This is a genomic window from Parashewanella curva (genome assembly GCF_003675895.1).
GTDB lineage: Bacteria > Pseudomonadota > Gammaproteobacteria > Enterobacterales > Shewanellaceae > Parashewanella > Parashewanella curva.
Genome location: NZ_ML014759.1, coordinates 1 through 95,969, shown reverse-complemented (window position 1 = coordinate 95,969; position 95,969 = coordinate 1). Strand labels below are relative to the sequence as shown.

Genomic DNA, 95,969 nt, shown 5'->3' with positions numbered 1-95,969 from the left:
TGTCCTTTGACTTGAGTTTTGAAGAGTTCGGCGGCAGTACACTCAGATTTATCCGCTAAACGGTACTTCATTTTGCTTTTTTTCATTCTGAGAATAGCCGTTAACTCATGTTCAAGTGTCATACTAATAATAGGCTTGGTCGCAAACCAAGAATCGGCAAGAAAATAATCAGCTTCGATACCTACCCTTAGCGCACGTTTCACCATATCTGTGACCATAGCAGGCTTAGTTTGAGCCACTGATTGCTTGTAACGTTTAGCGACTATTGAACGTTCATCTTTAAATTTTCTGGTTAGAGGTTGGGCTTTAGTTTGACTGATGAAGAGTTCATTATCCAGTGGGATAAATTGAGTATCAGAAGCGTAGCCAAAACTCAGTACTTGCTGTCCCATAACACAACGGCCTGTCAAATGGTCGAAGTGGCTGGATACACCGGGCATTTTCTTCCCTCGGCGCGGCTTGACTGAATCATCGACAACAAAGGCTCTGACTTTACTTTTACCTTCCTGCTTTATGAGCTTTTTAGCAGTATGAAGTTGCAGCTTTCTCCAATTCAAATCTTCACGGTTGAGTAAATCATAAAGCACATCTTTTTTGCCAGAAGAAAAACTGAGTAGTGACTCTTTGGCGAACATAGATATGGTATCAACCTTCAACCAAACCCAGAGCATTAGTAAATAAACGACTTCGGTTGCTTCAATACCCGAACGTTTACTAAAACCGCAAGACGTTAGCATTGAAACAAAGCCAAGTTGTTTCCATGACGTGCTGAACGAATTATCAATTTGAATACCAGATCGAAGTAAAAAATTAGAAGTAAGTGATGGAAGCGGAAGTGATTTCATGTCAATATTTATCTAAGGGTTTGTGTGTTTTAGTTTTTGTCTAAGCAACAAGATTATAACACGCAAACCCTTACCTTTTCTTTAAATATCAACATGATAAACGATTTTTATTGTTGGATTTGAACTCCGAAACTTGAGTTGTAATCATTAAAGAACTAAATCAGTTCTTACGAGGTTGGCAACACTACTTCAAGCTAGGAATAAAGAAAGGGCAAATGAGTGATCTAGACAGCTGGATAAGAAGACGGCTGCGGTGCTATCGCCTGAAACAGAGAAAGCGAACTTACAGCATAGCGATGTGGCTTAAATCATTAGGCGTAACTGAGCACAATGCTTGGAAGTTAGCAGCATCTGACAAAGGTTGGTGGAAACTCTCGAAAACGCCACAACTGAATCAAGCTTTACCAAATCAGAGGTTTAAAGAGATGGGACTGTACTCGTTGTTAGAAGGGTACAAGACGTTAGCAGTATAATTGGAACCGCCGTATGCGACATCGCTTGTACGGTGGTGTGAGAGGACGGGAGCCGTGAGGCTCCCTCCTACTCGATTTATCAATATGTTTCATTTTAAGGGATTTAGAATGTTCAAAAACTTACTTATTGTGTTAGCACTCCTCAGCTTTCAACTTCATGCAGTGGAAACAGAGCAGCAAGCGAAAAAGCTCTTAGCGGATAAACAGATTGAGATGTTGATAAACGACATTAAGGACGATGCGCCTTATGAAGTTGCCAATTATAAAGTCATTGCCTTTAATCGCAGCAAGGAGTTTGATACTGCCATTGAGTGGATTGATGCTCGTCTACAAAAGTTGCCAAAAAATAATAAAGAAGCACGAGCAAAAGAGTGGTTGTTAAAAGGTAATGTCTATGCCAATCAAGCCATGGATGCCAGTATTTTTACTGCCGCAAGTTATGCCTCTGACTGTTTAGAAAGCTATCAAAAAGCGCATGAGCTTGCGCCACATTTACTTGATACCAAAGAATCATTGATTGGTTTTTATAATGGAGCGCCAAGCTTTGTTGGTGGAGATAGTGAAAAAGCATTAGCACTGGCTTTAGAGCTTGAAAAAACACACCCTCTTGAGGGTGGTCGAGCCATTTTTGAGAGCTACAAAGGCATGGATGAAGATGAGAAAGCTCAAGCTAAACTGCAAGCTTTACTTACACAATATCCTCAAGATTTAACACTGAGATTGGCGGGTTCACGCTATTACTTTAAGCAAGAGCGCTTTAAAGACAATCATGCTTTATTAATGGAATCGATAGGCATCAAAAAGCCCGAAGATGAAGAAACACAAGCGGTGTGGTATATCCTGCATTATGAGCTTGCAAAGAATAGCATTGAATCGAAATTAGCCTTACCTAAAGCCATTGAAGCGGTGCAATTATTTCAACGCGCTCCTAAGTATGTGACCGAATATTATGAGCAATGGCCTAAACTTCGTGAAGCTCAGCTTACCTTATTATCAGGCGATAAAAAGGCCGCGATTAAGCTTGCAAAACAAGCCCGCGCAGCCAGCGATGACAACAAATTGAGAAAAAAAGCGAAACGTATTATCAAGCGAGGTAAAGTCTAGAGGCCATATACGGCCTCTAGTCCCAGTATGTATCCCGTGGTGGCTTAAACTCTGTGATTGAGTCATCACTATGCAATACCGCAATTTTATTGGGAGCGCCATTTTCATTTAAAGTGACTAGCCCAATGCCACTGTTATTCACTAAGCGTTTACTGCGATGCCCATTTGGGCGTCGACCTCGAAGCGACATGCGTTTACGTTTAGTGAACCAATTTAGTGGTGAATAATGCCCGTAAAGCCAACCATTGAGCTTATCAAACACGGGTAGTAATTTTTCAGGGAATTGATTTTTAATGCCACTGGAGCAAATTTGGTATATGTGAGCATCAAAATGGTCACATCGATGTTTAACATCATAAGCAAATGAATAATGGACATCGCCCGATAAAATCACAAATTCTTTGGGCGTTCGACGGTGGGCAAACATATTGAGTAAACACATGGCTGCCCCTCGATGTGCCATCCAGTTTTCGGCATCCACCAACAAAGATAATCCACAAAACGTCGCCATACGCTGAATGGCCTCAATCAGCTTTACACCAAAAATAGGTGCCGCTGAAACAATAATGACTTTTTCTTGATCAATAAGCTGATCTTGAAATTCCATTAAGGCTTCCCAATCCATCAAACCTGACGGTTTCGCCAAACTGTTTTCGCTGCGCCAGCGACGAGTACGAGTGTCGAGTACTATCACTTTTGGGGACGTTGCCAATTCATAGTGCCAACCTTCGAAGCGTAATACCGTTTGGATGATATTTTGGTGTGTTTCAGGTGTTGGTTTAGTAAAAAATGAACTCAATTGCTTTTGTATCGATGCCAGTTTTTCGGGAGCGTTACCTAACCCTTGAAATAGCGCATAAGCGACGAGTGCATTGCCAATAATTTGCTTGGAAAATGGATGCTCATAAGCCGCTTGTTCCCATCGAGCGCTGAGGTTCCAATCATCAGTGACGTCATGATCATCAAAAATCATATAGGTTGGAATATGTGCAAGCAGACGTCTAACAGAGGTTAACCCATGTTGAAACGTTTGTAGTGCTCGCCACTCTTTCTGCCATTGTGCTTGATGCTTTGGTGATAAGCCTTCGAGTTGTTGCGGTACCTCGATACACTTCCATAATTCAGGCGACCAGATCAGTAAGTAATAAGCAATCATTTCGCCAAGGCTTACTAAATGATTGTGAGATAAGCGTGAAGTAAAAATTTCGTGCTTACGTCGCCACTTGAACAAATGAAGTTCTGTCAAATATTCAGCCTGTGGCAGCAATTGGCTATCGCGCTGATATAAACTACTGGCGCGATAACATAGCTCACGGCTCGAAGTGATAGGTGCTTTAGGAAAGGTTTCTTCTATTAATCCTAATTTTTCCACCACCTGAGCAATCGCCCACAACATTGGGCCTGCAATATCGTCGATGTAAACTTGATCGCCACTGAGCATGAGCAATGATGGTTGATTGTCAGTATTGAGAGAAGCCGCTAATTGTTGTTCAGCCCGCACTAACCCATCGCCACTAGGGTGATGAGGATTTCGGCAAGAACCATGCAGTAATTGCTTAATGTTGGGTTTATGGACAAAATGTGGGGAAGAATGTTCTGGGTATACGAGCTTATCTATCGAAGTAAAAACTGACTCTCCTTGCTTCTCCAATAACTGATATTTAACCTGAGTGCCAGCGAGTAAAAGATTGGGCTGATGTACTTGTAGCAAATATTGGTGAGCATGAGCGCCCAGTGGAATATGATTGAGCTGTAACTCTGGCTCTGAAAATAACCTAACCTGCTCATTAACGATTAACTGTAATTGAGGATTAACTAATGGCTCACGGGTGATCAACCAGAGAGTAAAATTTTCAGAATCGCACTTTCTCAGCATGGGACCTGCGATCACTAAAGGGAGCTCAGTAGATTCAATCATTGTCGTTTCTTATTAAGTATTCCAGATCTGATAGAAGCCGAATAATAGAGTGAAATGTAATAACACGGTCGCCCAATAGCGCCACATAAAGCTGCGTTTATTAAATTTGTGACGAAATCCATGTTGGCAAAATCGGGCAGTCAGCCATCCACCCAAGACACTTATGAGGTGTAAATATTTTTCGGGTATTCTCCACTTATTGTTAATTGCAGCATGTTTGTCATAACCGTAAAGTGATAAAGTTAGTACGTTAATCACGGCATACCAACAGCCATACAACATATAAATATTCATTCGACTAGCATACGGAAATCAAAAAAAACCGCAATACACGCTAATCAACATCAAAGGATCTTTATAGCAAGTGTGGTAGGCTTGAGCCATCGATGTATAACTTGGATAAAACCATGACTGCTGCAAAAATTGGAATTGTGACTGTGAGCGATCGCGCCAGCCGAGGCGAATATGAAGATATCTCAGGTCACGCCATTATCAATACGTTAAAAGAATACCTGACTTCAAGCTGGCAACCTGTCTATCAAGTGATCCCAGATGAGCAAGATCAAATCGAAGCCACACTGAAAAAAATGATAGATGAACAAGGCTGTTGTTTAGTGGTAACCACAGGTGGTACAGGACCTGCCAAACGTGATGTAACGCCAGAAGCCACGGAAGCTGTGTGTGACCGAATGATGCCAGGGTTTGGTGAGCTAATGCGAGCGGAATCGTTAAAATTTGTGCCGACAGCCATTTTGTCACGACAAACCGCAGGGTTACGTGGTAGCTCACTAATTGTGAACTTGCCGGGTAAGCCTAAGTCCATTCGTGAATGTTTGGATGCGGTATTCCCAGCAATCCCTTATTGCATCGACTTAATGGAAGGCCCATTTTTAGAATGTGATGAGCAAGTGATCAAACCATTCAGACCTAAGGCGAAGTAATTTCCATTTTTAACAAAGTGAGGATAAGCAAACACTGAAGCGCTGCAAGCCCATCCATGGGCGCTTGGCCTCGGCATCCATGCCTCGGACATTCAGCTTATTGCTTATCCGCACTCTGGCAAATTCTGTGAGTTGAAATTTTTAAAGCCTCATCAGCACCTTAGCAGGTCTGACGAAATGCATTGATTGTGTGCCGTGTAAAGTCTTAGCTCTTATTAAGGCTCTTGGCGCGTCGCCGCAATCACAATTTCGCGAATACACACATTTTGCGGCTGCTGGTAAGCGTAAGTTACAGCACGAGCGACATCATCAGCGGCAATCGCACCACCAATACTTTGTTTCCACTCTTGATAACCGTCAACGATTTCTTTTGACGTGGTGTGATTAAGGAGCTCTGTTTCCACGGCGCCTGGAGCAATGGTGATCACTCGCACGTTTGAACTCGCCACTTCTTTACGCACATTTTCAGAAATCGCATGCACCGCGAATTTAGTGCCGCAATAAGCCGCATGATCATCGTAACCTTTACGACCCGCCGTAGAGCTGATATTGATGATGGTGCCTTCTCCTCGCGCTTTCATTGGCGCTAATACCGCTTGCATACCTGTTAATAACGCTAACACATTTACATCGTACATGGCTTTAAACTCAGTGGGATCTTGGACATCAACTTGACCCAGTAACATGATACCAGCGTTATTGATGATGCAATCGGTAGGACCATAAATCGCTTCAGCTTCGGCGATGGCTTTTTTGAATGATTCTGCATCCGTAACATCGACCTTGGCGCAAATCGTATTAGGTAGATTTAGTGCTTCTAAACGCTCAACGCGACGCGCGATAAGCAGCAGAGGATGACCTTCTTCACTGAAACGTTTCGCAATCGCTTCGCCGATACCTGAGCTAGCACCTGTGATCACAGCAAGTTTTTTCATCTTGTTTCCTCAATTGGTTATTTTGTGTATTGAGTACATGATAGAGTGATAATCATTGTTGATATACAGCGTTTAGATCAAAAGACTGTTGCTATATAGCAACAAATAAAAGGCTAAATAATGCTTGAAAACATTAATGTGCTAGACATAAAAGCGTTTCTGTTAATTGCTGAAGAAGGAAGCTTTACTCAAGCAGCAGAACGCATGCAGGTATCACGCTCCCATGTTTCTCGTCGGCTTGCTTCACTAGAGGCACAAATGGGGGTGGCGTTAATTGAACGTACCACTCGTAGGCAGAGGTTGACTCACATAGGGCAGCAGTTTTACGCGAGTTGCAAACAGGCATTTGGCTCCATTGATCAAGCTGTGCAGCAAGCGGTGGATGACACTCATCAATTACGGGGCAGTCTACATGTCAACAGCGTTGGTGGCTTGATAGGAGAAGAGCTGGTGGCAGAGTTGGTGACGCGATTTTTAAGTCAGCATAAAGATATTGATGTGGAATTAGATTTCAGCAGTCACCGTATTGATCTAATTAAAGATCAATTTGATGTGGCATTTCGAATGGGTGAGCTTAATGATGCTGGATTTGTAGGGCGTAAGATCGGTGACATTGAAGTCAATATCTTTGCTAGTCCTGAATATCTTAAACAATATGGGAAACCATCGCATCCTCAAGCGCTACAACAACACACCTGCTTGTCGGGTTCAATATCTCAATGGCGATTTGAATCAGCAGATCCTACTCAATCTTCAGCAGAAGTGAATGTAGAAGGGCGTCTTCGATGTAAAAGTGGTCGCGCTTTACTTCAAGCGGCAATTCAACATCAAGGTATTGTGCGCTTACCTACCTTGTATTGTCAGCAAGCACTAGAAAATGGCGTACTCCTGCCTGTATTTGATGACTGGCATATTGCATCGGTACCATTGCATTTGATCTATCATAAAAGCCGTTATCAACCGCAGCGTTTACGAACTTTTATTGAGTTTGTGGTGAATGAGTTTAAATCTAATGAATCATAAACATTGCAATATATGCCTGTGGATCATTTGTTATTGCTTTGATCTATAAGGTCTATCGGTTGCTTTTCTAGTTGTTGGATTATGTTGAGATGTTCCCATCATCTCAAATCTAGTTCGTCCAACATATGGTGTGGAGAACTTTTGTTCTGCAGTAGGTGCAGGTTCTGGAATTGAAGGTATTTGATTCGTATGTGCTACTAATACCTTATCTGGATACGTTACAGCCTTGTGATAGGTTGTTTTATCGGTTGCACGAATTGAAGCAGCAGGCCTTTGCACGGTGCTTGTGGCTGATGGGGCTTCAGGTTTTTTTGTTGTACTTGCAGCTGTTCCACTTGATGACGTTAACGTCATTTTCTCATTGCTTGAGACTAATTCATCTGTCAAGTTTGCTGGTTTTTGCTGAGTTCTTACGGCTGATTGATGACTTGAAGTTATAGGCTTGTGTGTCGACTGTACTTTCGCACTTATAGATTTACAGCTCTCTTGTGACCCTTTTAAATGCTCAATGTCATGTTGTTTTAAATATGCTAAAAAAGAGTTCATTCTTTGTTGCGAATTCATGCATTTATATTCACTTCCAATTGCATGCTCGATTTTGAAAGATTTATGAAACGTTAGGTTTTTTATCGAAGGGTGATCTTTAGGAATAGAAGTGCCGAGATTTAATAAACTGTGAATCCTTTGTGGTTCAGTACAACTTTGTAAGCCGATAAACGATTGTGTTTTGTCTTTGCCTAACACTGCAACAACATCATATTTTATTGCATTTAAAGTTAACTTTGCGAATACCTCATCATGCTCACTCGAATTGGATAGTGCATTGGCGAAAACTAATTTTGCAGGGCGAGGCAATTCTACGTCTAAATGAGCTGAGGCCATACGCTTAACCTATGGTTCTATTTAGGTAGCGAATGCTAGTAAAATAGCCTTTTCAAGTCTAATGCTTTTTGGTTCCACCTTATTATTAATATTAAAAGCCGTTAAAATACGAACATATAATGTTTTGGAATTTAGGGTGATAAAAAAGTTATCTCACCAAGAAAACGATTGGCTCTATCAAACACTTATTGTTTTTTGGGTTGAGCTTCAGCAGGCCATTTGAAACTTTTTGCTAGTTGTCCAGAGCCAATGTTATCTAGAGTTTCAACAATTTTAGCTTGCTTTTGTTGATTATCCATGGCTTTTACCGTGGCTAAATCCAGCCATTTAACGATGGCTTCTCTAAAGCAAGCCTTTGACTGATTTCTATTATCTTGCTTTATTGATTCGAGTATGTGGTAAGGCACTTTTGCACGAAGGAAAAAATCGTACCACAAGGCCTCGACTTCTTGTAACGAAGATAATAGCTGCTCAAGAACTATCTCTTGCTTACTCATATCTTGAACCTTCAAGCCATCAAATTTAACGATGACGGAGCTTAAATTACAATCATCCCTTGGTTGTACTACGGCGGCGCTATTGATATGAAGTCCTTTATGAGCTTCGCTTGACTCTACTTCAATACACACAAAGAATTTCCCATTAGGCAGTCCAAGGCCTTGGGGGGGAATTTGGTAGCTTGCCATCTGAGTACTGAGCAAATAGCTGAAATAGCTGAGGAACTAATACAGGTTTACAGTCGGTGTTAGCTGCCAAAATGCATTCTCTTAAAGTCAATAAATGCCTTAATGTACAGAGAAACTCCTTAACCAATGCTTTCTACTTCTATTAAATCCTTATATGGCAGTCATCGTGATGTCTGAACACAATAATCACCTTTGATTAGGAAGGTCACCACAAAAGCTGCTAAAATAAGCGGCTTTTTTTGTTGTGGCTTTTCTGTCGTTAGGGGTGTTATGCAAGTCGAATCCACATTATTTACTTATCCAAAATATTGGGCGGAATGCTACGGCACAGCGCCGTTTTTGCCTATGTCTAAGAAGGAAATGGATAAGTTAGGCTGGGATAGCTGTGACATCATTATTGTAACGGGCGATGCTTATGTCGATCACCCAAGCTTTGGTATGGCGGTGATTGGGCGCATGTTAGAAGCACAAGGGTTTCGAGTCGGGATCATCTCGCAGCCAGATTGGTCGAACAAAAATGATTTTATGAAGCTGGGTAAGCCGAACCTGTTTTTTGGGGTGACGGCCGGTAACATGGATTCGATGATCAATCGTTATACTGCCGATAGAAAAATTCGTACTGATGATGCGTATACCCCCAATGATGAAGGCGGAAAACGTCCCGACCGTGCGGTAACCGTATACACTCAACGCTGTAAAGAAGCCTTTAAAGGTGTGCCTGTCGTCATTGGTGGCATTGAAGCCAGTTTGCGACGCATTGCTCATTATGATTATTGGCAGGATAAAGTGCGTCGCAGCGTATTGATGGACTCAAAAGCCGACATACTGATATACGGTAACGCTGAACGTCCATTGGCCGAAGTGGCACATCGCTTTGCGAAAGGCGAAACGATAGCGGATATGCAAAACATTCGTGGCACAGCAGTAATGCGTAATCAGCCTTTGCCTGAGTGGAAAGGCATGGATTCACGTAAAATCGATCAGCTGCATAAAATTGACCCCATTCCTAATCCGTATGGCGCTGATGATGTCGGTTGTCAGAACTTATCGGGTCCTTCGGATGCCAAGGTATTTGATCCTGCTAAACCTAAAGCCATCAGTGTGCAGCCTCCACGTCCAAAGCCATGGGAAAAAACCTATGTGTTGCTGCCAACGTTTGAGCAGGTTTCCAAAGATAAATATTCTTATGCTCATGCGTCGCGGATTTTACACCAAGAGCAAAACCCAGGTTGCGCCAGAGCCTTATACCAAGTGCATGGTGAGCGTGGAGTGTGGGTGAATCCGCCAGCATGGCCACTGAATACCGATGAAATGGATGCGGTATTTGATCTGCCGTATCAACGAGTACCACATCCAGTGTATGGCAAGGCGAAAATCCCTGCTTATGACATGATCAAAACCTCGATTAATATCATGCGAGGGTGTTTTGGCGGCTGTTCATTTTGCTCTATCACCGAGCATGAAGGGCGGATTATTCAAAGTCGCTCACAAGACTCGATCATTCGTGAAATCAAAGACATTCAAGAAAAAGTACCGGGCTTTACCGGAGTGATTTCTGACTTGGGCGGTCCCACAGCGAATATGTACCGATTGGGCTGTTCCAGTGAAAAAGCCGAAACCACTTGTCGCCGTTTATCTTGTGTGTTTCCATCGATTTGTGGTCATTTAGACACCGATCATAAGCATACGATTGATTTGTATCGCGCTGCGCGAGATGTGCCGGGTATCAAAAAGGTGTTAATTGCGTCGGGTGTTCGTTATGACTTAGCGACAGAAGATCCTCGTTACGTCAAAGAGTTAGTGCAGCATCATGTGGGCGGGTATTTAAAAATTGCGCCTGAGCATACCGAGGAAGGCCCGCTATCAAAAATGATGAAACCGGGCATGGGCACTTACGATAAGTTCAAAGAAATGTTTTATAAATACTCGCAAGAAGCGGGTAAAAAGCAGTATTTGATCCCTTACTTTATCTCGGCGCATCCGGGTACCCGTGATGAAGATATGGTGAACTTAGCCTTGTGGCTTAAATCACAAAAATTCAAGCTGGATCAAGTACAAAACTTTTATCCATCGCCGATGGCGAACGCTACCACTATTTACCACACTGAGCTTAATTCGCTGCGCAATGTGAAGCAGGACAGTGAGCATGTGATGGTGCCGAAGAAAGGCCGTCAGCGCCGCTTACATAAAGCTTTGCTTCGATACCATGATCCAGCAGGCTGGCCGCTGATCCGTGAAGCTTTGATGAATATGGGACGTGAAGATTTGATCGGTAATGGTGCGCATCATTTGGTGCCGCCGGAGTCAAAACAAGGGCGAAGAAGACCTAGCAGTAACGCCAAAGGTGGACAACGAGCCTTAACCCGTTTTAGCAAAGATCAATTTAATGCAAAGCCAAGCAAGGGAAAGAAAACCAAGCCAACAGGCTCTAAGCCCTATAAAGCTAAAAGCCAAAGCAAGTCCAAACCCTTTACAGTAGGAAGATAGCATGGGATTAGTGTGTTCACATTGTCACAAGAATATGTCGGTGGCTAAAATTGAGGAAAAGCGTGGTGAGGGTTTAGCGTCTCAAATTCGCTGTTATCACTGCCAAGCATGGTTGGGAAAGAATGTTCGTATTGCTCAAGTAAAAATGTTGAGCTTTTACTTGCTGGTAGGCTTGCTCATTTTAGGTTATGTCGTTGAGCAGTTTGAGGTGATGAGCTATATGCTGGCGGCCATGATGGGGATGGCACTGATCATCAGTCACTTTATGGATCAAGTGCATACCATTGAAGCACCAGAGCAAGAAGATGTGTCTGATCAGCTGAAGAAATATCGCTGATGACTGATATTGCTAAGCGTCGCCGAATATTTATTGGGATCATGTGTCCTGATGATGTTTGGCAACCTTGGCAGCAGCGAGTAGCCGCGTTGGGCTATGCCCCTTTACTTGAACAGCCACATATTACCTTGGCATTTTTAGGTGGGCTCACCAATGATGAACTCACTCAAGTTATCACAGTGCTGAACAGGATCCAGCCGCAAACCTTTGTTCAGAATGTGGCTGGTGGAGGTTATTTTTCACTGAAGCGGCAGACTATTTTATGGGCTAAAGTAGCTTCGAGTATTCATTTGTCGACGCTTAGAGAGCAAATTTTAACGGCGTTACAGCCAATAAATTTACAATTTGAAACGAAATTTGTGCCTCATATTTCTTTAGTAAGAGCAAAGAGTTTACCCCGAGTAGACTGTGAGAAGTTTGTTAGCCAAGTGAATGATTTAACGTTTGATTTTACCGTTGATGGCTTTGGGATTTATGAGTCAATGCCAATAAACACTCACCCTAGATACCAACTTGTCGACAAAATTTCATTAAAATAATATTGAAATTGTTACACTGTATCATCTAAACTCGGCTGCTAATCTTAGTTAACTAAAGTACTGAACAGTGAACACCCATCAAGGACTTCAACATAAGTGGATTATATGGCTTTGTGCCGTACTTCTGCTGTTGTCTGCGATTGGCTCCGCACACGTTCATGCTCAAAATTACCCAGATAATGATGGTCTTACAGAGCACTGTACTTTGTGTTTTCACCATCACCAACTGCAACACACCATAAGCAGTGCAGTTCCGTCTGTTGGTGTATCACTGCAAACTTACATTGAACTTGAGCAAGTATTGGTTGTTCACTCTGCCGAGTTTGTGTCGTTTTTCAGTGCCAGAGCCCCTCCGTTTTAACTCCTTTTTTAACCAATTATTTGTGTTTGTTATGGGCGACGATTTCCCGAACGCTAGACGAGACCGTGTGTTTTCTTGCTCTCGTTATGCATGATTTTGTCAACCCCACGCTATGCATTACGAGTCTGATTTCGTTGCGTTGTCGTCCATTGTTTAAAATTAAAGTTATAAAAATCAGCCTGTTGTAGTTTAGGCTGAACATGGAGTTATGTATGAAATTCTCAAAATCGGCACTGTTTATCGCTTTAGCATCAGTTTCAATGGCAAGTGCAGCGCAAACGAATCAAAATAGTTTGGGTAAAAACATCAACATCAGTTCAATCATCAACGGTAATTATCAGTCAGCTGAAAAAGCCTTATCTGAGCGTGAAAAAGGCTTTAGTATTGGCGGCTCTGAGTTGGCCATCAGTGGCTTTATCGATGATTCTCTATACGGCAAATTCACCACAGTACTGCACGAACATGATGGTGATATGGAAGTGGAAGTCGAAGAAGCTTTTATCCAAACAATGTCACTGCCTGCAGGTTTCAGCCTACGTGGTGGTCGCTTTCTTTCTAACATTGGTTACTTGAACAATCAGCATACTCACACTGATGCCTTTGCAGATCGTCCAGCCGTTTATCGTGCATTGCTTGGCGATCACTATTTTGATGATGGTTTACGTTTAGATTACCTAGCGCCAACAGATGTCTATTGGGCGATGGGTGTTGAAGCCTTTAAAGGTAATAAGTTCCGTGCTGAAAATGACGAAGTAAAACCAAAATCAACAGGCGTATATACGGCTTATACCAAAATTGGTGATGACATCGGTGAAAGCAGTTCTTGGCAGTTAGGCTTTAGCTATATCAATAACCAAAATGGTCTTACTGCACTTGAGCATCATGAAGAAGAACATGATCACGATCATGAAGATGAAAAAGAGCATGCTCATGAGGCTGAAGGTGAGCATGGTCATGAAGATGCACACGGTCATTCACATGCCGCTAAGTTTACGGGTAAACACATTTACGGTGTCGATGCCGTTTATAAGTGGGCACCAAAAGGTAATTATAAGTACCAACACTTGACGCTTACAGGTGAATATTTCAAGGCTACAGACTTATTCAGTGCAGAAGAACACCAAGACGAAGTCGACGATTTGTCTCATAACGGTTGGTATGTCAGCAGTGTTTATCAATTCTCACCAAACTGGTCAGCAGGTTTACGTTATGGCGAAGTCACAGTGCAAGAAGCCCATGAAGATCACGCTGATGAAATGAAGCTAAAAGAATCTGAGTTCCAAGTGTCTTACCATACTAGTCACTTCTCAACGATTCGCTTACAGTACTCTCATCAAGACGGTACAGGTGAATTAAAACCTGTTGATGAAAACAGTGTTACTTTGCAATTTATTGTTGCATTAGGAGCTCATGGTGCGCATCAGTTCTAAATTATTGTTAGTAACGCTGCTGTGTTTTGGCAGCGTTCAATCAGCGGTGGCAAAGCTTAATGTGTTTGCCTGTGAGCCTGAGTATAAGGCGCTAATGAATGAGTTAGCGCCAAATGCTAAGGTGTACTCAGCGACCACGGCAATGCAAGATCCGCATATGATCCAAGCGCGCCCTAGCTTGATTGCTAAGTTAAGACGGGCTGATTTGTTGGTGTGTGCTGGTGCTGAGCTAGAGGTGGGTTGGTTGCCTATGTTGCAAATGAAAGCGGCCAATTCAGCAGTCAGAAATGCGAATACAGGCTTGTTCTTTGGCACTGATCATATCGAAACGTTGGATAAGTTGGACAAGGTGGATAGAAGCATGGGCGATGTTCATGCTCAAGGTAATCCGCATATTCAATTTGACCCGTATCGATTATTGCAGGTTGCTGATGCCCTGCATCAACGCTTGATAAAGCTTGATCCTGAGCATCAAACTGAATATCAGCAAAACTTCGCCAATTTTAAACAGCGTTGGACCCAAGCGATTAAAGGTTGGGAGAAAAAAGCGGCCCCACTGAAAGGCAAGCAAGTGATCGCTTATCATTCAACCTTCCGTTATTTGTTTAATTGGCTTAGGATCAAACAGGTGGGCGACTTAGAGCCTAAGCCGGGGTTACCACCGAGTTCATCGCATTTAGCCAGCTTGCTGTCTTTAAGTAACAAAGAACATGTGAGTGCGATAGTGATCACCTCTTACCAAGACAGCAAAGGTGGTCAGTGGTTGTCGAAGAAAACTGACATTCCATTTTTGCAATTACCGGCTACGGTGGGAGCGGATAATACTCAAGATCTGTTCCAGCTCTACGATACAGTGATTGTAAAACTAAACGGAGCTATCCAGTAATGGACAGTACTTTGTTGATCATTTTGTTGCCAGCGCTTGCCGCTGGCATCTTGGTGTTATCTACTCATGTTTTGCTTGGGCGTCAGGTGCTTAAGCGTGGCATTATCTTTATTGATTTAGCCATTGCACAAGTCGCGGCGTTAGGTGCGATTTTGGCTAAGACAGTGCATGAATTTGAGCACCTGCCATATGCCAATTTGTTATTGCCTTTGATATTTGCCCTTTTGGGCGCGGTTATCATCGCTTGGCTGGCTAAACGTTTTGCTGATGAACTCGAAGCCATGATTGGCTGTTTGTATGTGATGGCAGCGGTTCTGGCCATTTTATTACTGACCAATAATCCTCATGGGGCAGAATTGCTTAAGCAGCTGATGGATGGGCAAATTCTGTGGGTTGATTGGCCACAATTATTATTACCCTCATTCGTTTATGCGGCTATTTTGTTGTTACTTTGGCTGAAACCACAGTTGCTTACAGGAAGCAGTTTCTACCTGTTGTTTGCTGTTGTGATCACCTTATCGGTTGAGTTAGTTGGGGTGTATTTAGTCTTTAGCAGCTTAATTTTACCTGCGTTAGCGGTCAACAAGCTCAACTCTCGCCACGCATTGTGGGTGGCTTATGGTGTGGGCATTGTTGGGTATCTAACAGGTTTATTGCTTTCCGCGCAGTGGGATTTACCCAGTGGCGCGACGATTGTGATGTCGTTAATGGTTTTGGGTATGCTGATTCGATTGTTTAGAAGAAGAGGGGCGAGATAAACAAGTCTTTTGGGCTTCTGTTTCTTTGGGAAAGTATGCTACTTGATAAGCTCTAACTTGATAAGTACCAAGTGGCGTATTATACAAAGGGCTAACTAGCTTTTTTTTGTGTTTTAACCATTGGATTAGGCCTTCTTTGGATACAGGTTTCCAGATCTGTTCGCATGCAATTTCAATCGCGCTTTGCTCAGTAAGATCCTCATGGGTTATTTCACATTCAATTGCTGATTCAGGCGTAAATGCTTCAGGAGAGGGCAATGAATGTATCACTTCAATAAGTTGGTTGCGCTTATGTGTTAATTGATTCTGTACGTGTAAGCCCTGCATAAAAACAGCGGCTGCCACAAAGTAGTTACGCATAACTGGATATTGGATCAAACAGTTTTGTTCCTCTTTTTCATCATTTAATAGACTTTCCGTCAGCAACATAATATTCATAAAGCTATCGGCAGAAACTTGATTAAAGAATTCCGCAACTTTTTTTGTTGACCCTTCTGTCACAGCTGATGATATGTAAATTTGAAGCGATTTCGCCCGCTTCATAAAAACGCCCTGTTCAGCCAAATTATAAGGATTGGTGAGTAAGGTCTTAATATCTTGATGCTCAAAGAAAGTTTGATGACAAATTTCCTGATCTGGCCAAGTGTTACGTTTCACATAAAAGAAATAAGAGATTCGTCGATATACCATTGCGGTAAAGTAATGCACCGCTTTATCGTCTACTTCGTTTGGTAGAGATATAAAAGTGCTAAGTTCACTTTCAAGATTTTGAGACGTTGCCAAAGGAAGGCTTTGTAATTGGTAAGTCGAGTGTGTTGAAGCTACAGTCATAATCATTAAGGTTATGAAATTATGGCTTTTACCTTACAGTAGTGTATTTTTTGCTCAAGTTAAATAAAGTTTACCCTTACTCTTAAGCCGATTCTTGCGGCTTGAGGTATTGCTCTATCATTTTAATAAATTTACCTTTTTCACGCGGAGAAACGACAACAAATTGATTGTCACCATACTCAATGATCACTCTATCGAGTGATAACGCGGGACCCGCTATTGGATTCCGAGTTGCTTCAATACTAGAAATACTGTCTAAAGGAATATGCCAGTGGAAAGGGCCGCTGTGGATCAGCAGTTTGTGGTGGTTTTCATCGATTCGGTAATGGGTTCTTGCAAACAACCATAGCGGGAAAACCGCTCCAAATAAAAAAATACACAGTCCAATTGCAACACTGGTGTACGAATATTGAGAAATGGCTAATTGCAATGCACCAAATGTACAGGCCACCACTGTGGCTAATAAAACCAACATCAGCCAGACATCGACTTTTGAACGGAAAATTAACTGCTTTTGGTGGCTCATTTTATTCTCCCTAATAATGAACTAATGTTGATTGTCAAAATGACATCGCTGTCAAAGTGACATGGATTGCATGGTTGTTAAATTAACAGTGGTGCGCAGTTTGTTTTTATTGTTACCCTTTTAAAACAATAAGTTAACAGCTTGGCACGAAAGCCGCAATAGTTACGCAAACAAGAGTTCGAAAATCGCTTTTGGGAAGTGGAACGCAAGGGGCTGTTATGAATAAACAAAAACTCACTGCCATCGCACTGTTAATGGTGCTGGTGGCTTCATTTACCGTACTGCTCAGTTTGGGTAGTGATATTTATCGTGAAAAACCACCCATACCTGAGGCTTATACCGATAGCCAAGGCCAAGTGGTATATAGTAAAAATGATGTTGAACAAGGTCAGCTGGTATGGCGCTCAATGGGCGGACATCAGCTTGGTTCAATTTGGGGACATGGTTCGTATGTCGCACCCGACTGGACAGCAGACTGGCTACACCGCGAAGCACAAGCTTGGTTGAATATCACCGCAAATCAGAAATATGGTAAAGACTTTTCATTATTGAGCAGTTCTCAACAAGCTGGTCTTGAGCAGCTTCTGCGTGAAGATATTCGCAAAAATACCATTGAAAAAGACGCTAATGGTCGAGAATTCGTACGATTATCGGATACTCGAATCAGTGCTATTGAGCAAGTTCAACAGCATTACATTGCTTTATTTGGCGATGATCCTGCACTGCAACCATTGCGTGAACAATATGCAATGAAAGAAGGGACAGTGAATACCGCTGAAAATCGCCAAAAGCTTTCTGCTTTCATTTTCTGGGGAGCATGGGCGGCAATCACTGAGCGTCCGGGGCTTGACCATACTTACACCAACAACTGGCCGTTTGATCCACAGCTGGGGAATACGCCGACTTCTGATAATATCGTGTGGTCTATTCTAAGTATCGTTATGCTGATTGCGGGTATCGGTGCTCTTGTTTGGCATCACGCCAGCGCTAAGCACGATCCACTGCCAGAGCCTGCGAAAGAAGATCCATTATTTTTCACTAATCCAACGCCATCACAAAAAGCGGTTTATAAGTACTTCGTAACCGCGGTGGGTCTGTTCTTATTACAAATTTTCTTAGGGGGCATTACCGCGCACTATGCAGTAGAAGGTCAAGATTTCTATGGTATCCCACTGGCTGAAATTCTACCTTATTCAGTCGTACGTACTTGGCATACTCAGCTTGCTGTATTCTGGATTGCCACTGCTTGGTTAGGTACTGGCTTATACATAGCTCCGGCATTATCTAAGTATGAACCTAAGTTCCAAAGAATAGGGGTTAACGTACTTTGGGTTGCGCTGGTTGTTGTGGTACTTGGCTCTATGACTGGTGAATGGTTAGGCGTACAGCAGTACTTTGATTTAGACATGAACTACCTGTTCGGTCACCAAGGTTATGAGTACATTGACTTAGGTCGCGTATGGCAAGTATTGCTACTTGGTGGTCTATTAATTTGGTTGGCATTAGTCACAGCGGCTATCAAACCAGCATTGGGTGACAAAGGTGAAATGCGCCCTGTGATTTGGATCCTTTACGCATCATGTGTTGCCATTGGTCTGTTCTATGGTGCAGGTCTAATGATGGGCAAACACACCAACCTTGCGATTGCTGAATACTGGCGTTGGTGGGTGGTTCATCTATGGGTAGAAGGCTTCTTTGAAACCTTTGCCACTTCTGTAATCGCGCTAATGATGGTTCGATTAGGGCTTATCAGAGCGAGAAGTGCTAACGGTGCGGTATTGTTCGCGACAGTGATTTTCTTAACGGGTGGTTTGATTGGTACTTTGCACCACTTGTACTTCACTGGTGCACCAACTGCCGTTATCGCTTGGGGGGCAATCTTCTCAGCATTAGAAGTAGTACCGTTAGCCTTGATTGGTTACGAAGCGGTAGAAACTTATCGTATGCGTCGTGCAAGTCCTTGGATGCAACGTTATCACTGGGCGATTATGTTCTTCGTGGCAACCGCATTCTGGAACTTAGTGGGCGCAGGTATCTTAGGCTTCCTCATTAACCCTCCGATTTCACTGTACTTTGTACAAGGTTTGAACACTACGGCAACTCACGGTCACGCTGCATTCATGGGGGTATATGGCATGTTGGGTATAGGTCTAATGCTGTTCTGCCTACGTGGATTAACCGGGCGTTTACAGTGGAATGATGGCTTATTGAAAGGCGCATTCTGGAGCTTAAACATTGGTCTAGCGGCGATGGTGTTCATCTCACTTCTGCCAATGGGTCTAGTGCAGTTCTTCGCCGCTATCGAGCACGGCTACTGGTTCGCTCGTTCACCTGAGGTGATCCACAGTGCTTTGGTTGAGAACTTAGTATGGTCACGCATGATTGGAGACATTATCTTCGCTCTAGGTGGCTTGTTCATTGCGATGTTCTTGTTTGACCTTATCAAAAAAGCCATTGCACAACCTAAACCGATTTCTGTTGAAGGTGAGCTGGCATAACTCTACCCGAAATGAAATGGTGACATTTCAATACGAAAGGTAAAAGGAGTCCTTGTGGCTCCTTTTTTAATATGGATCAAGTTCTGGTTGGCAGCAGAGTGTTAAAGTGACGCTGTAATAGTGACAATAGCATGTAACGGAGAATACCTATGGCCGCCCAGTCTCAGTACACTCAGGAGGCAGTTATGGCGTTAAGTCAATCTGATCTAACTCGCCTTGCGTTAGATATAACCTCAGGTTTGGCGAGCCGTGATCGATTCTCGAGTTTGCTTAATACCCTCAGAAAAAATTTACATTGTGATGCCGCAGCGCTGTTGTCCTATAACGGTACTTACTTTACCCCTCTCGCTATTAATGGACTGCACGATGACGTGCTAGGTCGCCGATTTATGTTGGACGAGCACCCACGCCTTGAAGCCATTGCTCGCGCCGGTGATATCGTTCGTTTTCCTGCTGATAGTGAATTAGATGATCCCTATGATGGTTTGATCCCTAATCAGCAAGATGAACTGAAAGTCCATGCTTGCATTGGTTTGCCGCTGTTTGCCGAAGAGCGTTTAATTGGTGCGGTGACCATTGATGGCTTCGACCCAATGCAATTTGATCAATTCACTGATTTCGAATTGAGAAGCATCAGTGCCATTGCGGCAGTATCTCTCAATAATGCCCTAATGATGGAGAAGCTTGAGCAGCGAGCGGTACGTGACCAAGCACATCGCAGCGATGCTGATCATCATTCTCGTCATTCTGAAATTGACCTCATTGGTCAATCGTCTTTAATGAATGCGTTAAAGCAAGAAATTTCTGTGGTGGCGAAAAGCGATCTTAATGTGCTGATCAGTGGAGATACAGGCACAGGTAAAGAGTTAGTGGCCCGCAGTATTCATGGTCAGTCCTCTCGTTCAAACAAGCCATTAGTGTATTTGAATTGCGCGGCTTTACCTGAATCAGTGGCGGAAAGTGAGCTATTTGGTCACGTAAAAGGAGCCTTCACAGGGGCTATCGGTCATCGTCGTGGTAAGTTTGAAATGGCCGATAACGGTACCTTATTTTTAGATGAAATTGGCGAACTACCGTTAGCATTGCAAGCCAAGTTATTACGGGTATTACAGTATGGTGATATTCAAAAAATTGGTGATGATCATAGTCAGCATGTTGATGTTCGCATTATTGCCGCTACCAATAAAGATTTAAAAACGGAAGTGATGGAAGGACGATTTCGTGCCGACTTATATCATCGCTTAAGTGTATTTCCGATTCTGGTTCCACCATTGCGAGAACGAGAAGGAGACATTACCGTACTCAGTGGTTTTTTTGTTGAACGCTATCGTCAAAAATTAGGCTTAAAACACCTAAAACTTAGCCCAAGTAGCTTGCTGCTGCTGAATGGCTATCATTGGCCGGGGAATGTCAGGGAGTTGGATCATGCTCTGCACCGTGCAGCAATTCTTGCCAATGCTCATACCGAAGATGAAATCTGTACCATTAAACCACAATATTTTGAGCTTGCTGGCGAGATGGAAGGACTAACAGGACAGGCGCAGACGACTTCGAATTCGCCATCAATGCTACCGATTAAAGATCTCAGTTTAAAAATGGCGGTAGATGAATTTCAGTCCGATTATATTCGCCGCGTTTTAGCAAACAATAAAGGTAATTGGGCAGCAACGGCACGGGGTTTAAAATTGGATCCTGGTAATTTGCACCGTTTAGCTAAACGCTTAGGGTTAAAATAATTTTGCGGTTGAATTTTGTTCAACTTTTGTGCCGAAACTCACAAAGCGGTATTCTTAGCCGCTTATTTTAGAGAACAAACTCAAGTATACTAGGCGCGAATTTGTTTTCGGAGTGTGTCCGTGCTGTTAGTATTTCGTAGTTTGATTTTAGCTTTTCTGCTGGTGTTAGTGACGATTGGTGGGGGCTTATATTGTTTATTGCGTCCTCGTCACCGTAATAATGTTCACTTCATGGCCTCTATATTTTCTAAGGTTGCCCCCATTCTTGGCATCAAGTTGATCATTCGTGATAAAAAGCACGATGATGCTAAGCCACAAGTGTTTGTTGGCAATCACCAAAATAATTTCGACCTATTTACTCACACCGCAGTTGTACCTAAAGGGACAGTGAGTTTAGGGAAAAAGAGCTTAGCTTGGATACCCTTTTTTGGGCAAATTTATTGGCTGTCAGGTAATATTCTGATCAACCGTAGCAATCGCCACAGTGCAGTCAGCACCATGAGTAAAGTGGCGGAAAAAATCAAACAAACTGGACTTTCTGTATGGATTTTTCCAGAAGGCACTCGTTCGCGAGGACGTGGCTTATTGCCATTAAAGTCAGGTGCATTTCATACCGCGATTCAATCTGGCGCGCCTATCGTGCCAGTGGTCGCTAGCTCTCAAGATCATATAAAACTCAACCGTTGGAACAATGGTGTAGTGATCATTGAAATGCTAGAGCCTATCGCAACGAATGGACTTGAAAAAAACGATGTTCGACAATTAGCCGATAACGTTCATCAAAAAATGAAGCATAAGCTAGAAGAATTAAACCAAGAAGCGCAGCTGATGATGCGCCCTCAAACTCAATAGGAACGGTCATGTCACGTCAAACTTTACTGCAAGAACAATACGCTGAAAATCGCGAAATTGTAGAAGCGATATTAGCCGATGGTTCACACCCTGCAGCGGAATACATTATTGAGCATCACTTTGCCTGTAGCAATTTTGATCGCCTAGAAAAAGCGGCGGTTGATGCGTTTAAACTTGGATTTGAAGTTACGGATGCAGAAGAAGTTGAGCTGGAAGATGGAACGGTTTTATTTTGTTTTGATGCGATTGCGAATCATCAATTAGAAGTGGAGTTATTAGATCAAGCCTGTGAACAATTGATCCAGCTGGCCACCAAACACAATATTGATTATGACGGTTGGGGCACTTATTTTGTTGATGAAAATGGTGAGCCTGTTTATGACGATGAAGAAGTGTTGCACTGATCGTCTATAAATAGAGTGGCCATTATAATATAGAAAGTTAATGGCCATCTTCGTTGATAATAAATTAATGCAGGTTCTTCTCGCTATCAGTATCTCGATAGATAACACTGCGGTTGCGGCCACTTAATTTTGCTCGATACAAGGCTTTATCGGCCAGTGAAATTAGGTGGCTGATATCACGAATATTATCATTGATGGTACAAATACCAAGGCTGATGCTAACGCTAAACGTTTGCTCATCGTCGGTGGTAAAAGTCAGTGTTTCAACGCTTTTTCTCAGCCGTTCGGTGAAGTGTAACGCGTCTTCTGCTGAAGTACCGGCTAAGATCACTCCAAACTCTTCACCACCATATCGTCCAGCACAATCGGTTTCTCTTAATGTTTGAGTTATGGTGTGTGCCACTCGCTGGATCACAGTATCACCCATTTGATGACCGTAATTGTCATTAACGGCTTTGAAATGATCAATGTCTAACATAACTAAGCTTGCGGGCGATTGATAACGAGTAAAGCGTTCAAATTCTCGCTCAAGACACTGCTGCCATTGACGACGATTTTGCAGTTGAGTCAGTTCATCGGTTTGACTTAGGCGCTCAAGAATTTGATTGGCTTGGTTGAGTTGTAATTTCTTGATGGCCATGTCAGTAACATCGTAAATAATGATACTGATGCTGGTCACTTTGCCAGTAGGGGATAATAGTGGTTGTAATGTAACGTTTTGGTACATGTGTTCGGCGCGGCCAGTGATGGGGCGATAATTTTTGAATTTGAACACATATGGACGTTGTTCCCAACTGATGAAGGAGCGGTTCTTAAGCAGGAATACGGATTCAATTTTTTGTTTTAGCCAGTTCGCATCCAATTCAGGAAAAGCATGAAATAAGTTCTTATCGAGCAACTCTGAAGGCGCAGTTCCACTATGATTTTCCATAAACCCATTCCAGAGTTTAATCTCATAGTCACTGTTTATTACCACGATACCAACATCGACCGTTTGTACTAGATCGAGTAACCAGTGAAACTCGTTAATTGTGTTTGGATTATTGGTCATCACGATTCACCCTCAATATTAATCAGGTAGCTCAGTTTGTTATTTAAAGCAGGCAAAGAGTCTTCGGTGAACAACAACAACAGATCACATTGAATATTATGATCTTTAATATGATAGTTGATTTCCATCGCTAATGTTCGTTGCCACTTTTCTGCATTATCGTGGATCAATTCATCAGCCGTACAATGTCGACCTAATATTACAGGATGGTTTTGACTAAAAGAAATATTTAGCTGATCAGAAATGCCATTTAAAAAAGCACCAATAAGGATGTTACCTGTATCTACCATGACTTCGATTTCAGCTTGAGATGAGTCAGGGTGGCAAATATTCATTAGCTTAGCCATGTCATCAAAGCTGGAATCATGGAATAACAGTAACGCTTCTCCAGCGACTCCGGGGCCGATAAAACCTTGGCATAGTGCAGAGACTTGGCGGCAATTCTCAGTTGCCTTTAACGCCATGGTTAACTCACTCACTTCGAGTACATTAACCGCGGGGATCGGCAGTGGAACATAAATATCAAGCAAGGTTGCCAGTAGATCGGCTGCACGCCCCATCGCTACATTAGCGATTTCCTGACAGGCGTCCCTCAGATTGACTTTAATCTCAGGAGTGTCAAACGCTGAAATGACATCAGTGCGTTGATAGATGCCATATTCTTGCAAAATATGTTGTACAGCTTCAGGGCTTACAGGCTTTTGTATAAAGTCTACGGCGCCGAGAGCTTTCACTTTTTGATATGCTTGTTGCTGAATATCACCTGATACCACAATGATTAAAGCAGGAAGATCTAATTCTTGAACTGTTTTCAGCACTTGATAGCCATCCATAACAGGCATGGTGAGGTCTAAAAATACGACTTCACCTTGTCCAGCTTTGATGGCTTCTAATCCTTCTACGCCATTAGTGGCAAAGGTTACGCTGACATTCCAATCTGAGGGTAATATTCTCGCCATTTGTTTCCTTGCCATGGCTGAGTCATCACAGATTAATACCTGAGTGGTCATTACGTTACTTCATCCTTAAAAATTCATCACTCTTTGGTGATGTTTTTACCGCTCTTAGGCGTTCTTTTAGTTGTTGAATTATTGAGCTTTATATCGAAAGTTGACGTCAACTTGCTGACAGTTCAATGTTTTTTGACGGAAGCAATACTACCACATTTGATGTGGATTTGAATTTGATATTGAAGAAATTTCAGCCTAATTGGAGTGGTCAGGGGTGTAAATGTTCTAATTTTTCATCAACTAAAAATGGCAACAAAAATCGCTATCAATTAGATTTGTGAAAATAAGCCGAGATAATGTTATCTCGGCTAGGGGATTTGAGGGGAGTTTAAGCGTGGCTAACTAAAACCAGACGGATTGCATCAAGCTGTAACGGGCAATCGTCCATGTAACCGTTAAGCTCTGTCATTTGGTCTTTAAGGTAATCCAATTCATCTTCACGAATATTTGGATTTACCGCTTTTAAAGACTCAAGTCTGGTAAGCTCAGCACTGATTTTCTGGATCATGGTTTCACGCGCTTCAGTGACTAGCGTTTCTAGTGCCACTTGCGCCACTTGTTCTGCCTTAGGCAATAGTGGGGCGATTTGTGCTTGAGATGCAGTAACCAATTTGCTGCCAATATGACGGTTTACAGCACTTAATTGCTGGTCAAAACTGTCGTAGTCCACTTTAGATGATAAGTCGTTACCGTTTTTATCCAGTAGGACTCGAATGGGGGTTGGTGGCAGATATCGATAAAGCTGGCTGGCTTTCGGTGCTGAAGCATCGGCCATGTAGATCAGCTCAAGGAATAGAGTACCGGCTGGAAGCGCTTTATTCTTCAATATTGCGACACTGACGCTGCCGGTTTCTGAACTGGTGATCAGATCTAAACCGGTTTGTACCAGTGGGTGTTCTTCGGTGATCAAGGCAATATCATCACGAGATAAAGCTACATCACGATCGAAGGTTACTGTCATGCCATCTTCAGGTAATCCTGGATAAGTTGGAAACAGCATATTTTCAGATGGCTTGAGGATAATGGTATTTTCGCCATGATCTTCTTGGTCGACACCTATGATGTCCCAAAGTCGAATCACCGAGCCAACCAAATTCACGTCTTGATCTTTTTGCTGTAAACGCTCAACAATCGCCGCTGACTTGTTACCGCCATGAGAGTTGATCTCTAACAGCTTATCACGACCTTGTTCCATGGCTTGCTTTAGTTCTTTATAACGCTGCTGAGTGTGATTCATTAGCTGAGTCATCTCGTCAGAGTCACCCGACACGAGGGCCGATAATAGTGGTTCGGCGAACTCTTTATACAGCACATGACCGCTAGGGCAGGTCAACTCAAAGGCATTAAGCCCTTGGTGATACCATTGCATCAACTGTTCTTGGGCTGTTTCAGCGAAATAAGGTAAGTGAATATTTACATCGTGCTGTTGACCAATACGGTCTAGACGACCAATACGTTGCTCCAATAGATCTGGATTTAACGGTAAATCGAACAAGACTAAGTGGCTGGCAAACTGGAAGTTACGACCTTCTGAGCCAATTTCAGAGCAGATCAGGGCTTGAGCGCCTGCTTCTTCTTGGGCAAAGTAAGCGCCAGCTTTGTCACGCTCGATAATCGACATACCTTCGTGGAAGACGGTCGCTAAAATGCCTTCACGAGTACGCAGTGCTTCTTCAAGACTGAGCGCCGTTTCAGCTTGGCTGGCAATGATCAGTATTTTTTGACTGCGATTATTTTTTAGAAAGTCGATAAGCCAATCAACCCGTGGGTCAAACTTCCACCACTCAGAATTTCCAGCATCAAATTCTTGGTAGATTTTTTCAGGGCTCAGGGCTTTTTTTACTTTGAGCTCAAGTTGAGCCACACCTGTCGCTGTCCCTGTGGACATCATAGCGCTAACGCGAGCGGCGGTGCGATATTGCTCAGGTAAAGCCTGCGGGTGAGTATTCAAAATACGTTGTGGGAAGCCTTTAACGCCCGCACGAGTATTGCGATATAAAATGCGCCCAGTGCCGTGTCTATCGAGCAATTCTTGTAGCAGTTCATCTCGAGCTTGCTCACGCAGTTCGGCATCAACATCACTGGATTGGATCATTTGGATCTGAGGGTTGATGTCTTTTTCTGACAATAGCTCAGTCATGCTATTGATGGCATCATCTGATAACGCTTTGTCAGCGAGCAAGGCTTCGGCAGCTTCAGCGACACTACGATAATTTTGCTCTTCGGCCAAGAAGGTTTCGTAATCATAGAAACGATCCGGATCAAGTAAACGTAAACGGGCAAAGTGACTTTGATGACCGAGTTGATCTGGCGTTGCTGTTAGTAGAAGTACACCTGGCACCACGTCGCTTAGTGCTTCAACAATCTTATAAGCGCGGCTTGGATTATCTTCCGACCATTCAAGGTGATGGGCTTCGTCGACAACCAGTAAATCCCAGTCTGCATCAACAGCTTGCTCTAAGCGTTTCTTCTTGCGAAGCAGCTCCATTGAGCAAATGACTAATTGCTCAGTGTAAAATGGATTGTCGTTATCCGCGTAAGCTTCTACACAGCGCTCTTCATCAAAAATAGAGAAGCGCAGGTTAAAGCGACGCATCATTTCAACCAGCCATTGATGGCGCAATGAGTCAGGTACAATGATAAGAATACGTTCGGCACGACCCGTTAATAGTTGTTGATGTAAAATAAGACCCGCTTCAATGGTTTTACCTAAGCCAACTTCATCTGCCAATAACACCCGTGGTGCGAAACGCTGGCCGACTTCATGAGCAATCCATGTTTGGTGCGGGATCAACCCCACTCTTGGGCCTTGCAGACCTAAAATATCGGAGGTAGCCAGTTGATGACGTAAGTTTTGGGCTCTGTAGCGCAAACCAAAGCGATCAAGGCGGTCGATTTGACCGGCAAACAAGCGGTCTTGAGGCTTGTTAAAACGGACATTATGGTTCAGTAGCGTTTCACGCAACTCAGCGGTTTCATTGGTGTCGAGACGAGTACCATGATAGATGATCAACTGGTTATTTTCTTCAATCTCAGAAACCGTAAGCTGCCAACCTTCGTGGCTTTCAATGGTATCTCCGGGATTGTAAATAACTCGAGTTAAAGGGGCGTCTTCTCGGGCAAACATGCGGTTGTCACCAGTAGCGGGAAACAACACGGTGACCATGCGGCCTTCAATTTGAACAACAGTACCTAAACCAAGATCAGTTTCTGTATCACTGATCCAACGTTGACCCAAAGCAAATGGCATGTGAATTTCTACTCTATCTTCTAGGCTGACTCAAAAAGGCGCGTATCTTACACATTAGGCAAACAAAATTGCAATTGCCGATGGTAAGTTAATGGCGATCTTCGTCTTTATGTTCAAATTTGAGGCAATTGCTGGTTAGCATCAGGCTCAATGAGATTGGACAGTTTTTTAGCCAGTCTGATACAACAAAGGCTTTAGCCTATACCTCGCCCAACAGAAACTCAATCTGAATTTACTTGGGGCTGGGTAAAGCGGGTTTATCGCCGGATAAAGTTTGCATGTAAGCTTGCCAGATCTCCACAGTTCTAGCTTGAGTCAGGCGAATTTTACAATCTAACATCATACTGGGCGCGATAGTACCGGGTAAATAAATCTGGTATACGGTATCGCAGTGTTCATCAGCGTATTGCTGCCACAATTTTTGCTCATTTTCTAAGGCTTGTTTTGCCTCTGCAGGCCGTGAGTGTTGCTTGAGTGCTTGTTGCCAATATTGTTCTTGCTTAGTTTGTGCTTGTTTCAACTGGGTTTGCTTGCATTGATTAATGCTTACGGTATTGGAAAGATGTTGGCAGGGATCATTCGCGTGAGCGACCCCACTGAAAGCACAAGTGACCGATAATATGAGTCGTAGAGAAAAAATTTTCATACATTACCCCAGTCTATATAAGGCTTTAACTGCATTCATTAAAATTTTACACAAATTTCCGTATCTTTTTTGGTCAGCATACGCTTTACTAGTGGTATCAACAAGTCGAAATATTGTCATGGAATGGACATAATTTTGAACCATCATCACTACTTCAACAAAGGGGGCTTCAAACCAAACTTTCTTATACCAATCGCATAAATGGAGGCGCCATGGACCGAGACGACACCAAGCTGTTTGTATTAGATACTAACGTGTTATTGCATGAACCACTCGCAATTTATTCTTTCAAAGAACATGATGTTATAGTCCCCATGACGGTACTCGAAGAACTCGATACCATCAAAGATAGAAAACGCGATGTGAGTCGCGACGCCCGAGTTGCCATTCGTACTCTCGAAGATACGTTAGGTGGCAATATTACCCCAGAGCAATTGGTACACGGTGTACCACTTCCTGTCAGACCGGGACACGAAGACGCAACCGGACACCTCGCCGTTTTCCCCGACCATTTAATTGAATTCACTATCGGCAGTTTAACTGGCGATAACAACGATAACCTTATTCTTAACACGACATTACATTTACAACAGCAGCATCCTGATCGTGATGTTGTGCTAGTCACCAAAGACATCAATATGCGCCTCAAAGCCAAAGGGGTGGGTATTGAGCTGGTTGAAGATTACCGCCGTGATCAAATTATTGATGACGTGCGATTCTTAACCAAAGGCTTTCATCAATTCCAAGGCAGTTTTTGGAAGAATGTCGGCAATATTGAAACTGAGCGCCTAGGGCGTAAAACGGTTCATCAGTTGCCATTATCTGAAGTCGACACAGATCTTTTGTATGTGAATCAATATTTGATTGACGAAGAGTCAGATTTTTGTGGACGAGTAAGTAAACTCGACCAAGATCATGTGACCTTTCAGGATCTCAACCGTGAACGGATCATGAATGCCGAAGCGTGGGGCATTCGCCCTAAAAATGTGTATCAGGGAATGGCGCTCCAAGCTTTGCTTGACCCTGATATTGATATGGTGATTTTAACTGGCCCCGCAGGTTGTGGTAAAACCTTATTGGCGATGGCGAGTGCACTTGAATTGGTGGTGGAGCGAAATCAATATGAGAAGATCATTGTAACTAGAAATACTCCAGAAATTGCTGAATCTATTGGTTTTTTACCCGGCACTGAAGAGGAGAAAATGGGTCCTTGGCTGGCGGCTATAACCGATACGCTTGAAGTGCTGCATAAACATGATGTTAATCCGGCTGGCAGTTTGAATTACATTATGGATAAAGCCAATATTCAGCTTAAATCCATTAACTTTATGCGAGGTCGCTCGATTCAAAATACCATCGTATTATTGGACGAGTGTCAGAACTTAACCGCCTCACAATTGAAGACCATGATCACACGCATGGGGGAAGGCACTAAACTGATTTGCTGCGGTAATCTCGCGCAAATTGATTCTAACTACCTCACGCCAGTAACGTCAGGTTTAACCTATATTGTTGAACGTTTTAAAAACTTTGATGGCAGTGCCAATATTTATTTAAACGGAGTCGTACGTTCTCGATTGGCAGAGTTTGCCGAAGAGTATTTGTGATGATTCTCTGTTCATCCGCCCAAAACGCCCTAAGTGGGCGTTTTTGTTATGAGATTTCAGTGACAGCATCGGTGTTGTGAGTATAATTAACCTGAGCTCTGCAAAAGCAAACCTCTACAGCATAGCTACTTATGCGTATTTCTGCGTTAGAACAGCCCGAAATAGAAACGCAGTAACGACAGTTTTGTATGTCGGTACTGGCTATTACGAACTGTTCTGCCTTGAACTACACAAAATTAGCAGCACTGTAGATTAAATTTATATTTTATTTGTAAAAACAAAACAGTACTGATTTCTTTATACTGAGCTCAGGCTAACTAACCTCAGCTTATCGTTTTTGTAAGTTTCTAAAAGGCTCTACATGAATCCCAACGAACCAGCCCAGCAACTGACATCCCCTATCCAAAAAAGCTATAACTGGGCGGTATTCTATACCTATTTTGGGGTGATCATCATTGCGATGTTACTCTCTTGGTCCGCGTATGACTCGCAGAAAAAAGAAGTGATCCAAAAGCGAGAATTACAGATTGAGCAGCATGTTCGCCAAGTCGACTTACTTTTGGAATCGAGTATTCGAGCCATTAATAGTTTACGGAATGTGGCAGTAGATCATCTTCGACGAGGTGAGTTAGTCCGTAAAGATAGGATGTCAGAATACGAAAAGTTTAATGAAACCAGACAGTTTTTTACTCTAGAACCACATTACGCTAAAAGTGGTCAGCCTTTTACGAATATGGGACGGATCACGGGGACGGGTTCGCTAAAAAACCGCAGTGACCGTTTCTATCAAGAACTGGAAATGTTATTTGAATTGTCACTGTCATTTCCTGTAGCTAAGCAAGCTACTCCAGAATCGTCCTCTATTTATTACATCTCAAAACGCAAAATGATGTCGTATTACCCTTGGCCATCAAACGAGCAGCGTTTTAGAGAAGAGTTACTTAATAATAAGCAATTCCAATTGGCGGGACCAAAAATGAATCCGCAGCGCAACGTGTTTTGGTCTGAAGGCTACTTAGGTGGCGTGAGTAAGGAATTGTTGACCACTGTGGGTGTTCCCGTGTATTTGGATAATGAGTTTATTGGCTCAATTAATCTGGATATGACTCTTTCCTCCTTGTCAAAACAGATTGATGATTACTTTAAAATGCCGGGAACGGTCATTTTGCTGGATCAGAAAAATAATGTGTTGTCTGACAGCAGTATGGAAACCGGTGGCATGAATCGTGTGTTCCATTTAAGTCAGCGTATTCCAGCCAAGTTGCACGATATTTCGGAGTCTGAACTTTTTGATGCCGATGAAGGGTTTATTCGTAATGGCTATTACATTCAGACTGTAGCATTGCAAAATGTGCCATGGCGATTATTGTACGTGCAGCCTGTTGAAGCTATGTTTCAAGAGGCCAAAAACGAAGTAGAAATGACCTTTATTTTCGTGGTCTTTGCTTTGTCTGTATTGGTGACAATCGTGCATTGGCTTACTCGTCGTTCCTTCGTGGCGCCCGCTTCTCAACTCTTGTCTCATCTTGAAAATTGTTCACAATTACCAAGGCCTGTGCCAGATAAAATGTCGCCAGGTTGGGCACCTTGGTTCCAACTGGTGAGTCGAATATTCGATGAAAACCAGCAATATACTCGAAATTTGTCTGAGCAAAATAAACGCCTTGATAAGCTGGTGGCCAATCGTACTGAAAAGCTAAAAGAAACCACTGAACGTCGTGAGCGTGAATATGCGTTATTGCGTTCTTTGATTGACTCTATTCCAGAAGCCATCATTTTCAAAGATAAAGAAGGTAAGTATCTTGGTTGTAACAAAGCCGCTGAACGCATGCTGGGTTATACCGAAAATGAGTTGATCGGCCAGACGTCTGCGACGCTGACTAACCCTGAGTTGGGAGAGCGCATTCGTGCTGAAGATGAGCAGATCCTCAAAGACAAAATACCAATGCGTTATCAAGAAAAAGTGGAGTTGTTTGGTAAGCAAGTCTTGCTCGATACCCTAAAACTGCCCTTTTATAATCGACGCAATGAATTATTAGGCTTGATTGCGGTTTGGCGCGATGTTACTCGTGAACATGAATCTGCTGAGCAGTTGCGTTTGTCAGAAGAGCGTTATCATCTGGCGATGGATGCTGTAGAAGATGGCCTTTGGGACTGGTATTTAGATTCAGAGCAGATCATCTGTAACCCCGCTTTTTATACCATGATGGGCTACAAACCTAACGAATTTCCGGCATTAGTATCCACGATTGATGATTTGATCCACCCAGATGATCAGCAGCGGGTACAGGAGTATCGTGAGCAATATCTTCAAGCGCCTGATTCTGTTTATGAAATCGAATATCGCATGCAGGCGAAAAATGGTGAGTACTATTGGCTTCTTTCCCGTGGTCGAGTGGTGGAATTTACGGCGTCCGGATTACCGAAACGAATGGTAGGTACTCATAAAGACATTACCCGTCAAAAGATAAACGAAGTTGCATTATTAGAAGCTAAGCAAGACGCGGAGTCGGCTAACCTATATAAAAGTGAATTCTTAGCCAACATGAGTCATGAGATCCGTACTCCAATGAATGCGGTAATTGGCATGTTGGAGCTAGCTCAGCGTACATCACTGACAGAACAACAGCGTGATTATCTCCATAAAGCTGGATTTTCGGCTCAGTCTTTATTGCGGATCATTAATGATATTTTGGACTTTTCAAAAATTGAGGCCGGTAAACTGGAACTTGAAAAAGTGTCCTTTGCCCTCGATAAGGTTCTTGATCACGCAGTTGATCTCAATGCCATCAAAGCTCAAGAAAAAGGAGTGGAGTTATTGCTATACGCTCCTGTTACGGCGGGGCTAACCTTGCAAGGTGATCCGCTGCGTTTAGGGCAAGTGTTGATTAATTTACTGTCTAATGCGGTGAAGTTTACTCAAGAAGGAGAAATAGAGTTAGGTTGTGAAGATCTTGGAGAGCGAGATAACCGTATCACTTTACGTTTTTGGGTGAGAGATACAGGAATAGGCATCGAAAAAACCAAACAAGAAACCTTATTTGATGCCTTTGCTCAAGCTGATGGTTCAACGACCCGTAAATATGGTGGCACAGGTCTTGGGTTATCCATTAGCCAACATTTAGTGTCGATGATGGGTGGCAAGATGGAGGTTGAAAGCGAGCCTGGTAACGGCAGTACCTTCAGTTTTACTTTAAGTTTTGAAATCGCTGATGACGTTAAACCTGACTTAAAAGCCTTACCAGAGTCTTTATCCTCACTGAAAACCTTAGTGGTCGATGATAACCCTACAGCACTGCAAATTTACTCCAACATCATGCAAGATTTTAATTTTGATGTGCAAACGGTGGATAACGGTGAAGCGGCATTGGAACAGCTGCAAAAGCAAGACATTGATTTACTTTTGATCGATTGGATGATGCCGAACATGCACGGCGGTGAAGTGATTGAGGAAGTTGAGCGTATGCTTGAAGATGGGCGCATTCAACATCGACCCGTTATCATCATGATGACCGCCCATGCCCAAGAGCCGACTCAAGACGAAGTAGACAACACTAAAGTCTTCACTTTTTTACAAAAGCCGTTTAAAGCCTCAGCCTTGTTTGATGCGATAGTCGATGCTTTTGCGCAAAAAGAATCCCAAGAATCATTAGAATTACAAGCGCCAGCCGAAATCCCAACCAGCAAAGGTAAGGTGCTGTTAGTTGAAGATAACCTGATCAACCAGCAAGTAGCATCTGAGCTGTTAAAGAGTGCGGATTATGAGGTTGAGATTGCTGAAAATGGTCAAGTCGCGCTGGATATGATTGCCCAGAATAGTTATCAAGCCGTGTTGATGGATATTCAAATGCCGGTGATGGATGGCTTAACGGCGGCTAAGAAATTGCGTGAAACCTACAGTGCAACAGAATTGCCAATCATTGCCATGACGGCACATGCTATGTCGGGAGACAGAGAAAAGAGTTTATCTGCTGGAATGAACGCGCATATTACTAAGCCGATTATCCTCAATGAGTTATTTGATACGCTAGCAGAGTGGATCAAAACAAGTTAACCCTCTATATACCACGGTCATTTCCCAAGGCCGTGGCGCTTTTCATTTCATCTTTGTCCTCTTCTCATATAATAAATATGATAATTGATTTGTTGTCAGTAACTCTTGAGGTAAGATAAGTGTTACTGATGACTTATAAAAGTCAGTGCTGTTCGGAAAATAACAATAAGAAGTGGGATCAGAATGACTTGGAAATTAAAGATAATATTAAGCTCCTTTCTATTTTTGATGTCGCTGTTTATCGGTATCGCCAACGCGAGCCCAACCCATTCAGTTAACTGCACCAGTTGCCATAAAACCGAGCACAAAGATTGGCTTAAGTCCGATCACGCCAAAGCTATGATGTTGCCTAATGATCAAAGTGTCTTGGGGAATTTTAATAATGTGACAGTGAAGCATCACACTCAAAAAGCTCGATTTTTTAAGAAAGGGAAGACATTCTGGGTTGAGCTTATTGAAGGTGGCAAAACGCAGCGTTACCAAATCGCTTACACTTTTGGTCACTACCCACTGCAACAGTACTTGATAAAAACCAATAATGGCCGCTACCAAACCTTTTCGTTTTCATGGGACAGCCGCACAAAATCTGAAGGTGGGCAGCGTTGGTATCCTAATTATGCTGATGAAGATGTGAAACCTAATGATCGCTTTCATTGGCAGCAACCACTACAAAACTGGAATGGCATGTGTGCTGATTGTCACTCGCAGGGACTTACTCGAAATTACGATAAAACCAGTAATACCTTTAACACCACATTTGAAGGCATCAATGTCAATTGTAAGTCGTGTCATACGGTAAAAGATGATCACTTTAAAGCGCCCAAACCTAAAGTTGGTTCGCAATTAGACTGGATGTTTAAGCCGGGCGAAAACATTGCCAGCCGAACAGATAGTCATCGTGATAATCGCTTTATGGATACCTGTTTTGCTTGCCATGCACTGCGTACGCCACTGACAGATGGCATTGATCCTGCCAAACCCTTTTTAGATCAATTTACGCCCGATTTACTTGCCGCACCTTTGTACCATGCCGATGGCCAAATCAAAGAAGAAGTGTATGTTTACGGCTCATTTTTACAAAGTAAGATGTATAAAGCTGGAGTGAACTGCCTTGATTGTCACGACAAACACACCATGAAGGTGAAAGCCCAAAATAATGGCTTGTGTTTGCAATGTCATAAAGCCGATGCCTATCAAACCCAAGCTCACCTCAACCATCCATTTGATAGTGAAGGCGCACAATGTGTCAGTTGTCATATGCCAGAAACTCGATATATGGGCGTTGATGATAGGCGAGATCACAGCTTTAGCATTCCAAGACCGAGCTTGACTGAAGAGTTTGGTATTCCGAATGCCTGCAGCACTTGCCATAAAGATAAGCCTGTCAGTTGGTCGACTGCCAAAGTGGCTTCTTGGTACGGCAAATCAAATACTTTAACTCAGGTTGAATTGGATTATATTCTGCTACAAAAGCAAGGTGGGTTACCTTTATCTCAGCACTTAGCGGTTATCAATGATCACCGTTTGGCGGTGATCAAGCGTGCCAGTGCAATAGCCTTGCTGCCCAACAGTACAAGGCAAATAGACAATGCTACAGTCGAGCCTTGGATAAACTCCAAAGAGCCATTGATCCGCTTAGCGGTAGCGAAGATTGGGCAATTATTGCCAGAGGGGCAACGCCAATTATCTTTGCCCAAATTGCTTAAAGATCAATACCGCGCTATTCGAGTCACAACGGCAACGGCATTATTGGACTCACACCTTACCGATATGAACGCACTTAAAGCGGCGTATGACGAGCTTGTATCGTCCCATGATACTAATGCGTGGCGAGGAGAAGGTAGCTTGAATGCCAGTCAAGAATTGGTGAGGATGAGAAACTATGATGCGGCTATTGTGGCGCTTAATCACAGCATTAAAGTTGACCCTTACTTTGCTGAATCATATATCAACTTGACCGATATTTATCGCAACTTGCGCCAAGCGAATAAAGAGCGGAAAGTGTACTCAGAAGCGCTACAAAATGTCCCTAATTCAGCGGTTGTGAGTTACAGCTATGGTTTATTTTTAATTCGTCAAAAGCAGCATCAACAAGCGTTAACCTATTTTAAGCGAGCGGTTAACCAAGCGTCCGATAATGCTCAATATGCCTATGTGTATTACATTGCCCTTGATAGTTTAGGCAGAACGCAGCAAGCCATTTCTGAGCTTAAAGAAGCAATTGCGCATTACCAACACAATTCGAATTTATTGAATCTTGGTCGCCAACTCTCGCAAAAGCTACAAGACGTGGAGTCATACGAGTTCTTTAGCACTCAAGGGAGTTGGTAACTACCAATTCTCTTTGTCGCGATTTGACTCTCAATAGGTGCCTCTACTCATAAACATTCCATTACATCATTGTTGTTTTGATTAACAAAGCATGATGTTATCATTTTGTTATGTAAGCATGAACATGGAGTGTAAGTGAAGAAGGTTGTTGTGATTACTGGTGGCGGCAGAGGAATTGGGGCTGCTACTGCAAAGGTATTAGTCTCTGAAGGTTACTTTGTTTGTATTAATTTCAAATCTAATCAACAAAAAGCAGAACAACTTGTCGATGAAATTAAGCAAGCTGGTGGAATGGCGGTAGCCTTTAAAGCCGATGTATCTAACACTCAAGGTGTAAAGTCGTTATTTGAATTTGCTGTTTCTGAATTGGGTGTCGTCACCCACCTTGTCAATAATGTTGGTATCTTAGAAACACAAAGTCCGCTTACAGAGTTAACGGAATCTAGAATCAATCGCATTTTAACCAATAACATCACCAGCTACTTTCTGTGTAGTAAATTTGCCCTTGAACACATGCCTAATGGCGGTGCGATAGTCAATATTGGCTCTGTTGCTGCGAGAACGGGAGCGCCCAATGAATACCTTGATTACGCGGCTTCTAAAGGAGCTATTGACTCTCTTACCATAGGCTTAGCTAAAGAGTTGGCTCCCAGAAACATTCGCGTGAACTGCGTACGACCTGCCATTATCGATACAGAAATCCATGCGGACGGTGGGGAAGTCAATCGAGTTAAACGGCTTGCAGATGCAATTCCCCTAAAACGTTATGGTAAAGCTGAAGAAGTCGCACACACCATAAGTTGGTTATTATCAGAAAAAGCCTCATTTATCACTGGTGATATTATTGATGTCTCAGGTGGGCTATAAGGAAGTACAGGCATGTTAGAAAGTTGGATCACCTTAGTATTAACCACAGCCGCGTTTTTAGGATCGCCCGGTCCTGCGCCATTGGCGTTAGCAGCGGTAGGTGCCAGTTCAGGGTTTAAAAGAGGGCTTCCATTTCTTGCTGGGATTTTATCCGGTATAGCGGTTGCGATCACCATTGCAGCGGTTGGTTTGGCTGCGTTATTTGAAACCTTTCCCAAAGTTCGAATAGTTTGTCAGCTGATTGCGACAGGGTATATTTTGTTTGTCGCTTATAAAATTGCGACTGCAAAAGGCGGAGTGGGTCAGCGGGATGAAGCACCTGACTTTAAAGACGGTTTTTTATTGAATCTGTTTAATCCAAAAGTATATGCCGCGTTCTTAGCCTTGTTTTCACAATTTCTACTTCCTGTCGACAATGTAGTTCTAAGTTACGTCTTAACTGGCTTAACGGGATTTGTCGTAGCTTGTATTGTTGATGTGATTTGGCTGGGAGCGGGCGGGCTATTAAAGCCGGTGTTCGCGACACCAAAGCGTGCTCGGTTTATTCGTATTGTCTTTGCTGTTCTGTTGGTGGTTAGTGTTGCAGCGGCGTTGCTCCTATAAATAAAATCAAACATGGACGAATGAAGAAGATGGAACAAATACGATATTCAGAGTTAGATTGGCTTAGAGTGTTGTTGATATTAGCGGTATTTCTGCATCATGTGTTTATGCCATTTAATGGCGATGGCTGGCATGTAATGAACAATGAATCGAGTAAATTACTCGATGACATTATGGTGTATTTTGAACAGCTACGGCTGCAAACCTTATTTTTTGTCGCAGGGGCTGGCAGCTTTATTCTATTGCAAAGGGTCAGTGTAAAAGCGTTTCTTGTGAGTAAGTTTCATCGGTTATTTGTGCCGCTTATTATTGCAATGATGTTCATCGTCCCTCCACAAAATTACTACGAGAATATTGGTGATTATCAAGGCGTAGTCGACGCTTATAAAAAGTTAGTCTTGTCATTCGACGCTAATCATCTGTGGTTTATCGAATTTTTGATCATTTTTATGATTATGGCCGCGCCATTGAATCGTGTTTTAAACAGTAACCTCGGTGAACGCTTTATCAATAAACTCAGTCGACTAGTCGTCATTCAGCATGGGCTTTTCTCATTAGTGCTCTTGGTGTTAACGGTGAGGTTAAGCCTGAAATGGGCGATGCCATCGCAAAGCCATAATATTGAAAACTTATCAGTGTCCGTATTTTTCCTAATGTTCTTTGTGGCAGGTATGTGTTTTATAAAAAGTCCGATTATTTGGAAAGCACTTGCTGATAATCGCAGCACCAATCTCAAGTGGTTTATATTCAGTTCGCTGTTGTTTTACGGCTATTATTTCAAGCCCGATATTAGCGCCTATGTGTCATTAGATATACGTTGGCAACTATGGTGGTTGGTCTGCACCTTAGTATCATGGTCAGGTTTACTAACATTAGTCGGGTACGCCAGTGTCATGTGTAAATCCACACCAAAATGGTTAAAGACGGCTAATGAACTGATTTACCCTTTTTATATTTTGCATCAAACCATTATTGTGGTGTTTGCTTATTATATTGTGCAGTGGGACGCAGGAATCGCGGTTAAATCGTTAAGTCTGCTTGTAGCTACTTTTTCTGTTTGTGCGGCCACTTGCTATTTTGCGATTAAACCATATTGGGTGACAAGGTACTTGTTTGGATTAAGAACTAAAATAGGGAGATAAAAATGAAGTTTGCTGTTGTTGCTTTTTGTTTATTTTTAGGGGCTTGTAGTTCGACATCTAAACAAGCGGTTAACTCAGATACCAGCATGGCCTTGGCCGAGCAACATACGCCTAAAAGTGTGAACGGAACGTTTAAACTGCCGATTAAAAGCACTGCTCTGGTAGGAGAACGTGTTTATTTAAACACACAAAATGATTACCGTGATAGACGAAATATCTCGGTAGAAATTACCCCAATGCTCGTCTTTGAACTGGATGAAAGCTACGGGACTCCACCAGAAAAGTACTTTTTAAATAAATTGCTTGAAGTAAAAGGTGAGGTTAAAAAAATTAAGATTTACGTTATTTCAGATGGAAAAGTAACTAAAGACTATTATTTTCAAACCCTGATCAAAATTAACTCACTGAATCAAATTAACGTGAGCAGCTAACGTAGTCGAGAAAAAAGCCGCTTTATGAAAAAAACGGCTTTGGGGATCCAAAATATAACAACCGTTAATACCCATTCGGGTTATTAGACTGCCAACGCCATGTATCCTTCATCATATCTTCTAGACTACGTTTAGCTTGCCAGTTAAGTGCCTGGGCCGCTTTGTCGGCATTAGCCCAAAACGCAGGCAGATCACCTGCACGACGTGGCGCCACTTCAAATGGAATTTGAATATCATTAGCACTTTCAAAAGCATTGATAATGGCAAACACTGAAATAGCACTGCCAGTACCTAAGTTAAAAGCGTCAGTACCAGCAAAATCAGAATTGTTTTCCAACCACTTTAGTGCGGCAACATGACCTTCGGCTAAATCGACAACGTGTAAATAATCACGCTCACATGAGCCATCTTGAGTTGGGTAATCGTCACCAAACACGCTTAACTTTTCGCGCTTACCAACTGCTACTTGAGCTACAAATGGTAATAGGTTGTTAGGCAAACCTTTAGGATCTTCACCAATTTGACCGCTTTCGTGAGCACCAATCGGGTTGAAGTAACGCAAAGACACACCACGGAAGTTTGCATCTGATTTGCCAAAGTCTTCCATGACTCGCTCAACCATAACCTTGCTTGCGCCATAAGGGCTGCTAGGTGTACCGAGCTTCATAGTTTCAACATAAGGCGGAATGGCTTCTTCACCGTAGACAGTGGCTGAAGAGCTAAAGATAAAGTCGTAAACTTTATGCTGCTGCATGACTTCCAATAAGGTGATGGTGCCATAAACATTATTGTCGTAATAAGCCAGTGGGATCTGTGCGGATTCCCCTACGGCTTTTAAAGCGGCAAAGTGAATAGTAGCTGAAATATCATGCTGCTCAAACACTTGGCTTAATGCAGCTTTATCACGAATATCACCTTGAACAAAAGTGACGGATTTTCCCGTTAATTGTTCAACCCGTTTTAGTGAGGTTTCACTGGCGTTTGATAGGTTATCAAACACCACCACTTCATAATCGTTTTCTAATAAGCTCAGAACCGTGTGGGAACCGATATAGCCCGCACCGCCTGTGACTAAAATTGCCATCTTGTTACCCTAAAATTATTCCTTTAACTCACCCGCACCAGCTTCGGCTGAGCAAACAAAAACATCTGGCGTTAAGCCTGTTGCGGCAGGGTACTTATCTTTAATGGTTTTCACAACTGTTGCAACTAATTCATCTGGGATAAGAGAAACCACACAACCACCAAAACCACCACCAGTCATACGAACGCCACCCTGCGTGCCAACGGCTTCTTTGATGATGTCGACTAAGGTGTCGATTTCAAATACGGTGATTTCAAAATCATCACGCATTGAGGCATGAGAAGCGGCCATCAAAGCCTGCAGCTTGTGAATGTTACCATTGTTCATGGCTTCAACGGCTTCTAATACACGTTGGTTTTCAGTGACCACATGACGAGCACGTTTGGCAATCACTGGCTCTAAACCATCTATGCCAGCTTCTAGTGTGGCTAGGTCGACTTCTCGTAAGCTTTTTACTCCGAAATAAGCGGAAGCCGCTTCACATTGTTGGCGACGGGTATTGTACTCACTGTCTACAAGCCCACGCTGTTTATTGGAGTTCACGATGACGATTGACAGACCTTCCGGAATGGACACCGAAGAAAGCTCTAAGGTTTTGCAATCAATCAGTGATGCATGACCTTGCTCAGCTTTAGCTGAAATTAATTGATCCATGATCCCGCAATTACAGCCGACAAATTTATTTTCAGCTTCTTGACCAATCAACGCAACATCTTGCTGAGAAATGTCTAAGTTATATAGGGCCTTAAAGGTTTGACCTATTACCACTTCTAAAGATGCTGAAGAAGATAGCCCTGTTCCTTGCGGAATATTGCCGCAAACCGCGATATCGGCACCGTTAAATTCATAACCACGATCGACTAGTACTTTTACTACACCACGAACATAGTTTGCCCATTGTTTTTGTACTGGTTCAATAGGCGCATCTAAGCTAAATTCGTCTTGTTCAAGCTCATAATTCAGTGCAATTACGCGAACAATGCGATCTTGACGTGGGTTGGCACAGACTAAGCTATGAAAATTGATAGCACAAGGCAATACAAAGCCATCATTATAGTCAGTGTGCTCGCCAATCAGGTTCACGCGTCCTGGTGCTCGAACGGTATATTGAGGTGCGACAGCAAACGCTTTTGCAAATGCATTTTGTGTTTTTTCTAATAAAAGTGACATAGGGCTAGCTCTTTTTATTGTCCGCTGTAGTGAATATTGGATAGATTTCTTAGGCGCTCAGCGGCTTGCTCTGCGGTTAAATCACGCTGAGCTTCAGCCATCATTTCGTACCCCACCATAAATTTACGTACTGTGGCAGAGCGTAATAGTGGTGGGAAGAAGCTAGCATGTAACGTCCACTCGGCGTGTGTTTCACCATCGTAAGGTGCACCATGCCAACCCATTGAATACGGGAAAGAGCAATTAAATAAATTGTCATAACGAATGGTGATTTGCTTGATAATGTCAGCCAAAGTAGCGGCTTTTTCAGCATCGAGACCCGTCATACGAGCAATGGAAAACTTTGGTAATAGTAAGGTTTCAAACGGCCAACTTGCCCAGTAAGGAACGACCACTACCCAATCAGAGTTTTCAACCACCACACGCTCTTGAGATTCAACTTCACGTGCAACATAGTCACTTAATAAGTTACTACCATGTTGAGCAAAGTAATCAGACTGTGCTTGTTGTTTTTTCAGGGCCAAGGTCGGCAAATGCTGCTGAGCCCACACTTGCCCATGAGGGTGTGGATTAGAGCAGCCCATCACAGCCCCTTTGTTCTCAAATACTTGCACCCATTTGTAAGTTTGACCCAAATCTGCACATTGACTCTTCCATGTCTGAACCACGTCGGTGATTTCGTCGACACTTAGCTGTGGTAACGTTTTACTGTGGTCAGGTGAAAAGCAAATAACACGGCTTACCCCTTGTTCAGTACGCATACGAAACAGAGGATCATCGGTTTCATTTAAAGGGGTATCAGGTTTTAAAGCCGCAAAGTCATTCTGGAAGACAAAGGTTTTTTCATACTTCTCATTAACTTCACCATTGATACGAGTATTTCCCGCACACAAAAAACAGCTCTCATCATAAGCTGGCTTTGCCGTTTCCTCTAGCTTTTCAATTTGGCCTTGCCAAGGACGTTTAGCGCGGTGTGGTGACACCAAAACCCATTCATTAATCAGTGGGTTATAACGACGGTGTGGGTGCTCAGTAGGATCAAATGGCGATGTCATATTTGTTTTCCTAGATATTTTATTTTTGCAAAGGTTAAACGTTTACCCTTATTTCTGCAACATAATATTAAATTTTTGTTGATTAGTTTATAATCCTTGCTCTTTTTAAAAATAGCGTATTAAGGCAACAGCTAAACTTATGGTGACAATTAAAGATGTAGCAAAAGCAGCTGGCGTTTCTGTTGCTACCGTTTCGAGAGTGGTCAACAATGGCCCCAAGGTAAGCGATAAAAAGCGCGAAGAAATCAAAAAAATTATGGCTGATCTAGGTTATCGGCCTAATGCCAACGCACGAGCCTTAGTAAGCCAGAAAAGCACCACCATTGGTGTCGTTGTGCCTGATATTTCCGATCCCTTCTTTGCGGTATTAGCTAATGGAATCGATAAAGTTGCTCGTGAACACAATATGCAAATCTTATTGAGCACGGGGGGGCATACTGCCGAATCTGAGCGTCAAGCCATTAATTTATTATTAGAAAGACGTTGCGATACCATTGTGATGCATAGTAAAAAGCTGCCTGCCGAAGAACTTGTTGGCTTTAGCAAAGCGGTGAAAGGGTTTGTTGTGATTGACCGCTATATCAAAGCTATTGCTGAGCGTTGTATTTGGCTGGATAACCTTGAAGGTGGACGAATAGCAGGACGCCACTTGCTGATGCTAAATCATCAAAACTGTGCATGCATCATGAGTAACTTTGCGATTGACGACCCTGTTCACCGCCATAATGGGTTTAAAGAGGTGCTTGAAGCCAGCGGAGTTGCCCTCGCGCCAGAGTTGGTTAAATATGCAGAGCCTAATCCACAAGGAGGGAAATTGGCGGCGCAGGAATTACTTGCAAGTGGTAAACCCTTTTCAGCCATCTTTGTCTATAACGATGCGATGGCAATTGGTGTGGTGACTACGCTGGAAGACAACGGTTTCCGTGTACCGCAAGATGTCTCTGTGATTGGGTTCGATAATGGCATTTTAGCCCAATTCTCACGCCCTAAATTAACGACCTTAGATTACCCTGTAGAGGAAATGGCGCAACATGCCGCTAAATTGTCTATGGCATTAGCGGCAAAAGATCAAACTCCGCCTAAGCAGGAACAAAAGTATGTGCCATTGCTGGTTAAGCGAGAGTCTGCCGCTAGAATGTAAGACCTTCATCTTTCAGTTTTTAAAGAGCATTATCACATTTACACTCGCTGAGTGACTCGTGATGAATGAATCACTCAGCGTGATCTTATTTCCTTAAAGCCCATAGCTCAGCTTCCATGATGTTGATAAATCGTTGCTAAATCAAACTGCATATTTTACATTGTATACAATTTTATTTGGGAAACTGCAACTGACTACCTGAGTTGTAGCACTGTGAATGCACAATTAAGCATTAAAAACGGACATGTGTTTTACCTGATTACTGCGCTTGGTAAATGTCTAATAAGCGAAATAATTATAAAAAGGTGAATACCATGAAGTTAGATTTTATCGATTCAAGTGTGTTTATTGTCTATGTAGTCGGGCTCTTGCTTGTTGCGTTCTGGATCTCAAGAGACGATAAGAAAGAAGGTAAAAATACTGAAGATTACTTCTTAGCTTCTAAAGCCTTACCTTGGTGGGCTATTGGGGCGTCATTAATTGCTGCTAATATTTCTGCTGAACAAATCATTGGAATGTCAGGCTCAGGTTATGCCATTGGCTTAGCGATAGCATCTTATGAATGGATGGCCGCAATTACCTTGATCCTCGTGGGTAAGTACATGTTACCCATCTTTTTGAAAAATGGCATTTACACCATGCCGCAATACCTAGAGCAACGTTTTGATCACCGAGTAAAAACCACTCTGGCGGTATTTTGGTTAGCGGTTTACATTTTTGTTAACTTAACCGCCGTTCTTTGGTTAGGTGGTTTAGCTATCGAAACCGTCGCTGGCGTGGATTGGATGTGGGGAATGGTGTTCCTTGCGGTCTTTTCAGTCGCTTATTCACTTTATGGTGGACTCAAGGCGGTGGCTTATACAGACATTTTACAAGTCGTGTTGTTGGTATTCGGTGGTTTATTTTTAAGTTACTTGGCATTGGACTCCGTAGCTGAGAGTGCCGGCGACCAAGGAGTGCTTGCTGGTTTTGGCATCTTAGCCGATACCCTTCCAAGTCACTTTGATATGATCTTAAGCCCAAACAATGAACATTACATGAGCCTTCCCGGTATTTCCGTTTTAATTGGTGGCATGTGGATAATGAACATCAGTTACTGGGGGTTTAATCAATACATCATTCAACGTGCATTAGCAGCCAAGAGCATTAACGAAGCCCAAAAAGGTATTGCGTTTGCCGCTTACCTAAAACTGCTTATGCCATTAATTGTAGTCTTGCCGGGGATTGCTGCTGTGGTGCTATACCCGCAATTAACAGCGCCAGATCAAGCTTATCCATCCATGATGTCACTGATGCCAGTAGGCATCAAAGGATTGGTCTTTGCTGCACTGGTGGCCGCTATCGTGTCGTCGCTAGCGTCGATGACCAATTCGATATCCACCATTTTTACTATGGATATCTACGCTAAATTAAAACCAACTCAAAGCCAGCGTCATTATGTATTTGTCGGTCGAGCCACATCGTTAGCCGCGCTGGTGATAGCCCTGTTTGTTGCTGAGCCTCTGCTTGGTAAATTTGATCAAGCTTTTCAGTATATTCAAGAATTCACGGGTTTCTTTACACCGGGCATCGTGGTGATATTTTTACTTGGCATGTTTTGGTCTAAGGCGACTGCCAATGGTGCTTTAGCGGCTGCTATGGGATCGGCGGGTTTTTCAATTTTGTTAAAACTGGCATGGCCAGATTTGCCATTTATGGATCGCGTTGGCTTAGTTTTTCTCCTCTGTCTTGGATTATGTATCGCGATATCGTTACTGGGTAAGCAAAATAATCAAAACAATAGTGTTGATTTAAGTGAAGTCAGCTTTGCGACTCGTTCAGGTTTTAACACCGCTGCAGCTGGTGTTGCGCTAATACTAACTGGACTCTATGCCACTTGGTGGTGATGTTTTTAGGGATTGAATAACCAATAATCAGACCGTAAGCTGTTGTAAAAAAATTGATCAAGGACGCTACATGAAACTCTCAAGTCGATTGGCAGTTGGAATATTTATTGCCACTTCTAGCTATTCTACCGTCACTCACGCTGCTATTGATGTTGCAGCGGCGCAGCAGCAACAAGATTCCAGTCAAACTTTTTACCAGTTGAAGTTTGATGATGATAGCGGTGACTTACTACTTAATGTTGAAAAGCTCAATCAGCCTTTTTTATTGGTCACTAGTTTAGTGCAAGGCGTTGGCTCTAATGATATTGGATTAGATAGAGGTCAGTTAGGCACAACACGCCTTGTACAATTTGAACGCTATGGTCGTGATCTTGTCCTTAAACAGCTGAATACCAAGTATCGAGCCGATTCGGATAATCCAGCTGAGCAACAAGCGGTAAAGGATGCCTTTGCTGATTCCATTTTATGGCGTGGCAAAATCGTCGATGGTAAACAGCCTAAAGTGGCGATAAATGATTTGGTTGTTAATGATCTCCACGGAGTGGCGGCTAGGTTAAAAAATACTGGGCAAGGTAGCTATCAATTGGCAAAAGGGTTGTCCTTGGTGGAGCCAAAGTCCATTAAAATCTTTCCCAAAAATGCCGATGTTGATGTGCTTCTTACCTTTACCAGCAATAAGCCGGGTAATTATGCTTGGCAAGTTACGCCTGATGCTAAAAAACTAACCTTAAAAATGCGTTATTCGATGGTGGCACTTCCTGAAGCGGGTTACCAATCTAGAGCCTATGACCCCCGCAGTGGTTATTTATCTGGATCTTACATGGATTATGCACAACCGATTGATAAGCCCATAACTCAACGTTACTTATTGAGACATCGATTAGAAAAAGTGAATCCGGGTAGTGCCCCAAGTAAAGTGAAAAAACCAATTGTGTATTACCTTGATCGTGGCGCTCCCGAGCCGATCCGCAGCGCCTTACTTGAGGGTGCTCGCTGGTGGTCAACGGCGTTTGAACAAGCGGGCTTTGTTGACGGTTTCAAGGTTGAATTGTTACCTAAAGGTGCCGATCCACAAGATGTGCGCTATAACATGATCCAATGGGTGCATCGCGCTACCCGTGGTTGGTCTTATGGTTCGGTTATCCATGATCCTCGTAATGGAGAAATCATCAAGGGTCATGTGACATTAGGGAGCTTGCGCGTTCGCCAAGATTTATTGATTGCTCGAGGATTAACGGCAGGTTGGCAAGACCGTGGCGCAGCCGATAAAGCTTCCATGGAGATGGCATTGGCACGTATTCGTCAGTTATCGGCTCATGAACTGGGGCATACTATAGGTATTAGCCATAACTTTGCGGCTTCTTCAACTCATGACGCCTCTGTAATGGATTATCCGCACCCGAAATTTACTCTGAATAATGGCAAAATTGATATTAACAATGCCTATGGTGTTGGCGTAGGTAAGTGGGATGAATTTGCAATTAAGTATGGATACGGTAAGTTTGATAGTCAGAAAGAACAGAAGCAAAGTTTACAGGCATTGATCGCTCAGGCACATAAAGACGGCCTAAGAAACATTGGAGAGTCAGATTCTCGCGCCGCCGATGCCAGTCATATTTATGCCAGTCTTTGGGATAATGGCACCAATGCCATTGATGAACTGAATCGCATGCAAAAGGTTCGTCAGCAGGCGCTAAAGGACTTTAACGTGAACGTATTGCTTGATGGACAACCATTAGGTGAGCTCAGTGACGCTTTGGTGCCAATGTATTTATTGTCACGTTACCAAATCAATGCTGCTGCGAAATACATTGGCGGTACCGATTATGATTATGGTTATACCAATAAGTGGCAATTTAGCTCTAATGAATCACAGCGAAGCTCGCTGAAAGCATTACTCGATGCGTTATCGCCACAACAATTAGCCTTGCCAACAGCACTTAAGACTCAATTAGTACCCAAAAGTGGGGCTTATCGTCGCACCCGAGAAAGCTTTGCCTCTCGGTTAGGGGTTATCAGCGATGAATTAGGTATGGCAGAAGTGCTCAGCCGTCATATCAGCGATAATATTTTGCAGCCAAAACGCTTAAATCGTATTGACGAAGCGCATCGAGGTTCGGCTGAGCGGTTATCGATAAAAGCGTTACTTACTCAAGTGTTAAATAGCACTTGGTTTAATAAACCGAGTCAAACCAATATGGTTCGACTGTGGATGAGAACTAATGCTGTGGTGGCTGATAGTATTTTAGCAAGTTTACATCACCCAAATACTTCGGCAGAAGTAAAGGCTATGATGGCTGAACACTTGGTGTTAACGAGTAAACAGCTTGCGCGATATGCTCGTCAAAATAGTGGTGATAGTGAAGCACATTTACAGTGGTTGGCGGCAGGTATTAATAAAGGGTTAAAAGAACCTAAATATCGGCTAATTAATGAACCATTGGCACTGCCGCCGGGGTCACCAATTTGATTTTTTGAGTTACTTAACAGGCCTCATTTTCTTATCAGCTTCCCAGTTTATGACTTCGTGTAGGCTTACTGGTAAATGATTTTGACGAGGGGCTGTTAAGAAGCGCACCACAGTGTCTCGGTACTTTAATTTTATATATTGATCAATGATATTCATTAATGTTTTTTTGGCATCGGGTCTAGCATATTGGTATTCATCAAGAATACCTTTGTGGAATATACGTTCAACAGCACCCCAGTGCATTAGGTTTTTTTCATGCTCTAGCGGTAGAGTTCTAAATACACTACTAACGGTGTAAAAAATCGTCAGCAAGAGAGCATAATTATCACTGCTGATATTGGCAGTTAAGCCACTGTGTTGTTGCTCTCGGGTTCGATGCCAAAACAGTGTTTGTGTAATGTAGGATGCAGTACCGCATGTATTTCGCAGGTTTTGAGCTTTAGGGATGTAGCTGTCGTTGAGATCGATCACTTTGAGCTTAATGCTTGGTAGCCAAAATACTTTTCCATCTTCCATTACCGAGTCTCGCACCAAAATATTCTCTGGTTTAAAATCCCTATGAATAATGTCTGCATCGTGTAGTTTCGCTACTTGTAATGTGAGTGCTTCAAAAGGAGCAAGTGGCAATGAACCATGTAACCTAATGTATGAAGTTAAATCGACGCCACCACGTACAGCTAAAACTGTCTTCCCTTTCTTAACAACACCTAATAAGCCAGGAGCAAAGCAGGAGTCCTCTCTACCATCGTTTCCTAAAGCGGCTTGTATTGCACGATAAGTCATACGCGTAAAGCTATTTTGAGCTTGGATCTCTTCTTCTGTGCAGTTTCTAAACCTTTTTATCTTTAAAGGTCTAGTTTTAAACTTCATATAATGAGCATCTTGAGTGTTTACGCTTATATCTTTAAAACCAATAGGTTGGCGCATATGAGGAAATACTTTTTCAGGATCATAATCATACGTATAAGGCATTAGAGGATCTTCAGCTTTGACTAATCTTGTTGGAACCCCTTTGTGATTCATTTTTACTCGTATTTGGTGAATGCGATAAGCGTTTTCAAAAATAGATACCGATGCTTGACTTTGTTGTAGCACATCAAGGCCTTGGGTTAGCTTGCATAAATCAGCCGTTTGATATGCCTGAAGAAATACCGTGCTTTCAGTTTCTCTCCAGTTCGGGTGATTTTCTGATAATACTTGGCAAGCATTTTTCAGTATTTCTGTTTTTTGAGAGGCTGCATGTATTAAAAATTTGCTCATTTTGGGATGGATTGGGTACATTGCGATCATTTTGGCTAAGCTAGAAAGTGTGCTTAGGGTCATTAGCGCAAACAATTCCTCATCAGTTAAAAACAATAGGCAGCCTTTATAAATAAAGGGTGCATTTTGGTTTAATATCAGATGTCGTTCATCGATCTTTGTGAGTTCCCAACAAGTGCGTAAATGAGCCTCATAAGTAAAATCAGTATTGTTAATGTTTCAGTTTTTGAGAATTTGCATAAGTAATTAGCAAATATTTCTTGATTTGTGCGAAAATTTTCAGCCACCGAGGCGTATTGCTCTAACCACATTTTTTGCATGTCTTTAGGAAAAAGCTCGATGAAACTAACAAAAGTATTCACTGGTAATTGAAGAATAGCTGATGAGCATTTTTGTTTGAGTTCTGGTAAATCTTCGAGTGTTGAGAAGAGAGCTGCCAGCTTGGATGTATAGAATGGTGCTTGGGCTTGTGACTCCCAAAGTCCTATTTTTATCCAATCCCCATAGTTCATTTCCTGAGCTTAAGCAAGCAACTGGATGTTATCAAATAGCAAGCGCAATTCTGCTGGCTGGGCTTTTTTGAGAAAAGCTTGTTGTTGCGATGGAATGAGCTCAAAAAACAGTTGAGCCTGCAGTTGGGAATGATGCCATTGGCGAAGATGGAGTAATGCTTGTTTGTCGTTGTTATCAAAGCGCGCAAATATTGCCAGTGTTTGTTTAATATTGAGCTGCTGTAATGTTTGAGCTAAACCGTTAATATTAGGTGGGGTGGCTTGTAAAAATGTTTGACTGAGTAAAGCCGCTGCTTTATCTATCTCGAGTGCATTAATTACGTCAACTTGATGGGCATTCAGTGACGAGCTGGAATCAAAAATCTCTTGTTGTAAAAATAAAACAGAGGCTTGCAAAGAAATGCTCTAAAGCAATTGATACTCATGAGTGTTGGCTGCTAATCGGCTTGATAATTTATATTCATTACTATCTGCAAATAGCAGACGGCTACGCATCAGTGTTAGCTTATTACTTGACCGTTGTACCGTGTAATGGCGTAAGAGAGTCTCGCCAGTATTGACGCTAAGTTTACACTGTTTTCCACTCTCTAAACGTTTAAAAATCGAGGGTGCTAACTGCTTGCTGATAACAGTTGGCTGTCTGAAACGAACTGCCACTAACTGCCAATATAAATACCTATTTCTGTGACTAAAAATATCTACAGAACTTAGAGCATATAACTGCAAGAAAGTCTCAACAATTGTACATAAAACTGACTTAATTTAATAATCCGTTTATGTTTACAGAGTTGCCAGTTTTTTTAGGTTTAATGTGGCTTAGGCTCTGAAATATGCTTAGCCAAGTAATAGCAAGCAAAACCCATTGCAATATTCGTTAAAGGCAAAGCCAATAGAATTCCTTTGACGCCTTCAAGATAAGAACCAAGGAAGGCCAGCGGCAGCATTAATAAAAATAATCGGCTTAAATTAATCACCAAAGAACTCATCGGGCGGTGATAAGCGTTTAAAGCGGTAGAAAATAAAATGATCATTCCTAAGCCACCATAGGCGAGGGGCAAGGCTACTAGATAAAAATGCAGCCAATGCAGAACAGCTGGATCTTGAGTAAACAAAAGAGCGATGTGTTGAGAAAACAGCAACACAGGAATATACAAGACACATTGGAATATAAAAATAAACCTCAACGACAGGGTCAGAGCTTGTTTTGCGCGCTCAGGCTTGCCTGCGCCTAAGTTTTGAGCGATGAAAGGTACAAGACTTGAAGACAGCGCCATTACCGCCATTAATAAAATAGATTCAATGCGAGTGCCAGCGCCAAATGCGGCTACGGCAGCATGATCCAATCGTGCTAACAATGCCATTAACACCGCATTAGCCAACGGGTTTATCAGATTAGTGAAAGCCGCAGGGCGTGCGATATGCGCCAAGCGTTGCCAACTGTGCTGTACTCGCTTTATCTCAAAATCGACAAATTCAATCAGCTTACGCTTTATGGCAATGATATACCCTGAAAAACCAAAGGCGATCAACCAAGAAATCAACGTCGCAATGGCTGCACCTTGGATCTCTAATCGAGGAAAAGGGCCAATGCCGAAAATCAACAGCGGATCTAAAATCGCATTCAAAATGGCGCTAAACACCATGATTTTTGCGGGAGTATGGGTATCTCCTGTGGCTCTTATGCCTTGGTTTCCCACCATCAGCAACACCAAGATTGGCGCCCCTAAATACCAAATACTCATGTAATCATGGAGAAGCGGCAGGCTTACTGTTTTTGCCCCTAACAATTGAAATAGCCAATCAATACTAAAGAAGCCGATTAAACACACCAACATCGTCACTAATAGACTGATAAGCAAAGCATCATGCAGAAGTACTCGCGCTTGATTATATTTTTTCGCCCCAATTAATCGCCCGAAGTTAGTCGAGACGCCCGCACCAATCCCAATGGCAATACTGACAATCAATAACGTCACAGGAAAAGTAAAACTGATGGCCGTTAACGCATGCGTGCCTAAACGACTGATAAAAAAAGTATCTATGAGGTTGAAGCTTAATACCGTAAAAATTCCCACCAAATTTGGCAGGGTCATTTTAAACAGCGTGGGCGCGATTGGCGCATGTAAAATGCCGTGGTGATCTTTCATCTACATCCAAAAGAAAGGCTGTCGCATTCGCAACGAAGCGGTAAAGAATCAACATTTTAGCAAAAAAACTGCAAAAACGGCAGAGAGCAAGCATTAACAAAAATTGAATTTTTTTAGCTCACTCCCTTGAAACTCACAAATGCAACCATATATCCCTGTTACACAAGGGGCTTTCCCCACAATATATACTCGTGATATCCGAAGATGCTGGTATTTAACGAGAATAAACCCTCAATTTCGCCTTAAAAAAGGCTGTTATTCGTTAGGAGATTTAATCGATGAAATTTCGTCCATTACATGATCGAGTAATCATAGAGCCATTAGAAGTAGAGTCTAAGTCGGCTGGCGGTATCGTGTTGACTGGAAGCGCTGCAGAAAAATCATCTCGCGGTAAAGTTCTGGCGATTGGTAAAGGCCGTATTCTTGAGAATGGAACGGTACAACCTTTAGATGTTGAAGTTGGTGACATTGTGATCTTTAACGAAGGCTACGGTGTGAAAAAAGAAAAAATGGATGGCAAAGAAGTGCTTATTCTTTCTGAGTCAGACATCCTAGCCGTAGTTTCAGAATAACTTCAAAGACTTAAATCGAATTTAGAGGATAAAAACAATGGCAGCAAAAGAAGTGCTATTTGGTAATGACGCTCGCGGCAAAATGCTTAAAGGCGTGAACACACTAGCAAATGCAGTAAAAGTTACATTAGGCCCTAAAGGTCGTAACGTTGTTTTAGACAAAAGTTTTGGTGCGCCACTGATCACTAAAGATGGCGTAACTGTAGCCAAAGAAATTGAGCTTAAAGATAAGTTCGAAAACATGGGCGCACAAATGGTAAAAGAAGTTGCATCAAAAGCGAACGATGCAGCAGGTGACGGTACCACTACCGCTACTGTACTCGCGCAAGCAATCGTAACTGAAGGTTTAAAAGCGGTTGCGGCTGGCATGAACCCAATGGATCTTAAGCGCGGTATCGACAAAGCGGTTAAAGCGGCGGTTGCTGAGTTAAAAGAGTTATCACAAGAATGTTCTGACTCAAAAGCCATTGCTCAAGTAGGTACGATTTCAGCTAACTCTGATGAAACTGTCGGTGCCATCATTGCTGAAGCGATGGAGCGTGTGGGTAAAGAGGGCGTGATCACCGTTGAAGAAGGTCAAGCACTAGAAAACGAACTTGACGTTGTTGAAGGTATGCAGTTCGACCGTGGTTACCTATCACCTTACTTCATCAACAAGCAAGAAACTGGATGCGTAGAGTTAGACAGCCCATACATCCTGCTTGTAGACAAAAAGATTTCTAACATCCGTGAGCTACTACCTATCTTAGAAGGTCTAGCAAAAACCGGTAAGCCACTGCTTATCATCGCTGAAGATGTTGAAGGCGAAGCACTAGCGACTCTTGTAGTAAACAACATGCGTGGCATCGTAAAAGTTGCCGCGGTTAAAGCGCCTGGTTTCGGCGACCGCCGTAAAGCGATGCTACAAGATATCGCTATCCTAACGGGCGGTACGGTGATCGCTGAAGAAGTGGGCATGGAGCTTGAAAAAGCACAACTTGAAGACTTAGGTACAGCTAAGCGTGTTGTGATCACGAAAGACACCACAACCATCATTGATGGCACAGGTGAAGAAGCACAAATTCAAGCACGCGTTGCTCAAATCAAGCAACAAATCGAAGAATCAACTTCTGATTACGACAAAGAAAAACTGCAAGAGCGCATGGCGAAATTGGCTGGTGGTGTTGCAGTGATCAAAGTGGGCGCAGCCACTGAAGTTGAAATGAAAGAGAAAAAAGAGCGTGTTGAAGATGCCCTTCACGCGACTCGCGCAGCCGTTGAAGAAGGCGTAGTTCCTGGCGGTGGTGTAGCACTGATCCGTGTGGCTTCTAAAGTGGCTGACGTTGATGTGGCAAACGAAGATCAAGCGCACGGTGTGGCTATGGCACTACGTGCAATGGAAGCGCCACTTCGTCAAATTTCAACCAACGCAGGTGAAGAAGCATCAGTGGTTGCTAACACTGTGAAGGGTGGTACTGGCAACTATGGTTACAACGCTGGCAACGACACTTACGGTGACATGCTAGAAATGGGTATTCTTGACCCAACTAAAGTAACCCGTAGCGCACTACAATATGCTGCTTCTATCGCAGGCCTAATGATCACTACCGAAGCCATGGTAGGAGAAGAAGAATCAGAAGCAGCTGCTCCAGACATGGGCGCCATGGGTGGCGGTATGGGTGGAATGGGTGGCATGGGCGGCATGATGTAATCTGCTCTATCTATTCACCTTAAAAACGCAGCCTAAGGCTGCGTTTTTTTGATTCAAAAAATACGATTTCGTTAAGCTTGAATCTATATTGCCTAGCGTTATGAGATACAAAAATAAAGCCTAAAACCAAGCTGCAGAGCTTCATGAAAATTGAGTAAGCTAAAGAAAATAATGAAGATTTATTTTCCTTATGTCTATATCAACAACTTCTCCCTCACGCCAACAATTAGCCGAAATGAGTTATTACGGTTATGAACAAGAAATGGATGGACATGTACTGGATTTATCGGATAAACGTTTTACGGTAAGAGATTGTCCTACAGACAAAGACATGCAACAACAAGATGACTATTTTACTGAAATGGCAGAAGGCGCCTTATTCCACCCACCTTAAAAAACGAAAGAAACAGTTGAAAAAAACAGTAATGCTTATCTTTTCGAACGAAAGATAAGTTTACTGGAGAAGCTGAAAAGTGGGCATGAAGCAGGGTATGAGTCATTAAGGGAGCAAACGATTGACGAGAAAGATGAGAAAACATCGGAAAAAAAGAGAATGGCTTTTCATTATGACAGGTTACCTAAGAAAATCGAACATTTAGAAAAAGCAATTGATTCAACAAAACCTAAAGTGATCGAATAGGTATTACTCATCAAACTCATCGTCAAACTCTCGGCTTTGTGCCGTTACTAAGGCATCGATTGCTTTCAATACGACGGCTTGAGAGCTCTTCACCGAATATCCACCACTCATAAATGTGGCTCCAACGAAGGCTCGGTGCTCATGGTCAACATTTTGTTTGAATCGGGTATCGGCTAATAGTGCATTGTGTTGTCGTCGTAGCTCAATACAGTCACCGAGAAGTGATAATGTTTCTTCAACGGAGTGTATTCTATCAGTGCATTCTATTAATGCTTCGCAGACGATGTCGTGGTTCTGTTGATCTTCACTTGAAACCTGAGCTGAAATGGCATTGAAGTTGGCTAATCGTTGTTGAAATGCATTGACGCTTCTGTTTAATTGTTCACACATTTCAGTCAACTTGCCATAGTGTACGATCATTCTATCGTAGAGTGGATCATCGCTAAAACGATGAGATTTACTTTCAATAGCTTTTTCTAGTTCTCGTTTAAATGCTGCGGCATCTTTTGATATGGATTTAAATTTGTTGAGTGCTTTGGTGACGTCTCGAACTGAAGCGAATGCAATGCCTATTTGCGCACGCACTTGATAGTCTGGTTTAGATTTAGATGAGTCATAGATTTTCTGAAACTCTTGAATGGCCTTTTTAACATCAGTTGTTGCTAGCAATTCGATGGGAGCAAATACCTTATCAATTTCTGATTGAACTGGAGCAGGCGTTTCAGCGACGGGTTGAATTACTTTTTGAGGTTGTGCTTTTAAAGGGCGAGCGGCTTTTTTTTGATCCGCTACTCTAGGTTTCTTTTTTCGTTCAAGCAGTTGTAACCATCGTTTTTGTAGTTGCGCTAATTGTTCTTTTGCCTCAGCCCATTGCTGAGTTATATCGTCTTGATGTTGTTTGATAAGTAAAAGTAAATTTTGATCGTCTGGGATACATCCCTTTTGTATGAATTCGAGTTCAGACCAATGGCATTTTAGCCAGCCATCTTTAAAGCTATTGAGTACAGCAACTGAAATAAGGCAATTAGCAGCTCGCTTAGTTCTGCCTATTTTTGTTACTTCGTAATGGACTCTTTGAGTCAGTTCTTTGAACAGAAGTTGTAGCATGAAATTAGGTGTATGAAGATCAATATTAAAAGAGTCTAATTGAGTTAGTGCTTCTACCGAATCTTCTGAACTAACAATCAGCTTGATACAATTCCATCGTTGTCGTAGTTCGGGGGGAATGTTTAAGCCAGATGGTATTAATGCCGCCGATAACAATACTCTATTTTCAGAGAAAGCCCCATTGAATACTGATTTTTTGAGAGGAGATAAAATGACGCTAGAAGCATAAGGATGCGAGTGGCATTTAGAATATATTTCTAAGGCTGTTTCCCAGTGTTCGCACATCATTTTTATGCTGACGATGATCAGTTCTGATTGTTTTCCTCTACTATTCTCTTCCTCCTTAACATTTGCGACCCGCGAAAGAAAATGAATGATACTATCCAATCGTTGCACCTGAATTTCTCGTATTTCTTTTGCTATCTCTGCAATCTGTTGTTGGTAAACCTCGACAGATTTTGCGGTCGCAAGGTTGCGGTACAAGCTTTCTAATTTTGGGATGTGCTGGTAGGTTTTATATTGGGTGCGCTTATAGAAATAGCAGAGCTCCTGAAGTTTGTGGTGATTTCGTTTAAGGTTTGAAAGGACTTCATTCATTTTATCAGTGATGTCTGAATCTAATTTAATTTGTGGTGACGTGTGCCCTAAAAATTGTTTTTGATCTGGTGTTTTTGTTAATAGAGCTTGATAACGAGAATAGATTAGCTCCACACTTTCAAGCATCTCGTCCGAGATGCTTTCGTTTGGTTTCGTATGTAATTGGTGCTCGAGTTGAGCAACTTTTGGCTTGGCTTGCCAGTACAAAGTATTTAAGTCTTGGTAGGATTTGCAAGAAACTCGGAATCTTTTTAATGGAGTACGGAAGCTGGCCATTACTGGTATGGAAAGTGCCAGCCCTAAGCATTGATCTATCTTCTGATTTGGCTTTTGCTGAGCACAATTTGTTGGCATTGTTGGCATTGTTGGCATTGTTGGCATTGTTGGCATTGTTGGCATTGTTGGCATTGTTGGCGTTGTTGGCTCAGGTGACGATGCTTTAGAAGAAGGCTCTGTTACCTTAGGTGTAAAAATTTGGGGGGCTCGATGGCTAAAGTGAACATCTAGAATTTTATAGGCGAGGGCAGATGCTGCTTTTGCTTTTGTTCTCTGTCTAAAAAAAGCTTCTTTTGTTAGGGTTTGCTGCAACCAACTATCGTGATTGGTCATCATATACACTAAGGTTTCTACATGCGGAGACATAAACAGCATCTGGACTGGCATATTTATAGGCAGTGAGCGTTCAAGGAAAAAAGTGAGTAAATTGATGATCGATATCAGTTGTTCCTCATCCGGAAGACCGTGTGCCTGTTCAAGTAGAAGCAGTAGCGGTACCATCTTCGCTGGTGCAATCAAGTATTGCGAAAAGCGTAAACAATCAATTAAATATTGATATTGTCGTTCATTTTTATCGCTTCTTAAAAAAAACGCCGTTAACATTTCACGATGGATGCGTTCAAGAAATGGAAACTCCTTTAAAGCTTGCCTTGAGGTTTCTAAATTATTGTCAGTGAAAACCAAATCTTGTTGCGCAGCTTCTTGAATTAATCTTCCTGTATTTGCCATAAATTGAGCGAAACTTTTACACAGATTAGTAAACCCTTTCGAATCTTGATATTTCTCAGTGAGCTCAATCCCTTGCCTAAATAAGGTGATTTTCAGTTCAATAAAAGAATCTAAGCTGTCATCACTGAGTTCTTTACTCAATAAAGTATCAGGAATGGAGCGGACAGCCATTGGCAGTCTGCCTTTGCAAACGCCACGGTATGCATCGTTTAACAACATGAAGTCGTTAAATATTATCTCCATACCCTTAAGGCATTGATTCATTGTTAAAATATGCATCATGGCATAGCTATAATTTGATGCTCTGGTGGGGGCTGAAGTGTGTTGTAAGAATTCTTGTTCGATGGGGCTTTGGGATACATAGTGGTGATAATGTCTGAGCAACCAGTAATATTCTAAATACAGAAACTCTGCCTCACTTTGTTGAGAGGTCGTTGGCCTTTGTTCAGTAACACTGCTGTAAAGCGTTGCAAACTTAGCATCTAACTCAGTTGCTCGAGCATAAAACTGATGAAGTTGACCGTTAAGCCGGTGTGTAGATTGAAACTCGACCTGTAGACAAGGAATATCTTGTATAGGTGATAGGCGAAGTTGTTTTATTTCATCTCTGGATTCTGTAGATGTGATTGAAAGAAATTCTTCGTTTACAGGTTCTTGCTCAAGTTCTACTTCAGCTGGTGGATAACCCCAAAGTAAGTTATAGCCGTAGTGAATTACATGGGTTAGCCCAAACATGGTTACCTCTTGCCTTTGAGTTATTAGCTCCTTTTTACCGTTTCCTGTGCGAGTAAATATACCGCAGAGTGCCTCAGTCGTTGATTAAACTTAATTTATGCAGTGAATGGGAATGGTTTTACGACATGGGAGGATTAACAAGGATTAATGTGACTCATTATTAGCTTTTATTTAGTCTGGGCGCTTTAAGCGAATCGAGCGCGGTAACATATGGCATCCAATTCAGTTCAATTAAATTCTGTACAAGAACAGTGCTTTCGACATATCGCTGAATATGGGCTTAGACCTCCTACTTGCAAAGAAGTTGAGAGATATGGCACTAGTTTGGGTGAAGATTTTAAAGGATTACTTATTAATTTTAATGGAAAACTTATGAGTGTGATGCCTATGTTTGATGAGCAACTTCGCTTTGATGTTTTCCATCTTAGAGAAGGTACCGAAAATAAAAGTCCACCCAAATGGATTGTCAGTGATGTATGGCGAGTTTATAACAGCTTAAATCATCCTATGTTTAAAAGAACTGTTAAGGAAACATTAATAGAATACTTAAAACTGGAAAGTGGTATTCATCGAGCTAAGTGCACTAATGTCGGGGCTAAAAAAGCAGAGGAGCAGGCCAAAAAAATCGAAGAGCTTACTCAGAAATGTGAAAGACATCTAAAACAACTCGTGCAATATCAAGGTGACAAGCCATTAAAACTTCCAAAATTTGGGGTGTATTATTACAGCCACGGTTATAATTTCTAACCGACCCAGTAACATTCCAATCGACAATACCCACTTTGCCGTATCACTCAAACTAGAGAAATTACCTGATGGACCAATAATGTCTCCTAATCCGGGGCCAACATTGGCCACGGCAGTGAGCGCTGCGGTTAAACTGGTCATAGGATCTAAATGGGTTAACACCAAGATAATGGTTATGACTATTACCACTGCCGCATACAGCAGCATAAAGGTCACTAAAGAGCGCACAATATCCGGCTGAATACTGCGATTATTGTATTTTTCGGTAAAGACACCATTGGGGTGAAACTGTACTTTTAATTGCTCTCGCATAATGGCAAACGCGATTTGAAAACGAAAAATTTTTATTCCGCCGGAAGTAGAGCCGGAGCAACTGCCCACCGACATTAAAAATAAAAATATTATAAAAGAAAATGCCCCCCAAGCCCCATAATCTGTAAGCCCATATCCTGTGGTAGTGACCACCGAGACCACATTAAAGGCAGCCAGTCTGAGGGCATCGAGCGGGTGAGTGCCATCATGGGTAAACCAATACCAAACGGCTAATACAATTGAAACGAAAGCTAAAAATTTCACAAACCCGACAACTTGAGCATCTTTCCAAACCAATAGTGTGCGCAGGGCAATGCATTGCACGAAGATGATCAAAGGTAGTCCGCCAGCCAGCATAAATAAGGTGCTGATCCACTGTGCTGAATGGGAAAAGTGAGACATGGACTGATCTGAGGTTGAATAGCCTCCGGTGGAAATGGTAGTCATGGCGTGGTTAATGGCTTCAAACCATGTCATGCCTGCAAGATGATAACTTAGAGCGCAAGCAAGGCTTAATAGGATATAGATAAAAAACAGGTTTTTAGCCATGTCTTGAGTTCGAGGTGTGCTTTTATCGCTCCAATCTGAAGATTCGGTACGAAACAAACGCATGCCACCGACGTTTAAAAATGGCAGTACCGCCACCGCCATCACGATAAAACCAATACCACCAAGCCATTGCAGTAACGATCGCCATATCAAGATGCTGTGGGCCATGTCGTCTAAGCCAGATAATACCGTGGAGCCTGTGGTGGTCACCCCTGACATGGTTTCAAAAAAAGCATCAGAATAAGTAATGCCGTGGTAAAAGGTAAAAGGTAAGGCGGCAAACAGGCTGACCACAAACCAAGTGATACTGGTGAGAATGAACATTTCACGAATATTGAGGTGGATACGAGATTTTTGCCCTTGATGAATACAAATACTGGCAGCAATGCTGGTCAGCACTGTAGCTTGAATAAAGGCGATGCTGGTGTCTTCGGCATAAATTAAAGAAAAACTGAGGGGGATAAGCATAAACCCCGACAGCATTGAAAGAAAAGTGCCAAGCGTGAAAACAACAGGACGAAAATTGATCATATAACCAAAAACGTTCGATAAGATGCAATTAAGTGTAGTAACAGCATACGCTAACCTCTAGAAAAAGAACGCGCTAGGTTGGAATAATTTCTCCACTTCACCAATGAATTTCTTGTTAACCAAAAACAGCACCACATGATCCCCTTGCTCTATCACTGTCTTATCATGCGCCATTAATACTTCCTGCTCTCGTACAATCGCACCTATGGTCGTGCCTGGTGGCATTTTGATGTCACCAATGGCTTTGCCTACCACTTTAGAGGTATTGGCGTCACCATGGGCAATGGCCTCAATGGCTTCGGCTGCGCCTCTGCGTAGTGAATATACGTTACAAATATCACCTTGGCGTATATGCGTGAGCAAAGCAGAAATCGTGGCTTGCTGGGGTGAAATCGCAATATCGATGTTGGCTTCTTGCACTAGGTCGACATAGGCTTCTCGTTGAATAAGCACCATCACTTTTTTGGCCCCCATTCGTTTTGCTAGTAGAGCCGACATGATGTTGGCTTCGTCATCATTGGTGACCGCGATAAACACATCGGTTTGATCAATGTGCTCTTCAAGCAAGAGTTCTTGATCGGCGGCATCACCACAAAATACCGTGGTGTTTTCTAATAATTCCGATAGCGCTTCTGCACGCTCTGGCCTTGATTCTAAAAGCTTAACAGCATGGTCTTGTTCAAGTTTTTTAGCGAGTCCTAAGCCAATGTTACCGCCACCGGCAATCATGATATTGCGATAAGAATTATCGAGCTTTTGCATTTCACTCATCACCGCACGAACATGGCGGCTATCAGCTACAAAAAACACTTCATCATCCGCTTCGATGATAGTGGTGCCTTGAGGCATGATCGGCTGACCTTGACGGAAAATGGCTGCGACACGGGTATCAATATTCGGCATGTGTTCGCGCAGCGTAGAAAGAGCATTCCCTACAAGCGGACCGCCATAATAGGCTTTAATGGCTACTAAACTTAAATGACCTTCGGCAAACTCAAGTACTTGCAGTGCACCCGGGTATTCAACTAGTCGATGAATGTAAGAGGTGACTAATTGCTCGGGGGCGATAAGTTCATCGATAACAAAACCACCACGGAATCGGTTGTCCGAGTTTTTGCGCTCACTATCGATAAACAGTTTATTGCTGAGGGTTAGGTATTGCTGAGAGCGAATACGTGCAATTTTGGTGGGCGTGCCGTAGAGCGTGTAAGCAATTTGACAAGCCGACATGTTACATTCATCGCTGTTGGTGACCGCAATCAGCATATCGGCATCTTCGGCACCGGCTTCTTTCAAAACCTCAGGGTGTGCCCCATGCCCATGGACGACACGGAGATCAAATTTATCCTGTAAAGAGCGAAGGCGAATTTTATCATTATCGACAAGGGTAATGTCATTGTTTTCACCTACCAGATTTTCTGCCAGTGTGCCGCCAACTTGACCTGCACCTAAAATGATAATTTTCATGGCCTGTCCCTATACCTATTGTTTTTTTAAACGAGCGTAATAAAACCCGTCCATATTTGATTCACCAGGTGTAATTTGCCAGCCGATTGTGTCGGGGTTATTTTGCTCTTCCAACCCTTCAAGCTTAGCATCAGATGTTCGAGCAAGAAATGCTGCTATTTGCTGACAATTTTCTTCAGGCAAAATCGAGCAAGTGGCGTACAACAAAGTACCACCCGGTTTTAGCCATTGCCAACAGTGGTCTAGGATCTGCGCTTGAAGTTTGGCAAGCTCTTCAATATCTTTTGACTGTCTCAACCATTTGATATCAGGATGACGACGAATAACACCTGTTGCTGAGCATGGTGCATCTAATAAGATACGGTCAAACTTGTCTCCATGCCACCACTCATCAATATTCGCAGCATCACCGTGAATCGTGCGTGCTGATAAGTTGAGACGCGATAAGTTTTCGTTAACGCGGTCTAAGCGTTTGTCATCAAAATCAACTGCGACCACTTGCGCTCTTGGGGCTTGCTCTAAAATATGGCAGGTTTTACCACCGGGAGCTGCACACGCATCTAAGATTAATTCATTATCTTTTGGCTCAAGTAACCAAGCTGCCCATTGTGCCGCAGCATCTTGAACAGAAACAGCACCTTGAACAAAGTTTGGTAGCTGCATCACATCTGTTGCTTGCTCAAGTAAGATTGAGTCTTTGCTATTGCCTTTTGACGCTGAGATGCCGGCATCGGTCAAAGATTGAAGATACTGCTCACGAGTTTGTGATATTTGATTATTACGCAGCCACATAGGAGGGCGCTGGTGGCAGTGCTCAATGATACGTTGCCAAGTATCTGGATAGGCTTGCTGTAAGCGCTTGATGAGCCAGTTGGGAGTATTGAACTCTAATACAGTGTTATCGGTACTGAGTTCAGCTTTGTTACGTTGAATATTTCTAAGTACCCCATTGATGACTTTAACTAAGCCATCAAATTTAAGTTGGCGGCAAGCTTCGGCGGTTTCAGAAATCGCCGCGTGTTCAGGGATGCGGGTAAAATACAACTGATAACAGCCAACCAACAATAATTGATGCAACACTCGTTGTTTATTCTTAAACGGCTTGTTTAAACAGTCACTGACACGTTTATCCAGTTGCGGCAGCACACGAAGTACACCATAACAAAGCTCGGCTAATAGACCTTTATCTTTGCCGTTAGTCAGTTTTTTTTGTTGCTCTGGCAGAGCAACGGATAAGGAAATACCTTGCTCAAGGACTGCGTATAAGGCTTTAGCTGCGAGGGCTCTTACATTCATGGTTATGCCTCACTATGACCAATTAACTGCCCTACTTGGAACCAATCGGCTTTACCATTGAGCACATCGGCCGTAGACATTGGCTTTTTGTTTGGTAATTGAATGGTTTTTAAAATGAGTATGCCTTCGGCGGTGGCAATAGCAATGCCTTGCTTGTCCGCTGAAACAACGCTACCAATTTTGGCGTTATGTGCGGTATGTTGAACATCAGCTTCCCAAACTTTGATGGTCTGATCACGGTGTGAAAAATGACTGACCGGCCAAGGGTTAAAAGCACGCACTTCTTGCCATAACTGTTGGGCTGATTTGCTCCAATCGATTTTTGCTTCTTCTTTTGATAGCTTTTCAGCGTAGTTAGCGAGTGCATCATCTTGCTTTTCAGCTTGCAAAGTGCCTGCTGCCAGCCCATCTAGAGCCGCGAGTAGAGCTTGAGGCCCTTGCTCAGCTAGCTTTTCATATAAAGTGGCACTGGTATCTTCAGCTAAAATCGGCAGCTTAGTTTTTAGCAGCATATCACCGGTATCCAGACCGATATCCATTTGCATAATGGTAACGCCCGTTTCTGCATCACCTGCCCAAATTGAACGCTGGATCGGAGCGGCACCACGCCAACGTGGCAAAATCGAACCATGAACATTAATGCAACCCAAGCGTGGGGTATCCAGTACCACTTGTGGCAAGATCAAGCCATAGGCCACTACCACCATGATATCAGTGTTGAGGGAGGCTAGCTCTTGTTGTGCATCTTCGGCTCGTAAGCTTTTAGGTTGATAAACACTAATGTCATGCTCTTCAGCGAGTTGCTTGACTGGGCTAGCTTGGAGTTTTTTTCCACGACCTGCTGGACGATCTGGTTGGGTATAAACGCCTATCACATTATGATGAGAGTCAATCAAGGCTTGTAAATGTCGAGCGGCAAAATCCGGCGTACCGGCAAAAATAATGTTTAATGGTTTCAAAGTAGTACCTTAGGCGTTTTTCGCAGCGAGACGCGCTTCTTTTTCCAACTTTTGCTTAATGCGGTTGCGTTTTAGTGGTGATAAATAATCCACAAACAGCTTGCCAACAAGGTGATCCATTTCATGTTGCAAACAGATAGCAAACAAACCATCAGCTTCGACAGTAAATTCTTTACCATCACGATCAAGGGCTTTTACGGTCACGTTTTCGGCGCGTTCAACTTTGGCGTATATGCCAGGAACAGATAAACAGCCTTCTTCGTTTTCAAAATGACCGCTGGATTCAACAATCTCAGGATTAATGAATACATTTGGGCGCTCTACTTCATCTTGCAGATCCATGACAATTAAGCGTTGATGATAGTCAACCTGAGTAGCAGCAAGGCCAATGCCTTTTTCTTCATACATGGTCTCAAGCATGTCTTCAATTTGAGTCTGTAGTTTGTCATCAAATTCAGTAACGGGTTTTGCGATAGTACGCAAATGCTCATCTGGGAAACGCAAAACGGATAATAGTGCCATAGATGTCCTCTAACTCTGTTAAATCTTAATCAGTTGGTTATACTGACTTTTGAATCAAGTATTGGGTAATTTTAATCCTTTGTTATGGCGAATACCATTGTTGAAGATGAATAAGTCTTTATGATCAAGTGGTAGAACGGCATAATAAGCTAAGGAATGGCTTAGAGGAGTACCCGAACGAACTTCAGTTGGGGAAACCTGTAACAATAAAATGGACTGTTAAATGATACGCATATTCGTAATTGTGTTCGCAATGATATCCAGTGTTGCGATAGCCGATACTTTGGCACTAAAGCAAGATCGCCCACAAACCTATGTAGTTAAAAAAGGCGATACCCTCTGGGATATATCCAGTTTTTATTTACAGGATCCATGGCGTTGGCCTGAATTATGGGGGGCTAACCCACAAGTCAGCAATCCTCATCTTATCTACCCTGGCGATATTTTGACCTTAGTTTTTATTAACGGTAAACCTAGATTGGTGAAAAAACCGCATAAAAAGCTGTCACCACATGGTCGAATTATTTCTAAAAATAATGCTATTCCGATGATCGATCTTGGGGTTATTCAACCTTATATTGTGCAAAACCGAGTTGAAACGGATCAATGGCTTGAGGGCAAAGCTATGGTCGTCGGTGGTGAGCGAGAATCTCGTTTCCATATGCTCAATGATGTGATTTACATTGATCAGCCGCTTAAAGTTGGTCAAAAGCTTGCCTTATATGAGCCAGGACGAGAACTTAAAGCACATGGTGAAGACTTAGGTAAAGAGTTGGTGTTGACTGGCAGTGGTCGTGTGATTGAGTCCGGCAAGGTTTCCAAATTAAAAATTCTAAATAGCTTGCGTGAAACCAGAGCGGGTTTTTATGCTCTGCCTGTTGATGAAGAAGCCATGATGTCGGCTTATTACATGCCATCTCCAGGAACAACAAACGCCACCACAAGAGTGCTAGCGATTGCCAATCATCAACGAGAAGCTGGGCAGTTGAATGTCGTGTATCTGGATCGCGGCCAACAGGCAGGAATTCATCCTGGCCAAGTTTTTGATATATTCCGTGATGGAGACGAGATTGTAATCGATGCTGATGGTCAACCCATCCAGACCGAAGACCGTAGTGCTTACGACGATATGATGGCGAGTTTATCAGCTGATAATGCCGTCACTGTACCTGATACGTTTCGTGGAAAATTGATGGTGTTTAAGGTGTTCGAAAACGTCAGTTTTGGCTTGATCTTATTAGACGACCGTCCAGTACGTGTCGGCGATAAAATCATGACGCCAACATCAGGAGCCATAGCCAGAGAATGACGGCATCGACACTGGCCGATTGGCTAGTTGTTAGTGCCGTATCTGGGTTAGGGCCAACTCGGGTTCAACAATTACTAAAGCATTTATCCTTATCTGAGCTGCGCTGGGCGATTGAACATCGCCCTAGTGACTTACCGCGTTCAGTTCAAAGTCTTACTTCTTTAACATTTAATCCTGCTAAAGTTGATTCTGCGTTAACTTGGCTGGAAGTCTCAGCTGAACACTATATTATTTGTCTTGACGATGATGATTATCCATCGCTACTTCGTGAAATCGCTGATCCTCCTACCTTGCTGTTTGTTAAAGGCGATCCTATGGCATTAGCATTACCATCCTTGGCGATGGTGGGGAGTCGAGATGCAACTCCAGCCGGATTAAAGCACAGCTATGAATTTGCCAAACAGTTGGTTGAAGCTGGAATAATGGTAACCAGCGGCTTGGCGGCGGGCATTGATGGCGCGGCTCACAGTGGAGCCCTAGCCGCTAGAACGGAAAGCAACTATAAAACACTAGCGGTATTAGGAACGGGCGTTGATGAAATTTATCCCAAACGTCACCGTAGTTTATATCAAGAAATTCAAACACAAGGCTGCATTATCAGTGAGTATTGGCCAGATACTCGTCCTTATGCTGGAAATTTTCCGAAACGAAATCGTATTATTAGCGGTCTAAGTTTAGGAACCCTAGTGGTAGAAGCCTCGCGCCGAAGTGGGTCTTTGATTACTGCAAGAATGGCCATGGAACAAGGGCGAGATGTATTCGCGTTGCCTGGCAGTATTTTGAGCCATCAAAGTCAAGGGTGTCATGACTTGATCCAACAAGGGGCAAAGCTGACCTGCTGTGTGGACGACATTTTGCAAGAGTTACCAAATATTTTCAGTCACCACCTTGAAGAGTCAAAAAAACAACACCATATAGGAAAAGAAGCACAACCCGATTTGCCATTTTCGTCACTCTTGGCTAGTGTAGGCTATGAGACAACGACAATTGATGTCATTGTCGAACATAGTGGAATTGCGATCGATCTGGTGCTGGAGCAATTACTTGAACTTGAACTACAAGGTTGGGTGGCAACGGTACCTGGTGGTTACGTCAAACTGAAGAGGAGTTAAGCCTGATGTTCGACATATTAATGTACCTTTTCGAGAACTATGTCCAAGGAGATACCGAACTGTTAGTGGATGAAGACGAGTTAACGAAAGAATTAACTCGTGCCGGTTTTCATCAATCAGAAATCATCAAAGCTTTAGATTGGTTAGAGCGATTAGCGGATTTACAGACTAAGGAGGGCTCTTATCTTCGCACTCATAACCCACAATCTTTTCGTATTTATACCGAAGAGGAAATGGATAAGCTGGACGTGGAAAGCCGTGGCTTTCTAATGTTTTTAGAGCAAATCAAGGTGCTAAATGTCGAAACGCGTGAAATGGTGATTGATCGAGTCATGGAGTTAGAAGACAGTTATCTTGGTTTGGAAGACTTAAAGTGGGTGATCTTAATGGTACTGTTCAATGCACCGGGTCACCAATCCGCCTACGAACAAATGGAAGACTTGATTTTTGAACAGCCTGATGGGCGTTTACATTCATAATGTTGAAGCGTATAAAAAGAAAGGAAGCAAATCGCTTCCTTTTTTGATCTTAATAATGCCTATGCATCTTATCCGCTACAAAATGGCTTGGATTTAGGTAATCACGATAACTATAACGATTGAGTTTATTTACCTTAGGTTTTTTGTTTTCCTCTGCTTGAGTATCGGCTTTCAATAATGCAGTTAGCCAAGCTTGAAAGGCTTCATTGTGGTTTTCTAGTTCTGTTAGCTTCGCTTGATAATCTACAAAAATATCGGCTTTCAGTGCTTGGCTTAGATTTACCATTTCTTGAGGGTGATGCTCTGAAAGATAGCGGATAGCTAAATAGCTCCATTGATAAGTGCGCTTTAGTCCATCACCATATTCGGTAGCAAAAATGGTTTTGAGAGTCGGGCGCTCTTCATTTGTTTCAGTGGCTACTTTTAATGCCTTAGGATTGTCATTTCCTTTCGAGATATATTCCGCTAGCCCCTCTGCCCACCACACCATGTGGCTTGGGAAATGACCAAATTCACCGTATTTCACAAAGCGACCATCAAGATAATGCACATATTCATGGTTTAGGTTCCAAACTGAAAATTCAGGTTCAACCCACCATTGGCGAAAGGCCAAAAAGCGAGCTTGATTCCCCGGTTTTTGTGGTGTTCCTTCTAAATACATACCGCCATTATCTGTGTTGATATCAAATAATAATTGACCGCCAATGTGGTATTGGCTCCAATTTTTAAACACCACTACTTCAAGGGTGGTATTGTGATCATTGGCAGTGGGTTGTTTTTGCGAATCAAGCATTTGATGGAAATCGCTTTCTTGTGAGGTAAGCCGTTGGCAAGACTCAGTTAACTGCTCTGACGTTAGATCTTGATGACGAATGATAATAGTAGCAGAGCAAGAATGGGTTAACGGCAAGAGTGTTGACTCATCAGGAATACGGCATCGATTTTCGTTGTCTATGCAAGCTTGACGAAGTGCGAAGGTATTAATGTGGTAACCAAGGGTATAGGCGTCTTTGGCTTGCTCATTACGCTGCTTAATATCAGCATCAGCAATGCTGGCCACCGCATCATCAATTTCTTGTTCTTGTTTGGTGGGTTTATCCGTATCAGAAGCCGGCAAGGTTAAGCGATATAATGCTAATGCCCAATAAGCGTTCTGTTTTGGCCAATCGCTCTGTTGACGAATGCTGTTTGTGTGTTTGGCAAAGCTGATGAGTGGCAAGTGCACGCGTTGTTTTATCAAGGTCTTTGCCAAAGCGCCATCAGGTTGTTTTTTGGCTTGGTTAAGTAAAAAACCGTAGGCACGCAAGGTTTCCCACAGGGCATAATCCGTTGCTTGGCTGATGGGCGCTGTAGAAAGTGCAAGCAACTGGCTTTTTAAAGGTTTGAGTAAAGGTTGCAGTGATTCTGCAGCATCGTCTTTATCAAAATAACGGTACAGTGTGACGGCAAACTGCTCTTGAAAGCGTGGATTTTGTTTTAACTCTGAAACCGTGGTGAGTCTTTGTAGTTGCTTTGACAGAGAGTGTTTCTGCTCCGCCGTGAGGGCTTTAATATCGCCAAAATAGCTGTAGGCTCTTAGAAAATACAACAGCTGATTGATGTCATTGATTTGAGTGGTAGGCGCAAGGCTGTTAACGGCTTTATCAAAGGTCGCGGTTGTGAGTAGCTGGTTATCGAACCGGAATAAATCCTTTGGAGACGAAATCAACACTTGTTGGATTTCAGGAGTAGCTAAAGCTAGCTCAGCGACTTTGGGTGAAGGGCTACATGCTGTAACAGCCAAGAGCCCAATCACTATACCTTTAAGCAGGGATGTCCGTATTATCACAGTGTGCCTCCACTCTTTACTTTTGTATACAATATTCCATTGCGGGTTGAAAGTGAAGCATTGTGTCAGTTGGCGCATAGGGACGGATGCGATAAAATGGCACTTAAGCTAAAGGGTAATGGATATTTATGTCTAATAAAATTGATCCACAATTGTTTTCGATTCACGAGCATGCGCTTGAGAAAGAGTATGAAATTTGCCCTGAGTGTGGCTCAGAGCTATCGGTTAAACACAGTCAACACGGCAGTTTTTTAGGCTGTAATAATTACCCACAATGTCAATATACACGGCCGCTGGTTCAACACGAAGCCATAGCATCACAAGTGATTGAAGGTTCAGAATGTTCTGAGTGTGGCCATGAGCTGGCAGTAAAATCGGGTCGATTTGGTATTTTCATTGGCTGTACTCATTATCCGGAATGTCATCACATTGAGCGGCCAGATCATGAAGATGATGACGGTGTCATCGCTTGCCCACAATGTCATCAGGGGCAACTGGAACATCGCACCAATCGTTTTGGCAAGAATTTCTATGCCTGTAATGCCTACCCTAAATGCAAATTTTTGGTAAACCATAAACCCGTGGCGCAAGCCTGCCCAGATTGTGGATTTGGTATTTTAGTTAGCCGTCACTCTGCATCTGGAGTGCGATTGGAATGCCCACAAAAAGCCTGCAAATTTAAACAACAACTTTAAAAGGTATCTTAGATGCGTCATTTGCATCCTACACAAGTAAGCGAGTTGATAAATGCTGGTGGGATCATTGCTTATCCCACCGAAGGTGTTTATGGGCTAGGTTGCGATCCTGATAATGTCGGTAGTATCGAACGTTTACTGACAATTAAACAAAGACCTTGGGAAAAGGGATTGATCATTGTCGCCAGTCGTTTTGAACAATTGGCCGATTATGTCGATTTTTCCCAGTTAACCGATGAGCAAATCAATACCATCAAGTCTCATTGGCCTGGTGCTGTGACTCAAATCATGCCAGCAAAACAGAGCGTGAGTACCAAATTAAAAGGGCAGTTTGATACCATTGCGATTCGTATTTCAGCTCACCCAACAGTGATTGAACTTTGTAATAGTTTGGGTAAACCTCTGGTTTCAACCAGTGCCAATATTGCAGGGGAGCCGCCTGCCATGAGTGGTGATGAAATTGAAGCGCAATTTTCAGAGCAAATTGATGCCTTGATTGAAGGCGAATTAGGCGGGCGTAAACAGCCCTCTACCATCATTGATGCCCGAACTGGGCAAGTTTTACGATAAGGAATCGCAAGTTAATGGGAAAAGCAAATGCTAACGAAGTAAAAGCGTTTTTACTGCAATTACAAAATAATATTTGCCAAGAACTGGAGCGTTTAGATGGTGAAGCTGAATTTCAACATGATCAATGGCAGCGTGAAGAAGGTGGTGGCGGTCAAAGCCGAGTATTAACCGCTGGTAACGTATTCGAGCAAGCGGGCGTGAATTTTTCTCATGTGACTGGCGCACAAATGCCAGCATCAGCCACGGCTCATCGTCCAGAATTAGCAGGCCGTAGCTTTGAAGCTATGGGCGTGTCTTTGGTGATCCACCCAATGAACCCTTATATTCCAACAACTCACGCCAATGTTCGCTTTTTTATCGCTGAAAAAGAAGGTGCCGATCCGGTGTGGTGGTTTGGCGGTGGTTTTGACTTAACGCCTTATTATCCATTTAAAGAAGATGTGATTGAGTGGCATCAAACCGCAAAAGACTTATGTATACCGTTTGGTGATGATGTTTATCCAAAATATAAGAAATGGTGTGACGACTATTTCTATCTTCCACACCGTAAAGAGACGCGAGGTGTTGGCGGTTTGTTCTTTGATGATCTCAATGCATGGGGATTCGACAAGAGTTTTGCCTTTATGCAAGCGGTAGGTGAGAGCTTTATCAAAGCGTATGCCCCGATAGTCGAACGTCGCAAAGAGACGGAATATGGTGAGCGTGAACGTGAATTCCAGCTCTATCGCCGTGGTCGCTATGTCGAATTCAACTTAGTCTATGATCGTGGTACCTTGTTTGGATTACAAACTGGTGGGCGAACTGAATCCATTCTAATGTCGATGCCGCCACTGGTACGTTGGCAATATTGCTATGAGCCAGAAGCAGGAACACCTGAAGCCGAGTTGTACGAGACGTATCTAAAACCTCAAGACTGGTTAGGCTGATTCCTCATATGATCAGCTAATGTTGAAATCGCCTGAAAGATCACTTTTTGATGCTCAGGTGATTTCAAACTTTTCCCTAACGCATACCCCATACATTCTAACCATTGATCTCGCATCGACTCATCAATCGAAAATGGCATATGCCTTGCCCTGAGCGCTGGGTTACCATGACGCTGTTGAAACAGTTGTGGTCCACCCAACCAGCCACTCAGAAATTCATATAATTTTTGTTCTGAATCCTGCAAAGATTGAGGGTGAATATCACGAAGTGGACGGACATTGGGGTTCGTTGCCATATAGTGATAAAAATGCTCAGCAATCGCCTTGATGGTTTCATCGCCGCCAATCATATCGTAAGCATTGGATTGCTTAGGATCACGTTCATGCATACCATCATTTCTTTTAAAAAGTTTATTCAACCACTTCATGTTAAAGTTAGATAAAATCAAAAATTGGCTGAATTATATCGGAAACCTTAATGATTGATAGATACGCCGTATTTGGTAATCCCATAAAACACAGTAAATCACCCTTTATTCATCAACAATTTGCTAAGCAAACAGGGCAAGAGTTGAGTTATGAAAAATTGCTCGCTCCCGTGGATGGTTTTGAAGATGCGGTAACCATATTTTTCGAGCAAGGTGGAAAAGGTGCGAATGTGACCGTGCCTTTTAAAGAGCAAGCTTTTGTACTATGTAATCAATGCTCAGCTTCGGCGCAATTGGCTAAAGCAGTAAACACATTATGGCTGGACGAGAATGGTAATTTGATTGGCGACAATACCGATGGTTTAGGCTTAGTCGCTGATTTAGAAAGACAGTTTGGTGACATTGCTAAAAAGAGCATTGTCATTTTAGGCGCTGGTGGTGCGGTTCGAGGTTGTATTTATCCGTTATTGGATAAAAAAGTGAATCGGATAGTGATCGCAAATCGAACTAAGGTCAAAGCGACAGATTTAGCCTCTGAGATCAATGAGCCAAACGTGAAAGGAATGGGACTCGATGATCTGTCTGCTGATACTGATTGCGACATCTTGATAAATGCCACCTCTTCAGGTGTAGAAGGAAAAGTGCCGTACATTTCAAATGAATTCATTCATGCACAGATAAAAGCCTACGATATGTTCTATGGCTCAGAGAAAACAGCATTTATCGAATGGGTTGAACAACGAGGAATAACACAGAGTGCTGATGGTTTGGGCATGTTGGTTGGGCAAGCGGCCGAAAGCTTTACGCGTTGGCGTAATGTGAAGCCACAAATAGAACCTGTATTATTACAATTACGAAAGCAAATGCTTAAGCAGTAGTGACCATGAATCAAAGTATTATGTTGTGCGTTGTTTGCTTATGCCTTTGATTGTAATGGGGTATTTTTATAGGTTTGTAAGCAATCATGTTTTATGTACACACTAATGTACACATGAGTTTACAAGAATCATGGTAACTTTTAATCGTTCTTGCAATAAACCCGCCTGTTGTTGAAAAAGTGAAAGTATCATTCAAAAGATAAAACTGACCTTTATTTTGCGGTTCCCAGTTCACCCTTATTCAAAAAGGCTATTGGGCTGTCTCTTCCTATTTCAGATAATGTATAAGTGGCCGCCTTTAGGGTAATTTTGGTAACTCAATTCGTTTTATGAACACAACTATATGTAAAATAAGTTTTTTATTAATTTATTACAGGTAACTAAAAAGATGACTAAGAGGTAATCTTGTTACCATCGATTTAGGTGACTACGGCCGAAATATTTTTCTATATAAATCAATATGATTACTTTTTAGATTACTCAAAATCACCCTTTGGGGTAATCTAGGAAATCATTTCTTATCAGACAGTTAATTTTGTTTTTGGCTATTGGTGACTAACATTACCCCAACATGATTCTTTGAAGGGTAATTGTTTACGCAACTTAAATGCTGTTCTCATATCGTCCCCAAGAGGTTGCTGGTTATTTTATTTGCTGAGTACCTAAAATAAGGCATGCCTGATAGTAAATGAGGCTATAGATCTTAAAAAAGTTGCATATTCCTGAATATTCCTAAACATCAACAGATAAAACATAACCTTTAATTAAGCATAACTTTTTAGCAGTTTACAGGATTATTTTTCAATGTGAGTATCTCCAGAAAATTCTAGTTGTTCTGGATACTCTTAAGGACGTGAAGTGTCTTTCAAAAGCAACTCTAGCTCTCATTTGGGCGCATATTTGGAGTAAAAAATGAAAGTAAATTCACTCAACATCACTGCTACTAATTCGATTCAATCAAGCAGATCTCGGGCGCTGGTCGCCCATCTTTTTTTGATTTCCATTTTACTGCTGGTTCCCGAACTTGCTTTTGCTGATCCCATTTCTGAAGGTGTCGATTGGGTGATGCAGTTGCTTACCAATGGTATTGCTCGTAGTGCAGCCATTATTGGTATTGCCATTTTGGGTTATTTGGCATGGTTTGGCCGCATTACTGGTGAGACTTGCGGTAAGTATATTGCGGGGATAGTGCTGGTCTTTGGTGGCTCAACCATTGTTGACCTGATCATTTCTGCTGTGAAATAGAGGACAGTCATTATGTCCTCTACAGATTTCCGTGACCCCTTATTTGTGGCTGTCACTCGTCCTGCGATGAAATGGGGCGTGACTTTGGATGGCATTATCATTGCAGCGGCTTTAGTAACCGTGTTGATGATAGCCACTAAAAATCCCTTTGTTTTACTGCTGTATTTTCCTTTACATGCGCTGATGTACTCGCTGTGCTTGCGTGATCCTATGATGTTTCGTTTGCTCAAGCTCTGGATGAACACCAAGGCTAAATCTGTATGCTGGCGATGCTTGGGTTATGCCAGTGCCAGCCCTGTTGTTAATACTCGCAATAAGGAGCGCATGTTATGAGTGCAATAGCCATCGAAAAGATCACTAAGGAGTGGCAGCGAGAAAACTCTGTTGATGAGTTTATTCCATACCAAGCGCATGTAGACGAACACACGCTTAAAACCCATAGCAGTGATTATTTGCAGATCATCAAGCTGCAAGGTGTGCCGCATGAATCGGCTGATCCTGAGCAAGTAAACCTCTGGAAAGAGCAATTCAATTTGATGCTACGAAATATCGCCTGTCCTCATGTGTGTTTATGGACGCACCTTATTCGTCGTGAATCCAAGATTGTTCCAAAAGGCGAGTTTAAAGCCGATTTCGATAAGCAGTTAAATCAGAAATATATCGACAAAATCTGCCAAAGTCAGTTGATGGTCAATGAGCTATATCTAACAGTCATTTACCGTGATGCCAATGTGACACTTAAAACAAAGTTACAAGTAAAATCGCCCTCGGTTGAAAAGTTACTTGCCGAACAAAAGCAAGCGATATCAGCGTTGAATGACGTTGTTAATACGGTTTTATCATCACTGGAAAGTTATCAGCCAAAGCGGTTAGGCATCCGTTCCAAGGATATTATCAATAAAGGAAAAGTGAAAGGGAAAGTGTTCTACAGCGAATTACTCACGCTTTTAGATTACCTGACCAATGGTGAGTGGCAAGCCAGAGCCATCAGCACCAAAGATATTTCAAAGTCATTACCTAGAGTCAGACCACTGTTTTCTGATAATACCTTTGCCCTGAAAGGCATTACGCAAACCCGTTTTGGGGCGTGTTTGAGTATTAAGGAGTACCCAGAACACACCGAAGCGGGTTTGCTTAATGCGCTTTTATCGGCACCCTTTGAGTTGGTGTTAACCCAAAGCTTTCAGTTTTTATCGAAACCTGTAGCTACTGAGATTTTATTACGCCAACAAAAAAGGCTGACAGCTACTGGTGACTTTGCCCACTCTCAAGTGGAGGGCATTGATATTGGTCTTGATGATTTAACCGCTGGACGCATGGTTTACGGTGAACATCATCTGGTGTTAACCGTATTGACTGACACGACAGAAGCACTTGATAAACATTTATCGGCACTAAAATCTGAGCTGGCCGACCAAGCCATTATTCTCACCCGAGATGATTTATCGATTCAGTCAGCGTTTTACTCACAGCTTCCAGCAAACAGTCGCTATCGTCCTCGCCCGGCTCGAATATCGTCTCGTAATTTTGCCGGATTTTGCAGTTTTCATAGCTATCCATCAGGTCAAGTTTACGGCAATCAATGGGGGGATGCGGTAACGGTATTGCAAACAGCTTCTGGCGCGCCCTATTTTTTCAATTTCCACGAGCAGAATTTCCATGAGTCTAATACGCATAACCAAGTCCTTCAGGCTCATGTAAATCGTGAAACGGGTAAGGATGACAAGCTCAAGGATGAGCATCACGCTTTAGGTAACACCTTAATCATTGGTGCTTCTGGCTCTGGTAAAACGGTACTGCAAGGCTTTTTGATTTCTCAAAGCAAAAAGTATCAACCAACGCAAATCATCTTTGATAAAGACCGTGGATTAGAGATCTACGTTCGTGCCACTCAAGGGTTATATCTCCCTTTACAAATGGGTAAACCCACAGGCTTTAATCCGTTTCAGCTTGAACCTACAGCTGACAATATTCTGTTTATCACCTCATTAGTCGCCAAACTTTGTGGAAGTGACTTAGATCATCAACATCAACAAGATTTGGCCGATGCAGTTAAAGGTGTAATGAGCTTACCTAAGCCGCAGCGCCGTTTAAGTCGCTGTTTGGAATTTCTTGATCCCGTTGACCCAAATGGTTGCAGCTTAAGGCTGCAAAAGTGGTGTCATGGTGGTGAACTATCCTGGGTTTTGGATAACGAAGTCGATGAACTATCCATTAAAAATCAAACCTTGTTCGGCTTTGATGTCACAGAGTTTTTAGATATTGAAGAAATCCGTACTCCCATCGTGATGTATCTGTTTTATCGCATCGAAAAGCTGATAGATGGTCGCAAGCTGCAAATTTTTATGGATGAATTTTGGAAGCTATTGGCTGATGAATACTTTGAAGATTTAGCCCAAAACAGGCAAAAAGTCATTCGCAAACAAAATGGCATTATGGTCTATGGCACTCAGTCAGTTAAGGACGTTCTTAATTCACCCATAGCTCATACCTTGATTGAGCAATGCGCCACTTTGATTTTAATGCCCAATCCCAAAGCTCGACGTGATGATTATATCGATGGCTTGCATCTTACCGAACGTGAATTTGAGCTTATCAGTACTGAGCTGCAACCCAACTCCCGCCAATTCATCATCAAACAAGGCCATGAAAGTATTGTCGCTAAATTAGACTTAAACGGCTTTGATGATGAACTGGCGGTGATCTCAGGTACTACAGACAAAGTGAACCTGATGTATCGGATTGTGGAAACCGCTGGCAGCACTCCCAAAGACTGGCTACCTGAATACTTTAACGCCTTGCATGAGCAGCGAGGTGAAATATGAAACGGTTATTGCTGTTGACGACGTTTTTACTGTCATTACCTTGCTTGGCGTTTCCTGTGATTGATATTGCCAACTTGCATCAAAAAATCATTGAGATTCGTCACTTACTGGAAGAAATCGACACGCTAAAGCAACAGCTTGATACCGCTAAGCGTCAGCTCAATAGCATCAACGGTATTACTAGAATGAGCGATGCCATTGATTCTGTTTACGATGTGGCGGTCAAAGTCGATCCCAACCTTACTCTCAAACAACAAGGCTTACATAATAGTGAATGGCTCAAGCTGGGCGGTGACAGTGCAAGCTTATTTGATGACATCAACCGCTATCGTGGACGTTGGTTAGGACAAACCCAATTATCGCTACAAGAAACTCAAGTTAGATACGACCAACTGACTAGGCTTATCAACAAGATCACTCAAGCACCAAAACAAAAAGACATTCAAGATTTACAAGCCCGTATTCAAGCGGAAAACGCCATGCTTGCCAATGAGCAAGCCAAGTTACAGCTAATGAAAGCGCAAGCACAAGCCAGTGATGCATTAGCACAGCAACGTATCACTCAAATGGCGATTGAATCGGCTGGTGAATTACACCCGATTAATGTGAATTGGAACTAACCCACCAAGGACGGCAGAACCCATTAAACCTACAATGAGGACTCTGCATGAAACTTATCAATATCCTATTAATTTCAAGCCTGCTTTGTGTCATGACTGGCTGTTCAAAAATAAGCAATCACCATAGCCAACAAAACCAAGGGCATGATGTGGCTTGGTTTAAACAGCATCAGAAAATCTTGATGCAAACCTTAACTCAATGCAGCAACAACCCGGCTAAGTATCGCAATCATTCTGAGTGTATCAATGCTCAACAAGCGGCAAATGATATTGTGGCTGGCGATCCCGTACCACTACCTGCTGATATGGCTCATCCCAAAGAGTAATCATAATGGCGGCTACCAGTAACCTATATCGCAGTATTTTTAGCTTAGTGGATCAAGCTCTGCACAACTATGTGCAACAAGGTTCAACAAGGCTCATTCAATACCTGATCCCCGTGTTTACCAGCATGATGATTTTATGGGCGGTGATTTGGGGCTACTCAATGATGTTTGGTCGCAGTCAGGAACCTATACAAGAAGGTTTTTTTCGTATCATTCGGATTGGTTTCATTCTGACCTTGGGATTAACCGTTGGCCATTACAATCAAACGGTAGTCCGGTTTTTAAGTGAAACTCCACAGTTTTTAGCAGCGGTTGTGTCTGGCACCAAAACTCAAAATGCGGCTCAGCTGTTAGATCACTTGTTCGGTCAAATCCTCATTCTTGCCGATAATGCGTGGCGACAAGGTGGCGTGATGAACGGCAACTTTGGCATGTACATTCTGGCAATGGGCATATTAACCATAGGTGGTTGCCTGACCTTACTAGTGGCCTTCTTTATTTTACTCAGCAAAGTCATGGTCAGTGTGTTGTTGGCCATCGGCCCGGCCTTCTTTGTCCTGCTTCTGTTTCAAGCCACGCAACGCTTCTTTGAAAGCTGGTTGGGAATGGTACTTAACTTCGGTTTTATCTTGCTGCTAGGAGTTTCTTCTGGACAGCTGATGACCTCGGTGGCGTCTAAATATCTTGCGCAAATATCTCACAACCATGCGGCATTAACCACGCTAAGTGACAGCTCCATGCTGTGCATCGTAATGGGTCTGTGCATCTTAGTAATGAAACAAATTCCGGCCATGGCCTCAGCCCTTGGTGGTGGTGTGGCGATTGCAGCTCATGGAGCGATTTCTAACAGTCTTCATGCCATGCGTCCTACCACCTTACGCCATCAATACCGCACTCTCAGAAGAGATTTGAACTACACAGGTCAAGCGTTATCTGCACCAATCAAGCCTGTTGGTTCAGGCTATCGTGCTTATCAACAAAGCTTCGGTGGCAACAGCATTTCGGGAGAAAGTGACCAATGAAAAAAATTCTATCCGTGTGCTTTATTCTGCTGCTCACTCACTGCTCAAGCATGCCCAAACCACCGCATTGTAAAGACGATGGTAAAGGACTAAAACCTGTGAACACTCAGCCTATTGTCATCAAACCTATCGAGGTACGTCATGGCTGAATTTGAGCAGCGACTTACTGATAAGCAGCTTCTTCAGAAATACTTTGCTGAGGCCAGAGGTTGGGATGCTGAGCTGAATGTCAAAATCAAACAATCCGAGCAAAGAGCTTGGAAATGCTGTTTATTACTGGCTCTACTTGCCACGTTATTGGCTATCAGCCTGATCACTTTAATGCCGCTGAAATCCATCGAACCTTTTGTTATTCGAGTTGATAACAACACAGGCTTTGTAGATGTGGTTTCAACCTTAACCAGCAAAGGGCAAGTGAAACAACAGGCACAAGAGGTATTGGATAAATATTTCTTAGCGCAATATCTTCGCCATCGAGAAGGTTACCAGTGGCAAACCCGAACTTATGACCGCAAACTTATTGGCCTAATGTCCGATGAGAATATTCAACAGGATTACGGCTTACAAACCGATCCTAAATCTAACTCAAATGCACCGATTAATCTCTATGGTCAATCAGCACAAGTGTTGATCAAAGTGAATGCCATTAGCTTTATCGCACACGACAAGAATAATGGTGAGCAAACCACAACCGCTTTAGTTCGTTATACCAAGCGAGTTAAGCAAGTCGGTGAAGATCATCCACTAACTCATTGGGTTGCCACTATCACTTTCACTTTTCGCAATGCCCCTATGTCGGTTGCTAACAGACAATTGAATCCGCTTGGTTTTCAAGTGCTGAGTTATCGCAATGATCAAGCCACGGGAGGGGATTAGGATGCAAGGCATCAGAATTTATCTCTGGTCATCCCTGCGTAGGCAGGGATCTAGCGTCTTTTTATCTAAGATAAAGAATAAAAGTCACTGGATGTCTGCCTTTGCAGGCATGACGTTATCTTTATTGTCTTCTGTAACTCAAGCTCTTGAAACCCCTCATATCGGCCATTTTGATAGACGAGTTCGCCATATCAATTTCAATCCTCAGCAAGTGGTGAAATTGGTTGGTCATTATGGTTTTGCGACTGACATAGCCTTTGCCAACGGTGAGACAATCAAACAAATTGCGATGGGCGACAGTGCTGCATGGAGTGTGACTCCCGTTGATAACCACATTTTTATCAAACCCAAAGCCCAGCTAGCCATCACTAATATGACGGTGCTGACTAATCGTCATGTGTACCAATTTGAGCTCAATGCGTCACTGCTAAAAAACACTAATCAAGCCACAAGCCGTAATATGATGTTTGCGGTGGATTTTATCTATCCCGATGATCTTAAAACTCAGTTACACCAACACAATCAACAGCAGTTACTTGAAGATCAGCTAAGCCTTCACACCTCGCCACAGGTGAATAGCCAGAATTATTTCTATAAAGGTGATAAATCCTTATTGCCTGTAACGGTCTTTGATGATGGCCGCTTTACTTACCTCAAGTTTAATCCCAAACAAGACTTGCCTGCGGTATATACCGTCAATAGCGACAACAGTGAAAGCTTGGTGAATAGTCATATCAATCCTGACTTTCCCAACACCATAGTGATCAGGCGAGTAGTTAGAAGATTAGTGCTGCGACAAGGCCAATTAGTCTTGTGCTTGTTTAACCAATCCTTTGATGCAGAAAAGCCTGCAAGTTATCAAAAGACACAAATCCCACAAGTAAAGCGCATTGCCAAAAGGCGTGGAGGTTCGCATGGCTGAACAACACACCAACCAAGAGCCAGAGCTTTCCAACAATCCGGTTCCAGAGCTAGGCAACCGAGTTCAAAGTAATACGTGGCTCACCAAAGCAGTAATGTCTGCCATCGCTGCCTTAATGATTGTGCTGTTAGTGGCCATCAATGGCGGTTTTAGCCATGCCCAATCAGACACAGACTCAATCCATCATCATTACACCATTGCTGATCACCTTGGAGTGCCACCTGAGCCAACGAATAAACCTGTTACCAGTATAAAAACAAAACCAAACATTGAGACAAACTCAATCATTCATACTGGGCAATTGGACGAACCCAACTCACCGCAGTTTGGTCACTTAGCTCGTTTAAGTGGCCAGAAAAAAACACTCACTCCACAAAAACGTAAACAGTTAGATGGCTTATTGGTACTCAATAACAGCTCGCAACAGGCTGTTCCAAGAAACATTCAACAACAAGACTCCTTGCCAGACATAAACCAAGAGCAGCCTAATAGCCACTCACTAAACCAACAATTACAAGCCACTAAAATTCAGGGAAGTATCGCCAGTCGAATCATTGATCCCAACTTGTTTATTACCAAAGGCGCATTTCTCGACTGCATTTTAGAAACCGCCATTAGCAGCGACGTAGCAGGCATGACCCGTTGTCAATTAAGTCGTGATATTTACTCTACCAATGGCAAGGTATTGCTGCTCGAAAAAGGCAGTCATATTGTTGGTGAATACCAAACTGGATTAGAGCAAGGACAAGCTCGAATTTTTGTATTGTGGGATCGCATCGAAACTCCAACGGGTGTGATTTTAGATTTAGCTTCACCGGGAACCGACAGCCTTGGCCGTAGCGGTCATAGTGGTTATGTCGATGGTCATTTTGGACAGCGATTTGGCAGTGCGATGTTACTCAGCTTGATTGGTGATGTCGGAACCTATTACGCCAATAAATCTAAAGGAAATAGCAACACAATCCAATTCGGAGACACCATTGGAGGTACTAAAGATCTCGCTTCTATTGCACTTCAATACTCGATTCATATCAAACCAACTTTGTATAAAAACCAAGGGGAACACATCAATGTGTTTGTGGCCAGAGACTTAGATTTTAGGAGTGTTTATGAGCTTAAACTTAGCCAATGAAGTTGCAATTGAAGACCCAATTGAACCCAATCGTGCTGTTGCTTTATACGAGCACCTTAACATACTCAACATTTATTTATATCCACCACAGATCACGGAAATTGTCATTAATAAGCCACTGCAAGTACTAACGGAAAGGGAAAGTGGCTGGAAACAACATAAAGTGAAATCACTGACCTTGGAATACTGCAAACGCTTGAGCAAGTTGATTGCGACCTATTCAGGCCAAAAACTGGATGCCGTGTATCCAATATTATCTGCCACTTTGCCTGACGGTGAGCGAGTACAAATTGCCATTCCTCCAGTTACTCCAGTAGGTAAGATCAGCATTACCATCCGCAAGCCGTCCAAATCCGTGTTTACCTTGGACGAATATCAACGACAGGGATATTTTTCACAACAAAGCCCAGTTAATGGCAGTCAGCCTGAAACTGATGCCCAGCTGTTGGCCTTCAAGCAAAATAGCGATATTTCCGCTTTTCTGAAACTTGCCATCAAGCTTCGAAAAAACATCATAGTTTCTGGTGCGACAGGCTCAGGAAAAACCACTTTTTTACGTTCATTGCTGCAACAAGTTCCAGATTCAGAGCGATTAATATCCATTGAAAATGTCGATGAATTGCAACTTTATAACACTCACAGTAACACCGTTAGCTTGTTCTATTCCGCTGGTAATCAAGGCATTGCCAATATCACTCAAAAGCAGTTGCTAGAAGCCAGCTTACGGATGAAGCCCGATAGAGTGTTTGTGGCTGAACTTATTCGTGGCGATGAAGCCTTTTATTTTCTTCGCAATATCAACTCAGGGCATCCGGGCAGCATCACCACCATGCACGCTGGTAGTCCTAAGTTAGCAATGGAACAACTGATGTTGCTGCTAAAAGAAAGCCAAGCAGGGTCGTCATTATCCAGAGAAGACATTAAGCAACTTCTGCATTTATGTGTTGATGTGATAGTGCAACTGCAAGTGGTAAACGGCAGACGTTTTGTCAGCGAAGTGTTCTTTAACCCAAAGGGCATGGAGGCATGATGAGCAAACGTGGCTGGGTAATATTATCAAGCATCATTGGCGTGTTAATCGCCAGCCTGTGGTTCAGTGGTGTATTGTTCTTGTGGTTTGCCAACCTTGATGTAAAGCAATCCAGCCCCTTAACCATTTTCAAATACGCTTATTATTTTGGTCATCAAAAAGTTACTCAGTTTTATCTCATTTTATCCGTTACCATCGGCTTTGCGCCTGTAATTGCCTTTGTTGCTAAGAAGCTTAAAACAAAAAAGCAGCCTCTTTATGGTGATGCAAAATTTGCTGACACCAAACAAATTAACCAAGCTGGATTATTGGCTAAATCAGGCATTGTTGTGGGTAAAAAGCGCTTTGGCTTGTCAGAGCAATATCTACAGTTTGCTGGTCAGCAGCATGTGCTAATGTCAGCACCCACTCGCAGCGGTAAAGGTGTAGGTGTGGTCATTCCTAATTTACTTAGCTGGCAAGACTCTGTAGTGGTTTTGGATATTAAACAAGAGAACTGGTGCATCAGCTCTGGCTTTAGAAGCGCTCACGGTCAGAAATGTTTTCTGCTCAACCTCGCACCTAGAAACTACCAAAGCCATCGCTGGAATCCACTGCATTACATCTCAAATGATCCAAGCTTTCGAATCAACGATATTCAGAAAATTGGCCAGATGCTGTTTCCCAATCTCGATAACGAAGCTCCAGTGTGGCAAGCCTCAGCTCGCTCTTTATGGTTGGGGTTAGTCTTGTACCTGATTGAATCACCACCGCTGCCAGTGACCATGGGCGAAGTATTACGTCTACTCACTCAAGGAGATGAATATCTGGCTCAACAATTAGAGTTAAGACTGGATTCCAATGTCACTTTATCCAGTCAATGCCTGTTAGCTCTAAAAGAATACCTCGACACACCAGAGCGCACTCGTGGCTCTGTACGGAAAAGTTTTACTTCAGCCTTAGAGTTGTTTTACAACCCTGTGATTGATGCGGTAACAGCAGGCAATGACTTTGACTTGCGCCGAATACGCCAGCAAAAGATGTCGATTTATGTCGGTGTTACTCCTGATGATTTAAGCCGTCTATCGCCACTGATTAATCTGTTCTTTCAACAGCTGATTGACCTTAATACAAGAGAGCTGCCTGAGCAAAACCCACAGCTTGAATACCAAGTGCTATTACTACTCGATGAGTTTGCCGCCATTGGCAAAGTTGGCATATTAAGCAAAGGCATTAGCTATGTCGCAGGTTATGGACTAAGACTACTCACCATTATTCAATCTCCGGCACAACTCAGAGAAATCTACGGTCATGATGGCGCTGAAACCTTAATGGATAATCATGCGCTGCAAATTGTGTTTGCACCGAAAAATCCAAAAGTCGCCAGAGAAATCTCAGATAGCCTTGGCACATCTACTATCAATAACCGCAGTCGTAGCCGTCAGTTATCAGGCAAAGGCGGTAAAAGTGAAAGTGTTAGCGACCACGGACGAGCCTTAATGCTGCCCCAAGAACTGATGCAAATGGGTGCTGACAACGCCATTTTACTTCTCGAAAACTGCCCTCCGGTGAAATGTCAAAAACTGCGTTGGTATCAAGACAGACAGCTAACTGTTCGTGGTAATCAACCAGATAAAAATCATTACAAAATACCAAACATTCCCAAGGTCACGCCCAAACAGCATTCAATCACCGTTACTCAAATCCGTTGCGCTGAGGATGGCGATACAACAAGTGTTGAGCAATCTGAAGCTGACAATAGTGCGACATCGAAGTCGAGCCAACCAAACCCCGAGCCTATATCTCAAAAAACACCAATAAACGACTTGGTTACCGATTTCAAAAACGTAGTGGGAGATGAAAACTATGAGTAATGAGCAATTGAAACATAAAACCTATTTGGCAGTGGGTTATGACGATAGAGCGCAAGCCCAACAAGAAATCGGCAGACTCAACAATGGTGTTGCAGCCATCAGCTTTGATGGTGAACAAGGCTTATGGTATGCCAAAGCTGGCACAGATAAGCGCAAAGTAGAACCTTGGCTGCCAGATCCCAACATGATGAAGCAGAACAGCGATATCGATCCCCTGCTTGAATTTAACCATGTCTTAGAAACGGCAGGTTTCTTACTTGAAGAGCCACCAATGATGGATGGGCAAATTCATCGAGTGGCGACGCAGGACGATAAACGAGGTCAAAAGAGTGGTGTCTATGCCGTGTTTAATGATGGTCACCCAGTTGGCTGGTATCAAGATCATCGGAATCACAATGAGCCACAAAAATGGCATGCCAGCTTTGAACAAGCCGATCCAACCGCACGTCTCCACCAAAAAGCGCATATGGCCAATATTCGTTATCTGAGAGAACAAAGCTTAAATCAAAAGCAGCAACATCACGCCAAACGCTGCGCTCAGCTATATCGACAGCTGCCAACCGCAAACTCTGGTCAGGGCTATTTGAATCGTAAAGGCGTACAAGCGTATCCCGGTGTTTGTCAGGACAAGAAAGGACGTTTAGTTATTCCTTTGTATGATACTGAACAAAATATTCATAGCTTGCAGCGGATCAGTCCCAATGGTTTCAAGTGCCTTAAAAAAGGGGCACAAAAATCAGGCCATTTCTTTGTTGTTGGCGATAGGCCATTAAACGCTAATGAACCTATTCTCTACGCAGAAGGCTACTCAACCGCAGCGAGTATTGCGGAAGCTACAGGTCGCAGCGTAGTGATGACAGTCGACGCAGGTAATATGCCCAAGGTCGCTGAAAAGATCAGTGCCAAATATCCCAATGCAAGACATCTTTTCCTTGCCGACAATGATCATAAAAATCAAATCAACAAAGGCGTACAAAAAGCCAGAGAATCAGCCAACTTAGTCGGTGGTCATTGGCTGACCCCAAAATTTTCTACAGAGCAGATCCAACATGGCCTAACTGACTTTAATGACTTACAGATAAGCAGCAGTGTGGTCAGAGTAAAAAAGCAAATCGAAGGTTACATTGAACGCTGTTGGCCAGAGCTGAAGTACCAAAAACCAGAACGATTACAGCCACCGCTTAATAGCATTACGCCTGTAAGTTCAACGCTCAAAGCCATAACTACACAGCAGCAAGAAACTGTAATTGAACAAGTAAAAACACCAGAAGCTGAATTAAAGACAAAGCCAGACAATCCGACACAGCCTCCGAAATCAAACCCAAAACAACCAGAGCAAGAAACATCAAAAATGCCGATGCCTAAGCATCTGTATATGCGCTATACCTCAGCTAATGGCAAAAGCTATTTCCCTAATCGCAATTCAGCAGCACTCGCCTTTATCGACAAAGGCAACAAACTACAAACACGACTGGAACACAGCAAAATTATTTTGGACTTATTGGCCATTGCCGAACATCGTGGCTGGCAACAAATTAAGCTAAAAGGCAGTCAGAACTTTAAACGTGAAGCTTGGCTACAAGCCAAAATCAAAGGCATGGAAGTCACAGGCTACAAGCCACAACCCTTGGATTATCAACGCTTGACACAGCAAGGGATCAATATTGACAAGCAATCTCACCAGACTCAAGCGGTAAAACCCCAAGCTCAGCCAACCACTTCACCACCAAAGCAGCAAGCGACTACACAAGCCAAATCACAATCCGCATTAGAACGGTTTAAGCAGAGGTTTACCCCACAAAATTCAATTGCCAAATCCCGTTTTGCACCAAGTAAGGAGGCGCACTATGAACACCAACTCGAACGCTAATAAATTGAACGAAAGATTACTTCCACTCAACATTCCTCAAAAGGTCGTAGAGGTTACTCAAACAGAAGCAGAAGAAATGGGCGCATTTGAGGAAGATGCGCTATCCGAACTAAACGCATGGGAAGCAGTAGAAGTTGATACTGATGAGGAGTAAACCATGCCAAAGAACTCAAAGAACAAAGTCCCGTACCATGAACAAATCGCCAACAAGCTGATTCAGCAACTGAAACAAGGCACTGCACCGTGGATGCTACCATGGAAACCGGGTGAACCAAGAATGCCACACAACCCAGTTAGCGGAACCAAATACAAAGGCTCAAACGCAATATGGTTAGCCATGCAAGGTAGGCAAGATCCAAGATGGATGACCTTCAAACAGGCCAGCAGTCTCGATGCCAAAGTGATGAAAGGGCAACATGGCACGATTGTTCAATACTGGAAGCTGTTCGACAAAATAGACAAGACCGATAGCAATGGCAAAAAAATCTTAGGTACCGACGGTAAGCCACTAAAACAAACCGTCAAACTAGAAAGGCCAAAAGTATTCAGTGCAGTGGTGTTCAATGCCGCTCAAATTGAAGGCTTACCAGAGCTGGAAATCAAAACTGAACCCGATTGGCAACGCCATGAGCGAGCAGAGAAAATCCTGAATAATGTCGGTGTGGCCATTCATCATGACCAACACGATAATGCCTACTACAGTCCTTCTACTGATAGCATTCATTTACCCGCCAAATCCCAATTTGAGACAGCAGACCGATATCTGGCGACCATTTATCATGAAGCAGCCCATTCGACAGGCGCCAGCCATAGACTCAACCGAGATATGACAGGCCGTTTCGGTGATGAATCCTACGCCAAAGAAGAACTCAGAGCCGAAATCGCCTCGTTGATGATCGGAGATGAACTACAAATCGGTCATTCATTTGGCCAGCATGCGGCTTATGTCGATGCATGGATTAAGGTGCTGAAAGATGACCCTAAAGAAATATTAAGAGCTTCAAGAGATGCGGAGAAAATACAGAATTACGTGATGGGGTTTGAAAGAGAAAGTACTAATGAAAAAGCAACAACATTCATTGAAAAGCGAAATGATAGTCTGCTTAGAACCATGAAAGAGCAACATCTTGAGTTTGGTTAATGCAAAGGAGAAATTATCGCTATTATTTACCATAGTCTCTTGTATGCTTACGAAATTTTACCAACGCTCTTAATTAATAATTTAGTAAAGCTACGTTGATAAAAATAAAAAATCTCTACGATATAAAGAGGAAGGGTTTTTATTAAAGCCATTAAGCCACCTTGCTCTTCGGCTGAGATTGAAAACTCATAAAGATAATAAATACATAACGTGCTAAACAGGAGCATTAATGAGTGAGTTTTGCTTATTTCATAATGGACAGCGCTATAGTTAAACCTAGTTTTTCGAATTTTATTGAGTTCTCTAATTTGTATTTTTCTAACCAGTGCTCGCCAAAATTTAGGTACATATTTGAATAAACCGCCAATTCCAAGAGCAACCAATGCTGCTGGTATATGGTTTAACCACCAAGAAAAACTTGTCCAGTTACTTATAACTTCATTCATTGGTTACAAAACCCTTAGTAAGCATAGACACAATGACTCCCCACGAGGTGCTAGCCTCTCAATTCGTGGGTTAGCATAAGCCAGAGCCATTATTAAATTCGTAATTTAAATATGAGAGGCTAGCATGAACGAACATAACATACTTTTCATCGGTTTAGATACTCATAAAGAGTTCAATGAAGTTGCTTATTGCGAAGATATTCGCGGTGCCAAACCAACACACCTTGGCCGGATCCAAAACACGAAAACAGCCATTCAAAAATTAGTTCGACAACTTACATCAAAATATCCGCATTATGCATTTCACTTTATTTATGAAGCAGGCCCTTGCGGGTATTGGATATATCGACTGCTCACCAGTATAGGTCACAGCTGTCATGTCGTTGCGCCTTCGTTGATACCTAAAAAACCAGGAGAGCGCGTTAAAACTGATAAACGAGATGCTTTAAAATTGGCTCAGCTACTAAAAAATGGCGATATCGAAGCTATCTACGTACCAGAGCCAGAAGATGAAGCCATTCGGGATTTATCCCGTGCACGACAAACCGCCATGGAAGACTTAAAAGACGCCAAATATGAACTGAAATCGATGTTGCTTCGAAATAATATCCAATGCCAGATTGCAGACAATTGGTCTAAACAGCACTTAAGATGGTTAACAGATTTAGTGCTACCACATCCAACTCAGCAAATTGTATTGCAAGAGCACATTCAAACGATTTCAGAACGAATGAAACGACTTGCACGATTTGATACCGAACTTGAATATCATGTAAAGCTTTGGCGCTACTATCCCGTTGTTAAAGCCATACAAGCGATGCGTGGTGTCAGGCTGCTCGTTGCGGTGGGAGTTATCGCTGAGCTTGGTGATTTAAACCGTTTCGACCATCCAAGAAAGCTGATGAGTTACTTAGGGTTAGTTCCCAGTGAACATTCCAGTGGCGGACACCGTAGGCTAGGAGCAATCACTAAATGTGGAAACGGTCGTGCGAGACGCTTGCTTATCGAGGGTGCGCATTCTTATCGGTACGCTGCCAACATCTCCCCAGAATTACAAAAACGGCAAGAGCAGCTGAGCAAAGAAATTGTTGATATTGCATGGCAAGCACAATTAAGGCTGTGTCGACGTTACCAGCGGCTCATGAAAAGAGGTAAACATTACAATGTCGTTATTACTGCAATAGCCAGAGAAATGATTGCCTATATTTGGGCGATTGCAAAAGAGGTGGTCTTAACACCAGTAAATCCGAAACAACGATTATCACGCGTACCCTCGTAATGATGTGACCGTAACCTATTAATGAACATAAGAATTGAGCTAATGCATGTGGTCAAGCATCGAGAGCAGTACAAACTCCGAGGGCGTTAGGCAGGCGATTCTAGTTCACTAGAATTGATCCACGAGCATAGACTGAAGAAAAGGTACTACGTCGAAACAAGTAAGGTAGGCGCTGCTCATCAATCGATGAGTAATCCACGGATACCAGCATGAATATCGACGAAATTACTTGCTTCATCCTTGCATTAGCTCACCTTCACGGTGAAACCAAAGCTAAAAATAATTTTGGCACGGATTGCTATGTTTTACTTGACGTGGGGAGTCATACCAACGCCCAAATCAGGTGCGCCGTAGGCGTCACCTGGATTTGCTTGTTATGCGCTTAGAGCTTGACGCTCATGCCAGAATTTGGACCCGGTGGTAAACCTAAGGCTGTATCGACGCCAACATTTGCTTGGAGATCATTGAGAAGTTGAAGCGCTGAAAATTGCTGATTTTCTAACCTCAGTGAAGCAGACCTTGGAGTTCCTGAGTGCCGTGCACGATAAACCGTTATATATTGTTGGTCTTGCGATATTGCCTTTTGACACACAGCCCTAATGTAGAAACGGTTAAACTCACCTTCACAAAGAGTTGCATTTGCATTATACGGCATACTTGCAGAGGTAAAACCGCCAGAAGGTTTTTTCCTCAGATACGTTGGATTAAAGTAGCCCATATTTAAGTTTGCTACAAAGGATTCAATGTTACCTTCTTCCGCAGCAGCTAAAAGAAGCTGTGAATAAACTTCTTTACCAGATTGGTTTAAACGATCAGAGATGTATAGTTTATCTTGAGCGATATCGTTTTGAATCTCCGAAATCATTTCATTCCGTACATTTTCTAAATCAACTAATTCAAACATCCTTTTACCTATTTCTATTTTCTAGAACTTACATCATTGTTTTATTTTTCAATAATCTGATTGATTTAGATCAACAGCAAATGAGAAAGTTGAGTTTTGGTGGCGCATACGCCCAATTAACGGGCAAATGGTGTTTGGCTAAAATTTTGGAGCGCAGCGACAAAAGCCAAACAGTATTTGTCCTGTTGAATTGCTTGTTAGTTGCGATTTGCTAATTGAGACATCTTTTCCCAATTAGTCGATTCAGCTAGAAGCTTGCAGGTTTTATAATACTTGAAAACCCAAATTGCTTCTTGAACTTGAGAACCAATCATTAACCCAACAATCAGAAATTTAACCTCTGTGGGTAAAATTAGCTGAAAAATCACATCACTAAATAATACAAGTACCACGACTGAAGTCCTAAACAGTATTAATGGCAAATGCTTGACGTAGATTTTTGTTAACGATATTTGAGAGTTCTGATACTTCAAAAAACGCTTATAAAACTGATTCATACTTCAACTTACGCTTTAGCAACTAACGCCGCATTAACGGGCGGAAAATTGTTGGCTATAATTTGCGACGCAGGAGCAAAGCCAACAATTTTGCGTCCTGTTGAATGCCTTGTTAGGTATTTACGATGAAACCTGCTTAGATATAGATTTTGATAATGCTACAATCATTTCAGAACACTGTGATATTGATAGTAAATCATTTTCTGCCGCCATTTTGATTATTGGTTGTAAATCTGGAATCGGTAGCTCACTTGATGCATGAGGACTAAATTTTCCTGTCTCTAGAGAGTCATAACGAGAACGGATGGACTTTTCTTTGCTGCTCCAGCTTGACGTTCCAATTTCAATAGAGTGTGTTTCAGATATAGTAACTTTTTTTTCGACTTTCATTTAAAACCTATTTGATTGTATTGCCTAGAACTTATACCTAACGCCCAATTAACGGGCAAATGGTGTTTGGCTAAAATTTTGGAGCGTAGCGACAAAAGCCAAACAGTATTTGTCCCTGTTGAATTGCTTGTTATGCGTTTTTACTGAGAAAAGTAAATAACCACAATGATTGAAACTATGAAAACAAAAATAAAGCTTAGCTTTAAACCTGAGTGCAAGGCGTGTGATTCAGATTTTAAAAGGTACTGAAGTTTTTGTGCTTCGGAATCAGAAAGATGAGCGCAATGAGGACATGGTCCGACTCTATCATTGATCTGAAGTTTACACCTACGGCATTTCCTTGATTCGATTGGTCTTAATGGCATTGGTGCTAGTTTCCAAAGTAACGCATAACGCCGCATTAACAGGCGCAAAACGTTGGCTTATAATTTGCACCGCAGGAGCGAAAGCCAACGATTTTGCGTCCTGTTGAATGCCTTGTTATATGACAAAGCTGCTACGTATGAAAACACCAACATACAAAGGCGCCATAAACAATGACCCTATAAGATAAACTAACTTTTGCTTGTTGGGATTTGGTATTTGTTGTTTTAGATATTCGAGCTTTGGCGAAGAAATAATTAATGGGCTGATAGTCCATAAAATACCGATTGAAAACCACAATGCCCAAAGCATAGGGCTGATGAATTGATTACCTGATGCTAGCTCATATAAAGCAATACAACCAAATAAGTGAAAGATAACAGAAAGAAACTCTTCGATTTTAACACCCAAGGTAGTCACTTCTTTTTTTGTAACATAGCCATGAACTTTCCATGGGAGTGTGGGTATGTAAAACAGAAGATATAAAACTAAAAAGACGAACCAAACCACTTATTTAATCCTTAATTTTCAAATGCTCTCGATTCCTACGAGGTCATATAACGCCCAGTTAACGGGCAAATAGTGTTTGGCTAAAATTTTGGAACGCAGTGACAAAAGCCAAACAGTATTTGTCCTGTTGAACTGTTTGTTATATGTACATTTATGTGACGTTAAACTTTCCAGTCGAAGCCGCTAATAACGTGATAACTATAATTATTAAAAACGAATAAATAAACTGAAAAAGCATAGCTCTACTTGGGTTTCTCCAAGTTAGAAAGATTTGAATTGGTGCACCAATTACTACAAACATTAGCGAAACTAACACTAATAAAAGTGAGCCGCCAGCCATAGGGCTAAAGCCAAAAAGTAGAGTTATTGGAATAATTGCTATAAAAAACCATAACGCAAAAATTTTTAATACCTGAGTTACACTCATACCTTCCTTGTACATATAACGCCCAATTAACGGGCAAATGGTGTTTGGCTAAAATTTTGGAGCGCAGCGACAAAAGCCAAACAGTATTTGTCCTGTTGAATTGCTTGTTAGGCGCACCATTTGCGTTTTGATATTACAGACGTTTTGGATTTTGCTTAATTGTGATTTTCAAAATAACCAATAGCTTTGCCGATTTCAAAAACTTTTAAAACAACCCAAAAATAACATTGAATAGGGCAGTTTCGTGCTTGATCTACAGCAACTGAATTTAAACTGAAATTCCATTGCTACTGCAGTTGAACCTTGCATGGTACAACATAAAAACCATTGAAGTTTTTACAACGCATAACGCCGCATTAACGGGCGGAAAATTGTTGGCTATAATTTGCGACGCAGGAGCAAAGCCAACGATTTTGCGTCCTGTTGAATGCCTTGTTATATGTGATACCTAAACTACGAATACATTTTCGAACTGTAACTTTGTGTCATTTTGCAATTGGCTGGTTTTATAGTTTGAGTAACCGAGCCAAGATACTTGTGCAACCAAGTAACTTATCAATAAAATTTTGAATACTACTTTTAACTTCATGTTTACCGACTTGCGTATAACGCCGCATTAACGGGCGGAAAATTGTTGGCTATAATTTGCGACGCAGGAGCAAAGCCAACGATTTTGCGTCCTGTTGAATGCCTTGTTATATGTGATACCTAAACTACGAATACAACCACCTAAATAACTTAACTAAACCAAAGTAGTACAAAGCAAACAGTACTGATTGGGTAAATAAAAAAACAAAATACGGTAAAGTAAAAGTGTCAGGCTTTTCGTAACCAACAAGACTTAATGTGAAATATGCTAAAGCTAATGATACAAAGGTAGTAACTGAAGTTGTTAGCCAATTATCTTTTTTAGTTGAATCTTCCATATTCTCAAAATGATCGAAAGCATATAACGCCGCATTAAGCGGCAAATGGTTGTTGGCTATAATTTTGTAGCGAAGCGGAAAAAGCCAACAAGTATTTGTCCGTCTTGAATGCCTTGTTATATTTATGTTCTTGAATAAACGCTTAATATTGGAAATTTGCTGTCTGAAAAATTGATTGTTACGGATTTTACTTCTTTACCCCTAAAGGCTTCTGTAAACTCTGACGGATAAACCCTAGAACCATTTGCTAATAAAGCTAAAACGTGTTTTTCATTAACAGTTCTTCTGCCTGATGATAAATTTTTAAAAGTAACGACAGCCCAGCGTTCACCTGTTTCATTACTGAGCAGTACAAAATTAATAACTTCAAAGTCACTTAAGTCGGGCTGGATATTTGAATCATTAGGGAATGCTAACTCGATGTTGTTAGAGATGGCTCTATCAACGGACAGCGCTGATTCATCAGCGAATACTGAGAATGAAAAGAGAAAGATTAGTCCAACGATTCGTTTACCCATGATACTTCCTGTAATAAATATAACGCCGCATTAAGCGGCAAATGGTTGCAGGCTAAAATTTGGAACGAAGTGACAAAAGCCTGCAAGTATTTGTCCGTCTTAAATGCCTTGTTAGGCGCACCAGTTACGTTTTGATATTACAGACGTTTTGGAGTGTGCCCAACTTTGTTTTTATGATACTGCCAATGATTTTGCCGATTTTAATAATTTTTAAAACAGCCAAAAATAACATTGATAAATGCAATTTCGTGGTTGATCTACAGCTGCATTATTTAAGCTGAATTTCCATTGCTACCGCAGTTGAACCTTGCATGGTACAACATAAAAACCATTGAAGTTTTTACAACGCATAACGCCGCATTAACGGGCGGAAAATTGTTGGCTATAATTTGCGACGCAGGAGCAAAGCCAACGATTTTGCGTCCTGTTGAATGCCTTGTTATGTTTTGCTATTTGAGCGCTTTGGAGGTTTTGATAACTCTATTAATTCCTCATTTATTTTTAATAAGAGCTTATAGACTCCATACGAGCAAAAGCCCCAAATGATAGAGTTACTAATATAATGCTCTTCGGAGCTTTGAGCATAAATGAATACAAACACATTTGACTGTTTTAACAAATAGCTCGAAAAAACAAGAGCTAGAAACGGTGATATATAATCCAAAAGCTTCTTTATTCGTGTTCTCATTTATGGTGCCCTGACAAAAACATAACAGCTTATTAGAAGGAAAAAATCCTTCTTTCTACAGACACGCTACCGCATGCCAAATATTTTTAACATTCGATTAAATTATCCATATTTTTTCTTTAAATCAAGTGCTTTTGTTAGGCTTGCTTGACAGGTTACTGCGTGAAAGGAGGAAAAATTCCTTCTTTCTTGTGGAAAGAAGGAAATATCTAACCACTGAACTTTTATACAGTTGCGTTTCAATAAATTTTTTTATGGTTAAATCCAGAATATCAAAAGCAGAGCTGGTTTTAGCGATTTATCTCTCTTCTCTCAGCATTAGCCTGTATTTTAAGAAATTTGTTAGTGATTGTATCGCGCAACGGTATAATTTTTGGTGAGGCTTCAGCTGAAATACCAAGCTGCTCTAATTCGTTTGCAAACCGTTCCCTCCAAGCCTGCGGTAATCCTTTTCGCACATGCAGCCGCTTCCCATCGAATCCAAGGTTTTTAACGGTTAGATGAACATGAGGACTATCGGTATCGGTGTGTAGCGCCATAACGTATTGATGGTTGTTGGCGAACGTCTTTTTAGCAAACTCTCTTACGGCTTTTTTCACGGCTTTAGGTTCGGTGCCATCGGGCATGGATAGGACGATGTGAGTGCTGTGACGAGCGTTCTTTTTGTTACTGGTGGTATCGGCTCCCCATTCTTTGGCTAGTTGGTGAAGTGCAGAGGTGTCTTGGTAGCTATTGCCTTGTTCGTCTTCTACTTCTATCTGTCCGTTTCGGCTGATGTAGTCGAAGTGAGCTTGAATGTGAGCGGCACTTTTGCAATGGCCGCTGATTTTGACCATGACTTCTGGTGCTCGCCTTGTAAAACGTTTTGAAGATTTGATGCGGTTGGCTTTGTGCCAAACGTCATTATTGAGGTGCGCCGAGCATGGCGTTGTTCTAGGAGGTGAAAGTCCTCTACGGGCTCAGTCGAGCGGGAACCGTTAGCCTATGCAAGGGTGTTCATCGTGAGGTGAAATCTGAAGGAAGCAAATGGCAAAAC

Annotated in this window: 87 protein-coding genes; 52 read left to right on the top strand and 35 right to left on the bottom strand. The window is 42.4% G+C overall.

Annotated elements, in window-relative coordinates:
* A partial coding sequence (locus D5018_RS21960; protein WP_207819219.1) for a transposase occupies positions 1-845 on the bottom strand: 845 nt, incomplete at its 3' end.
* 143 nt (positions 846-988) lie between these two features.
* Between D5018_RS21960 and D5018_RS04715 the strand changes: the two genes are divergently transcribed.
* A complete protein-coding gene (locus D5018_RS04715; RefSeq protein ID WP_121837851.1) occupies positions 989-1,318 on the top strand; it encodes a group II intron maturase-specific domain-containing protein in 330 nt (109 codons plus the stop codon).
* 108 nt (positions 1,319-1,426) lie between these two features.
* Positions 1,427-2,422, top strand: coding sequence for a hypothetical protein (locus tag D5018_RS04710; protein ID WP_121837850.1), 996 nt, complete (start codon positions 1,427-1,429; stop codon positions 2,420-2,422).
* Between the two features lie 16 nt (positions 2,423-2,438).
* On the opposite strand, the gene D5018_RS04705 is transcribed toward D5018_RS04710, so the two are convergent.
* Positions 2,439-4,340: an alkaline phosphatase D family protein gene (locus tag D5018_RS04705; protein ID WP_243637382.1), complete on the bottom strand. Its 1,902-nt coding sequence runs from the start codon at positions 4,338-4,340 to the stop codon at positions 2,439-2,441.
* 12 nt (positions 4,341-4,352) lie between these two features.
* Entirely contained in the window at positions 4,353-4,622 is a 270-nt protein-coding gene (locus tag D5018_RS22370) for a DUF1294 domain-containing protein (protein ID WP_416351528.1), read from the bottom strand.
* Between the two features lie 125 nt (positions 4,623-4,747).
* Here D5018_RS22370 and mog point away from each other — a divergent pair, with 125 nt between their 5' ends.
* Positions 4,748-5,281 carry a molybdopterin adenylyltransferase gene (mog, locus tag D5018_RS04695; protein WP_121837856.1) on the top strand — a complete coding sequence of 178 codons (534 nt, stop codon included), beginning with the start codon at positions 4,748-4,750 and terminating at the stop codon, positions 5,279-5,281.
* Positions 5,282-5,496: 215 nt separating this feature from the next.
* Here mog and D5018_RS04690 read toward each other — a convergent pair whose 3' ends face one another.
* Entirely contained in the window at positions 5,497-6,216 is a 720-nt protein-coding gene (locus D5018_RS04690; RefSeq protein ID WP_121837848.1) for an SDR family oxidoreductase, read from the bottom strand.
* 120 nt (positions 6,217-6,336) lie between these two features.
* On the opposite strand from D5018_RS04690, the gene D5018_RS04685 reads away from it, so the two are divergent.
* Entirely contained in the window at positions 6,337-7,239 is a 903-nt protein-coding gene (locus D5018_RS04685) for a LysR family transcriptional regulator (RefSeq protein WP_121837847.1), read from the top strand.
* Between the two features lie 30 nt (positions 7,240-7,269).
* On the opposite strand, the gene D5018_RS04680 is transcribed toward D5018_RS04685, so the two are convergent.
* Both D5018_RS04680 and D5018_RS04675 read right to left on the bottom strand, forming a co-directional pair.
* Positions 7,270-8,121 (bottom strand): hypothetical protein, encoded by an 852-nt coding sequence (locus tag D5018_RS04680; RefSeq protein WP_121837846.1) that lies wholly within the window; start codon positions 8,119-8,121, stop codon positions 7,270-7,272.
* A gap of 185 nt (positions 8,122-8,306) precedes the next feature.
* The gene (locus D5018_RS04675; protein WP_121837845.1) at positions 8,307-8,807 is read right to left on the bottom strand and encodes a hypothetical protein; all 501 of its coding nucleotides are present in this window, start codon (positions 8,805-8,807) and stop codon (positions 8,307-8,309) included.
* A 270-nt stretch (positions 8,808-9,077) separates the two neighbouring features.
* Here D5018_RS04675 and D5018_RS04670 point away from each other — a divergent pair, with 270 nt between their 5' ends.
* From D5018_RS04670 to D5018_RS04640, 7 genes are all read left to right on the top strand, one after another.
* Positions 9,078-11,294, top strand: a complete 2,217-nt coding sequence (locus D5018_RS04670) for a YgiQ family radical SAM protein (RefSeq protein ID WP_121837844.1) — start codon at positions 9,078-9,080, stop codon at positions 11,292-11,294.
* A 1-nt stretch (position 11,295) separates the two neighbouring features.
* A complete protein-coding gene (locus D5018_RS04665; protein ID WP_121837843.1) occupies positions 11,296-11,631 on the top strand; it encodes a hypothetical protein in 336 nt (111 codons plus the stop codon).
* On the top strand, positions 11,631-12,170 hold the full coding sequence (gene thpR, locus D5018_RS04660) for an RNA 2',3'-cyclic phosphodiesterase (protein WP_121837842.1): 540 nt from the start codon (positions 11,631-11,633) through the stop codon (positions 12,168-12,170). The genes D5018_RS04665 and thpR overlap by 1 nt, the downstream gene beginning before the upstream one ends.
* Positions 12,171-12,237: 67 nt before the next feature.
* A complete protein-coding gene (locus D5018_RS04655; protein ID WP_121837841.1) occupies positions 12,238-12,531 on the top strand; it encodes a hypothetical protein in 294 nt (97 codons plus the stop codon).
* A 212-nt stretch (positions 12,532-12,743) separates the two neighbouring features.
* Positions 12,744-13,961 (top strand): hypothetical protein, encoded by a 1,218-nt coding sequence (locus D5018_RS04650; protein WP_121837840.1) that lies wholly within the window; start codon positions 12,744-12,746, stop codon positions 13,959-13,961.
* Positions 13,945-14,847 (top strand): metal ABC transporter solute-binding protein, Zn/Mn family, encoded by a 903-nt coding sequence (locus tag D5018_RS04645; protein ID WP_416351529.1) that lies wholly within the window; start codon positions 13,945-13,947, stop codon positions 14,845-14,847. The genes D5018_RS04650 and D5018_RS04645 overlap by 17 nt, the downstream gene beginning before the upstream one ends.
* Positions 14,847-15,605: a metal ABC transporter permease gene (locus D5018_RS04640; RefSeq protein ID WP_121837838.1), complete on the top strand. Its 759-nt coding sequence runs from the start codon at positions 14,847-14,849 to the stop codon at positions 15,603-15,605. Before D5018_RS04645 ends, D5018_RS04640 begins: the two co-directional genes overlap by 1 nt.
* On the opposite strand, the gene D5018_RS04635 is transcribed toward D5018_RS04640, so the two are convergent.
* A complete protein-coding gene (locus D5018_RS04635) occupies positions 15,552-16,436 on the bottom strand; it encodes a hypothetical protein (protein ID WP_133309235.1) in 885 nt (294 codons plus the stop codon). The genes D5018_RS04640 and D5018_RS04635 overlap by 54 nt on opposite strands.
* 82 nt (positions 16,437-16,518) lie before the next feature.
* A complete protein-coding gene (locus D5018_RS04630; protein WP_121837836.1) occupies positions 16,519-16,962 on the bottom strand; it encodes a PH domain-containing protein in 444 nt (147 codons plus the stop codon).
* 218 nt (positions 16,963-17,180) lie between these two features.
* Here D5018_RS04630 and D5018_RS04625 point away from each other — a divergent pair, with 218 nt between their 5' ends.
* From D5018_RS04625 to rraB, 4 genes are all read left to right on the top strand, one after another.
* Positions 17,181-19,460, top strand: a complete 2,280-nt coding sequence (locus tag D5018_RS04625) for a nitric-oxide reductase large subunit (protein WP_121837835.1) — start codon at positions 17,181-17,183, stop codon at positions 19,458-19,460.
* A gap of 185 nt (positions 19,461-19,645) precedes the next feature.
* Complete coding sequence (norR, locus tag D5018_RS04620; protein ID WP_121837855.1) at positions 19,646-21,196, top strand: nitric oxide reductase transcriptional regulator NorR; 1,551 nt, start codon at positions 19,646-19,648, stop codon at positions 21,194-21,196.
* Positions 21,197-21,316: 120 nt separating this feature from the next.
* On the top strand, positions 21,317-22,048 hold the full coding sequence (locus D5018_RS04615; protein ID WP_121837834.1) for a 1-acylglycerol-3-phosphate O-acyltransferase: 732 nt from the start codon (positions 21,317-21,319) through the stop codon (positions 22,046-22,048).
* An 8-nt stretch (positions 22,049-22,056) separates the two neighbouring features.
* A complete protein-coding gene (gene rraB / locus D5018_RS04610; protein WP_121837833.1) occupies positions 22,057-22,452 on the top strand; it encodes a ribonuclease E inhibitor RraB in 396 nt (131 codons plus the stop codon).
* A 64-nt stretch (positions 22,453-22,516) separates the two neighbouring features.
* Here the strand turns inward: rraB and D5018_RS04605 are convergent, their stop codons facing one another.
* The 4 genes from D5018_RS04605 to D5018_RS04590 all read right to left on the bottom strand — a co-directional run bounded on the left by D5018_RS04605 (position 22,517) and on the right by D5018_RS04590 (position 28,409).
* Complete coding sequence (locus D5018_RS04605; RefSeq protein ID WP_121837832.1) at positions 22,517-23,503, bottom strand: sensor domain-containing diguanylate cyclase; 987 nt, start codon at positions 23,501-23,503, stop codon at positions 22,517-22,519.
* Positions 23,503-24,513: a response regulator gene (locus D5018_RS04600; protein ID WP_121837831.1), complete on the bottom strand. Its 1,011-nt coding sequence runs from the start codon at positions 24,511-24,513 to the stop codon at positions 23,503-23,505. Before D5018_RS04600 ends, D5018_RS04605 begins: the two co-directional genes overlap by 1 nt.
* A 328-nt stretch (positions 24,514-24,841) precedes the next feature.
* A complete protein-coding gene (gene rapA, locus D5018_RS04595) occupies positions 24,842-27,763 on the bottom strand; it encodes an RNA polymerase-associated protein RapA (protein WP_121837830.1) in 2,922 nt (973 codons plus the stop codon).
* Positions 27,764-27,995: 232 nt separating this feature from the next.
* Complete coding sequence (locus D5018_RS04590; RefSeq protein WP_121837829.1) at positions 27,996-28,409, bottom strand: lysozyme inhibitor LprI family protein; 414 nt, start codon at positions 28,407-28,409, stop codon at positions 27,996-27,998.
* 212 nt (positions 28,410-28,621) lie between these two features.
* Between D5018_RS04590 and D5018_RS04585 the strand changes: the two genes are divergently transcribed.
* From D5018_RS04585 to D5018_RS04555, 7 genes are all read left to right on the top strand, one after another.
* Entirely contained in the window at positions 28,622-30,016 is a 1,395-nt protein-coding gene (locus D5018_RS04585) for a PhoH family protein (protein WP_121837828.1), read from the top strand.
* Between the two features lie 361 nt (positions 30,017-30,377).
* Complete coding sequence (locus tag D5018_RS04580; protein ID WP_121837827.1) at positions 30,378-34,070, top strand: response regulator; 3,693 nt, start codon at positions 30,378-30,380, stop codon at positions 34,068-34,070.
* A gap of 183 nt (positions 34,071-34,253) precedes the next feature.
* Positions 34,254-36,401 carry a multiheme c-type cytochrome gene (locus D5018_RS04575; RefSeq protein WP_121837826.1) on the top strand — a complete coding sequence of 716 codons (2,148 nt, stop codon included), beginning with the start codon at positions 34,254-34,256 and terminating at the stop codon, positions 36,399-36,401.
* Between the two features lie 135 nt (positions 36,402-36,536).
* Positions 36,537-37,268 carry an SDR family oxidoreductase gene (locus D5018_RS04570; protein ID WP_121837825.1) on the top strand — a complete coding sequence of 244 codons (732 nt, stop codon included), beginning with the start codon at positions 36,537-36,539 and terminating at the stop codon, positions 37,266-37,268.
* 12 nt (positions 37,269-37,280) lie between these two features.
* The gene (locus tag D5018_RS04565) at positions 37,281-37,871 is read left to right on the top strand and encodes a LysE family translocator (protein WP_121837824.1); all 591 of its coding nucleotides are present in this window, start codon (positions 37,281-37,283) and stop codon (positions 37,869-37,871) included.
* Positions 37,872-37,900: 29 nt separating this feature from the next.
* Positions 37,901-39,013, top strand: coding sequence for an acyltransferase family protein (locus D5018_RS04560; RefSeq protein ID WP_121837823.1), 1,113 nt, complete (start codon positions 37,901-37,903; stop codon positions 39,011-39,013).
* 2 nt (positions 39,014-39,015) lie between these two features.
* On the top strand, positions 39,016-39,444 hold the full coding sequence (locus D5018_RS04555; protein WP_121837822.1) for a hypothetical protein: 429 nt from the start codon (positions 39,016-39,018) through the stop codon (positions 39,442-39,444).
* Positions 39,445-39,508: 64 nt separating this feature from the next.
* On the opposite strand, the gene galE is transcribed toward D5018_RS04555, so the two are convergent.
* Genes galE through D5018_RS04540 form a run of 3 tightly spaced genes read right to left on the bottom strand, consistent with a single transcriptional unit; the run spans position 39,509 to position 42,753 of the window.
* The gene (gene galE / locus D5018_RS04550) at positions 39,509-40,528 is read right to left on the bottom strand and encodes a UDP-glucose 4-epimerase GalE (RefSeq protein WP_121837821.1); all 1,020 of its coding nucleotides are present in this window, start codon (positions 40,526-40,528) and stop codon (positions 39,509-39,511) included.
* A gap of 15 nt (positions 40,529-40,543) precedes the next feature.
* Positions 40,544-41,698, bottom strand: a complete 1,155-nt coding sequence (gene galK, locus D5018_RS04545) for a galactokinase (RefSeq protein ID WP_121837820.1) — start codon at positions 41,696-41,698, stop codon at positions 40,544-40,546.
* Between the two features lie 14 nt (positions 41,699-41,712).
* The gene (locus D5018_RS04540; protein ID WP_121837819.1) at positions 41,713-42,753 is read right to left on the bottom strand and encodes a UDP-glucose--hexose-1-phosphate uridylyltransferase; all 1,041 of its coding nucleotides are present in this window, start codon (positions 42,751-42,753) and stop codon (positions 41,713-41,715) included.
* A gap of 139 nt (positions 42,754-42,892) precedes the next feature.
* Here D5018_RS04540 and D5018_RS04535 point away from each other — a divergent pair, with 139 nt between their 5' ends.
* From D5018_RS04535 to D5018_RS04525, 3 genes are all read left to right on the top strand, one after another.
* Positions 42,893-43,894 (top strand): LacI family DNA-binding transcriptional regulator, encoded by a 1,002-nt coding sequence (locus tag D5018_RS04535; RefSeq protein WP_121837818.1) that lies wholly within the window; start codon positions 42,893-42,895, stop codon positions 43,892-43,894.
* 314 nt (positions 43,895-44,208) lie between these two features.
* Positions 44,209-45,780: a sodium/sugar symporter gene (locus D5018_RS04530; protein ID WP_121837817.1), complete on the top strand. Its 1,572-nt coding sequence runs from the start codon at positions 44,209-44,211 to the stop codon at positions 45,778-45,780.
* Between the two features lie 70 nt (positions 45,781-45,850).
* Positions 45,851-48,250 carry a zinc-dependent metalloprotease gene (locus D5018_RS04525; protein WP_121837816.1) on the top strand — a complete coding sequence of 800 codons (2,400 nt, stop codon included), beginning with the start codon at positions 45,851-45,853 and terminating at the stop codon, positions 48,248-48,250.
* A gap of 9 nt (positions 48,251-48,259) precedes the next feature.
* Here D5018_RS04525 and D5018_RS04520 read toward each other — a convergent pair whose 3' ends face one another.
* The 5 genes from D5018_RS04520 to D5018_RS04500 form a co-directional block, all read right to left on the bottom strand.
* Positions 48,260-49,573: a protein kinase family protein gene (locus D5018_RS04520; RefSeq protein WP_133309234.1), complete on the bottom strand. Its 1,314-nt coding sequence runs from the start codon at positions 49,571-49,573 to the stop codon at positions 48,260-48,262.
* Between the two features lie 74 nt (positions 49,574-49,647).
* A complete protein-coding gene (locus D5018_RS04515) occupies positions 49,648-50,022 on the bottom strand; it encodes a hypothetical protein (RefSeq protein WP_121837814.1) in 375 nt (124 codons plus the stop codon).
* A 9-nt stretch (positions 50,023-50,031) separates the two neighbouring features.
* Positions 50,032-50,418, bottom strand: a complete 387-nt coding sequence (locus D5018_RS04510; protein ID WP_121837813.1) for a hypothetical protein — start codon at positions 50,416-50,418, stop codon at positions 50,032-50,034.
* A 9-nt stretch (positions 50,419-50,427) separates the two neighbouring features.
* Complete coding sequence (locus D5018_RS04505) at positions 50,428-50,748, bottom strand: hypothetical protein (protein WP_133309233.1); 321 nt, start codon at positions 50,746-50,748, stop codon at positions 50,428-50,430.
* An 80-nt stretch (positions 50,749-50,828) separates the two neighbouring features.
* The gene (locus tag D5018_RS04500) at positions 50,829-52,169 is read right to left on the bottom strand and encodes an MATE family efflux transporter (protein ID WP_121837811.1); all 1,341 of its coding nucleotides are present in this window, start codon (positions 52,167-52,169) and stop codon (positions 50,829-50,831) included.
* A 278-nt stretch (positions 52,170-52,447) separates the two neighbouring features.
* Between D5018_RS04500 and D5018_RS04495 the strand changes: the two genes are divergently transcribed.
* From D5018_RS04495 to D5018_RS04485, 3 genes are all read left to right on the top strand, one after another.
* Positions 52,448-52,741 (top strand): co-chaperone GroES, encoded by a 294-nt coding sequence (locus tag D5018_RS04495; protein WP_121837810.1) that lies wholly within the window; start codon positions 52,448-52,450, stop codon positions 52,739-52,741.
* A gap of 37 nt (positions 52,742-52,778) precedes the next feature.
* Positions 52,779-54,431 (top strand): chaperonin GroEL, encoded by a 1,653-nt coding sequence (gene groL / locus D5018_RS04490; RefSeq protein ID WP_121837809.1) that lies wholly within the window; start codon positions 52,779-52,781, stop codon positions 54,429-54,431.
* A 190-nt stretch (positions 54,432-54,621) separates the two neighbouring features.
* Positions 54,622-54,825 (top strand): hypothetical protein, encoded by a 204-nt coding sequence (locus D5018_RS04485; RefSeq protein WP_121837808.1) that lies wholly within the window; start codon positions 54,622-54,624, stop codon positions 54,823-54,825.
* A 249-nt stretch (positions 54,826-55,074) separates the two neighbouring features.
* Here the strand turns inward: D5018_RS04485 and D5018_RS21630 are convergent, their stop codons facing one another.
* Complete coding sequence (locus tag D5018_RS21630; RefSeq protein WP_165904993.1) at positions 55,075-58,515, bottom strand: hypothetical protein; 3,441 nt, start codon at positions 58,513-58,515, stop codon at positions 55,075-55,077.
* Positions 58,516-58,725: 210 nt separating this feature from the next.
* On the opposite strand from D5018_RS21630, the gene D5018_RS04465 reads away from it, so the two are divergent.
* On the top strand, positions 58,726-59,262 hold the full coding sequence (locus D5018_RS04465) for a hypothetical protein (RefSeq protein WP_121837804.1): 537 nt from the start codon (positions 58,726-58,728) through the stop codon (positions 59,260-59,262).
* Here the strand turns inward: D5018_RS04465 and D5018_RS04460 are convergent.
* From D5018_RS04460 to def, 5 genes are read right to left on the bottom strand one after another with little or no spacing between them, the layout of a single operon-like run.
* The gene (locus D5018_RS04460; RefSeq protein ID WP_121837803.1) at positions 59,209-60,654 is read right to left on the bottom strand and encodes a TrkH family potassium uptake protein; all 1,446 of its coding nucleotides are present in this window, start codon (positions 60,652-60,654) and stop codon (positions 59,209-59,211) included. The two genes, D5018_RS04465 and D5018_RS04460, sit on opposite strands and share 54 nt — an antisense overlap.
* 57 nt (positions 60,655-60,711) lie before the next feature.
* Positions 60,712-62,121 (bottom strand): Trk system potassium transporter TrkA, encoded by a 1,410-nt coding sequence (gene trkA / locus D5018_RS04455; RefSeq protein ID WP_121837802.1) that lies wholly within the window; start codon positions 62,119-62,121, stop codon positions 60,712-60,714.
* Between the two features lie 15 nt (positions 62,122-62,136).
* Positions 62,137-63,417: a 16S rRNA (cytosine(967)-C(5))-methyltransferase RsmB gene (rsmB, locus tag D5018_RS04450; protein WP_121837801.1), complete on the bottom strand. Its 1,281-nt coding sequence runs from the start codon at positions 63,415-63,417 to the stop codon at positions 62,137-62,139.
* Between the two features lie 2 nt (positions 63,418-63,419).
* Positions 63,420-64,376 (bottom strand): methionyl-tRNA formyltransferase, encoded by a 957-nt coding sequence (gene fmt / locus D5018_RS04445; protein WP_121837800.1) that lies wholly within the window; start codon positions 64,374-64,376, stop codon positions 63,420-63,422.
* Positions 64,377-64,385: 9 nt separating this feature from the next.
* Positions 64,386-64,898 carry a peptide deformylase gene (gene def / locus D5018_RS04440; RefSeq protein ID WP_121837799.1) on the bottom strand — a complete coding sequence of 171 codons (513 nt, stop codon included), beginning with the start codon at positions 64,896-64,898 and terminating at the stop codon, positions 64,386-64,388.
* A 223-nt stretch (positions 64,899-65,121) separates the two neighbouring features.
* Here def and D5018_RS04435 point away from each other — a divergent pair, with 223 nt between their 5' ends.
* From D5018_RS04435 to D5018_RS04425, 3 genes are read left to right on the top strand one after another with little or no spacing between them, the layout of a single operon-like run.
* Entirely contained in the window at positions 65,122-66,207 is a 1,086-nt protein-coding gene (locus D5018_RS04435; protein ID WP_165904996.1) for a LysM peptidoglycan-binding domain-containing protein, read from the top strand.
* Complete coding sequence (dprA, locus tag D5018_RS04430; protein ID WP_121837798.1) at positions 66,204-67,319, top strand: DNA-processing protein DprA; 1,116 nt, start codon at positions 66,204-66,206, stop codon at positions 67,317-67,319. The genes D5018_RS04435 and dprA overlap by 4 nt, the downstream gene beginning before the upstream one ends.
* A gap of 5 nt (positions 67,320-67,324) precedes the next feature.
* Positions 67,325-67,798: a DUF494 family protein gene (locus tag D5018_RS04425; protein ID WP_121837797.1), complete on the top strand. Its 474-nt coding sequence runs from the start codon at positions 67,325-67,327 to the stop codon at positions 67,796-67,798.
* Between the two features lie 49 nt (positions 67,799-67,847).
* On the opposite strand, the gene D5018_RS04420 is transcribed toward D5018_RS04425, so the two are convergent.
* Positions 67,848-69,626 carry a collagenase gene (locus D5018_RS04420; protein ID WP_243637381.1) on the bottom strand — a complete coding sequence of 593 codons (1,779 nt, stop codon included), beginning with the start codon at positions 69,624-69,626 and terminating at the stop codon, positions 67,848-67,850.
* A gap of 128 nt (positions 69,627-69,754) precedes the next feature.
* Here D5018_RS04420 and D5018_RS04415 point away from each other — a divergent pair, with 128 nt between their 5' ends.
* The 3 genes from D5018_RS04415 to hemF are packed head-to-tail and all read left to right on the top strand — an operon-like array spanning position 69,755 to position 71,817.
* On the top strand, positions 69,755-70,321 hold the full coding sequence (locus D5018_RS04415; protein ID WP_121837795.1) for a DNA topoisomerase family protein: 567 nt from the start codon (positions 69,755-69,757) through the stop codon (positions 70,319-70,321).
* A gap of 12 nt (positions 70,322-70,333) precedes the next feature.
* Positions 70,334-70,891 carry an L-threonylcarbamoyladenylate synthase type 1 TsaC gene (gene tsaC, locus D5018_RS04410; RefSeq protein WP_121837794.1) on the top strand — a complete coding sequence of 186 codons (558 nt, stop codon included), beginning with the start codon at positions 70,334-70,336 and terminating at the stop codon, positions 70,889-70,891.
* A 14-nt stretch (positions 70,892-70,905) separates the two neighbouring features.
* Positions 70,906-71,817, top strand: a complete 912-nt coding sequence (gene hemF, locus D5018_RS04405; protein ID WP_121837793.1) for an oxygen-dependent coproporphyrinogen oxidase — start codon at positions 70,906-70,908, stop codon at positions 71,815-71,817.
* Here the strand turns inward: hemF and D5018_RS04400 are convergent.
* Entirely contained in the window at positions 71,799-72,245 is a 447-nt protein-coding gene (locus D5018_RS04400) for a group II truncated hemoglobin (RefSeq protein ID WP_121837854.1), read from the bottom strand. The genes hemF and D5018_RS04400 overlap by 19 nt on opposite strands.
* Before the next feature lie 50 nt (positions 72,246-72,295).
* Here D5018_RS04400 and aroE point away from each other — a divergent pair, with 50 nt between their 5' ends.
* The 16 genes from aroE (at position 72,296) to D5018_RS04325 (ending at position 87,985) form a co-directional block, all read left to right on the top strand.
* The gene (aroE, locus tag D5018_RS04395; protein ID WP_121837792.1) at positions 72,296-73,123 is read left to right on the top strand and encodes a shikimate dehydrogenase; all 828 of its coding nucleotides are present in this window, start codon (positions 72,296-72,298) and stop codon (positions 73,121-73,123) included.
* Between the two features lie 912 nt (positions 73,124-74,035).
* Positions 74,036-74,368, top strand: a complete 333-nt coding sequence (locus D5018_RS04390) for a TrbC/VirB2 family protein (RefSeq protein WP_121837791.1) — start codon at positions 74,036-74,038, stop codon at positions 74,366-74,368.
* Between the two features lie 12 nt (positions 74,369-74,380).
* The gene (locus tag D5018_RS04385; RefSeq protein ID WP_121837790.1) at positions 74,381-74,701 is read left to right on the top strand and encodes a VirB3 family type IV secretion system protein; all 321 of its coding nucleotides are present in this window, start codon (positions 74,381-74,383) and stop codon (positions 74,699-74,701) included.
* A complete protein-coding gene (locus D5018_RS04380; protein ID WP_121837789.1) occupies positions 74,698-77,193 on the top strand; it encodes a VirB4 family type IV secretion/conjugal transfer ATPase in 2,496 nt (831 codons plus the stop codon). The genes D5018_RS04385 and D5018_RS04380 overlap by 4 nt, the downstream gene beginning before the upstream one ends.
* Positions 77,190-77,813 carry a type IV secretion system protein gene (locus D5018_RS04375; RefSeq protein WP_121837788.1) on the top strand — a complete coding sequence of 208 codons (624 nt, stop codon included), beginning with the start codon at positions 77,190-77,192 and terminating at the stop codon, positions 77,811-77,813. The genes D5018_RS04380 and D5018_RS04375 overlap by 4 nt, the downstream gene beginning before the upstream one ends.
* Positions 77,814-77,860: 47 nt before the next feature.
* Complete coding sequence (locus D5018_RS04370; protein ID WP_121837787.1) at positions 77,861-78,139, top strand: EexN family lipoprotein; 279 nt, start codon at positions 77,861-77,863, stop codon at positions 78,137-78,139.
* A 5-nt stretch (positions 78,140-78,144) separates the two neighbouring features.
* Positions 78,145-79,161 (top strand): TrbL/VirB6 family protein, encoded by a 1,017-nt coding sequence (locus tag D5018_RS04365; protein WP_121837786.1) that lies wholly within the window; start codon positions 78,145-78,147, stop codon positions 79,159-79,161.
* Positions 79,158-79,310, top strand: coding sequence for a hypothetical protein (locus D5018_RS21625; protein ID WP_165904995.1), 153 nt, complete (start codon positions 79,158-79,160; stop codon positions 79,308-79,310). The genes D5018_RS04365 and D5018_RS21625 overlap by 4 nt, the downstream gene beginning before the upstream one ends.
* Positions 79,303-80,037, top strand: coding sequence for a VirB8 family type IV secretion system protein (locus tag D5018_RS04360; protein ID WP_121837785.1), 735 nt, complete (start codon positions 79,303-79,305; stop codon positions 80,035-80,037). Before D5018_RS21625 ends, D5018_RS04360 begins: the two co-directional genes overlap by 8 nt.
* Positions 80,038-80,128: 91 nt before the next feature.
* Positions 80,129-80,959 (top strand): P-type conjugative transfer protein VirB9, encoded by an 831-nt coding sequence (gene virB9, locus D5018_RS04355; protein WP_165904994.1) that lies wholly within the window; start codon positions 80,129-80,131, stop codon positions 80,957-80,959.
* Complete coding sequence (gene virB10 / locus D5018_RS04350; RefSeq protein WP_207819217.1) at positions 80,952-82,091, top strand: type IV secretion system protein VirB10; 1,140 nt, start codon at positions 80,952-80,954, stop codon at positions 82,089-82,091. The genes virB9 and virB10 overlap by 8 nt, the downstream gene beginning before the upstream one ends.
* On the top strand, positions 82,069-83,121 hold the full coding sequence (gene virB11, locus D5018_RS04345; protein WP_121837783.1) for a P-type DNA transfer ATPase VirB11: 1,053 nt from the start codon (positions 82,069-82,071) through the stop codon (positions 83,119-83,121). Before virB10 ends, virB11 begins: the two co-directional genes overlap by 23 nt.
* The gene (locus D5018_RS04340) at positions 83,118-84,974 is read left to right on the top strand and encodes a type IV secretory system conjugative DNA transfer family protein (protein WP_121837782.1); all 1,857 of its coding nucleotides are present in this window, start codon (positions 83,118-83,120) and stop codon (positions 84,972-84,974) included. The genes virB11 and D5018_RS04340 overlap by 4 nt, the downstream gene beginning before the upstream one ends.
* Positions 84,967-86,844: an LPD7 domain-containing protein gene (locus D5018_RS04335; RefSeq protein WP_121837781.1), complete on the top strand. Its 1,878-nt coding sequence runs from the start codon at positions 84,967-84,969 to the stop codon at positions 86,842-86,844. The genes D5018_RS04340 and D5018_RS04335 overlap by 8 nt, the downstream gene beginning before the upstream one ends.
* The gene (locus D5018_RS04330) at positions 86,822-86,998 is read left to right on the top strand and encodes a conjugal transfer protein TraD (RefSeq protein WP_243637380.1); all 177 of its coding nucleotides are present in this window, start codon (positions 86,822-86,824) and stop codon (positions 86,996-86,998) included. The genes D5018_RS04335 and D5018_RS04330 overlap by 23 nt, the downstream gene beginning before the upstream one ends.
* Positions 86,999-87,001: 3 nt before the next feature.
* Complete coding sequence (locus tag D5018_RS04325) at positions 87,002-87,985, top strand: ArdC family protein (RefSeq protein ID WP_121837780.1); 984 nt, start codon at positions 87,002-87,004, stop codon at positions 87,983-87,985.
* Between the two features lie 47 nt (positions 87,986-88,032).
* On the opposite strand, the gene D5018_RS04320 is transcribed toward D5018_RS04325, so the two are convergent.
* Complete coding sequence (locus tag D5018_RS04320; protein WP_121837779.1) at positions 88,033-88,431, bottom strand: hypothetical protein; 399 nt, start codon at positions 88,429-88,431, stop codon at positions 88,033-88,035.
* A gap of 124 nt (positions 88,432-88,555) precedes the next feature.
* On the opposite strand from D5018_RS04320, the gene D5018_RS04315 reads away from it, so the two are divergent.
* Complete coding sequence (locus tag D5018_RS04315) at positions 88,556-89,710, top strand: IS110 family RNA-guided transposase (RefSeq protein ID WP_121837778.1); 1,155 nt, start codon at positions 88,556-88,558, stop codon at positions 89,708-89,710.
* Between the two features lie 382 nt (positions 89,711-90,092).
* Here the strand turns inward: D5018_RS04315 and D5018_RS04310 are convergent, their stop codons facing one another.
* The 6 genes from D5018_RS04310 to D5018_RS04275 form a co-directional block, all read right to left on the bottom strand.
* A complete protein-coding gene (locus tag D5018_RS04310) occupies positions 90,093-90,614 on the bottom strand; it encodes a hypothetical protein (RefSeq protein ID WP_121837777.1) in 522 nt (173 codons plus the stop codon).
* 617 nt (positions 90,615-91,231) lie between these two features.
* Positions 91,232-91,501, bottom strand: a complete 270-nt coding sequence (locus D5018_RS04300; RefSeq protein WP_121837775.1) for a hypothetical protein — start codon at positions 91,499-91,501, stop codon at positions 91,232-91,234.
* 480 nt (positions 91,502-91,981) lie between these two features.
* The gene (locus D5018_RS04295; RefSeq protein ID WP_121837774.1) at positions 91,982-92,374 is read right to left on the bottom strand and encodes a hypothetical protein; all 393 of its coding nucleotides are present in this window, start codon (positions 92,372-92,374) and stop codon (positions 91,982-91,984) included.
* A 151-nt stretch (positions 92,375-92,525) separates the two neighbouring features.
* Positions 92,526-92,801 (bottom strand): hypothetical protein, encoded by a 276-nt coding sequence (locus D5018_RS04290; protein WP_121837773.1) that lies wholly within the window; start codon positions 92,799-92,801, stop codon positions 92,526-92,528.
* A gap of 1,048 nt (positions 92,802-93,849) precedes the next feature.
* Complete coding sequence (locus tag D5018_RS04280) at positions 93,850-94,245, bottom strand: hypothetical protein (RefSeq protein WP_121837771.1); 396 nt, start codon at positions 94,243-94,245, stop codon at positions 93,850-93,852.
* A gap of 978 nt (positions 94,246-95,223) precedes the next feature.
* Positions 95,224-95,769, bottom strand: a complete 546-nt coding sequence (locus D5018_RS04275) for a relaxase/mobilization nuclease domain-containing protein (protein WP_121837770.1) — start codon at positions 95,767-95,769, stop codon at positions 95,224-95,226.
* Positions 95,770-95,969: the final 200 nt, after the last annotated feature.

What these genes read in the sequence shown, in the direction of transcription:
- D5018_RS04560 (WP_121837823.1), top strand. Translation starts at nt 37,901, where the DNA reads ATGGAACAAATACGATATTCAGAGTTAGATTGGCTTAGAGTGTTGTTG.
- D5018_RS04380 (WP_121837789.1), top strand. Translation starts at nt 74,698, where the DNA reads ATGAGTGCAATAGCCATCGAAAAGATCACTAAGGAGTGGCAGCGAGAA.
- D5018_RS04520 (WP_133309234.1), bottom strand. Translation starts at nt 49,573, where the DNA reads ATGACCCTAAGCACACTTTCTAGCTTAGCCAAAATGATCGCAATGTAC.
- D5018_RS04665 (WP_121837843.1), top strand. Translation starts at nt 11,296, where the DNA reads ATGGGATTAGTGTGTTCACATTGTCACAAGAATATGTCGGTGGCTAAA.
- D5018_RS04400 (WP_121837854.1), bottom strand. Translation starts at nt 72,245, where the DNA reads ATGAAGTGGTTGAATAAACTTTTTAAAAGAAATGATGGTATGCATGAA.
- D5018_RS04650 (WP_121837840.1), top strand. Translation starts at nt 12,744, where the DNA reads ATGAAATTCTCAAAATCGGCACTGTTTATCGCTTTAGCATCAGTTTCA.
- D5018_RS22370 (WP_416351528.1), bottom strand. Translation starts at nt 4,622, where the DNA reads ATGTTGTATGGCTGTTGGTATGCCGTGATTAACGTACTAACTTTATCA.
- D5018_RS04390 (WP_121837791.1), top strand. Translation starts at nt 74,036, where the DNA reads ATGAAAGTAAATTCACTCAACATCACTGCTACTAATTCGATTCAATCA.
- D5018_RS04280 (WP_121837771.1), bottom strand. Translation starts at nt 94,245, where the DNA reads ATGGGTAAACGAATCGTTGGACTAATCTTTCTCTTTTCATTCTCAGTA.
- D5018_RS04565 (WP_121837824.1), top strand. Translation starts at nt 37,281, where the DNA reads ATGTTAGAAAGTTGGATCACCTTAGTATTAACCACAGCCGCGTTTTTA.
- dprA (WP_121837798.1), top strand. Translation starts at nt 66,204, where the DNA reads ATGACGGCATCGACACTGGCCGATTGGCTAGTTGTTAGTGCCGTATCT.
- D5018_RS04685 (WP_121837847.1), top strand. Translation starts at nt 6,337, where the DNA reads ATGCTTGAAAACATTAATGTGCTAGACATAAAAGCGTTTCTGTTAATT.
- D5018_RS04555 (WP_121837822.1), top strand. Translation starts at nt 39,016, where the DNA reads ATGAAGTTTGCTGTTGTTGCTTTTTGTTTATTTTTAGGGGCTTGTAGT.
- D5018_RS04365 (WP_121837786.1), top strand. Translation starts at nt 78,145, where the DNA reads ATGGCGGCTACCAGTAACCTATATCGCAGTATTTTTAGCTTAGTGGAT.
- D5018_RS04690 (WP_121837848.1), bottom strand. Translation starts at nt 6,216, where the DNA reads ATGAAAAAACTTGCTGTGATCACAGGTGCTAGCTCAGGTATCGGCGAA.
- tsaC (WP_121837794.1), top strand. Translation starts at nt 70,334, where the DNA reads ATGCGTCATTTGCATCCTACACAAGTAAGCGAGTTGATAAATGCTGGT.
- D5018_RS04705 (WP_243637382.1), bottom strand. Translation starts at nt 4,340, where the DNA reads ATGATTGAATCTACTGAGCTCCCTTTAGTGATCGCAGGTCCCATGCTG.
- D5018_RS04495 (WP_121837810.1), top strand. Translation starts at nt 52,448, where the DNA reads ATGAAATTTCGTCCATTACATGATCGAGTAATCATAGAGCCATTAGAA.
- norR (WP_121837855.1), top strand. Translation starts at nt 19,646, where the DNA reads ATGGCGTTAAGTCAATCTGATCTAACTCGCCTTGCGTTAGATATAACC.
- D5018_RS04335 (WP_121837781.1), top strand. Translation starts at nt 84,967, where the DNA reads ATGAGTAATGAGCAATTGAAACATAAAACCTATTTGGCAGTGGGTTAT.
- D5018_RS04535 (WP_121837818.1), top strand. Translation starts at nt 42,893, where the DNA reads ATGGTGACAATTAAAGATGTAGCAAAAGCAGCTGGCGTTTCTGTTGCT.
- D5018_RS04330 (WP_243637380.1), top strand. Translation starts at nt 86,822, where the DNA reads ATGAACACCAACTCGAACGCTAATAAATTGAACGAAAGATTACTTCCA.
- D5018_RS04315 (WP_121837778.1), top strand. Translation starts at nt 88,556, where the DNA reads ATGAACGAACATAACATACTTTTCATCGGTTTAGATACTCATAAAGAG.
- D5018_RS04435 (WP_165904996.1), top strand. Translation starts at nt 65,122, where the DNA reads ATGATACGCATATTCGTAATTGTGTTCGCAATGATATCCAGTGTTGCG.
- D5018_RS04425 (WP_121837797.1), top strand. Translation starts at nt 67,325, where the DNA reads ATGTTCGACATATTAATGTACCTTTTCGAGAACTATGTCCAAGGAGAT.
- virB11 (WP_121837783.1), top strand. Translation starts at nt 82,069, where the DNA reads ATGAGCTTAAACTTAGCCAATGAAGTTGCAATTGAAGACCCAATTGAA.
- D5018_RS04540 (WP_121837819.1), bottom strand. Translation starts at nt 42,753, where the DNA reads ATGACATCGCCATTTGATCCTACTGAGCACCCACACCGTCGTTATAAC.
- D5018_RS04460 (WP_121837803.1), bottom strand. Translation starts at nt 60,654, where the DNA reads ATGATCAATTTTCGTCCTGTTGTTTTCACGCTTGGCACTTTTCTTTCA.
- virB10 (WP_207819217.1), top strand. Translation starts at nt 80,952, where the DNA reads ATGGCTGAACAACACACCAACCAAGAGCCAGAGCTTTCCAACAATCCG.
- D5018_RS04515 (WP_121837814.1), bottom strand. Translation starts at nt 50,022, where the DNA reads ATGAACTATGGGGATTGGATAAAAATAGGACTTTGGGAGTCACAAGCC.
- thpR (WP_121837842.1), top strand. Translation starts at nt 11,631, where the DNA reads ATGACTGATATTGCTAAGCGTCGCCGAATATTTATTGGGATCATGTGT.
- D5018_RS04640 (WP_121837838.1), top strand. Translation starts at nt 14,847, where the DNA reads ATGGACAGTACTTTGTTGATCATTTTGTTGCCAGCGCTTGCCGCTGGC.
- D5018_RS04310 (WP_121837777.1), bottom strand. Translation starts at nt 90,614, where the DNA reads ATGTTTGAATTAGTTGATTTAGAAAATGTACGGAATGAAATGATTTCG.
- D5018_RS04320 (WP_121837779.1), bottom strand. Translation starts at nt 88,431, where the DNA reads ATGAATGAAGTTATAAGTAACTGGACAAGTTTTTCTTGGTGGTTAAAC.
- D5018_RS04675 (WP_121837845.1), bottom strand. Translation starts at nt 8,807, where the DNA reads ATGGCAAGCTACCAAATTCCCCCCCAAGGCCTTGGACTGCCTAATGGG.
- D5018_RS04340 (WP_121837782.1), top strand. Translation starts at nt 83,118, where the DNA reads ATGATGAGCAAACGTGGCTGGGTAATATTATCAAGCATCATTGGCGTG.
- D5018_RS04525 (WP_121837816.1), top strand. Translation starts at nt 45,851, where the DNA reads ATGAAACTCTCAAGTCGATTGGCAGTTGGAATATTTATTGCCACTTCT.
- D5018_RS04670 (WP_121837844.1), top strand. Translation starts at nt 9,078, where the DNA reads ATGCAAGTCGAATCCACATTATTTACTTATCCAAAATATTGGGCGGAA.
- D5018_RS04580 (WP_121837827.1), top strand. Translation starts at nt 30,378, where the DNA reads ATGAATCCCAACGAACCAGCCCAGCAACTGACATCCCCTATCCAAAAA.
- groL (WP_121837809.1), top strand. Translation starts at nt 52,779, where the DNA reads ATGGCAGCAAAAGAAGTGCTATTTGGTAATGACGCTCGCGGCAAAATG.
- D5018_RS04600 (WP_121837831.1), bottom strand. Translation starts at nt 24,513, where the DNA reads ATGACCACTCAGGTATTAATCTGTGATGACTCAGCCATGGCAAGGAAA.
- D5018_RS04585 (WP_121837828.1), top strand. Translation starts at nt 28,622, where the DNA reads ATGGACCGAGACGACACCAAGCTGTTTGTATTAGATACTAACGTGTTA.
- D5018_RS04625 (WP_121837835.1), top strand. Translation starts at nt 17,181, where the DNA reads ATGAATAAACAAAAACTCACTGCCATCGCACTGTTAATGGTGCTGGTG.
- D5018_RS04710 (WP_121837850.1), top strand. Translation starts at nt 1,427, where the DNA reads ATGTTCAAAAACTTACTTATTGTGTTAGCACTCCTCAGCTTTCAACTT.
- virB9 (WP_165904994.1), top strand. Translation starts at nt 80,129, where the DNA reads ATGTCTGCCTTTGCAGGCATGACGTTATCTTTATTGTCTTCTGTAACT.
- D5018_RS04275 (WP_121837770.1), bottom strand. Translation starts at nt 95,769, where the DNA reads ATGGTCAAAATCAGCGGCCATTGCAAAAGTGCCGCTCACATTCAAGCT.
- D5018_RS04635 (WP_133309235.1), bottom strand. Translation starts at nt 16,436, where the DNA reads ATGACTGTAGCTTCAACACACTCGACTTACCAATTACAAAGCCTTCCT.
- galK (WP_121837820.1), bottom strand. Translation starts at nt 41,698, where the DNA reads ATGTCACTTTTATTAGAAAAAACACAAAATGCATTTGCAAAAGCGTTT.
- D5018_RS04300 (WP_121837775.1), bottom strand. Translation starts at nt 91,501, where the DNA reads ATGAAAGTCGAAAAAAAAGTTACTATATCTGAAACACACTCTATTGAA.
- D5018_RS04630 (WP_121837836.1), bottom strand. Translation starts at nt 16,962, where the DNA reads ATGAGCCACCAAAAGCAGTTAATTTTCCGTTCAAAAGTCGATGTCTGG.
- D5018_RS04385 (WP_121837790.1), top strand. Translation starts at nt 74,381, where the DNA reads ATGTCCTCTACAGATTTCCGTGACCCCTTATTTGTGGCTGTCACTCGT.
- D5018_RS04325 (WP_121837780.1), top strand. Translation starts at nt 87,002, where the DNA reads ATGCCAAAGAACTCAAAGAACAAAGTCCCGTACCATGAACAAATCGCC.
- D5018_RS04590 (WP_121837829.1), bottom strand. Translation starts at nt 28,409, where the DNA reads ATGAAAATTTTTTCTCTACGACTCATATTATCGGTCACTTGTGCTTTC.
- D5018_RS21630 (WP_165904993.1), bottom strand. Translation starts at nt 58,515, where the DNA reads ATGTTTGGGCTAACCCATGTAATTCACTACGGCTATAACTTACTTTGG.
- D5018_RS04360 (WP_121837785.1), top strand. Translation starts at nt 79,303, where the DNA reads ATGGCTGAATTTGAGCAGCGACTTACTGATAAGCAGCTTCTTCAGAAA.
- rapA (WP_121837830.1), bottom strand. Translation starts at nt 27,763, where the DNA reads ATGCCATTTGCTTTGGGTCAACGTTGGATCAGTGATACAGAAACTGAT.
- D5018_RS04290 (WP_121837773.1), bottom strand. Translation starts at nt 92,801, where the DNA reads ATGAGTGTAACTCAGGTATTAAAAATTTTTGCGTTATGGTTTTTTATA.
- trkA (WP_121837802.1), bottom strand. Translation starts at nt 62,121, where the DNA reads ATGAAAATTATCATTTTAGGTGCAGGTCAAGTTGGCGGCACACTGGCA.
- D5018_RS04415 (WP_121837795.1), top strand. Translation starts at nt 69,755, where the DNA reads ATGTCTAATAAAATTGATCCACAATTGTTTTCGATTCACGAGCATGCG.
- D5018_RS04465 (WP_121837804.1), top strand. Translation starts at nt 58,726, where the DNA reads ATGGCATCCAATTCAGTTCAATTAAATTCTGTACAAGAACAGTGCTTT.
- rraB (WP_121837833.1), top strand. Translation starts at nt 22,057, where the DNA reads ATGTCACGTCAAACTTTACTGCAAGAACAATACGCTGAAAATCGCGAA.
- D5018_RS04500 (WP_121837811.1), bottom strand. Translation starts at nt 52,169, where the DNA reads ATGAAAGATCACCACGGCATTTTACATGCGCCAATCGCGCCCACGCTG.
- D5018_RS21625 (WP_165904995.1), top strand. Translation starts at nt 79,158, where the DNA reads ATGAAAAAAATTCTATCCGTGTGCTTTATTCTGCTGCTCACTCACTGC.
- D5018_RS04370 (WP_121837787.1), top strand. Translation starts at nt 77,861, where the DNA reads ATGAAACTTATCAATATCCTATTAATTTCAAGCCTGCTTTGTGTCATG.
- D5018_RS04680 (WP_121837846.1), bottom strand. Translation starts at nt 8,121, where the DNA reads ATGGCCTCAGCTCATTTAGACGTAGAATTGCCTCGCCCTGCAAAATTA.
- D5018_RS04575 (WP_121837826.1), top strand. Translation starts at nt 34,254, where the DNA reads ATGACTTGGAAATTAAAGATAATATTAAGCTCCTTTCTATTTTTGATG.
- rsmB (WP_121837801.1), bottom strand. Translation starts at nt 63,417, where the DNA reads ATGAATGTAAGAGCCCTCGCAGCTAAAGCCTTATACGCAGTCCTTGAG.
- D5018_RS04605 (WP_121837832.1), bottom strand. Translation starts at nt 23,503, where the DNA reads ATGACCAATAATCCAAACACAATTAACGAGTTTCACTGGTTACTCGAT.
- hemF (WP_121837793.1), top strand. Translation starts at nt 70,906, where the DNA reads ATGGGAAAAGCAAATGCTAACGAAGTAAAAGCGTTTTTACTGCAATTA.
- galE (WP_121837821.1), bottom strand. Translation starts at nt 40,528, where the DNA reads ATGGCAATTTTAGTCACAGGCGGTGCGGGCTATATCGGTTCCCACACG.
- aroE (WP_121837792.1), top strand. Translation starts at nt 72,296, where the DNA reads ATGATTGATAGATACGCCGTATTTGGTAATCCCATAAAACACAGTAAA.
- def (WP_121837799.1), bottom strand. Translation starts at nt 64,898, where the DNA reads ATGGCACTATTATCCGTTTTGCGTTTCCCAGATGAGCATTTGCGTACT.
- D5018_RS04375 (WP_121837788.1), top strand. Translation starts at nt 77,190, where the DNA reads ATGAAACGGTTATTGCTGTTGACGACGTTTTTACTGTCATTACCTTGC.
- D5018_RS04485 (WP_121837808.1), top strand. Translation starts at nt 54,622, where the DNA reads ATGTCTATATCAACAACTTCTCCCTCACGCCAACAATTAGCCGAAATG.
- mog (WP_121837856.1), top strand. Translation starts at nt 4,748, where the DNA reads ATGACTGCTGCAAAAATTGGAATTGTGACTGTGAGCGATCGCGCCAGC.
- D5018_RS04530 (WP_121837817.1), top strand. Translation starts at nt 44,209, where the DNA reads ATGAAGTTAGATTTTATCGATTCAAGTGTGTTTATTGTCTATGTAGTC.